We start from the raw sequence: 96125 nt of genomic DNA, 5'->3' as shown, positions 1-96125 counted from the left end.
GACGTTCTTCCGAATAGCGTGGTACTATAAAGCCTTAACGCCCCAACTGGTTAAATCTTAAAGGGTGACAACTATCCTGCCAGAGGGGGGGATAAAGCAACAATTGGTTAACAAATATTAATAAAAGGAACTTTTTAATGAAAAACGCACTGAAGCTCGTTTTACTGATAGCGTTGTATATTAGCCTTTCGGGGAAAGTTGAAGCTAACCAATGTCTGAGTTTTTCATCTCACTCTAATGCTTTTTGCCAAACCACATACACTTATGAAAGAGAAACACTGTTCTTTGACTCATCGGTGATTGGGGAACAGTCAATAAAGTTGGAGCGTATTTCGGAGAAAGCGACTGGCGACATAGTTCACATTGATTTCATATTTCAGGGGAATTGCACAGAGAAAGGTTATTGTGACCTCTCAACGGAAGCATTCCTAGATATGTACATCGAGGGATTCAGAACTGCGGTAATAAACGGAGGTTTGTACGAATACGTCCCAGATGATTGTGATCCTACAATGGAGATCTGTTGTGATGATTTTCAATGTACGGAGATACAATCGGATCCAAGTAATCCAGAAGAGCTAAATAATGAATCGGCTATGATGAGTGAATCTGAGCTATCGAGCGATTCGACGGTTATGAATTCTAGGGTTGGTTTTGTTAAGAAATTTTTAGACAGTGTTTGGGCAACACTTGGCTCTGAATTGACTAGCCGCGCCCTAGATAGCGCGCTTTCAAATGAGCAATTTATGAGTGACGCTTTAACTGGTAGTAAATTTACTATTGTAACTCACCATGGGGACCAGTTCATTTGTAAGATTAATGGACCAACATGTGAGACAATCGATGGGTACTTCAGCAACAGTGGCGCTGTTTTTTATACAGATAGTTATGACGAGGCTCGTTCTCTCAGGGATTTCTTGCAAGAATATTATAATTTTTATCATATCCAGTGCTGGAGCCAGATGACGTGCGATACTGCTGAGAGTTGTGTCATAACGTATTATTGTAATTAAAGTGATATAACATTCCGGTAGAAGATGTACTGGTCAAGAAAAGGATCAGTTAAAAAGGCCTGCCCTGAATAACAGGGCAGGCCTTTTGTTTAATTGCGCGAGCACGGGTTTTAGTAGCGGTAGGCGTCCGGCTTAAATGGGCCTTCGACGGTTACGCCAATATACTCTGCTTGGGTTTCAGTCATCTTGGTAATCACGCCACCAAAACCTTGCACCATATAGCGGGCCACTTCTTCGTCGAGCTGCTTGGGCAGAACTTCGACGGTAAGGTTGGCTTTCTTGTCCTCGGCTGACATATCTGCAAATTTCTTCTCAAACAGATGAATTTGCGCGAGTACTTGGTTGGCGAACGAGCCATCCATAATGCGGCTTGGGTGACCAGTGGCGTTGCCGAGGTTCACTAAGCGGCCTTCTGATAACAGGATCAGGAAGTCATCGTCTGCATCAGAGCGGAACACCGTGTGTACCTGAGGCTTCACCTGCTCCCAGCGCCAGTTTTTGCGCATATAAGCGGTATCGATCTCGTTGTCGAAATGGCCGATGTTACACACCACAGCGCCTTTTTTTAGGGCAGCAAGCATGTAGCGGTCACAGACATTTACGTTCCCAGTAGTGGTGACGATTAAGTCGGTATTGCCGAGCAGCTCATGGTTGATGGTCGAACCGTCAGCACTGTTGATGCCGTCGATGTAAGGAGACACTACTTCATAGCCGTCCATGCATGCTTGCATGGCACAAATCGGATCAATCTCAGTGACTTTGACAATCATGCCTTCCTGACGCAATGAGGCAGCCGAGCCTTTACCCACGTCACCATAGCCAACCACAAGGGCTTTTTTACCAGACAGCAGGTGGTCGGTGGCACGTTTAATGGCATCGTTTAACGAGTGGCGACAACCGTATTTGTTGTCGTTCTTGGATTTGGTTACTGAGTCGTTCACGTTGATGGCAGGTACTTTCAGGGTGCCTTTTTTCAACATTTCCAATAAACGGTGTACGCCTGTGGTGGTTTCTTCGGTAATGCCGTGCACCTTATCCAGCATTTGCGGATATTTGTCGTGAATCAACAAAGTCACGTCGCCACCGTCGTCCAAAATCATATTGGCATCCCACGGCTTGCCGTCTTTTAAACAGGTTTGCTCGAGGCACCATTCATATTCTTCTTCAGTTTCGCCTTTCCATGCGAATACCGGAATACCGGCGGCGGCAATGGCTGCAGCAGCGTGGTCTTGAGTGGAGAAAATATTGCACGAGGACCAGCGAACTTCAGCGCCCAGATCAATCAGTGTTTCGATTAATACTGCGGTTTGAATGGTCATGTGAATGCAGCCAATAATGCGCGCGCCTTTAAGTGGCTGGCTGGCTTTATATTTTTCACGGATGGTCATCAGTGCCGGCATTTCAGATTCGGCAATATTAATCTCTTTTCGACCATAATCGGCCAAACTGATATCCGCGACTTTGTAATCTTGTGTTGTTGCGGTCGCAACCGCTGGATGTGCAGACATAATAATCTCTCTCGTAGTATTAGTTCGCTTCAGCTTGGGCTAATTTAACCTCGTCGGCTAAATTCAATTCCGCAAGCAGTTCTTGTTGGCGTTCGGTGGTCAGGCGCGGTCCATAGTGGCTGACCACTTCAGCCGCTGCGCGGCTGGCAAGGGTGCCGGCCTGAGCGGGCGTTAATCCTTGGGTGATACCGTACAAGTAGGCACCGGCAAACATATCTCCAGCCCCGTTGGTATCAATGGCTTCTACTTTAAAACCCGGTACTTGAATGCGACGTTCACGAGTGCCAATCAGTGCCCCGTGTTTACCGCGGGTGATCACCACTTGCTTGGCATAGTCGAGTAACTTATCCATGGCCGGCTCTAGGCCTTCAATACCAGTATATAGTTCGGCTTCTTCCTGATTACAAAACAGGATTTCCACGCCCGCTTGCAAAAACTCATCGAGACCTTCTTTGAAGTATTTCACCATGGATGAATCGGAGAAGGTAAGGGCGATTTTAGTGCCGTTCTTTTCTGCAATGGCGCGCGCTTTTTTGACTGCGCTGCGGGCAATTTCCGAGGTGGCCAGATACCCTTCCACATACAAATAGTGGGAGTCGGCAACAACGGCGTCTTCTAATTCATCGGTAGAAAAATCGATAGTGATGCCGAGAAACGTGCACATGGTTCGCTCAGCGTCTGGAGTAACCATCACTACACATTTACCGGTGTGACCGTCGTTGTCTTGCTTCACCAGATGGGTTTTTACCCCAGCGCGCTCAAGATCCTCTTGATAGAAATTGCCATCGTCGTCGTTGGCGACTTTGCAACAATAGAACGCGTTGCCGCCAAATTGACTGAAGGCAACGAGACTATTCGCTGCAGAACCACCGCCTGCGCGCTTCTCTAATTTGAACTGCTTATGCAGTTCTTTTAGCAAAAGTTGCTGCTGAGCTTCGTCCAGCAGTGTCATGATGCTTTTTTCAATTTGGTGAGCTGCCAAAAATTCGTCAGTGACTTTAAATTCTTGGTCTACCAAGGCGTTACCCACGCCAACGACGTCGTAAGATTTCATTACGTTTGCTTCACGTTACTTCGGTTGAATTTCGAGCCCGACAGTATACAGCAATTTACGGACGATAACCGCCCGAAATTCCTTTTGTTGTTACACTCACGGCGTCGTGTGCATGCAACGATTCATAGTGGTTCACGCGAACTCGGAAATCGAGCACCGTAGGCACCTTATTTAACTCATGTTGCAGGCGACGGGCGGCATCTTCGCAAAACATCAGATTTTGCCCATTTAAGCGCGCAAACTCTTGCTCATCTTCGCGCTTTACGGCGGCCTGAACCGGGGTTTTAAGCGTGTCTTCGATGCGATCAATCAGGGCGACTATGGGTAAAATATCTACATCTTTACTTAGTTTTACTTTTACCTCAGCAACCGAGCGTTGACTATGCGGCGTGGCCACAATCCCTTCCGTTGTGCCCAACCACGCAGCCACTTCTGCTGCACTGACGTCTTGCTCTTTAAAGCGTTTTTTAAAGGCCTCTTGGATTAACTGACGGGCAAGAGCTGCAGAACAAGGACAAGTAGAAGAATAGGCCGCGTTCACGCTTAACTCTACATCATAGTGGCCGTCATTTAAGGTGGCGCTTACAGTCACCGGATATCCTTTCCAGCCTTGTTTGCCACTAATGAGCGACTTACGGCGAAGCAAATACTCAAAACTAAAGGTGACTTGTGCTTTAGAGCTCAGGTCATCATGGGTTTCGATAAAGCGATCGAGTAAGCGCCGCACACTGCTGGCACTCAGCACATCGTCGTTGGCAAGTTCATCGACAGCAAGATAGAGCCGAGACATATGAATGCCTTTGGCTTTCGGATCGTCCAAACTTACAAATGCCTCAATACGGGCGCCTACTTGCTGAGGTAAACCAGCTTCGCTTGCGACCATTACAGGCATTTCAATGTTACTCATTCCCACCCAGTCGAGTTTTCCCTCGGTTTGGGCTAGGGCTTGATTTGCGATATCCGGCATAGAAGTCGGCATGCAATACTTCTCCGTCCACGTTGGCGCAAGTTGGCGCGCATTTGTCGAAAATATGACCGCTAATTATACCTCAAAAATAGGGTATGCTTCACCCTCTTCAGTGCAGCTTATGCTCCGGAGCGGAAAATTAGGTCAATTCGGCGTATAGTACAGTGCTCTATACGCAAGTCATGAGGGATTTGGATTTATGCACAGTAAAGATGCTCAGCTCGATACAGAATTACTTCAGCAGTATGTTGAGATCCTTGGTGTAGAAGGCATTTCGGCTAGTTTTAGTACCTTCGAAAAGATGTGTCCGGAGTACTTAAATGAGCTGAAAAGTGTGGTTGCAACCGAAAATGAAACCGCGATTCGGCAATGTGCGCATAAAATGAAGGGCAGTTGTCGGTCTCTCGGTTTTATTCGATTGGGGCAATCGATGGAGGTGATCGAGAAGGGGCAATGGTCATTAGAACAGCTGCAAACGCGCATCGATGCATGGGAAAACATGCTTCAGGCGGATGTAAAAGCCGCTCGCGCTTGGTTAGATCAGCAGACATAAAAACGGGCCTTAAAGGCCCGTTTGTGTATCTATTAAGGGAATAAGCGCGATTATTCGTCGGCGATCTTGGTTGTGACATCACCGACAAATCGATAACCCTCACCGTGAATCGTGGTAATTAGATTCGGTGTATCCGGATGGGCTTCAAAATGCCGACGGATACGGCGAATGGCTACATCGACCGTTCTGTCATTCGGGCGTAGTTCCCGGTCCAACATTTTTCTGACCAAGGTGTCGCGATCGTGAATTTTTCCGGGTTGGGTTAAAAATAACTCCAACGCGCGGTATTCACTTTTTGGCAAGCGGAACACTTTTTTGTCGGGCGAGTACAAACAACGACTGTCGCAATCGAGTACCCAACCATTAAAGTGAAATTGGCGACTGCCTTCCACGTGATCGGCACTTGGCTGCCGGATTTGCTCTATGCGACGGGCCAAATTACGTACGCGAACGGTTAATTCGCGCGGGTTATAGGGCTTAATTAAGTAGTCGTCAGCACCGAGTTCTAGAGCCAATAAGCGATCTTCATCGCTGTCACGGCCCGTTAGAAATACTAAACCGATGTTATCTTGCTCACGGAGTGATTCGGCTAACTCTAAGCCGCTTTGTCCGGGAAGATTGACGTCCATAATAATAATGTCGATGGGTTGTTGCGCCATGATGTGTTCCATCTGACGACCATCTGCGGCATCAAAGACCTCGTAACCCTCTTTTTGAAACAACCGGGTTAGAGTTTGGCGCGTCACCACTTCGTCTTCGACGATTAAAAGTCTGACGTTATTTGTTGGTTCCATGCTGTTATATTCTCTCCGCGTGGCGCTAGCATCGTATTGATTATATAAGAATATGATTTTATGCGCGAATAAAGCAAGTCAAGCGCCTGTTTATTTTACCATGATAGTGTGATCAGACCGTAATTTAAGGCGTTGGTTCCAACGGAATAAAGAGGGTGATCGTGGTTCCGTGAGATTCTTCAGTGTCTGCGAACCAGAGCTGGGTATCACATTCAACTTCACCATGAAGTAAATGGGTCACCCAATTAAAGATCTGAAATAAGCCCAACCCTTTATCGCCCTTTGACCGTGCCGATGTAACGAAAGGATCGAATACCCGAGCCGAAAGCTCAGGGTCAATGCCTTTGCCGTTATCAGAAACGCGCACTGTTAAATAGTTGGGATCGAGCGCCAATTGAATACCGATATGTAACGGCAGCTCTTGTCCGTCATCATCAATGATCGTGGCGTGGCGAATACTGTTTTCAATCAGCTCTAATAGAATTTGTTCAAGCACCAGAGGTCGTACAATGGCTTGCTGACTTGGGCGGCAGTCCAGATCGATGGTGACATGATCGGGAATCGTTAATGCCTCTTGTACCCGTTCAATTGTGCGCTGGGCACAGACTGCAAGGTCGACTTCTCTTGGGGTATCGTTGCGATTAAACATGGCCAGCTGTTGGAAATGCTGCACCAAATCTGCGCAACGGGCCAAGTTGCGATTGGCAACGTCAATGCTTTCTTCTGTGCGTGTCAAAAACTGGCGCATCTCTTCTGTGGTCAGGTTTTGTTGCTCAACCTGCTCAGCAAGTCCATCTCGTTGTTCACGAAGCAAGCTTGTGGCGGTAATCGCCGTTCCCAACGGAGTATTTAATTCATGGGCAATGCCGGCGACCAACTCGCCTAACGACGCCAGCTTATCTTCAGTAAGGCGCTTGCGCTGATATTGGTGCAATTCTTCGAGGGCTTTGGTGAGCTTACGATTTACGTCTAATAACGCCTGTGTGCGTTCACCTATTTCCTGCTCCATACGCTCGCGCATGGTTCGCGACTGATTACTGGCATGTTCTGAATAACGTTGCTCATGCCGATACTTTTCCAACAGGCGGCGAATCTGATAGCGCAGCTCGGAAAACTCAGTGGGTAGGTAGTATACGTTTTGAAGCGATTCGTCGTTATTCTGGCTGGCGCTAGCCACAGCACGCGTAAATTTATGAATGTTCGATTCCATACCGCGAATAAAAAAGCGAAGACCCAAAGACACACTCACCATCACCACGAGAAAGACACCTAAAGAAAGCCACAGGTGTCGTTGAAACTGAAATTGAATATGGGATAACGAGGCACGCATGAGCACTACGCCAAGTAATTCCCGGTTGCCAACAACAGGCGTCGTCACTTCAAAGTAATCGCGACCAAAGGAGCGCACTGGCTCATCGATGAGATAATCTTCCTGAGACGGCAGCGGACTTGCGCTAGGGTGGTGATAGCTTGCGCGATAAACAAAGCGATCTTCAGCCGGAATATACGCATAGATATGGGCGTGTTGAATAAACTCTTGTGCCGCAACATCCTGGGTTAAACGCTGGAACTGCTCGAAGCTTAAATCCGACTGCGCCACTTGTTGGGCAAGACGCATGGATGCCGCCGTGGTGTTGTTGGCAAGCTGAGTGCGCTCGGAGTCGGATATCCAAAGCGTGGTCATGCCGATAAAAATAAGCAATGCGAGTGCAACAATCCCCGATACGATCACGTTCAGGCGCTGAGCCAAAGACCAGCGATATCCTGTTTTGCTCCCCTCGAACGGTGATGATTGTTGCGACGACACTTACATAGCTCTCCACACAATAAAGCGAGAATTTTCAGCAATGGTATCCACCTTGTGAAAGGCGGTTTCTAAAACATCACGATACGGTAAGAAACGATTAGCGACTAGTAGCAGTGCGCCATTTTTACGCAAGCATTGGCGACTTTTTTTGATAAAGTCGCGGGTGATTTGGTAATCAATTTGTTTGCCTGTATGAAATGGAGGATTGGTGATAATCCAATCTAAACTGCGCGGACTTTGCGCTAAGCCGTCTGAACCAATGCATTCATGGGGGACGCTAAAATCGGCCAAAGTACGGGCCGTGGCGGTTAACGCGAGCGGGCTCGCATCAAGAGCATAAAGCTCTGTGACCTTCGTGTTTTTTGCAAGCCAGGCACTAATTACACCGGCGCCGCATCCGAAATCAAGAATACGTCCACCCACGTAAGAGGGCATATTTTCAAGCAACAACTCAGTTCCCGCATCTAAGTGCTCGGCACTAAATACCCCAGGCATGGTGCTAATTTGTAATGCGCCACCGGGCGAGGGTACGCGGTAGATGTGATACCAGTCTTCCGGTTGAAAATCTTGAGTTTCCAGCAATTGCGTTTGTATCAGCTGACAATGATTACCGCTGGCCAACTTGGTAAATGACGCCCATCCCGGATGATTAATTTTTAGCTGTGATTTAATCCCCGTGTCTTTATGGCCGGAAAGCCACAATGGCGTGCCTGCGGGAACCATAGCGGCTAGATTCGCCATGAGCATGGCCACTAACTGCTTCTCTTTGGGCAAAAACAGGATAATGCCATCAATCGCTAAAGGCTCATGAATGTGGGCGGCAAAATAGTCTGCGGGCTGCTGCGCACTGTTACTACGCGCGTGTAAACTCCAACTGACCAATGTGCGCTCGGGCCATGCCTGTTGGAGTGCTTCCATCGTATCGGCTGCTGGGTTCACCACCAATAACTTATTACCGACAATGATGTCGTCTTGGCGCAGAACGAGCTGAGCGGCGGCGTCGATCATGTTGGCGTATTCGGTTCTTTTCATAGTAAGCAAGGGGCCTTAGCTAGGTCGATCAGTGTAAGCTTCAACAAAGGTATCTACCATTTCGGTGGCGTAGGGGATTTCTTCAGGATCAAAGCAAGCGATATGAAACAAGGCTTCGCCTTCGTGACTGACAGGAATGTTGCTGACACCGATAATAATACCACTGACAGTGGCATAAATGCCGGTTTGCTCACCACCATGAGGCGGTGCAACATGAGCGAGCAGTTGACCGCGCGTTACCGTCGCACCCAACTCAATTTTGTGTAAAACCAATCCATCGGCTTCAGCCCGAACCCAGACGGAACGCTGTGAAAACACTGGGGTTACTTTTTTGCGGGTGCGTCGGCCTTTCATCATTTTCAGCATTTTCATGACGTTGGTAACGCCGTTCACACCTGCCTTGATGGCTGAATAATCGAAACGCAAGGCTTCCCCTGCCTCATAGAGGATTAAAGGAATACCCAGCTCAGCGGCTTGTGAGCGTAAAGAGCCATCGCGATCTTTGGCATTCATAATGACGGGTGAGTTAAAGGCTTCGGCCATGCTAGTGGCCTCGGCGTTATCCAAGTTCACTCGAATTTGTGGCAAGTTGCTGCGATGAATCGCCCCAGTATGCAAATCAATGATATGCGTGGCGCGTTCGACCAATTGGGTGCGAAATAGAAACGCCAAACGGCTTCCTAAGGCGCCACGCTCAGAGCCTGGAAAACAGCGGTTTAAATCACGGCGGTCTGGCAAGTAGCGGGTTTGCTGGATAAACCCGAACATATTCACCACGGGCACTAATAACAAGGTGCCAGTTAGCTTCTTAGGATCCACAACCTGAATCAAGCGTCGGCAAATTTCAACGCCATTGAGTTCGTCGCCATGAATGGCGGCACAGACCAACAGGACCGGGCCAGGCTTCGTACCATGCAGTACTTCAACGTGTAAATCTAAGGGTGTGTCACTATACAAACGTGCTGCAGGGAGCAGCACGCGTTCTTGAGTCCCTGGGGCGACTCGATGTTCTCCCAGTTCAAAAGCTTGCGCGCGTTTTCGTGCCATGGTGTGTCGGTCAGCCTCGTCCTTTGGTCCGAGTTTTATGTTGCTTTGCGGTTTTTTCGATAAACGAAATAATCTGCGTGGCGACATCTTTATCGGTTGCGGTTTCAATACCTTCAAGGCCAGGAGACGAATTTACCTCCATCACAAGGGGGCCATGATTAGAGCGTAAAATATCGACACCCGCTACATTCAGCCCCATCGTTTTTGCCGCTTTCACCGCTGTCGCTCGTTCCGCCGGACTTAATTTAACCAAGGTAGCGCTGCCGCCCCGGTGTAAATTAGAGCGAAACTCACCGGGCTTGGCCTGACGTTTCATTGCAGCGATCACTTTGTCACCGATAACGAAGCAACGAAGATCGGCACCACCGGCTTCTTTAATATATTCTTGCACCATAAAATGCGCATTCAGCCCCATAAAGGCTTCAATGACGCTTTCTGCCGCCTTTCGCGTTTCAGCCAAAACCACACCAATACCTTGGGTTCCTTCGAGGAGCTTGATCACCAAGGGCGCGCCGCCGACCATATCGATGAGATCAGGAATATCGGAAGGCTTACTGGCAAAACCGGTGACCGGTAGGCCAATACCTTTGCGTGACAGAAGCTGTAATGAGCGCAACTTATCGCGGCTGCGGCTAATGGCAACAGATTCGTTGAGAGGGTAGGTTCCCATCATTTCGAACTGGCGCAATACCGCGGTACCGTAAAAGGTAATGGAAGCGCCGATTCGAGGAATAACCGCATCAAACAGGGGCAGCTCTTTACCGCGCATGTGGATCTCAGGCTCCTTTGCATTGATGTTCATGTAGCAACGCAAAGGGTCGAGCACGTGCATTTCGTGGCCACGAGCTTCACCTGCCTCAATCAAGCGACGTGTCGAGTAGAGATTCTTGTTGCGCGAGAGAATACCGATTCTCATGCTGGTTTTCCTTGTAGGTATGAAGCTTCAGGATTCACTAAATAGCGACCGTTCAGCGCCCGCCGCCCTAAAAGCATACGAAATTTCATTGTATCACGGTTTGTTAGCGTCAGTTCAGCGGAAAATGTTTGCGCATTAGGGCCAAAACCAATCTGGATAGGTGTTTTGATAACGTAACGCATTTCTTTGTGGCCACCCGAATCAGTGACTTGGCGCTGCTCTAAAATCTTCGCTTCACACACATGCTCGGTGAGGTCGTCTTGAATAGGGTGCACCCATATTTTTAACCATTCCTCTCCGTCTCGTGTGAAAGGTTCGAGCTGAAAAGCGTGCAAACATGATGTTCTAGCGCCTGTATCAACTTTAGCTTTAATTGCTGAAATACCCAACTCGGGGAGAGCTAGCCACTCGCGCCAACCGGTAATTTGCTCGGGGTGTTTAGTCTCGCTCACGCGAAAACGCTCCTTAATTATGATCCGGAAAAATCATTCTGACGTTTCCGTAAGTTGTAATTCATTTCGACATGCAGTCGGGCAATGTACACGTGAATGTGTTTATAATGTGTAAAAACAGATGACGTGAATGAATGGAATAACTAACACGTATATCGCAAATTTAGCGCAAAAAACTACGGAGTGAAACATATGTCTGTCTGCAACCAGTGCAATTGCTACCGGTCGACTGGGTTCGATATTAAAATGGCGTTTCAACCCATCGTTCAAGTGCAGACACGCGAAGTTTATGCCTATGAAGCGTTAGTACGCGGTAGTGCAGGCGAAGGCGCCGGAGAAGTGCTGGCGCGGGTAAATTCTGACAACATTTATAGTTTCGACCAGACGTGTCGAGTCACGGCGATTGAAACCGCCAATCGCTTGGGTCTGCAGGAAAAACTGAGCATTAATTTTTTGCCAAATGCCATTTATGAGCCTGAAACCTGTTTAGAGCGTACCCTACGCACGGCGAAAAAGCTGAACTTTGCACACAAAAATATTATTTTCGAAGTCACCGAACACGAGAAGATAGAAAATTACGCACTGTTGGTGGAAGTCTTTGATACCTATAAACGCCACGGCATGTTAACGGCAATTGACGATTTTGGCGAAGGGTACGCTGGGCTTAATTTGCTAGCGGATTTCCAACCAGACATCATCAAACTGGATATGGCGTTGATTCGTAACATTCATGAACGCCGCGTATCGCAAATTATTCTAAAAGGGATTTTGGCAGTAGCCTGTGAACTTGAGATTTCCATCATTGCAGAAGGGGTGGAAACCCAAGACGAATATAGCTATCTGTTCGACCAAGGTATTGAGCTGATGCAAGGCTACCATTTCGCTAAGCCGGCGATTGAGCACCTCATTAATCCGTATGCTGATCAGTAAGATAACTTTGGCGCGTGCGCTGCAGTTCATGCAGTAGCGCAATAAACTCGTGAGATGGCCGGTCGAGCGCATTTTCCGAGATAAACAAATCGTATCCCAACAACTCGCGCATGTGTTGCATGCGCTGAGCGAAAGACGCCAACACCCCATCATATATAGTTCCCGATTCCGTTTTAAAGCGCGAAGGCACATCGAAATAGCTGGTGTAGTCTTCCAAATCGGGGAACTGGGAGCGCAGCGCCACCACCATTAATTGGCGTTGCTCCAACAAGATATGCACCGCCATGCGTTTATCGATGTGTGCAAGCACGTCATCATAATTATGTACCTTGAAGCCAATCACTGGAATTTCAACGCTATTCAGGCCGCGCTGAATTCTCGGCACATCAAAGCGCAAAATGTTATCCCAGCTCAGCTGCAATTGCCCCTTACGATGATGATAAACAATATGTCGTGGGTTCATCAGCAAGGATGCGGGTGGCTCGATTAATTTGCCGATACCCAGCGCTAGGGTGACTAACGCGAAACCGGTTCCCGCTAATAGAAATGCCATAGGAAATTCGCTAAATATCGCGTTTAAGCTCAAGGTGAGGATAAATAGAGAACCCCCTAAAATAGTAAGCACCAAGCCGTTGCGCTTCGCCTGCGGCTGCACAATTTGCTCGGGTAATGGCATTTTTTTAGGTTCGTTCATGGTGATGTATGTACCTTTTGTGATGCATTTGCGCGCGAGCGCCTCAGTTTACTCAATCTTAGCGCCAACCGCTTCTTGTAATACAGCTTGGGTAAAGCTGGTTTTTAAATAGTAGCCCCGGGGTAGGGTACGGATGGGCGCGCCATCGGGTCCAATTCCTAATGTTTCTACTCGGCTGTTGGCAGCCTTGGGGCGTAATTGCAGTGCAATGCCGTGGCGGCCAGTAATTTGATCAACCCGTCCCAGTACAATTGCTTCGGTAATTTCTTCCCAGTCTGCTCTTAATATCGATTCTTGTTCAGGCGTTGGTGTCCATAAAATAGGAACCCCAACTAAGCGTTCGCTGAGCGGTTGCTCTCGACGACCATCCACCGTCATCCACAACACCCGCTGCAATTTATTACGTACGTTCGATGTTTCCCACGTAACCCCATTGAGACCCGTAAGTGGTGCAATGCACACGTATGTAGTCTCTAGCGGCTTACCTTCGGCGGTGATCGGAATGGTTTTTAGTTCTACGCCAAGTTCTGGAAAATCTTGTTCTGGTTTGGAACCTGCGCTTGCGCCAAGGCATGCTTCAATTAATTGCCCGGTCCATCCTTTTGCGCTGCGCAAATCATCAGGAACAGGCCAACCTAAGGCCTGAGCGAGTTCGCCTAAGGTAAAGCCGGTTAGCTGATGGGCACGTGCCATCAACTCCTCGACGCTGTTTGGTGTTTGCTGAGAACTTTTCAGACGCACGCCAATTTTTCCTGCATACATGGTTCTGTCATCTGTGCATGGTATGAAGTCTTGCGTGTGGGCGCAACAAAACCGAAAAGATGTTATCAGCGTGTGAAGATATTTGCCGAGAGCGGCCCTTTGTGGAAGAATCAGGACATAAAGAAATTAAAGAGGATGCTCGCGTGATAGATGCCGAGGGATATCGTTCGAATGTCGGCATAGTGATATGTAACGAGCATGGGCAAGTATTTTGGGCACGGCGATTTGGGCAACAAAGTTGGCAATTTCCACAAGGTGGCATTGATGACGGTGAAACACCGGAGCAGGCCATGTTTCGAGAGCTTTATGAGGAAGTTGGCCTACGCCCAGAGCAGGTAGAAATCGTGTACACGAGCCGCACGTGGTATCGCTATCGATTACCCAAGCGGCTGGTGAGAAAAGGCGCCCGGCCTGTGTGTATCGGTCAGAAGCAAAAATGGTTTTTGCTAAAACTGACCTGTGCCGAATCGGAAGTGGACGTGCTGCAATCAGGGCACCCGGAATTTGATGGCTGGCGCTGGGTAAGTTATTGGTACCCCGTGCGACAAGTCGTTTCATTTAAACGCGACGTCTATCGTCGGGTGATGAAGGAGTTTGCTCCTATCGCAATGCCATTCCGGCATAAAGCTCGTTCCAAACGTCATAAACGAAAGCGATAATTTATGCTGACGACGCTGCAGCGCATAGTGGAAGTGGTGAATCAAGCGCCGGATCTCGATACGGCCTTGGAAGCTATTGTCCAACGTGTGCGTGCTGCATTAGGCAGCGATGTGTGCAGTGTTTATCTGGCGGATCACGACGCGCGTGAATTTGTGTTGATGGCCACCGAAGGCTTGCGGCTTGAACCTAATCAACGAGTAAGCCTTGAGTTCGGTGAGGGTTTAATCAGCCTCGCCGCTCAGCGTGAAGAACCTCTCAATATTGCCAATGCTGCTGAGCACCCCAACTTTAAACTCGTGGAATCTGTGGGTGAAGAAGCTTACAGCGCCATGTTGGTCGCACCTATTATTCATCAACGAAAAGTATTGGGTGTGCTGGCCGTTCAGCAAAAACAAGCGCGCGCATTTTCCGGCGAAGAAGAAGCTTTTGTTGTTACCCTCGCTGCCCAGTTAGCGGCGGTTATTGCCCACGCTGAGGCGAAAGGGTTAGTCAGTGGTCACTACTCGCCATGGCTGCGCAATTTGTCAGGTTTGGCAGGCGCACCCGGAGTCGCAATTGGCGAAGCCTTTATTGGAAGACCTGCGGCGAAATTAAGCTCTGTGGTTCCGCGCCGGACGGAGTATCCGTGGCGTGAGATTCATAAGTTCCGCAAAGCGGTGTTACAGACCCGCATGGAATTGCGCGATTTAGCAAAACAAGTAGCCGCTTATGTGGCGGAAGATACCCTCGCCATATTTGATGTGTATCAGGGCATGCTAGACGCGGCAAGTTTAGGCGACGCGGTCGAGAAAAAAATTAAAGATGGTTGGATGGCGCAAACTGCTGTGAAAATGGTGGTTGAAGATTTTGTCGCGCAGTTCGAGGATCTTGATGACTCCTATTTGCAAGAGCGCGCCGTGGACGTGCGCGATCTAGGCCAACGTATTTTATCCCATCTTCAAGAGCGAAATGGCCAAGCACAAAGCTTCCCCAATGCCTGTATTTTAGTGGCGGAGGAAGTGACGGCGAGTATGCTGGCGGCGATTCCGCGAGATAACTTACAAGGGTTGATTTCGTTACATGGCTCTGCCAACTCCCATGCCGCTATTATGGCGCGCAGCATGGGCATTCCGGCGGTATTTGGCCTAACCGACGTGCCGCTCACTTATTTGTCGGAAAAACACCTCATCGTTGATGGGTACAGTGGTGATGTGTTTATTAATCCACCGACGCAGTTGTTGGAAGAATACGAAGTTCTGCGCCGAGAGGAGCTTGAACTGGCAGAGAAAGTTGCGGAAGATCGCGACCAACCTGCGGAAACAGAAGATGGCATGCAAGTTAGCCTGCAAGTGAATGCTGGCCTTAATGTCGACCATGGTCATGAGCGCTGGGGCCATTACGAGGGCATTGGTCTGTATCGCACCGAAATTCCCTTTATGATGCGCGAGCGTTTCCCGACCGAACAAGAACAGCACGAATTGTATCGACAAACGTTGCAAACCCATCGGCATGTCCCTGTAGTGATGCGAACCCTTGATATCGGCGGTGATAAGCCGTTGTCTTACTTTCCGATAAAAGAAGAGAATCCATTTTTGGGTTGGCGCGGCATTCGCATGACGCTCGATCATCCGGAGATCTTTCTTGTGCAAGTGCGAGCGATGTTACGGGCGAACATTGGCTTGGATAACCTGCAAATTTTGTTGCCCATGGTGACCACGCTCGATGAAGTGGATGAAGCGTCACGCCTGATAAACCAGGCTTATTTTGAAGTGCGCAATGAGCTTGCCCAAGAAGATCGCGAGCAAAAAATTCAGCGACCAAAAGTAGGCGTCATGGTTGAAGTGCCCGCGTTGCTTTATCAATTGGAAGCCGTGGGCCGCAAAGTAGATTTCTTTTCTGTCGGCACCAATGATTTAACCCAATACTTACTGGCGGTTGATCGTAACAATTCACGGGTGGCCGGGCTTTACGACACCTATAACCCCGCGCTGCTGCATGCATTGCAACATGTCGCAACCCGTTGTGCCGAGTTACAAAAACCGGTGAGTGTGTGTGGCGAAATGGCTGGCGATCCCGGAGGTGCACTGTTATTGGTGGCCATGGGCTACCGCACTTTGTCGATGAGTACCCACAACCTAGATAAGATTCGATGGATTCTCCGCCACGTAGATAGCAAAGTGTTGCAGGTGTTACTGACGCAAGCGCTTTCTTGCTCGCACCCGGATCAAGTACGTCGATTAGTGACGATGAAGCTAGAAGCGCTTGGTTTAGGCGGCTTCGTACGCGCAGGGAAATAGCATGATTAGCTTGCTCATTTGCTTACTCGCAGGTGTGTTTGCGGGGCTTTTATCAGGCATGTTGGGCATTGGTGGTGGCGTTCTTATCGTGCCGCTTCTTATTTACTTGCTGCCAAGTTTGGGGTTGCCCGCCAGTATTGTCGTACCGACCGCGATTGGTACGAGCTTAGCCACCATTATGGTAACCACACTCTCAAGCGCGCGTGGTCATGCCAAACGGGGTTATGTGCAATGGTCTTGGGTGAAGCTATTATTACCCACCCTGTTGCTCGGCGGTTTTTTCGGAGCCTACGCGGGAACGCGACTCGCCCCTGAAATTCTACAGCGTATTTTTGCCGTGATTCTCATCTTGTTGGCCGTACGCATGGTCTGGAAACATGCTCCTAGCAAGCCCGCGGGGGAGCCGACATTTTGGATCGTGCGAGCTTGGGGCAGCGTGATTGGTGTAATTTCAGCGTTGGTGGGTATTGGTGGCGGAGCCTTAGTGGTGCCCTTGCTGCACTTTTACCAGGTGGCCATGCGTAACGCGGTTGCGGTGGCAGCGGTAACGAGCGTCGTGCTCTCTGCTGTGGGCACCGCGACTTATATGTTTGCTGCGCCGCCCTTAGAAGGGACGCGTATTACCGGCCTCATTGGCTATGTTTATGTGCCTGCGTGGTTAGCGATCGTGGCCACATCGGCGATATTTGCGCGAGTTGGTGCCTCCATTGCGCACCGGTTGCCGGTGCGTTATTTGCAACGGGCGTTCGCCATTCTGTTAATATCCATCGCCGTACATTTATTTTTGACCTAATCGAGATCAAAGGACGCTTCATGAATTCAGAACACCTCCAATTTCCGGGATGGGATCCTGTGGCGATAGCAATCGGGCCATTGCAGTTGCATTGGTACGGACTGATGTATCTCGTCGGTGCTGGGTTTGCGCTGTGGTGGGGCAATAGACAAGCGGATCGCGACCCCAATTGGAGCCGGCAAGCATGGCAAGACATGTTGTTTTGGGGCTTTATTGCGTTAATTATTGGCGGTCGACTGGGTTACGCGTTGTTTTATCAGTTCCCAACCTTAGTGCAAGATCCGCTCTATTTATTCCGCTTCAGTGAGGGTGGGATGTCATTCCACGGTGGCTTGATCGGCGCTATCACTGCAATTTTTATTTTCGCGTGGAAAACCAACCGCTCATTTTTAAGTGTCGGCGACTTCGTTGCACCTTTGGTTCCGGTAGGGTTAGGCGCAGGGCGAATTGGAAACTTCATTAATGGCGAATTATGGGGCCGCGTCAGTGACGTTCCTTGGGCGATGGTGTTCCCAACAGGAGGGCCTTTTCCTCGTCATCCATCGCAACTTTATCAAGCATTTGCGGAAGGTTTGGTATTATTTGTTATTCTCTGGGCGTTCTCACGTAAACCGCGCCCGGTGGGAGCCGTTGGCGGATTGTTCTTAGTAGGCTACGGCTGTGCGCGTTTGGTCACAGAGCTATTCCGTGAACCTGATGCACACCTTGGCACTTTAGGACTCTTCACGATGGGACAATGGCTGTCGATTCCTATGGTGATCGCGGGTGTCACATTAATGGTGTTGGCATACCAAGGTCGATTCGAGAGCAAGGTGCCAGTAGCAAGGCAAAAAACCAAAAAGAAAAAGGGCTGATTATGCGACAGTATCTTGATTTAATGCGCCATGTGTTGGAAAACGGAAGCGTCAAAGAAGATCGTACCGGCACCGGCACCCGAAGTGTTTTCGGGTATCAAATGCGTTTTGATTTGGCCGAAGGTTTTCCCCTAGTGACCACCAAAAAGTGTCATTTGCGGTCCATTATTCATGAGCTGTTATGGTTTTTAAAAGGCGACACTAACATCCGTTACCTTAAAGACAATGGGGTGAGCATTTGGGATGGCTGGGCTACCGACGAAGGTGATTTAGGCCCTGTTTACGGCGCTATGTGGCGCAATTGGCCGACGCCTGACGGAGGTTCGCTCGATCAAATCTCAGATCTTATCGAACAGATTAAGAACAACCCTGACTCACGGCGTTTACTGATTAGTGCATGGAACCCAGCTTTATTACCGGATACGTCGATGTCGCCCAAAGAAAATGCGGCTGCGGGTAAACAAGCGCTGCCGCCCTGTCATACCTTGTTTCAGTTTTACGTGGCCGATGGCAAATTATCCTGTCAGCTTTATCAGCGCAGCGCAGATATCTTTTTAGGGGTGCCGTTTAATATTGCAAGCTACGCGCTCTTTACCATGATGATTGCGCAAGTGTGTGATTTGCAATTAGGCGAGTTTATTCACACTCTTGGTGATGCCCATTTGTACTCGAACCATATAGAGCAAGCTCAATTGCAATTGAGTCGAGACCCGTTACCGCTGCCCACCATGAAACTGAATCCGAACGTAAACGATATTTTTGCGTTCACTTATGACGATTTTGAATTGGTTGGCTATGAGGCCCATCCTCATATTAAAGCGCCTGTCGCGATTTAATGCAGTGAAGAAAGGTAGCTAGATTAATGAATGAATGGCAGCGTCGTTTTAGTGGTATCGAACGCTTATATGGAAACGCTCAAGCCGAGTGTATCCGCAACCTCCATTTGGCGGTGGTGGGGCTTGGCGGCGTAGGCTCGTGGGCAGCGGAAGCGTTAGCTCGAACAGGGGTTGGAAAAATTACCTTGGTCGATTTAGACGACGTGTGCCTCAGTAATACCAATCGCCAGTCTCATGCACTCACAAGTACCGTGGGGAAACAGAAAACCCACGTTATTGCCGAGCGCCTTCGAGACATTAATCCGGAGATCGAGGTGCGGGTGGTGGATAGTTTTGTAACACCGAAAAACCTCGACGAGATTTTTTCCGAGCGACCCGATGGTATCTTGGATGCAATCGATAGCCTACGCCCCAAAATTGCGCTATTGGTGTGGTGTAAACGGCATAAAATTAAAGTTGTTACCACGGGCGGAGCGGGCGGACAAATTGACCCATCGGCCTTGGCCATTGCGGATATTGCCAAAGTAACGCAAGATCCGCTGATGGCAAAAGTTCGTAACCAGCTGCGTCGGGATCATGGTTTCTCCAAGAATCCAAAACGTAAGTTTGGCATCGATTGTGTGTTTTCAACGGAACAATTGCGCTACCCCCGGCCCGATGGTCATGTGTCTTATGCCAAACCAGGCGGGCAAGCGTTGCGTTTAGATTGTGCTACCGGCTTTGGCGCATCCATGATGGTAACGGCCAGTTTTGGGCTGTTTGCCGCGGCAAAATTACTCGAACGAACCTTGCCGACACAAACGCCATCGTCTTAGGCGTTTAGGAATGGCGCGGAAACTGCCATAATACGCCACCTGAAATGCACCAGCATATTTAAAACAGGGTGCCAGCTTGAGTTGACACTCCTGTGTAGCATTTTTGTTTATATTCTCGCCTGATCACTTGTTTCAAGCAGGCCGCTTTTACATAATGCACGCTTATGTCGGAATCGACGTAGGAATGACGAGAAGGAAGAAGTTATGAAAATCTTGGTCGCGGTAAAGCGCGTCATTGACTACAACGTCAAAGTACGGGTGAAAGCCGATCAGTCCGATGTGGACCTCAGTAATGTAAAAATGGCGCTTAACCCATTTTGCGAAATCGCAGTGGAAGAAGCGGTTCGATTGAAGGAAAAAGGCACGGCAGAAGAAGTTGTCGTGGTGTCAATTGGACCCAAGGCATGCCAAGAGCAAATTCGTACTGCGCTAGCCTTAGGTGCTGACCGCGGTATTCATATCGAAACAGATGCCATGCCCGATTCTTTAGCAGTCGCTAAATTGCTGCACAAAGTAGTCGACGAAGAGCAACCGCAACTTGTGATTTTAGGCAAGCAAGCTATCGACTCTGACAACAATCAAACGGGTCAAATGCTGGCAGCGTTAACCGATATGCCGCAGGGTACATTTGCTTCGGAAGTAAAAGTGGACGGCGACAAAGTGAATGTAACGCGCGAAGTCGACGGTGGCTTGCAAACGGTTGAGCTCACTCTGCCTGCTATTGTGACCACGGACTTACGCTTGAACGAGCCACGTTATGCGTCATTGCCAAATATTATGAAAGCTAAGCGCAAGCCATTGGATGTGAAAACGCCAGATAGCTTAGGTGTTGATCTCGGCTCGAAAATTTCGGTATTGAAAGTAGAATCGCCGGCCGAACGTAGCGCAGGCGTGAAAGTGGCCGATATTGCGGAACTGGTAGACAAGCTGAAAAACGAGGCGAAAGTATTATGAGCATCTTAGTTATTGCCGAACACGATAATAAGCAACTCAACCCGGCCACGTTAAAGACATTAACGGCCGCCCAAGCCATGGGTGATGACATTCATGTGTTGGTTGCGGGTGAAGGATGTGCAGCAGTCGCCGATGAAGTGGCAAAGGCCGCGGGTGTGGCTAAAGTATTTTGCGCAGACAATGCAGCCTATGGGCATCAATTAGCAGAAAATATCAGCGCCTTGGTATTGAGCTTAGCGAAAGATTACAGCCACGTTGTGGCCCCCGCGACAACGACAGGCAAGAATTTTATGCCGCGCGTTGCGGTGAAGTTAGATGTGGCGCAAGTGTCTGACATTATTGCTGTTGAATCTGCCGATACCTTCCGTCGCCCCATTTACGCTGGTAACGCGATTGCCACGGTAAAGTGCGACGAATCAATCAAGGTGATTACGGTGCGAGCGACTGCTTTTGATGCCGTGGCTGCAGACGGCGGTAGTGCGTCGGTTGAATCCTTAGATTCGGTGTTTGAGTCTGATAAAGTGCGATATCTTGCCGAGCAAGTCGCTTCATCTGAGCGTCCTGATCTGACGGCTGCACGGGTGGTTATTTCCGGTGGACGTGGCATGCAAAACGGCGAAAACTTTGCGTTGCTCGAAAAAGTAGCCGATAAGCTAGGTGCTGCTATAGGCGCATCACGTGCTGCGGTCGACGCTGGGTTTGTGCCTAACGACATGCAAGTGGGTCAAACGGGTAAGATTGTTGCACCGGAATTATATATCGCAGTGGGCATTAGTGGGGCGATTCAACACCTTGCTGGAATGAAAGATTCGAAGGTGATTGTCGCAATCAATAAAGATGAAGAAGCGCCTATTTTTCAGGTCGCAGACTATGGTTTAGTGGCGGATTTATTCGACGCATTACCTGAGTTGGAAAGCGCTTTATCTTAACTGCGTGACAAGCAGGTCGGTCCTCTGCTAACCTGCTTGTTAATAAAGTATTACAAAAAAGTTGGTTTAATGGGTGTAAATACTTGCGAAATTGCAAGATATCAGACATGATTTTTGCACAGTCATTAGCCAAGGACGCCCATTCAGGGTACGCAGGATAGGTGGCAACAACAATGAAAAGAAAAACAACTATGTTTAAAAAACTCCCTCTTGCCTCTGCTGTCGCACTTGCAATCGCAATGCCTGCACAGGCTGCTGAATTTACTGCAGGTCCGTTTGAAGTTAACTTTGATTCAACCTTCTCGGTTGGAGCAACGTGGCGGGTAGGATCACGTGATAATCGTGTACTGCATCCAGGCAACTTTGAAGGTGGATTAGGGCAATCGGGTGTTGCCGATGACGGTAACCTGAACTTTGATCGAGGCGACCTCACTTCTTGGGTTTTCCGCGGTATCCACGATGTGGATATTCGTACCCAAAACTCGGGCGGTGTATTTATACGCTTTAACTATTGGTACGATGCAGTGCTCGAGCGCGAAGGCGTTCCGCATGGCCATACCGGTACCAATTATTTCCCAGATTCTCGCCTTGATGCTGATTCTTTTGATGATTATTCAAAAGGTCAAGGCATCAACTTGCTCGATGCGTTCTACTACAACAACTTCATCTTGGGTGATACCCCAGTGGATATTCGGGTAGGTCGCCAAGTATTGAGCTGGGGTGAAAGTACGTTTATTTTCAATGGGATTAACTCGATTAACCCATTAGACGTAAACGCGGCTCGTCGCCCGGGCGCTGAAGTACGTGAAGCACTGTTGCCAGTGGGCATGGTGAGTACGTCGATCGGTTTAACTGATGCGTGGAGCTTAGATGCGTTCTGGCAGTTTGAGTGGGATAACACCAAGCTGGATGGTTGCGGTACCTTCTTCTCCACGGTAGACATCTTAGGTGGACCAGGTTGTAACAAAGTAACCTTGAACCCAGAAGTGGCGCCAGGCCGATTCCTTAGCGACCGTGAATCAGTAGAAGCTGGCTTCTACCTCACTCGCGCTGACGATGTTGAGGCAAGCGACACAGGTTCGTTCGGTGTATCTGCTCGTTACTATTCAATGGAACTGGACACTGAGTTCGGCTTCTATTACATGAACGTGCATAACACTGCTCCTATCATTTCTGCTAATGATTGGCGCACTAATAACTTCAGTAACAACATCGTGTCTCAATTGGGTCCAGAGTATTTCGCTGAGTGGCCAGAAGACAACCAAATCATGGGTGTGAGCTTCAGTACTACCCTGAGCGATTGGTCGTGGGCTGGTGAAGTGAGCTACCGTCCAAATCAAGCGGTGCAAATTAACACCACTGAGATCTTAACGGCGGGCTTACGTCCGAACGTTCCAAGTACCTTTACTCCACGCATTGTTGAAGCACGTCCAGATGGCAATGCAGTAGGTAATCGTGCGCGGGGCTACGAAGAGCTGGAAGTATGGCAAGCGCAAATGACGTTTATCAACTTCTTTGAGCGTCTGTGGGGCTCTGACCGTATGACCTTCATCGGTGAAATCGGTGCTAACTACGTCTCTGATTTGCCAGGCCTTGATGAGCAGCGCTTCGGCCGCAGCCCAGTGTATGGTAAGTGTTTAACCCGTGCCGACCAAATGGCGCTGGGTAACCCAAATCCATCCGGTGATATGAACTGTGACGGCTTTGTCACGAGCTTGTCTTGGGGTTATCGGACACGCTTTATCTTTAACTTCTCAAATGCGTTTATGGGCTGGAACATCAACCCAACCATCGCATGGAACCACGACGTTAAAGGGTATTCACCGAATGCGAACTTCATCGAAGGTCGTCAAAACTTGGGCTTATTGCTTGACGCAAACTACATGAGCAACAAGTACCGCGTGACCTTAGGTTACAACCGTTACCAGGGCGCTGACTACGATCCAATGCAAGACCGCGATCATATCTCAGCAAGCTTCTCGGTAGCGTTCTAACCTCCGAAGGATAGAAGGCCTCCCTAAGGAGGCCTTTTTTTTGGGCCGGCTTGTCAGAAAGCCTCTATGGCTGCGTTATAATTGAAGCTCAATCGGTCACGTACCATCAAGGTACGCTCCCTCAATCGCTCCAATTAAGCCTTGCCCTAGAGGTTTCTGCCTGCGCTTCGAGTTCGGTGGGTTGTGGCTTGTCCGGCATCACCACTAGCTGCGTTATAAACCGTCCTCAATCGGTCACATACCATCAAGGTATGCTCCCTCAATCGGTCGGTTTATGCCTTGCTATTGGCGCGCCGGCCCGCGCTTCGAGTTCGGTGGGTTGTGGGTTGTGGCTTGTCCGGCATCACCACTAGCCGCGTTATAAACCGTCCTCAATCGGTCACATACCATCAAGGTATGCTCCCTCAATCGGTCGGTTTATGCCTTGCTATTGGCGCGCCGGCCTGCGCTTCGAGTTCGGTGGGTTGTGGGTTGTGGCTTGTCCGGCATCACCACTAGCTGCGTTATAAACCGTCCTCAATCGGTCACATACCATCAAGGTATGCTCCCTCAATCGGTCACGTAGAAATCTACGGCGTTGGTTGCTGAACTTATCTGATATATCCTAAAGGCAATTGAAAGATAGCGGGAGAATAATGTGGATTCGTGGCAGGCATTGTTTGAGCAGGAACGGCAGCAAGACTACTTCCGAGGATTACGTGACCGAGTGTTGGCTGAGCGGGCGCAGGCAGCGGTTTACCCTCCGAAAGAACAAGTGTTTCGTGCCTTTGAACTAACGCCATCAGATCAGGTGAAAGTGGTGATTTTGGGGCAAGATCCATACCACCAACCGGGGCAAGCACACGGTTTGGCATTTTCTGTGCCGAAAGGAGTGAAGCCGCCGCCGTCGTTAAAGAATATTTATAAGGCGATTCAGCATGATTACCCCGAGTTCACAATTCCTAATCACGGCGACCTAACTACATGGGCGGAGCAGGGGGTGTTGTTGTTGAACACAGCACTTACAGTGCGTGATAGTTCGCCGGGCGCTCATGCTAAATGGGGTTGGCAGACGTTTACCCAGGCCACCTTGGCTTACTTAAATTCATTGCAACCGATGGTGTTTATGTTGTGGGGCAAACATGCCCAGCAACAGGCGGCTTTTTTAAATGCTGAACGGCATTTAATTCTGGAGTCGGTGCACCCTTCACCGTTGTCGGCACATCGTGGTTTTCTAACCTGTGGCCACTTTAAAGCGGCGAATGCTTGGCTTCAGCAACAAGGGCGCGCGCCCATTCGTTGGTAACCTAATTGCGATAGTATGATCACATTTATGTAACAATTTTGCTTTACATTTGACCCCGTTGTGGCACTATGTGTAGTGTGCTAACAATAAAATAACAGCGATGTTCAATTAGGGGGAGCTCATGAACCATACAGAAGAACTCAGCAATGCTTCTGAGAAGTCAGGTAAGGGTCGGGCAAAGCGGAAATGGCGTGAAATTGAAGCGCTAAAAGAACGCAAACGCCTTGAAAAAGAACTCATGGATATCGACTACACCTACGATTTAGACGTAGATCAATTAGAATTTTAGTCCCACTTTGGGAATGAAAGAAAACGCCGGCATATGCCGGCGTTTTTGTTTTTGTACCCAACGCATTGCGTTGGTCAGGTGTCGGATTGGGACATGGGGTCAGGATATGTCTCCGTGCGGAACGCTGTGAACCCACCCCTAGGGGCTTGGGCACGGCATCCACGCCGCACAACCCCACGGCGCCATACTCTGGCCCCGTATCCGTATCCTACGCGTTAGCTACTTTAATAATGATTTGGGGAGCAACGGGCGCATTTGTGTGACCATGGTTTGCAGCACGCGTGGTGATGCGGCAACGATGTTGCCTGATTTTTGGTGGTTCATTCCGCCGCCAAAATCGGTAACTACACCACCGGCTTCACGTACCAGCAATTCTCCCGCTGCGGTATCCCACAATTGCAATCCAGCTTCCCAGTAACCGTCAACGCGGCCTGCGGCAACGTAGGCCAAATCGAGTGCGGCTGAACCGGCGCGACGTACGTCGGCAGCTTGCTCAAAGAATTTATTGAACACGCCCTGATATTCCGGCATTAAATGTTTTAGTTTGAACGGGAAACCGGTGGCTAGAAGTGTGCCTTCCAGATCTTTCCGTGGTGATACGCGAATTCGGTAGCCATTGAGCTGTGCGCCGGCACCGCGGCTTGCGGTAAACATTTCTTCACGTACAGGATCATACACCACAGCGTGTTGTGTAATGCCTTTGTGCATCAGTGCGATAGAAATACAGAAGTGCGGAATGCCGCGCATGTAATTGGTGGTGCCATCGATGGGATCGATTACCCACAGGTAGTCTCCCTGCGCCTGATGTTCGCCTGATTCTTCGGCCAGAAAGCCGTGGTCAGGGTATGATTTTTGGATTGTTGAGATGATTGTCTGTTCACAAGCTTTGTCGATGTTAGTGACAAAGTCATTGAGACTTTTTTCAGCAAATTCGACTTGGTCTGGTTGCTGAAACGATTTCATCGCAACACGGCCGGCTGCACGTGCAGCGCGCACCGCAATATTTAACATTGCATGCATGGGAGGTTCCTGTACTGGCAAAGAGCAGATTAAAAAATCGGCGTGATTATATGCAAATTAGCACACAGATGCAATGCGAGTGGTGCTGTGCTATTCTCCCGCGGATTTTAAAGTGAGCCATTTGGCAGGAATGTCGGGCTCTAAATGATGGCGTAAGAAGGGTGGCTGGTACTATGTTAAATCAAATTCGTGTCGTTCTGGTGGGTACAACCGACCAGCGTAATATTGGTTCAGCGGCACGCGCAATGAAGACCATGGGGATTCATGAATTGGTGCTGGTTCAGCCGGAAGAGCTTCCTGAGGGCAAAGCGCAAGCGCTTGCGGCGGGTGCAACCGACGTTCTGGCTAAAGCCAAGATTGTGGATAGCTTATCTGAAGCCCTTGCCGATTGTGGTTTGGTATTAGCCACTAGCGCGCGCAACCGTACCCTTGATTGGCCGCAATTAACGCCCCGTGAAGCGGGTGTGAAAGGTATTACCGAAGCCGCGGGTGGGGCCAAAGTTGCCATTATTTTTGGTCGTGAAGCAAGCGGGTTAACCAATGAAGAGCTGCAAATGGCAGATTTTCATGTGCATATTCCAGCGAATCCCGATTATAGCTCTCTGAATTTAGCCATGGCGGTGCAAACGGTGACCTATGAGCTGCGTATGGCGGCCTTAGCGGCGCAGGAGCAGGTGCAAACGATCGAAGAGGATTATCCACTGCGCGACGACTTAGAAAACTTCTACGCGCATTTAGAGCGCGCCCTTGGGGCGACCGGATTTATTGTGCGCAAACATCCCGGTATGGTGATGACCAAGCTGCGTCGATTGTTTAATCGCGCACGCCCAGAGAAAAACGAACTGAATATTTTACGCGGTGTGCTAGCATCGGTAGAGCGCGCGTCTGGTGCACAGGTAACAGAATATTCGGACAGCGATAGCGATATGAATGCAAAAGACGATTCGTCCTCGTCCTAATCTGATGTGTGAGAGGAACTGATGAAATATCCCGTATATCTTGATTATGCTGCTACTACGCCGGTGGATCCGCGCGTGGCTGACTGCATGATGGGGTATCTCACCATGGATGGGGTGTTTGGCAATCCGGCATCGCGTTCTCATCGGTTTGGTTGGCAAGCGGAGGAAGCGGTGGATTTAGCGCGAGAGTCGGTGGCAACACTGATTAACGCCGATCCGCGCGAAATTGTATTTACGTCCGGAGCCACCGAAGCATCAAATTTGGCCATCAAAGGCGTTGCAGAGTTCTACGCTGAGCGCGGCAAACACATCGTGACTGTGTGTACGGAGCACAAAGCAACGCTAGATACCTGCAAGATGCTTGAAGAGCAAGGCTATGAGGTCACTTACTTACCTGTGAGCGACACCGGGGCAGTCGATTTGGCAGCAGTCAAAGCAGCATTACGGGCCGATACCGTATTGCTGACAGTGATGTACGTCAATAATGAAATTGGCGTGATTCATGATATTGCCGCTTTGGCTGAAATTGCGCATAACAACGGCACTCTAATTCACGTCGATGCGGCGCAGGCTGTCGCAAAAATGCCAGTAGATGTGCGTGCTCTAGATATTGATTTGATGTCGATTTCAGCCCACAAGATGTATGGGCCGAAAGGGATTGGCGCTTTGTATGTGCGGCGCACACCGCGCGTGTATTTATCGGCACAGATGCATGGTGGCGGTCATGAACGGGGAATGCGTTCGGGAACTTTACCGACCCATCAGATCGCCGGATTTGGCAAAGCGGCGGATCTTGCTGTTGCCGAGATGGCCACGGAATCTGAACGCCTAAACGGCTTGCGACGTCGTCTGTGGAATGGCTTAAAATCTATTCCTGGTGTGGTTTTGAACACGGATCTTGAGAACAGTGTAGCCGGAATTCTCAATGTCGGTTTTCGTGATGTGGAAGGGGAAACCCTGCTGATGGCGCTCAGTCAGTTGGCGGTGTCGTCTGGTTCAGCATGCAATAGCGCCAGTGTCGACCCCTCCTACGTGCTTAAAGCATTAGGGCGTTCCGATGCGGTCGCCCATGCCAGTATTCGACTCAGTGTAGGTCGGTTTACTAGCCAAGAAGAAGTTGATTTTGCCGTCGGTCTTATCCGCGATACGGCAAACGGATTGCGTAATTAGCCTAGGCTGTGAATATAGGCCTAGGCTTTAACCCCCACGTCGCTTTTTTGTCGCCTATTTCAAACGCGCGGCAAAGGTTTTCTTAAACTTAGCCAATTTCGGTGACACCACCGCCTGACAGTATTGGTTTTCTGGGTTTCGCTCAAAATAATTATCGTGATAGTCCTCCGCCGGATAGAAGGTATCTAACGCCTGCACTTCGGTGGCAATGGGCGCATCCCAAATTTTATCGTGCGCCATTTCGGCAATGATTTGCCGAGCGGCCTCAGCCTGGGCTGTATCATGATAGAAAATCGCAGTGCGATACTGGCTGCCAATATCATTGCCCTGCCGATTCACTTGCGTTGGATCGTGCAGGGCAAAAAAGATTTCGAGTAGCTCGCGATAGGAAATAAGCGCAGGATCAAAGCTTACTTGGATAACTTCCGCATGCCCGGTGTTACCGCTGCACACTTCTTTGTAGGTCGGGTTTGCCGTATGTCCGCCGGTATACCCAGATTTTACTGAATGTACGCCTTGGAGTTGATTAAAGGCTGACTCGAGACACCAAAAACACCCGCCGCCGAGCGTTGCTAACTGAAGAGACTCACGCATTGATGAACTTCCATAACTGCAAATAAACATCTAGACGTCCAAAATACATGAGGGAGCATCAGTTGCCAAGCAAAGAATGTGCAGGGAATCAGTCTTATGTCGGAAGTATAAAGAATTAGTGGGAAAAATTCGGTGAATCACGTATAATTCGCGCGTCTTTTTTAACCAACTTTTATGATTAATCGGGAGTACAGCAATGGCTTTGGAACGCACTCTGTCCATCATTAAGCCTGACGCGGTTGCCAAGAACGTCATCGGCGCAATCGTTAACCGTTTTGAAAGCGCAGGTTTGCGCATCGTCGGCCAGAAGATGATGCACCTGAGCAAAGAGCAAGCGGAAGGTTTCTACGCTGAACACAAAGAGCGTCCGTTCTTTGGTGCTTTGGTTGAGTTCATGACTTCAGGTCCAATTGTAGTGATGACCCTTGAAGGTGAAGACGCGGTTCGTAAAAACCGTGAAATCATGGGCGCAACCAACCCACAAGAAGCAGCCGCTGGTACCTTGCGTGCTGATTACGCAGAAACGATCGACGAAAATGCCGTTCACGGTTCAGATGCTGTTGCTTCTGCAGCTCGTGAAATCGCTTATTTCTTCTCTGATGAAGAAGTTTGCGCGCGAACCCGCTAAAATAGTAGGGCAAGCACTTTAGAAAAAGGGGCTGCAGGCCCCTTTTTTGACCGTCAGTAAATGACGTGTCATTTGCTCCATGTAATACAAAATTTGAGGTCGTCATGACAGTTACTCCATGTAGCCCAGCTAAGGAATTGGCCGAGGGAACCCAGAAAAAAATCAATCTGCTGGATTTGAACCGGCAAGGATTGCGGGATTTCTTTGCCCAACTCGGTGAGAAACCATTCCGCGCCGAGCAAGTCATGAAGTGGCTGTATCATTATTGCGTTGACGACTTTGAACAGATGACCAATCTGAATAAAGCACTGCGCGCCAAACTCAATGAAGTGGCTGAAGTACGCGCCCCAGAAATTAAGGTACAGCAGCAATCAGCCGATGGTACGATTAAGTTTGTCATGGAATTGCACGATGGTCAGGAAATTGAATCGGTCTGGATTCCAGAAGACGATCGCGCCACCTTGTGTGTTTCATCGCAGGTAGGTTGTGCATTGGAGTGCACTTTCTGTTCTACTGGTCATCAAGGTTTTAACCGAAACTTACGGGTATCGGAAATCATTGGCCAAGTGTGGCGAGTGAGTAAACTGCTTGGTGCCTTTGGTGAGACCCATGTGAAAGCGGTAACCAATGTGGTAATGATGGGCATGGGTGAACCATTATTGAACGTCAAGAATGTGGTGCCCGCCATGGAGATCATGCTCGACGATTACGGGTTTGGATTATCTAAGCGCCGCGTAACCGTGAGTACGTCAGGTGTGGTGCCTGCGCTTGATTTATTGCGTGAACAAATTGATGTGGCTTTGGCGATTTCGCTGCATGCACCGAATAATGAGTTACGCGACGAAATAGTACCGATTAACAAGAAATATCCGATTGCAGAATTTCTGGCCGCGTCGCGCCGCTATGTGGAGCAGTCGAAAGCACAAACCAAAGTAACGGTCGAGTATGTGATGTTGGACCATGTGAATGATTCAACAGATCAAGCACACGAACTAGCAAAGGTGCTGAAAGATACACCAAGCAAGATTAATTTGATTCCATTTAACCCGTTTCCCGGTTCCGGATATGGTCGTTCAAGTAATTCTCGGATTGATCGTTTCGCAAAGGTGTTGATGGAATACGGTTATACCGTTATCGTTAGAAAGACGCGTGGTGATGATATCGACGCGGCGTGTGGACAACTCGTTGGTGATGTTGTCGATCGCACTAAACGGTTACTGAAAAAACAACAAAAACAAAAGAATGGGGAACCGATTAACGTAAATGTGGTCGGTTAGCCTGTTACAACACCGATTTTCGCAATGGATTGCCCTAGAGTAGTGAATTCAGTTAAACATGACCGAAACTAATAAAAATGATGAGCTCCCTTTTGATGAGGTGAGTGAAAACGAAACAAGCGCACCGGTCTCCCCCGGCGAATTGTTGCGTCAAGCGCGCGAGCAAGCAGGCTTGAGTGTGAGCCAAATTGCCGATCGTTTACGTTTACGTCGCACCCAGATTGAAGAACTTGAGGCCAATGAGTTCAGTAAATATGTAGGCGGAACCTATATTCGAGGTTATTTGCGCTCGTACGCAAAATTAGTGAGCCTCGATGAAGCGACGGTGATTTCCTCCTATCAAACCTTCATTGGTGAAGAAGCGCCTCCCGGGCAAATGCAAAGCTTCTCCCAGAAAACCAAACTGGAATCACAAGACAATAAACTGATGCTGATTACATGGATCATTATTTTGATCTTAATCGGCTCGGTCGCGGTTTTTGTCTGGCAGCAGTTCACGGAAGAGCAAAACGGAAACGGTGTTGTTACCCAAACCAGTACTCAGCAACGCACAACGAGCCGTCCGGAAGTTACCCCGGAACGCTCGGAAACCGTTCAGTCGCAAACCCGTCTCGATAGCCGTGAGGAGGATGATGTGATTGCGCCCGATGAAACCGAAGACTTAGTAGAAGCGCCGGTAGAACCGCCAGAAGTAACCGGCACCCGCGAACCGCAAGTAGGAACTGAAACCCGCGTTGATCCGCCGCGTACAGACGTTTCCACGGACCCTGCGACGACCCCGCGCACAGAATCAATGACCCCAGTAACCACAGCGGAAGCCCCTGTGCAAAGCACCACAACGGAAGAAGCCATTGAGGCCGTTGCCGAAGCAGAGTTAGTGCTGACCTTTAGCGACGATTGTTGGGTACGCATTGAAGATGCGACCGGTACCGTGATTGCGTTCGGGGTAAAACAGCGCGGTCATGTGATGCCGTTAGAAGGTGAAGCGCCTTATGAAATCACACTGGGCGCACCGCAGGCGGTGACCGTGTATTTTCGCGGCGAGCAAATTGATTTAAGTCGTTTTCGGGGGCGTACTGCACGCTTCACGCTGCCCACGCAAAGCTAATCCATATTCGACGTTTGTGAATAGAGAGCAGTAACACACCATGAACCACGAAACTCCGATTGTCCGTCGTAAAAGTCGCCGCATTTACGTGGGCGATGTACCTATTGGTGATGGCGCACCTATTGCTGTGCAATCCATGACGAATACGAATACCAATGACGTAGACGCGACCGTGGCTCAAATTGAACGAATCGTTGCCGCCGGTGGCGATATTGTCCGAATTTCAGTACCCACTATGGATGCCGCCGAGGCGTTCAAACATATACGCAAGCGCGTAACCACGCCTTTGGTTGCCGATATTCATTTTGATTACCGAATCGCACTGAAAGTGGCGGAATATGGCGTCGACTGCTTACGGATTAATCCCGGCAACATTGGTCATGAAGATCGCATTCGGGCTGTGGTGGATGCCGCTCGAGATCGCAATATCCCCATTCGTATTGGTGTCAACGCAGGTTCGTTAGAGCGTGATCTGCAAGAGAAATATGGCGAGCCAACCGGGGCTGCGTTGGTTGAGTCGGCGTTGCGCCATGTGGATATTCTCGATCGGTTAAACTTTCATGATTTCAAAGTCAGTGTAAAAGCATCCGATGTCTTTCTAGCGGTGGATGCCTATCGCTTGCTAGCCAAACAAATTGAACAACCCCTGCATTTAGGCATTACCGAGGCCGGCGGCGCGCGCGCAGGTGCAGTAAAATCTGCAATTGGATTAGGGATGTTGTTAAGCGAAGGCATCGGCGACACCCTGCGTGTTTCTCTCGCAGCGGATCCGGTGGAAGAAATTAAAGTCGGCTTTGATATCTTAAAGTCTTTACGCATTCGCAGCCGTGGCATTAATTTTATCGCTTGCCCGAGCTGCTCACGCCAAGAGTTTGATGTGATTTCAACGGTCAACGCCCTTGAGCAGCGTTTAGAAGATATTACCACTGCCGTGGATGTGTCGGTGATTGGCTGTGTTGTTAATGGCCCAGGTGAAGCTATGGTGGCTCAAATTGGCTTAGCTGGGGCTAAAAATAAGAGCGGCTTCTATATGGACGGGCAGCGTCAGAAGCTACGCATCGATAACAGTAATATTGTGGATGAGTTGGAAGCGCAGATTCGTGATTATGTGCGCCGTCGTGAACAAGAGACACCCATCGATATTGAAAACCTCTAGTTTTACCTGATGAGGTAAACACCCTATAATGCCCGCTTTGTGAAAAGCGTCATGATATTGAGACAGGAATTCCCTAACTGTGGCAAAACAAATTCAAGCCATTCGCGGCATGAACGATATCCTGCCGGACCAAAGCGGTCGTTGGCAGCAGCTTGAGCAGGTGATTCGTGAACTCGTTGCCAGCTACGGCTATAGCGAAATCCGCATGCCGGTGGTTGAGCAAACCGAGTTGTTCAAGCGCTCTATCGGTGAAGTAACCGATATCGTTGAGAAAGAAATGTATACCTTCGCCGATCGCAATGGCGATAGTTTGACCTTGCGTCCTGAAGGTACCGCGAGCTGTGTTCGTGCAGGTAACGAGCATGGATTGTTGTACAATCAAACCCGCCGGCTTTGGTATATGGGGCCTATGTTCCGTCACGAACGCCCGCAAAAAGGTCGTTATCGTCAGTTCCATCAAGTGGGTGTAGAAGCCTTTGGCCTGGAAGGGCCGGATATTGATGCGGAAATGATTTTAATGACGGCGCGCCTCTGGAAGACCCTTGGGTTGCTGCCTTATCTTACTTTAGAATTAAATTCATTAGCTTCAAATGAAGCGCGCGCTGAGTACCGAGATGCTCTCACCGAGTATTTACGGGCCCATCAAGCGCAGCTTGATGAAGACAGCGTTCGCCGTCTGGAAAGCAATCCGCTACGTATTCTTGATTCAAAGAATCCAGCGATGGCCGAGCTGTTGGCTGGCGCGCCGAAACTAAGTGATTTCTGGGACGATGTTTCACGTCTTCATTTTGCCCAATTATGCGCCTATTTGGATGCTGCTGGGGTGCGTTATGTACACAACGAACGACTGGTGCGCGGCTTAGATTATTATAACCGCACGGTATTTGAGTGGGTGACCGATAGCCTGGGCGCGCAAGGTACCGTTTGCGCCGGTGGCCGCTATGATGGTTTAGTTGAACAACTCGGCGGCAAGGCAACCCCTGCGGTAGGCTTTGCAATGGGCTTGGAACGCTTGGTTCTCATGCTCGAACAAGCGAATACTCAAGCGGTTCCTGGCGACGTAGATGTTTATATTGTTGCCGCTGGTGCAGAAGCGGAACTTCCGGCAATGACTGTTGCCGAACAGGTTCGGGATGCACTGCCCAGCCTGCGCGTCATGCTTCATTGCGGTGGCGGAAAATTTGCAAAACAACTGAAGAAAGCCGACCAAAGTGGTGCTGAAGTAGCGTTAATTATTGGTGCTAATGAAGTTGCAGAAAATAAAGTGACTGTGAAATTCTTGCGTCGCGATGCAGAACAAACAACAGTTCACATGAATGACGTATCAAAGGTGCTTAGCACCTTGGTGTAAATCAAGAGGAAACGGCAGTGGAAAACGAAGATCAACAAGTCGAACAGATAAAAGCCTTTATTAAAGATTACGGGCCTTGGATTGTAGCAGGGATAGTGCTTGGATTAGGCTCACTGTTCGGTTGGCGGTATTACCAAGACAGTCAAGTAGAGGCTGCGCAAGCGCGCACAGCAGCGTATCAAGAAGTGATCGAAACACTGCAGTTTGGTGAAGATGACGATGCCATTGCCCGTGCTCGCGCAATGACTGACGAGTTATCAGGAACCGAGCAAGGCGCATTGGCCCGTTTATACGTGGCACAGCATGCGGTGAATGCAGGCGATTTGGATACCGCTCGGACGCAACTGGAATTAGCCCACTCTGAATTACGTCAGGACGAGCTAAAAGCCATTGTTGCATTGCGTTTAGCTCGAATTGATGCGGCCCGTGAAGACTTCACAAGTGCGCAAGCATGGCTTGCCGGGGTTCGTAGCACTGCCTTCGCTGCCAACGTAGCGGAAGTGCAGGGTGATATCTATTATGCGCAAGGTAATTATAGTGCTGCACGGGAATCGTATCTCGCCGCAGCAGACGCATCTGCAGCAGGAGCTAACAGCGCCTTGCAGATGAAAATCGACAATCTGGCAGGACACGAATGATTAAAACTAAACACTGGTTAGTCGTCGCCGTAGCATCCATTTTCTTAGCGGCCTGTTCATCGAAAGATGAAGGACCCCGCCACGCAGATCTGCGGTCTATTACCCCTGAAGTGACTGCTTCAGAAGTGTGGAGTACGCGGGTTGGAATCGGCGAGGGAAATCATTACTCGCGGTTACGCCCTGTGCATCAAGATGGCGTGATTTATGTGGCCGACCGCCATGGCACCGTGGCAGCGCTAAATGCTGATAACGGACGTGAGCTTTGGTCGCAAAAAATGGGTGGTCGCAAACCCGTGTTTGGTCGCTTTTTTGGCGGTGAGCCTGCTCGCTTTAGCGGAATAGCGGTGGCCGGTTCAATGCTGTTTGTTGGTTCTGAAAACGGCGTGGTTTATGCGTTTGATTCCGACAGCGGTGAGCTGAAGTGGGAACAGAAAGTTCCAGGCGAAGTATTGGCGGCGCCTTCAGTAGGCGAAGGCCGTGTGGTGGTTCATTTAGGCTCTGGCATTGTTGCCGCCTTACGCGCCCAAGATGGTGAGATACTTTGGACTCACGAAGAAGAAGTGTCGTTGTTAAGTTTGCGCGGTACATCACCGGTTGCGTTAAATAGCGGCGGAGCCATTTTTGGCAGTGCCACCGGTAAAGTGGTTGTTCTTATCGCTGAAAATGGCATGTTGGCGTGGGAAGAGCGGATCTCTGTACCGACCGGCTCGACCGATCTCGAGCGCTTAGTTGATGTGGATGGCGCGCCCTTAGTGTGGGGTGGAACCATTTATATGTCGGCTTTTAACGGCGATTTAGCAGCCTTTGATTTACGCAATGGCGAAGTGATGTGGAAGCGGGAATACGGCAGCTGGCGTGGCCCGGTACAAGCGGCAACACGCATAGCCCTAGTCAATCAACAGAGTCATTTGATTAGTATCGATCGCGCCAATGGTATGGAATTGTGGCGCAACTCAGATTTGTTCTTGCGCTCTTTAACGGAGCCGGCAGTATCTGGCAGCTATTTGGTGTCGGGTGACCGTTTTGGTTATTTGCATTGGTTTAATCGCAGCAATGGCGAACTCGTAGGACGCTATCGCATTGGCGATGAGCGCATTCATAGTGCGCCATTGATTGTGGGTGATAAACTCATTGTGCAAGATGCCAAGGGCAATGTTGTTGCCCTGCGTGAGCAAGGCCGATAATCATGCATACCTAATCGCTGACTTGTAGTACAATAGCGTATGCAGGCGGAATACCGCCAATCGTTCAGGGCCGAGTTGGGCCCTGAACGTGTTTCAGGAGAGAGGAAATTACATGATACCCGTGGTCGCCCTTGTGGGCCGTCCTAATGTTGGCAAATCCACACTTTTTAATCGCCTTACCCAAACTCGGGATGCCTTAGTGGCCGATTTCCCGGGGCTAACGCGTGACCGTCAATATGGTCAAGGACGTTATGATCAACACCAGTTTATCGTGGTAGATACCGGCGGGATTCATGGTAAAGAAGAAGGGCTTGATCTGCTGATGGCCAAGCAATCGTTACAAGCGATTGATGAAGCCGATGTGGTTTTGTTTTTGGTTGATGCACGCATGGGCATTAGTGCTGCTGATGAATTTATTGCCGAGTATCTGCGCAAGCAAGACAAGCCTGTTTATCTTGTGGCGAATAAAATCGACGGGCTCGATGGTGATGCTGCCGCCGCTGATTTTTATGGCCTTGGATTGGGGCAGGTTTGGCAAGTTGCGGCGGCCCATGGCCGTGGTGTAGGGCAATTGTTACGAGCGAGTTTGCAGCCCCTTGAAGCCAGCTATCCGGATATGCTGATACAGCCAAAGCCGGAAGAGCCGAAGGAATTGACCGAAGCCGACGCGCTGGCCGAGATCGAGCGGTTACAGTCGCAACCTATTAAATTGGCAATTATTGGTCGACCAAACGTAGGTAAATCAACCCTCACCAACCGAATTCTCGGTGAAGATCGGGTTGTGGTTTACGACATGCCGGGCACCACGCGCGATAGCGTGTACATTCCGATGGAACGTGACGGCCGCGAGTATGTTCTGATTGATACCGCTGGTGTGCGGCGTCGGGGCCGAATTGATATGGCCGTGGAAAAATACTCGGTGGTAAAAACCTTACAGGCCATTGAGAGCGCTAACGTGGTTATTTTAGTCATTGATGCCCGCGAAGCAATTAGTGACCAAGATCTGAACTTGCTAGGCTTTGTGCTGAATGCAGGCCGCTCAGTGGTCATTGCGGTAAACAAGTGGGATGGCTTAGAGCAGGATGCAAAGCAGTGGATTAAAGACGAGCTGGATCGGCGTTTAGGCTTTGTTGATTTCGCTCGGGTTCATTTTATTTCTGCACTGCATGGTACCAATGTCGGTCATCTATTTACCTCGGTACAAGAAGCTTATGCCAGTGCCACCAAACGGGTAAGCACATCCCAGTTAACACGTATTATGGAGTCGGCCCAAGAAGAACATCAACCGCCGTTGGTGCGAGGTCGTCGGGTGAAGCTCAAGTTTGCGCACGCCGGTGGCTACAATCCGCCTTTAATCGTGGTGCATGGCAATCAGGTCAATGATTTACCGGAGAGTTATAAACGCTACTTAATGAATTATTTCCGTAAATCATTGAAGCTGATGGGAACGCCGGTGAAAGTTGAATTCCGCACCGGTAAGAACCCATTTGAAGGCAAGAAAAATTCGCTCACGCTCTCGCAGCAGCGCAAGCGCAAGCGGATGATGCGATTTGTGAAAAAATAGCGGAAACGATGAGATAGAAAAGCCAGTCACACTGTCAAGTGGACTGGCTTTTGTTGTTATTGGGCTTGGTCAGGCGCTTGATGCGCGTGCAGTGATTGCACATCGAATTCATTAAAGACGTAGTCGGTAAGACAATAATCGCAAGTAAGCGTAAGCGCTCCCTCTTGCTTGAGAATATCCATCAGTTCTTCTTGGGATAAACTGCGCAGTGCTTGCATGGTGGCTTCCCGTGAACAACCGCAGAAGAAGCGGACATCTTGGGTTGGATACACATGCACGTCTTCTTCGTGATAAAGACGATGCAACATATCGGTGGCAGGCAAATTTAGCAGCTCTTCGCCGGTGACTGTTTCTGCCAAGGTTGTCAGGTGCTGAAAACCATCCAGTCCGTCGGTGCCGGGCAGTGCTTGTAAAAACAGCCCGCCTGCGCGTTTTTGCTCAACATCCGCAAATAACCAAACCCGTGTAGCTAACTGCTCGGATTGTTGGAAGTAAGCTTCAATACAGGCGGCTAGGGAATCGCCGTCAATGGTGGTGACACCCTGATAGCGCTCTCCTTGCTCTGGTGTCAGGGTGATCAATAAGATGGCGTTATCACCCACCAAATCGCGAAAGCTATCGCCGGTGAGCTCTGATTTGACCCGAGCGACACCACGCAATGCTTGCTGATGACTACCATTTACCGTGGCGTAGTTTAGCGGCCCATTGCCTTGAACTTGCACATTGATGTGGCCTTCGAACTTTAGCGTGGCTGTAAGTAGACTCGTGACCGCCATTAACTCACCCAGTAAGTGCTGCACCGGAGCCGGGTAATCATGGCCTTGGGTAAGTTCATGATAACTCTGCGCCAACTGAACGATTTCGCCACGCACATCATGATTGGCAAACGTAAAACGGAGAATTTGGTCAAGGGAATTCGACATACTGGCGTCCTTTATCACAATGGCAGTCGGCAATGGGACTGACATTGTACTATTGCTGTTTAAATTTTATTAAATCGCGCCGCTGTTTCTTATCCGGTCGCTGGTCAGGGTGCGGATTATACAATTGATTGAGTTTGCGCGCGCGCGCGTTTTCTTCGCGTTTGGCGATACTTGCTTCAGTCTCTGAATAGAGGGCTTGGGCCTCTGGCGCACCGCGTCGGTGTTCACTGAGCGCGACAACTTCTATTTCAAAGCGGTCATAACCGCGTAGTATCGATAGCAATGCACCGGTTTCAACGATCTTGGCGGGTTTTGTGCGTTGCCCATTGTAGTGAACTTTACCCGCCTGAATGGCACTGCGCGCAAGCCCTCGGGTCTTAAAAAAACGGGCTGCCCACAACCACTTATCCAATCGCACTGAGACATCGGTCATGATGTGAAACTCCTGCACAATATGTGCGTCAGAGTGTAACATGATTCCTTACATATTTTTACGGCACTGTGCATTGTTGTTCACCGCATAGCGCGCTAGAATGCCAAATCGATAACATTATTTTAATAAGAAGTAGATTCCACGTTCATGGTCAAATCACTGTCAATCAGCTCGCTCTCCGTGGCGAATCTGAGCGCCTTTTCTCGCAGCGTTTTGCAGCCTGTGCTTACGGGTGTCGGAATTCTATTGCTGTGCGTTGCGGTATGGATAGCGGCCAGTATTACGTGGCGTGTTCTTGCTCCCGCAGATTTACCGGTGCCGCTTGCCGTGGCAGGACAAGGTATGGGCGAGCAGGTCCAACTGAATCCAACACGCATTCAGCAGATGCATTTATTTGGTGAGCGTGGCGCCGAGCCGACACGACAAGTGCGCACAACCGAAGCACCAGAAACCACCTTAAACATTCGTTTGGTGGGTGTAACCGCAAGCACGGTGCCGGAGCGTTCAGCCGCAATTATTCAGCAAGGGAACAACCAGGTAACCTATATTCCTGGAGAAACCATTGCGTCAAGTCGCGCGGTCGTGAATGAGATTCTGTCTGATCGGATTATTTTAGAAAACGCCGGTCGCTTGGAAACATTGTATTTAGATGGCCGGGATGGCTTTGAACCCGGATTAACCTTACGTCAGGTAAACGACACCACAGAGCCACGCCAACAAACGCAAGATAGTCCCAGTGAGTTGCCCGTTTATGTGGAAGATATAAACCCTGAAAACATTAGTGAGCTGGTGAGCATTACGCCGGTTCAGCGGGATGGTGCTCTTATTGGGTACCGTTTGGCACCAAGTAAATATCCAGAATTGTTTGCTGCAGCTGGGTTTCAGTCGGGTGACATTGCGATTAGTTTAAATGGCTATGACCTCACCAACCTTGCCGAGGCAGCTTCCATCTTGCGTGATATTGGTTCATTAACCTCCGCGACTATTGTGGTGTTGCGGGATGATGAGCCAGTTACGTTGGAACTTAGTATTCCGAATTAATAGGTATCGATCATGCGTTTGCTAACCAAAATCATTGGAATGTCGTTTGCAGCCAGTTTGGCCCTCGTGCCTATGCATGCGGCTCATGCTCAGTCCCAAGAAGAGTTCTCAGCGAGCTTTAAAAACACCGATATCAATGAATTTATTCAAGCGGTGAGTCGAAACCTCGAAGAAACGATTATTATCGATCCGGAAGTACGCGGTCGTATTAACGTCCGTAGTTACGATGTAATGAACCGCGAACAGTATTATCAGTTTTTCTTAAACGTGCTGGAAGTGTACGGTTATGCCGTGGTGCGCATGGATAACGGCCCGCTCAAAGTTATCCGTGATCGCGACGCAAAATCCGCACCGGTGCCGGTGGTCGATGACGATTCATTTACCGGCGACGAATGGGTGACCCGCGTCGTCCCCCTGCGCAATGTGTCCGTGCGCGAACTCGCGCCTTTATTGCGTCAGCTCAATGATCAAGCTAGCGGTGGCGCGGTGATGAGTTATGACCCGTCGAACGTTATCATGATGAGCGGCCGTGCATCACTGATAAACCGCTTAGTGCAAATTATTCAGCATGTGGACCGGGCCGGTGATCAGGATGTTGAAGTGGTGCAGTTACAACATGGCTCCGCTGCAGAAATGGTGCGCATCGCACAAAGTGTTTTCCAGCAGCAAGGTTCTGGCATACCGGAAATGATGATTCCGCGTATTGTCGCCGATGAACGTACAAATCGTATTTTAATTAGCGGCGATCCGCGCGCTCGGGAACGCGTGGCACGACTCTTACGCCAACTCGATACAGAAATGCAAACCAGCGGCAATACCCGCGTGTTCTACTTGCGCTATGCCAAAGCGGAAGAGATGGTGCAGTTACTCCGTGGGATGACAGAAACCATTATCGCTGAGGAACGTGCGGCAGCCTCAGGATCGGGGTCAGGCGGTGGTGGTGCAGCGCGCACCTCACGTCGCGGCACTGAAGTAAGTATTGAAGCCCACACACCGACTAACGCTATCGTCGTTACCGCACAGCCCGATCTACTTCGTGCCATTGAAAATGTCATTGGTCAGCTCGATATTCGCCGCGCTCAAGTGTTAGTTGAAGCCATTATTGTGGAAGTATTCGAAGGCGACGGCATTAACTTCGGCATTCAATGGGCCAGTGAAGAATTCGGTATGATGCAGCACAATAACGGCAACATCGTCCCGATTGGTCCGTTAGGTGTAGCCGCAGAAGCCGCGCGTACTCGACCTGGCGCCGAAGTAACGCGTGTTGATAATGCGGGCAACGAATTTACCACGCGGGAACCAGATCAACGGGGCGATTTCTCGTTATTGGCAAACCTTCTGGGCAATGCGAATGGTCTTCTGTTCGGTACTGTACAAGATGGCTGGGCCGCTGTCGTGCAAGCGGTAGCCACCACCACGAACTCGAATATTCTATCGGCGCCAAGTATTACAACCTTGGACAACCAAGAAGCGTCGATACTTGTTGGTCAAGAAGTGCCGACAATTACTGGGGCCACTGCCGGTTCTAACAATGACAACCCGTTCCAAACCATTGATCGCCGTGAAGTGGGTATTCGCTTACGTGTGACACCGCAAATCAATGAAGGGGACTCCGTTCAGTTATTAATTGAGCAGGAAGTATCCAGTATTGCTGGGGCCACCTCGGTGGATGTGACCTTTAATAAACGTGAACTAAAAACGACGGTTCTGGCCCGCGACGGTGAAACAGTCGTACTTGGTGGTTTAATCGATGAAGATGTGCAAGAAAGTTTATCGAAAGTACCGTTGCTAGGGGATATCCCAATTCTGGGGCACCTCTTTAAATCAACCAGTGTGAACACGCGTAAGCGCAACCTGATGATATTTATTCGTCCGACGATTATTCGTGACGACAATCGCATGGGGCAGTTGAGTCAACGTAAATATAGTTATCTGCGGGCGCAACAGCTAGAGCAGCGTGATCGCGGTATTTCATTACGCTCGCGCGATACAGTGCCGGTATTACCCGATTGGGATGATTACGACGCATTGCCACCCGAATACCGTCGTTTCTTAGACGAATGGCGTCGGGATATGGAAGAGATTCGTAAAGAAGCGGAGTCGGGAGGGCGCTAATGAGCGACACGACTAAGGACACATCTGACGCTAAGAATATCCAAGCGGTCGCGGCACAAGTGCCGGAGCCAGGGGAGGCGCATCAACGCCTACCGTATGGGTTCTCTCGCCGCTTTGGGGTGGTGTTAACCTGGGATAACGACACGCCCACGTTACATACCCGCGGCAATGTAAGTGCAAAAACATTACACGAAGTGCGTCGTTTACTCAGTCAGGGCTTTGCCGTGATAGAGCATTCTGAAAACGAGTTTGATCGCTTGCTAAGTCAAGCCTATCAGCGTGACTCGTCAGAAGCGAAGCAGCTGATGGAAGACATAGGCAACGAGGTGAATTTGTTTTCTCTTGCCGAAGAGCTGCCGCAAACAGAAGATCTATTAGATAGCGAAGACGATGCGCCGATTATTAAATTAATCAACGCCATGCTGAGCGAAGCCATCAAAGAAGGCGCTTCGGATATTCATATCGAAACCTTCGAAAAAGATTTGGTGATTCGCTTTCGCATCGATGGTGTGCTGCGGGAAATTCTGCGACCAAATCGTAAATTAGCCTCCTTGCTGGTATCCCGCATCAAGGTGATGGCGCAGTTAGATATTGCCGAAAAACGGTTGCCGCAAGATGGTCGTATTTCGTTGCTTATCGCGGGTCGAGCCGTGGATGTGCGGGTATCGACGATGCCGTCCAACCATGGTGAACGGGCAGTACTGCGTTTATTGGATAAAAATAATGCCCGCTTAGATTTAACCGAGCTGGGTATGACCGATAAGAATCGGAAAATATTCTCGAATCTGATTCATAAACCTCACGGGATTATTCTGGTGACCGGCCCGACCGGTTCTGGTAAAAGTACCACCTTGTACGCAGGGTTGTCTGAAATTAACACCAAAGATCGGAATATTCTGACGGTGGAAGACCCCATTGAATATGCCCTTGAAGGTGTTGGCCAAATGCAGGTGAACCCGCGTGTGGATATGACGTTCGCCCGAGGTTTACGGGCCATTTTGCGTCAGGATCCCGACGTCGTGATGGTGGGTGAGATTCGAGACGGTGAAACCGCGCAAATTGCGGTGCAAGCGTCATTAACCGGACACTTAGTGCTATCAACCTTGCACACCAATACAGCGGCCGGTGCCATTACACGCCTTGAAGACATGGGCATTGAGCCTTTCTTATTGTCGTCTAGTTTACTGGCCGTTATCTCCCAGCGACTGGTACGAACCCTCTGTAAAGATTGTCGCGAGACCCATGTGGCGACCCCGGAAGAATGTGAATTACTCGGTGTTGAGGCAAGCACTGCTCCGTCTATTTATCGACCGCGGGGCTGTGCTAAATGCAACCACACGGGCTATCGGGGCCGAACCGGTATTCATGAAATGCTCGTTATCGATGAAACCACCCGTGAGTTAATCCATAACGGTCAAGGGGAACAAGCCATCGAGCGTTATGCGCGCAAGAATTACCCGAGCATCCGCCAGGATGGCCGCGATAAAATTCTTCTTGGGTATACAACGCTCGAGGAAGTTTTACGTGTAACCCGCGAGGAATAGCACATGCCAGCGTTTTCGTATGAGGCCCTGGATCAACAAGGGCGCAAGAAACAAGGAGTGCTGGAAGCGGATACCGAACGGCAAATTCGGCAAATGCTGCGGGAACAAGGCATGTTTCCCGTCAGTGTTGAATCCGCCGGCAATCAAGAAAAGGGAATATCTTCCCAGCGTAAATCGTTATTTCAACGCCGGGTCAGCACCCACGATTTAGCGCTTATCACGCGCCAACTAGCCACCCTCGTAGCCGCCGCATTGCCCATTGAACAAGCATTATTGGCGGTCGCCGAACAAACCGATCGGCCTCGCCTTAAACGCATGCTGATGTCCGTGCGCAGTAAGGTGGTAGAAGGCTATAGCCTAGCGGAGGGCATGCGTGACTTTCCTGCGATATTCGATGACTTGTACTGTGCCATGGTCGCTTCGGGCGAAAAATCAGGGCATCTTGATGAAGTATTGAATCGTCTTGCTGATTATACGGAACAACGGCAGGCTCTAAAGAGTCAAATTACTCAGGCAGCAGTTTATCCGTTAGTGCTTACGTTAGTGGCAATGGGGGTAGTCGGGTTCTTGTTAGCCTTCGTGGTGCCGCAAGTGATTGAACAGTTTGATGATATCGGACAAGAGCTGCCTTTGTTAACGCGCGTTTTGATCGGTGTCAGTGAATGGCTACAAAATTACGGGCTGTATTTGGTGTTAGCCATCATAGTGGCCCTGATGTTGTGGTTCCGCTTAATGAAGAACGAGAAGTTTCGTTACAAGGTGCATAAACGCACGCTGTATATGCCTTTTATAGGGAATATCGTGCGTAGTGTGAATACGTCTCGGTTTGCGCGTACCTTGAGTATTCTTACCGCATCGGCAGTGCCTTTGTTGGAAGGGTTGCGCATTACGGCATCGGTACTTGGCAATTTGCGCATGCGCGAAGTTGTCGAAGATGCCGCCGATCGCGTGCGTGAGGGAACGAGTTTGCGCGCGGCGCTCGGGCCGAGCAAATTATTTCCACCGATGATGCTACACATGATTGCATCGGGTGAAAAAAGTGGAGAATTGGAGCAGATGCTCCGACGCTGTGCCGACAACCAAGATACGGAATTTGCGGCAACAGTGAATATTAGTTTGAAGATCTTTGAGCCGTTATTGATTGTAGTTATGGCAGTCATCGTGCTCTTTATTGTACTTGCCATTATCTTACCGATATTGGCACTTAATCAATTAGCAGGTATGTAATTATGACATTCACACAGAAACGACAATCGGGTTTCAGCATGATCGAACTCATGGTTGTGTTGGTTATTCTGGGAATTCTGGCCACGCTGGTGGTGCCACAAGTATTTTCACAGCGGGATCAGGCGGATCGGCAAAAAGCGATTTCCGACCTTACCGCATTGGAAAATGCGATGGAAATGTACCGTTTGGATAATGGCATTTATCCGACCACTGAGCAGGGCGTTGAGGCCTTAGTGACGCCTCCGCAAATGGATCCGCGCCCGCGTAATTATCGCGAGGGTGGATATATTCGTCGCTTACCGACCGATCCTTGGGGCAACGACTATCGTTTGCTGAGCCCGGGTCAATATGGTCGTTATGATATCTTCTCGATGGGCCCTGATGGGCAACCGGGAACCGAGGATGATATTGGCACTTGGAATATGCACGATCGACCGCAACAGCAATGATCCATTCTGGCTGCACTCAAGCTCGGCGACCGAGCGGCTTCACGCTGTTAGAAGTGATGCTGCTCATCGTGATTTTGAGCGTAGCCAGTATGTATATTATCGTCACGGTTCCTACTCGGATTCTTTCAGATAGCGCCGAGGATGCGAGCCAGAAATTTGTTCTGCAAATGCATCATGTGCGAGAACAGGCCATGTTGCGTAATCACGTGTATGGCATCGAGTTCAAAGATGACATGTATATTTTCTACCGCTGGCAAAACCAAGCCTGGGTGGAAGTGGTGCAGCCGCCACTCGTTGCCACGCGCGTGTCCGACCAAATCGACCTTGATTTTGAGCCCGGCGACTTTCGTATTCTAGACAATATGGACGAAGGCCGTGATGCTATTTTCGGACGCGATGCACGGCGTGAGTCGAGTGAAGACGAAGAGCCGCCACGCCCTGATATTCTAATTTTCGAAAGTACCGAGTTTGTGCCTTTTCGTCTTACCTTTAGCGCCCGGGATCCGAATCAAGCGAGCTTCGTGATTGATGGTCGCAGCGGCATTCATCTTGCCCGCGCCGAAGTGGAGGGATGGCAATGAAAGCCCGCGGGTTTACGCTCATTGAAGTGATGGTCGCCCTTACCTTGTTTGCGGTGGGTGCCCTTGCTGCTGTTCAGCTTGCCAGTGAGACGACTCGAAGTTCTTCCATCCTAGAAGACCGCTACTTTGCCAGTTTAGTGGCCAGCAATCGTATGGCTGAAGTGCATGCGCAAGCGCGCTGGCGCACATGGCCACCCCGTGATGAAGCGAGTGGTGAAGCTGAATTAGCTAATCGCACCTGGTACTGGGAACAACAAGTAGTGGCGACGGTGACAGAAGATCTGCAAGAGGTCACCATTCGCGTCAAGCTTGCCGCCGATGGACCTGTGATTGCCGAAGTAAGTGGCTTCGTGGGGCGACGCTGATGCAACCTGTTGCCAACCCGCGTGGATTTACATTTATTGAGGTGCTGGTTGCCATCTCTATCTTTGCCATTATTGGATTGGCATCGGCCACCATATTTACCCAAATGAATCGGTCATCAGAAATTAGTGCGGCGCGGCATGAGCGTTTGAGCGAATTACAGTTTGCTTTATTTACCTTAGATCGCGATGTGCGACAAATGGTGATTCGGCCGGTGCGGGCTGTACCTGAGGAAGGTCGCCGCTACTATGTGACCAATAGCCGCGATGTCACCGACTCCGATAGCGATGGCTTGGCGTTTGTGCGGGCCGGCTGGAGTAACCCGGGAATGATGTTACCGCGCGGCGAACTGCAACCGGTTGTTTACCGTGTGCGTGATAATGTGCTGCAGCGTTTACATCGACCCTTTGTTGATGACACAAGTGGGGATACCGCCATTCAGCCTTTGCTTTCTGGGGTTGAATCGCTGGAAGTTCTATTTTATCACCAAGGGGATGAAAGTGATCGTTGGCAAACCCCCGACTCACTCCCGGATATCGTGATTGTTCGTATTACCCTAGAAGATTTTGGAACGGTCGAACGTTGGCTGCTTACCTCGGGTGTGAAACCGGAGGCCATTCCATGATCGGCAAACAGCGTGGCTCTGCAATTATTATGGTGATGCTGATCATCGCACTTATCGCGGTGATGGCGGTGCAAATGAGCGAGCGCTTGCGCATGCAAATTGCCCGCATTGGCGGCACCGATTTTGCGGAACAAGCCTACTGGCATTGGCTCAGTGCGGAGGCTTTATCACGTCAGGTGTTGGCGGCGGAATTGGAGGCTGACGATTTTCGGGTCCATCTGGGACAGAATTGGTCTACCGAACAAGGGCCATTTCCAGTGCGCGGAGGGGCTATTGGCGGGCGTATTCGCGATTTGCATAGCTGCTTTAATTTAAACAGCCTGTTTCGGGATGACAGCAATCAGCAACGCTTCAGTATGGCTGTCGAGCAGTATCAAAGCTTACTCAGTGCCTTAGAATTTGATGAATTCACCAGTGAGCGACTCACCGCCACGCTTGTGGACTGGCTTGATAAAGACTCTGAATTGCATAATTCGTTTGGGGCGGAAGATCCGGATTATGAATCGCTACCGCAGCCGTATCAAGCTGCCAATACGCTTCTAAGTCATCGCTCGGAACTGCGTCAGATTATCGGTTATACCCAGGATGTGTATGAAACCCTGCGCCCCTATGTGTGTGTTGTGCCGGCGAGTACCGAGTTTGCAATGAATTTAAATACGGTAAAATCGGAGCATCCGGAGCTTGTGCAGGCGTTTTTTCGCGGCCAGCTTGATCGAAATGCTGCCGAAGGGTTATTGGCGGCTCGGCCAGACGATGGATTTGAATCGGTAGATGCAATTCGGCAGCAGTCGGAAATACAAAATTTGTTGTCGAACGACCAAACGGTAAGCGAACTTGAACTATTAACCGTAGAAAGTAAGTATTTTGAGTTGCAGGCGCATGTGCAATATGGTGATCTTGAGTATTACGGCTTTAGTCAATTGCTAGTAGCCGGAGGCGACGTGCACATTTTGCATCGGTCGCGCGGAGGATATGTACGGGATGAGTGAACAATTAATTATTCGATTGCCTGCGGATAACGAGGCGCCGGTAAGTTGGCTGGTGTGGAATCGCGCCCAGAATGAGCTTGTGGCCAGTGGCGAATTGCAAGGTGAACATGTTAGAGAACTAGCGGAGAAAGCGAAACATCGCGATCTGTTAGTGTTTGCTAGCACCTTGGCCATAGGTCTGCATGAATTAAATCTGCCGATGAAGTCGCGGCGTCAGCTCGGACAGGTAATTCCATTCGCTCTTGAAGATGAGCTTGCCGAAGATATCGAGTCATTGCATTTCGCATGGCCTGATAGCCTGCCAAAAGAGGATGCTATTCCTGTCGCGGTGGTTGCCCATGAGCAAATGAATGCCTGGCTCTCGATGCTGGCATCGGCAGGCCTAGTGGTTCATGAAATCTATCCTGATATTTGCTTGCTTCCTGTTGCCGAGGGAGAATGGGCCATGGCCCAGTTCGGCTCAGAGTGGGTATTGCGCACTGGCGCTTGGCAAGGTACCGCATTAGATCACGACTTACTGACCTACTTTACGCCCGATGAAAGTATGGGCGAGGTAACATTGGTTCGCGCTTACGGCGATGTGCAGTGGAGCAGTGCACCTGCCCCTGTGGAATCGTCTGGCCCGGCGTTGCCGCTCGAGCTTGCAGCTACCTTTAGCCCTCTTGGCGCGATCAATTTGCTGCAAGGGGAGTATCGGGTTCAGCAGGCGTCTAGTTTTTCCTTCCGTAAGTTTAAATTCCCAGCGATTGCCGCGGCAGTATGCTTTGCCGTTGTGGTGGCCAATCAGTGGGTAACCGCGCTGCAACTCGAGCGGGAAACGCGGGCATTGTCGGCGCAAACAGATGCGTTGTATTTGCAAACCTTCCCAAATGAGTCGCGTGTTCAAGATCCGGTTGCGCAGATGAACGCACACGTCATGAATCTGCGGGGGCCTGAGGGCGGTAATGTATTGCATTTGTTACAGCAACTAGAGCCCGCATTTGCGGCCGCGCCTTTGCAGTTAACCATGATGCAGTACGATGCCAGCCGTGGGGAGTTGCGGTTGCAAGCCAATGGCGAGAACTTCAATACCTTCGAGCGCTTTACTCGCACCGCGCGAGAACAGAATTTAGATGTAAATCAAGGTCAGCTAACCAGCCGGGGCGGCCAGATTAACGGCACTATTTTAGTACGGAGCGGATCATGAAACTTATCGACAATGTCGTAGCGCCGATTCGGGCCAAGATGCATCCGTTAACCGCAAAGTATCATGCCCAGCTCATGCAACGCTGGCATCGGTTACAACAGCGCGAGCAGCGAATGCTGCAAGTGCTTGCGGTGTTTATGACAATCTTTATTCTGTGGTTTTTTATCTGGATGCCACTGCAAGCACGCGTTGAGTTGGCGGAAAGTCGCTTACAATCGCAACAAACGAGTTATCAACGGGTGGCCATGGGTGCGGCGCAAGTAGAAGCGGCGCGCTCCAGCCAACAGCGTCAGCAGACCACACTTGCGGCAAATCAGGTGTCGGGATTTATTAATACCTTGGCGTCAGAATTAAATATTGAGATTTCACGGGTACAACCTCAACAAGAGTCGCTCATTCTTACCTTCAATGAAGTAGAGTTCGATGCCCTCGTTGTGCTCGTTGCGCGTTTGGTAGAACGTGGCGTAATGATAGAGAACTTAGATGCCTCTGAAACCAATGATATTGGCATTGTTCGCGTGCGTCGGTTACAAGTTCGTGCGCGCTAACCGAGTGGTCGTTAATGGGCTCGATTGAAAAGGAAAATTCGTTGTTCATGATGCAACAATTAAAGAAAAAACGTGTATTAATTCCACTCTTGCTTTTGGTCTATCTGGTCGGTGTGATAGCCATGATGCCAGCACGAGTTGTATTGTGGTTTGCGCCGCTACCTCCCGAGGTTGGGGTTGGCGGCATCTCCGGTACGGTATGGAATGGCAGTATTGAGCGTATTCGAGTAGACGACATCGCGGTAAATCAATTGAGCTGGCAAGTGCGGCCTCTGGATTTATTGCGTTTACGTTTTAGTGCGGATGTGCAAATCCCAGCGCGTGCCGATAATTTAATACAAGGTAATGGCCGCATTAGCGCAAGCGCAGGTGGCTCGCTGTCTGTTTATGATTTGCGTCTTGCCGGTGAACTCGATGAGTTGATGAGTTTGATGGCCTTTGATAGTCCAATTCCGTTGCGTGGAGCATTAACCGCCCATGTCTCTGAGTTCGTGCTCGGACAGCCAATATGCAGAAGCTTTGGCGGTCGTATTATTGGTGTTCAGGTACAGGCACGATTGGCGCAAGGTTGGGATAACCTCGGCGATTATGAAGTGAACTTAGGCTGTAATGAAGGGCGCATCGATGTGCTGATGGATCCCGATAACTTGTTAGGTTTAAGTGTCACAGGCTCGGTTGATCCTACAGCAACCAATCTACGTATCGGCATTGGTCCACAACCAGGAGCGCCGCGAGGTATTCAAGATCTTCTCCAGTGGCTCGGCGAGGCGGATGCGCAAGGGCGTCGGTATTTTAATTTCCGCCTCTAATTGAGCGTTACAATGAAGCAATAAGAAGGAACCATTTTATGACAGAACTTCTTGACTGGTTTGCAGAGAACCAAGAGTCGATACTTTTCTTTGCCGGTAAAGTGGTGGTGGCCCTCGTTATCATCATTGGCGGTTTTATACTCTCCCGTGCTATCGCCAGAACGATGGTCCGTCGCCTCGATAAAAGAAATATCGACAATGCTGTCGTGTCATTTATGGCCGGTATCATCCGCACCATTATCCTTATCGGTGCCTTGTTGATGGCGTTGTCGCATGTAGGTGTGCAAACCACTTCCTTTATCGCGATTTTAGGTGCCGCGGGCTTAGCCATTGGTTTAGCGTTGCAAGGCTCCTTGTCGAACTTTGCTTCAGGGGTATTGATCATGATCTATCGCCCATTCAAGTCGGGCGACTATGTGGATGCCGGTGGCACTGCAGGTACGGTTCAGCGCATTGAACTGTTCACGACCGTATTTAAAACCCCAGACAACAAACTTGTCATTGTGCCGAACTCGAAAATTACCGGCAGCGAAATTACTAATTTTTCTGAAGAGCCAATTCGTCGCGTCGATATGGTTATTGGCGTGTCGTACACCGCCAACCTGAAGAAAACCAAAGAAGTTCTGATGGATGTCATCACATCTGATGAGCGCACGTTAAAAGATCCGGCACCACGGGTTGCGGTGACCGCGCTCAATGATTCCTCGGTCGATTTTATCGTACGCCCTTGGGTGAATAGCGCAGATTACTGGCCGATGTATTGGGATTCGATGGAGCGTATTAAGAACGCACTGGATGAGAATGATATTGGTATTCCATTCCCACAAATGGATGTGCATCTGCACCATCCCGATGGCGCAGCCGGAAGCTTACGTGTGGTGCAACAGCAATCAGACAAGCTAGAGAATAAGCAAGACAATAAACAACAGGAACAGAAGCAAGGCTAAGGTTATACCTTCACGGTAACCGCTACTTTTTGATAGCGGTTACCGTGCTGGTGACTTCCCCTTCCGAAAACCGCGTACGCAATTCATCGCCTTGGCTGAGTGCATTGGCCTTGCGAACAATAGTCCCATCTGCCGCGAATGTAATGGTATAGCCGCGTTGTAATGTATTGAGAGGGCTCACGATAGCGAGGGCTTGTTGGCACGCGCTAAAGCGCGCGTTGGCGTTCTGTAATTGATGTAACAGCGCCTGCCTGGCTTGCTTTATACCGTGTTGATGTGCCTGTTGCTGCTGTTGAATTTGCTTTAGCACTTGGCCCTTTTGTACTTGATGCGCTGCGCTGGCCCAACGGTGTTGGTGCAATCTTAAGGCACGTTTTAAAGCGCGAGTGGAGCGTTGGCTCAGATCATCTAATTGCTGCGCTTGGGTTTGCAACCGTTGCTGGGGGTTTAAAGGTTGTAAGCGTTGACGCAAATGTTGCAGTTGCGTGCGCTGGCGTTGGCTATGTTGCCGCCATGCGCGTTGTAAGCGCTGCTCAATGAGCACTAAGTGACGCTTCACCTCACTCTGATCCTGGCTCACCAACTCCGCCGCCGCGGAGGGGGTGGGGGCGCGTACATCAGCGACAAAATCGGCAATAGTGAAATCAATTTCATGGCCGACTGCACTAATGGTGGGGATGGGGCACACCGCAATGGCGCGCGCCAAGGTTTCGTCGTTAAAACACCACATGTCTTCTAATGAGCCACCGCCACGCGTAAGCAGCAATGCATCAACCTCCTGACGTCGCTGCGCGGTGGTCAGGGCACGTAGGATTTGTGCGGCCGCTTCTGCACCTTGTACTTGGGTCGGGTAAATAATCACCTTCAGGTTCGGGTCCCGGCGCTTCAACACCGAGAGCACATCGCGTATGGCTGCACCCGTTGGCGAGGTAATGACGCCAAGAGTGCGAATTTTGTCGGGCAACGGCTTCTTCCGCTCCGTTGCAAATAAACCTTCTGCCGCAAGCTGACGCTTTAAGGCTTCGTATTGCTGCTGTAGCAATCCCTCACCGGCAGGCTCGAGATGATCAACGATAAGTTGATAGTCACCGCGCGGCTCATAGAGGCTAATTCGTGCCCGCACCATCACTTGCATGCCATTTCCCGGACGCTGATTGCCTGGGAGCCGAACGCGGATATTATTGCCCCGGAACATGGCCGCACGAATTTGTGCCTGTTCATCTTTCAGGGTGAAATACCAGTGGCCTGAGCCGGGTGCGGAGAAATTTGAAATTTCTCCCACTAACCAAATTGAACTCCAGTTGCTTTCGAGAAGGCGTCGCACCGCGCGATTTAATCCGGAAACTGTTAGTACATTGCGGGTACTGTCTGAGGATGCGTCCTGCGAACTGTCGTTACCATAAAACATGTGCGATATCCTCGATTTAGGCGGCACACGGCCCGGAGCCTAATGGATAGAATGGATGCCATTGAATGCAGCTAGAAACAACCCAGCGTGGCAGAGATGAATATTTTAGTTTACTGGAAGGGCATAGATGAGTAAAATACCGCCGCAACATTGATCCAGTCATTCACCTCTAGCGAGAGATGTTGCCATGCTACGAATTGCTCAAGAAGCCCTTACTTTCGACGACGTTTTGCTCCTGCCAGGGCACTCTACCGTGCTGCCGCATACTGCGAACTTAAATACCCAACTGACTAACAGTATTACGCTAAATATTCCGTTGGTTTCCGCCGCGATGGATACTGTAACCGAAGCGAATCTTGCCATTGCCCTCGCACAAGAAGGCGGCATGGGCTTTATCCACAAAAACATGAGTATCAGCGAACAGGCTGCCCATGTTCGGCGCGTGAAGAAGTACGAAAGTGGGATTGTCTCTGATCCTGTGACTGTGACCTCTAAAACTACCCTAAAACAAGTGAAAGCACTGGCGGCTGAGCACGGCTTTCATGGCTTCCCAGTGGTTGATAATGGTCGCTTGGTCGGCATTGTTACCGGACGTGACACGCGCTTTGAAGAATCAGGCAACACCTGTGTTGCCGATGTAATGACGCCAGAAGAGCGCTTAATTACAGTGCGCGAAAACACCTCGAGCAAAGAAATCCTCGCCCTGATGCATAAACACCGCATCGAAAAAATTCTAGTCGTGAATGATAAGCATGAAATGCTTGGCATGATCACATTAAAAGACTTTGAAAAAGCAGCGAACAAACCAAATGCCTGTAAAGATGAACAAGGCCGACTGCGCGTAGGCGCTGCAGTGGGTGTTGGCGCGGGCACCGAGGAACGCATTGCTGCATTAGTTGAAGCAGGCGTTGACGTTGTCCTCATTGACACGTCTCACGGTCATTCGGAAGGGGTGTTAGAGCGCGTTCGCTGGACTCGCAAGCACTTCCCAGATATCCAAATTATTGGTGGCAATGTGGCTACTGCTGAGGGTGCACAAGCACTTGCCGATGCCGGCGTTGATGCCGTTAAAGTAGGTATTGGCCCAGGCTCCATTTGTACCACGCGTATTGTCACAGGCTGTGGCGTGCCGCAAATTACGGCAATTTCAAATGCTGTGGCAGGTCTGGAAGGGCGGAATATTCCAGTAATCGCCGACGGTGGGATTCGTTTCTCAGGCGATATCGCCAAAGCATTGGCTGCTGGCGCAAATTGCGTGATGGTAGGCAGCTTGTTGGCGGGTACCGAAGAGTCGCCTGGCGAAGTAGAGCTATACCAAGGTCGCTATTACAAATCGTACCGGGGCATGGGCTCACTTGGCGCCATGAATCAAAGCCACGGTTCATCAGATCGCTATTTTCAAGCATCGAATCAAGCCGAGAAACTTGTGCCAGAAGGCATCGAAGGTCGAGTGGCCTATAAAGGGCCAATCGCAAATATCATTCATCAGCAGATGGGTGGGTTGCGCTCGGCGATGGGCCTAACAGGTTCCGCTGATATTGAAACCCTACGTACCAAACCACAGTTCGTGAAAGTCACGGCAGCAGGCATGGGCGAATCACATGTACACGACGTGCAAATTACCAAAGAAGCACCTAATTACCGGATGGGTTAAACACTGACATGACACAAGATATTCACCAGCACCGTATTCTTATTCTCGACTTCGGTTCACAGTACACCCAGCTGATTGCTCGGCGTATTCGTGAAATTGGCGTGTACTGTGAACTTTGGGCTTGGGACGTCGATGCAGAAGACATTAAAGCCTTCAATCCGGATGGTATCGTGCTATCGGGCGGCCCTGAGAGTGTCGTTGAAGCGAACTCTCCACGAGCCCCTGAATATGTGTTTGAAGCGGGCGTGCCAGTATTTGGTGTTTGTTATGGCATGCAGACGATGGCCGCTCAACTAGGTGGCGCAGTGCAAGGTTCGAACTTACGTGAATTTGGCTATGCGCGGGTAGAACAAATTGCCGATTGCCCGCTGTTTAAAAATATTGAAGATGGCATCAGTGAACAAAACTTGCCTTTACTGGATGTGTGGATGAGTCACGGCGATAAAGTCAGTGAAATTCCAGAAGGCTTTATTACGGTAGCGCGCACTGAAACATGTCCGCACGCAGCCATGGCGAACGAAGAAAAACGCTTCTATGGCGTACAGTTTCATCCAGAAGTCACCCATACCCGCCAAGGGTTGCGCATGCTTGAGCACTTCGTGCTCGATATTTGTCAGTGTGAGAAGCTCTGGACGCCCGGTGCCATTATTGAAGACGCCATTGAGCGCATCCGCGAGCAAGTGGGAACCGGTAAGGTACTTCTTGGATTATCAGGCGGTGTTGATTCATCAGTAACGGCCATGTTGCTGCATCGTGCCATCGGCGCCCAGCTTACCTGCGTATTTGTTGATAATGGCCTGTTGCGGCTCAACGAAGCAGAGCAAGTGATGGAAATGTTCGGTGACCACTATGGCCTGAACATTATTAAAGTGGATGCCGAAGATCGCTTTTTAGATGCGTTGCACGGTATTGATGAACCCGAGGCTAAACGTAAAGCGATTGGCCGTGCATTTATCGAAGTATTCGACGAAGAAGCACACAAGCTTACGGAAGTGGATTGGCTCGCCCAAGGCACTATTTACCCGGATGTCATCGAATCGGCAGGCTCTAAAACGGGTAAAGCCCACGTGATTAAATCACATCATAATGTTGGCGGCCTGCCAGCAGATATGAAAATGGGATTGGTTGAGCCATTGCGTGAATTATTCAAAGACGAAGTACGTAAAATAGGTCTTGAACTCGGCTTACCTTATGACATGCTCTATCGCCATCCATTCCCTGGCCCAGGTCTCGGTGTGCGGGTACTAGGCGAAGTGAAAAAAGAGTACTGCGATTTGCTCCGCCGGGCCGATGCAATCTTCATTGAAGAGTTACACAAAGCCGAACTCTATCACAAAGTCAGCCAAGCCTTTGCCGTATTCCTGCCCGTTCGCTCTGTGGGCGTCATGGGTGATGCGCGCAAATACGACTGGGTTATCTCGCTGCGTGCAGTAGAAACCATCGACTTTATGACCGCCCACTGGGCACATCTTCCCTACGAATTGCTCGGTCGTGTATCGAATCGAATCATTAATGAGATCGATGGTATTTCGCGCGTGGTTTATGACATATCAGGGAAGCCCCCAGCCACAATCGAATGGGAGTAGAGCTGGCTTGTCAGAAAGCCTCTATGGCTGCGTTATAATCGAAGCTCAATCGGTCACATACCATTAAGGTATGCTCCCTCAATCGCTCCGATTATGCCTTGCCCTAGAGGTTTCTGCCTGCGCTTCGAGTGCGGTGGGAGCTGGCTTGTCCGGCATCACCACTAGCTGCGTTATAAACCGTCCTCAATCGGTCACATACCATCAAGGTATGCTCCCTCAATCGGTCGGTTTATGCCTTGCTATTGGCGCGCCGGCCCGCGCTTCGAGTGCGGTGGGAGCTGGCTTGTCAGAAAGCCTCTATGGCTGCGTTATAATCGAAGCTCAATCGGTCACATACCATTAAGGTATGCTCCCTCAATCGCTCCGATTATGCCTAGCCCTAGAGGTTTCTGCCCGCGCTTCGGGGGCTGGCTTGTCAGAAAGCCTCTATGGCTGCGTTATAATCGAAGCTCAATCGGTCACATACCATTAAGGTATGCTCCCTCAATCGCTCCGATTATGCCTTGCCCTAGAGGTTTCTGCCTGCGCTTCGAGTGCGGTGGGAGCTGGCTTGTTCGGCATCGAGTAGCCAACGCACCGCGTTGGTCAGGTGCGGATAAGAGCCCGAAGCCTAAGGCCAACGCAATGCGTTGGCTACGTCAGGTGCCCGTTATGTAGCCAACGCACCGCGTTGGTCAGGTGTGGATAAAAGCCCGAAGCCTATGGCCAACGCAATGCGTTGGCTACGTCAGGTGCCCGTTATGTAGCCAACGCACCGCGTTGGTCAGGTGTGGATAAAAGCCCGAAGCCTAAGGCCAACGCAATGCGTTGGCTACGTCGCAAGCGTAACGCATTGCGTTGATAACAAAGGTGGTTTAAGGTTTCACAAGCCAACTTTGTTTAGGGATTTCTGCATGAATACCGATTTAGGCTGGATTAGCCTGTTGCCCTCTCTCCTTGCCATTGCCTTTGCGATAGCTACCCGAAAAGTGATTTGGGCGCTGTTAGGCGGTGTTTTACTCGCTCATGTGTTGTTGTTTATGCCAAATGTGGGGGCGGGATTGTGGTCCGGTACGATAAGTTTGGGGGAAACGCTTATCGAGCCGAGCAACCAACTTATTTGGGGGTTCACCCTTGCCATTGGTGCGCTCTTCGGCGTACTCGAACGGGGCGGCACCTTTACCCATTTCGTGCGTGCGTTAGAACAAAAACAGATCGTGCCGAATAAACGTCGCGCCCGCTTGTTTACCTGGTTACTGGGTGTGGCGGTGTTTATTGAATCAAACGTATCTATTATGACATCGGGAACTACTTCGCGGCCGGTGTACGATAAGCTGGGTATTTCTCGACAGAAGCTTGCCTACCTTGTGGATTCCACCTGCGCTCCGGTCTGTATTTTAATCCCACTCAATGCTTGGGGCGCGTTTAACCTTGGCTTAATTGGTAATCAAGGCGTTGCCGATCCGCTCACGACCTTGGTCTATGCGGTGGTGCTGAATTTCTACGCGATTGTCGCTTTGATGATGGCGTTTGGTGTGGCGTGGACAGGTTGGTCATTTGGCCCCATGCGTCGTTACGAACGTGAAGCCCGACTAAAGGCCGCCGACATCGCGGAGAAGAATATGTCGCTCGGTGAGGCGCGTGGGCCGAAGGAAGTGATTCATCGCGGCGCAGTAGCGACTGTATTGGTGAGTTTGATTACCATGGTGTTGCTCGTGCCCATTATGTTGTACATCACAGGCGACGGCTCTATTGTGCGCGGCAAAGGTATGGTGAGCGTCTTTGTTGCCATTGTCACCGCCTTGGTGATTGCCATTATTGGCACTGCATGGAGCTTAAGAACGTCTTGGAAGACGTTGATTGAGGCAATACTCCGAGGCGCGTGGAAAATTCTGCCGCTGGCGATTATCTTATGGTTGGCGATTACCTTAGGAGATGCCACCCGCACTCTGGGCAGTGGTGCCTATCTGGCCGATATATTGAACGAAGCCTTACCCACTTGGATACTTCCGGCGCTGATCTTCTTACTGGCAGCGCTGACGGCATTTGCTATTGGTTCGAGTTGGGGAACCTTCGCCATCATGTTACCCCTAGCCATTCCTTTGGCCATGAGCTTAGGCTTACCGGTTCCCTTATTGGTAGGTGCCGCGCTGGCCGGTGGCATTTTTGGTGACCATGCATCGCCGATTAGCGATACCACCATTATTGCATCGCTGGCATCAGGGGTTGATCATATTGAGCACGTGCAAACCCAACTACCTTATGCCTTGCTTGCGGCGTTCGTGACTACGGTGCTCTATGTGATTGCCGGGATCATGATGTAAAATGACATCATGAGCGAATTAGATGAATTCTATATGCAGCGGGCAATTGCCCTTGCTGCCGAAGCGGAAGCGGATGGTGAAGTGCCCGTCGGCGCTGTGTTGGTGTATCAAGATGAAATTATTGGGGAAGGGCGCAATCAGGTCATTGGCGGTTGCGATCCTTCGCTGCATGCGGAGGTCAGTGCAATTCGTCAGGGTGCTGCTAAGCTCGGTAATTATCGTCTGCTCGATACCACGCTTTACGTCACCTTAGAACCATGTCCTATGTGTGCGGGCTTGCTGGTGCATAGTCGAATAAAGCGTTTAGTGTACGGCACCGCAGATCCGAAAACTGGCGCCGCTGGGAGTTTGTTAGACCTGACTCGGCATGCTCAATTGAATCATCAAATTGAGGTGAGTGATGGCGTTCTTGAGGCCCAGTGTCGTCAACAATTGTCTGGCTTTTTTCAAAAGCGCCGCGCCTTGCAAAAAGCGTTAAAACGGGCCGCTTCTGGTGAGAAACCCTAAAATCTAGAGTTCTTCTGGCTCCCGACAATCGATGGGGAGGCTTACTTTATGGCAGGTTTCTGTGGTGTAAAACCATTTAGAACGGCGGTCGGCGACCGAACGTTGATGGCGCTTCCAAAGTTGGCGACGACGTTCATTGCGCAGTACCCGGCTCTTTCGTCCCATCACCTTTCCCCTTCTGGTCTTGTTTTTTGTTCTTTGTAACAGCTTTTAGACGGGATTACCACGTTCGCTTACTGCGCTATTTGTTCTTGGCGAACGATTGCCTCTGATTCACCATTGGGAAGTCTATCTTGTTCGTCTAGCCACACTAAGGTATCAAAATAACGTCGAATATTTTCTACATAGCGCACGGGTTCGTCGCCCCGGGCGAAGCCAAAGCGGGTGGTGCGGTAATATTGTTTCTGCCGAAGCAATGGCAGACGCTCGCGTACATCAATCCAGTAGTCTGGATTGCCGCCTTGGCGTTGTGTAATTACCCGCGCATCCTCTAAGTGACCGAGGCCTACATTGTATGCGGCGAGGGCCATCCAGGTGCGATCCGGTTCTTGAATTCGATCGGGCAAACGGCGGTGTAACCGATGCAGATAATCGGCACCGCCACGAATACTTTGTTGCGGGTCGAGACGACTGCGCACGCCTAACTGCTCGGCAGTAGGGAGGGTAAGCATCATCATGCCGCGCACGCCGGTTGGGGAGCGGGCCCAAGGGTTCCAATGGGATTCTTGATAACTGAGAGCCGCCAATAAACGCCAATCAAACTCACCGGCGTATTCTTCAAATAAATCACGATAGTCCGGCAGAATATTCTCTGTTGCAGCGATGAACGCGCGCGTGTCGACCACATTAAATTTCGCGACGTGACCAAAGTAGCGATCAACGAGCTGCACCAACAACCCACTTTCATGACTGGCGCCAATAAACTCAATGGCCGCTGCATACAGGGAATCATCGGTGCCTCCGGGAAACGCCCATGCCAGTGGGGTATCGTCACGCACGGTAAAGGCTATCGAGAGATCCGGATATGCACGCCGCTTGATATCTAAGTGATGGGAATCCGCGATGGTAAAATCAATTTCGCCGCGCATAACATGGTCGAGCAGCTCATCGGCGTCATACAGCGGCGTGCTACTCCACTCTAACTCGGGGTACTGCTCGCTTAAGCGGTTCAGCAAGCCCTCGTGGCTGCTACCGGTCACAACGCGAATGCGGCCGTCAACCTGCGACCAGTCTCTTGGCCGATCGCGACTATCTTGGCGATAAACCAATTTCTGTTCAACGTGGTGATAGGGCGGGGAAAAACGAAAAATGCGTCGCCGCGAATCGGTAACATCAAGGCCGGCCGCGAGAAAGTCGACTTCGCCTGCTTCCAAAAGCTGCCATAATTCTCGCAGTTCATAACGCACAACAATATCGAGGTCGACGTTGAGTGAATCGGCGAAACTGCGAAACAATTCGTATTCGAAGCCAGTGCCGCTGTGATCAGCGGCTAAATAGTAGTTCACCGGTGACATCATGGTGCCAACCCGCAAGCTGCCTCGTTCTTGAATGCGTTCAAGTTGGTGTTGGTCCACTTTGTCAGCCTGGCAAGCGCTCAAAAGAAAAATGAGCAAACTTCCCACGAACAGGGAAAACAACGAGTGCCGCTGCGTTCGCGTTGCCTGCATCATAAATCTCTTACCTCGGTGTCGAACTACTCTGTAGACCATAAACTAGTTATACCAGAAGGAAGTGGTCGGTGCATTCTCGTTTGTGTCGCAAATTGCCTCACTTTTCTCTATAATGCAGGGCCATCCAAGTCCCTCTTTGCAATCCGGAGCTTTACCAGTGGAAATCCTTCGTGGTTCACCTGCTTTGTCTGAATTTCGTGCTCAAAAAACGCTGCAACGCCTGCAGGCAGAAAATTTGCCTGTCACGGCAATTTATGCGGAATATGTTCATTTTGTTCACGCCAGTTCACCGCTCACCACAGCGCAAAAAGAAGTGCTAGACGCATTACTTCATTATGGCCCGCAGCGGGAATCTCATGCGCCAGATGGATTGCTTGTGTTGGTGACGCCACGGGTGGGCACCATTTCTCCTTGGTCTTCAAAGGCGACCGATATCGCCCACAACTGCGGACTGGCAAGCGTTGAGCGGATAGAACGCGGCGTGAGTTACTATCTGCAAGGTGAGCTAAGTCCGGCGCAGTTAAAGAACGCGACGTTGCTTTTGCATGACCGCATGACCGAGAGCACCTTTTCCCAGTTAGATGATGCAAGTGCCTTGTTCGCGGAGCAATCGCCAGTTCCTTTTACAACTGTTGATATTTTGGGCTCAGGCCGGTCGGCACTGGCTGATGCAAACCGTGACTTGGGACTTGCTCTTGCCGACGACGAAATTGATTACCTGACGGAAAACTTTATTAAGCTGAACCGAAACCCGGTGGATGCTGAGCTGTATATGTTTGCTCAAGCCAACTCGGAGCATTGCCGTCATAAGATTTTTAATGCGTCTTGGACGATTGATGGTGTTGATCAAGAAAAATCCCTATTCAAGATGATCAAGCGCACCTATGAAGCGACGCCAGATTATGTGTTGTCGGCCTACAAAGACAACGCAGCGGTGATGGAAGGCTCAGAAGCCGGACGTTTCTTCCCAGAAGCGGGCACAAGTGAGTATCACTACCATGGTGAGCCGATTCATATTTTGATGAAAGTAGAAACCCATAACCACCCAACCGCAATTTCACCATACCCCGGCGCCGCAACCGGTAGTGGTGGTGAAATTCGTGACGAGGGCGCCACGGGCATCGGTGCAAAACCGAAAGCAGGTCTGGTGGGTTTCTCTGTCTCTAATTTGCGTATTCCTGGCTTTGAACAGCCTTGGGAAGCTGATTTTGGTCGTCCTGGGCGCATCGTTAGCGCGCTGGATATTATGCTTGAAGGCCCATTAGGTGGCGCTGCATTTAATAACGAATTTGGTCGTCCGAACATCACCGGGTATTTCCGTACCTACGAAGAACAGGTTGTGAGTTTTAACGGTGAAGAAGTACGTGGCTACCATAAGCCGATTATGATTGCCGGTGGTTTAGGCAATATTCGTGCTTCGCACGTAGAAAAAGATGAGATTCCAGTAGGCGCACCACTGGTAGTGCTTGGTGGCCCAGCGATGAATATCGGGTTGGGTGGCGGCGCGGCGTCGTCGATGGCCTCCGGTGAATCGTCAGAAGCCCTCGATTTTGCCTCGGTGCAGCGCGATAACCCAGAAATGGAGCGTCGTTGTCAGGAAGTGATTGACCGCTGCTGGCAGCTTGGTGATGAGAATCCGATTGTATTTATTCATGATGTGGGCGCAGGCGGACTATCGAACGCGCTGCCAGAGCTTGTGAACGACGGCGGGCGTGGTGGTGAATTTAAACTTCGCGCAATCCCCAACGATGAGCCAGGCATGTCGCCCATGGCGATTTGGTCAAATGAATCCCAAGAACGCTATGTAATGGCCATTGCGCCGGAGCGTTTGTCGGTTTTCGAGGCGATTTGTCAGCGTGAGCGCGCCCCGTTTGCTGTGGTTGGTGAAGCCACTGAGCGCCAGACCCTGCGTTTGTATGATGAAGTTTTTGATAATTACCCGGTGGATTTACCCCTCAATGTGCTTTTGGGCAAGCCACCGAAAATGCATCGCAATGCAACTACCCACGCTGTGCAAAGCCCGGCGTTAGATACCCGCGCCATTGATGTCCACGATGCGGTGCAGCGGTTGTTGCGGTTGCCAGCGATTGCCGAAAAAACCTTTTTGATTACCATTGGTGATCGCAGCGTTACCGGTCTAGTGGCACGCGACCAAATGGTCGGCCCGTGGCAAATTCCGGTGGCCGATTGTGGTGTGACCGCCGCCTCTTATGACAGCTATGCCGGTGAAGCAATGGCGATGGGCGAGCGTACGCCTATTGCGTTGTTAAACCACGCCGCATCGGCGCGGGTCGCCGTGGCTGAAGCCATTACCAATATTGCGGGTACCGCAATTGGTGATTTTAAGCGCATTAAATTATCAGCAAACTGGATGGCACCGGCAGGTCACCCTGGCGAAGACGCCGGCTTGTATGCGGCTGTTAAAGCCGTAGGTGAAGAATTATGCCCAGCACTGGGATTAACTATTCCGGTCGGTAAAGATTCCATGTCAATGCAGACCCGTTGGCAGGAAGGCGGTGAAGAGAAAGCCGTTATTTCTCCATTATCACTGGTGATTACCGCGTTCGGTCGCGTTACCGATGTGCGTAAAACGGTAACACCCCAGTTGCGTCCTGACATCGATGGAACGCGATTACTGTTGCTCGATTTAGGGCGCGGTCAGAATCGTTTAGGCGCATCAAGTTTGGCGCAAGTGTATCGTAAATTGGGCGACCAACCGGTTGATCTCGACTCGCCCGAGCATTTGCGTGCCTTCTTTACCGTGATGCAAGAGCTGGTCGCACGGGATGAGCTTTTGGCGTATCACGATCGTTCAGACGGCGGTTTAATGGTAACCCTGGCGGAGATGGCGTTCGCTGGAAATTGTGGTGTTGATGTAAGCCTGCCTGCCCAGCAAGATGCAGTAGCTGCTCTTTTTGCTGAGGAATTAGGGGGTGTGATTCAGGTTTCTGCACAAACTGCAGACTATGTGAAGCAGCGCTTTGCGGAGCTTGAGTTGGCCGATGTGGTGGTTGATTTAGGGACGGTGACCGCCGACAACGCAGTGATGATTCGCCAGCAGGACACGGTGGTATTTAACGGCGATCGCGCACAGTTACGCTCGATTTGGGCGGAAACCACACATCAAATGCAGCGTCTAAGAGATAACCCGGCGTGTGCTGATCAAGAGTTTGCCAGCAAGCAGGATCCGCTGAACCCTGGCCTGCATGCGGAACTAACTTATGATCCGTCGAACGATATAGCCGCTCCTTTTATTCTCAAAGGTAGCGCCCCGAAAGTGGCGGTGTTGCGTGAGCAAGGCGTGAATTCTCATTACGAAATGGCAGCAGCCTTTGATCGTGCCGGTTTTCAAGCCATTGATGTGCACATGAGCGATATTTTAAGCGGACGTGTGCAATTAAATGACTTCCAAGCGCTGGCGGCGTGTGGCGGCTTCTCTTATGGCGACGTACTTGGGGCCGGTGAAGGGTGGGCGAAGTCTATCCTCTTCAACGCGCAAGCGCGGGAGCAATTTGCTCAGTTCTTTAACCGGACAGATACATTGGCGCTCGGCGTATGTAATGGCTGTCAGATGTTGTCATCGCTGCATGAGTTAATTCCAGGCACTAGCCATTGGCCACGCTTTGTCACTAACCGCTCTGAGCGCTTTGAAGCGCGGGTTGCCATGGTGGAGGTGCAAAAGAGCCATTCACCTTGGTTTGACGGTATGGCTGGCTCTCGCATGCCTATCGCGGTATCCCATGGCGAAGGCCGGGTCGAGTTTGCCAATGCCACGGCTGTACAAGGGTTAACGGAACAAGGCCAAGTCACCCTGCGTTACGTGGATAACTTTGGTAAGGTCACGGAAACCTATCCGGCAAACCCCAATGGTTCGGTGCAGGGGATTACCGGTATTACCAACGCCGATGGCCGCGTTACAGCCATGATGCCGCATCCAGAACGGGTGTTCCGTAGTATTGCCAACAGCTGGTATCCAGAAGCATGGGGCGAAGATGGCGCGTGGATGCGTATATTCCGAAATGCGCGGAAAACGCTAGGCTAAGTGAAATTGACATATAAAAAAGGGGCTTTCGCCCCTTTTTTATTGGTTTATTGCACCCATTCAATCAATTGGCGACCAATGTCTGTTTGGTCTTGGAATCCGCGAAAATAATCCGCCCACGGGCCAAAGCTAATCACAGGAACATCTTCACCGGTGTGGCCTCCGGTTGTCCAACCGGTGCCCGTGTGAAAGCGTACAATGTCGACCAGCACCTGTTGAATCGCACGCCGGTTGCGCTCAGAGCGGGTTGATTGCTCACGTAACGCCGACTGTTGCTCCACGGTCAGTGGGAAAGGTAGGTATTGTTCAATGTATTCATCCCAATCCACTGCAGCCATATCGACAAGTTCAACGGCCATAGTGCGCAAGCCACGACCAATTTTATGCACTTCCGCGGCCAACCATTTGTAATCACCATCGGCGCCTAGGGTAAGGCCACCGGTGGAGTGGTCGGCCGTGAGAATCACGGCCGTGTCATCGCGATTGCCCGCATAGTCATGCAAAAACTCCATTAGCTCTTCGAGTTCAGCCATCTCGTGCATCGCACACGCGATGTCATTGGCATGTCCACACCAATCCACCATCGATGCCTCGATCATAATAATGTATGGGCCATCCTCTTGATCAAGCAGTCGCAACGCTTCTTCACTCATCATGCGCAAACGTTTTTTATCGTCAATAACATAGGGGAAGGCGTCATCGTGGAACAGACCTAATACCGGCAAACGCTGCTGCGCTTGCAGTTGCTCGTAACTATCAACAACACGAACGCCAGCACGTTGCAGCGTGCGCAGCCGGTCTACTTCGGTGCCATCTTCTTCAGTACGCACAAAATGGCGGGTACCACTGCCGAGCAAAATATCAAACTTGGCACTGCCATCTTCGCGTAAGGTAGCGATTTGATCGGCAATATCGGCCTCCATACGGCGCGATGGTGCGTGAGTGAAGAACGCAGCGGGGGTAGCATGGGTTACGCGCGTGGTAGCCACAGCACCTGTGCGCCAATTGTTGTCTTTGGCATACTGCATCACGGTGCGAATTGGGTTGTGATCGGCATCAACAGAAATTGCGCCGTTATAGGTTTTGTATCCGGTAGCTAGTGCTGTGGCGCTCGCCGCTGAATCGGTTACCTGGGTGTCATCCGCCGGATACGTACTGGCCATGCCAACAAAATAGCGATCAAACCAAGTCCGCTCAACATCGGCATCATGGGTGTAGTTGCGACCATCTTTAAAATGGCGATAGGCGGTAAGGTACGGGAACCCCATGCCATCGGCGATCACCAGAATAATTCGCTGTGGCCCATCAGTGCGATCGCTATTGGTTTCGGCGGCAATAGCCGTGCTGTTGCTCACAGACAATAACAATGCGAGAAGTAACGCACTTACAAAAGTTCTCATAGTTGCTTTCCTATCTAATTTATCGTTTGCGATTTTGCTCTTTATTCGCAAGTTTAGTCGTTGGATTTTTCCGAATTATGACATAGGTTGCACCAGCACCCCCATGCTTCTTCTGTGCCGTATGAAATGCCAACACCGGCTCTAAGTCTGGCAGCCATTGGTTACATAAGCTTTTCAATAGTGCAGGACGGGGCTGGCTTTTGACACCAAGCCCGTGAATGATGAGCGCTGTACGCACACCCGTGCGATAACACTCGTTGATAAACCCAGCCACTTCGCGGCGTGCTTCGCGCACCCGTAACTGGTGTAGATTAAGTGTGGCATGAGGTTCGTATTGGCCGCGCTTTAACTGCCGAAACACGCCATCTTGGATACCGTTTTTGCGCCACGCTATCGGATCATGGGGTTCCACCCACTCTCGAACTTCGTCGCTCAGTGCAATACTATCGGCATCTTCACTGGCCTGCGCTGCTTTGCGCCGTTCTTCCTGCTGCTCTGGCGTGAGGCCTTGTTTCTGCCGCAGGACGACATCATCGGTTTTCATGCGGGCTACATCATGCATAAGCTCGCGAAATAAATCTAAACCATCATCCGGTTGATCTGAATTTGCCATACCGCCCCCAGTTCCGGAACATCACTTCAGGCAGTATATCAAATCCCCTTCAAATAGGATCCCCTAACAACAGTTCCACCCCTGGGGCGGAACTGTTGTTGGGATTCGCGCTGGGGGGCGGTTAGTGTTTAGAAGGCGTAACGCACGCTCAGCTGAAAGCGTTGCAGCGCGCCGTCGTCGGCGCTCAGGAGTTCGCGATTTGCTTGGCTTAATTCAGCACCAATAATGAGTTTTTCATTCGCTTGATACATGAGGTTTACCGCCACCCGCTGGGTATGGTCGTTGGCGTTAACACCGGTTAATTCACGCTGATCTTTAAACTGACCGCGGGTGAAAATGACATTGGTACGGTATTGCTCACTCCAAACATGTCGGTAGGCTACCGTAAAGCCGGTATAGCCCAAGGCATCGAGATTTAAATCTTGCGTGATCACCGCGTCATTGGTTGAGTTTACGCCCACATAGCGGCCAATACCTTCCCCATGCACAATGCCAGCGCGTACATCATGGGGACCTATATCAATCTTGGTGCTAAGAGCAATGCCGTAGCCTGCGGTGGTGTCGTTCACGCCTTGCTGACGGTACTCAAGCTGCCGATAAATCCCTGCCAGAGACACATGCACGTTTTCAAATTGCGCTTGATAGCGTGCGGTTAAATCAGGCATCGCAGTATCGCCGGTCGTAATACGGGCAGTGCCACCTTGATAAGGTGTCACTGTGGTTTCCGGTGCTTCAACCGAGAACGACCAACCATTGGCAGTGGTGTAGCGAATTTGGGGTTGTCGGTTAAACACGATGCCGTCAGGATTGCCAATAAAGTCGGGGCTTTCCGGAATAATGGTGACATCCATAAAGTTGCTCCAGAATTGACCAGCAAGCCAATTCTGGTATTGGATATAGGCATGTCGCACCCGCGGTGTATAACTGTTGGTGACACGTTTATCGCCATTGGGGGTGCCAAGAAAATCAAATTCAACGTAGCCGGTGATGTTCTCGCCATTGGCAAGTTCTTGGGTCGCGCGAAAGAAGAATCGTGATTCCCGTATATGAAAATCCGTATAAGTATTGGCATCGCCACCTATGGGTGTAAGACTAGGCACATAGAAATCACGGCCAATGCTGCCAGAAGGTAATGCGCCGCTATCGGTGCGCGTTACCATAGCATCAAACTTCAGATAGCCCCCGTAACTAAATTGAGTGTCTGCATGGGCCTGAGTTGTCGGCACAAAAGTGCCCACAAGGAGTGCTCCTGCAAGCGCACTAAATGACGTGAGCGATTTTAAAGATGCCATGACGTTCTCCTCACTGACGTTGCTAATTCGTTGTCTTTTGGTGTGTTTAAGCATTCGGTAAGATGCAGGGAGAATCAATCTAGACTATGGTCTAATAGGTTTCCCACGGCAGAATCAGTACAACTGAGTGCATCAGATTTAAGGAGGAACACAGATGTCTGCAAAACTTTATCCGATGTCGGACGCAGTGAAAGCCCATGCGCGGCTCAACCCTGAGAGCTATCAAGAAAAATATCAGGCATCGATTGCCGATCCAGAAGCATTCTGGCGTGAGGAAGGCAAGCGTATTAGCTGGTTCAGCCCTTATAGCCAAGTAAAGCAAACGAGCTTTGCACCAGGGAATATCGACATTCAGTGGTACAGCGATGGCACACTGAATGCGTGTTATAACTGCGTCGATCGCCATTTAGCAGAGCGCGCAGACAAGACAGCGATTATTTGGGAAGGCGACGAAGTTGATGTGCAAAAGCATATTTCGTTTCGTGAACTCCATGAAAGCGTGGCACGTTTTGCCAACGGCCTGAAGAAACTGGGTGTGGGAAAAGGCGATCGGGTGGCCATTTACATGCCCATGGTGCCAGAAGCCGCTTACGCCATGCTTGCCTGCGCTCGGTTAGGTGCGGTGCACTCGGTGATCTTTGCGGGTTTCTCACCCAATGCTATTGCCGATCGGGTAAACGATTGCGGCGCCAAGGTTGTGATTACCGCCAATGAAGGCCGTCGTGGCGGAAAAACCGTGCCGCTGAAACCGAACGTAGACAAAGCCCTCGCCAACAATGCGTGTGAGAGTATCGAACATGTGGTGGTGCTAAAGCATACGGACACGGATTACGATTTGGTTGAGAATCGTGATCGCTGGTGGCATGAACTCATCGGTGATTGCGATACCGACTGTCCGCCAGAAGTGATGGCCGCAGAAGATCCCCTATTTATTCTCTACACGTCGGGCTCCACCGGGAAACCGAAAGGGGTGGTGCATACCACTGGGGGCTACATGGTGTATGCCGCCATGACCCATGAATACGCTTTTGATTTGCAAGAAAATGATGTGTACTGGTGTGCGGCGGATGTGGGCTGGATTACCGGCCATAGTTACATCGTTTATGGTCCGTTAGCCAATGGGACCACTACCTTGATGTTTGAGGGTGTGCCCACTTACCCAGATGTCTCGCGCATCGGCAAAATTGTCGACAAACATCAGGTAACCATTTTATACACCGCGCCTACGGCTGTGCGTGCGCTCATGGCGAAAGGCACTGCCGCCGCGAAAGGGAGTACTCGCGAGAGTTTGCGTCTACTAGGCTCGGTCGGTGAGCCCATTAACCCAGAAGCCTGGGAGTGGTATTACGATACGATTGGTAACAGTGCCTGTCCTGTGATCGATACCTGGTGGCAAACGGAAACCGGCGGCATATTGATTGCACCATACCCTGGGGCCACCGATATGAAGCCCGGCTCTGCCATGCTGCCATTCTTTGGAATTAAGCCAAAATTGGTAGATAACGACGGCAAAGTACTTGAAGGGGCCACCGAAGGTAATCTCATTATTGCCGACTCATGGCCTTCTCAAGCTCGCACGCTTTGGGGTGATCATGGGCGTTTTGAGCAAACCTATTTTAGTGCCTATAAGAACGTGTACTTTACCGGTGACGGGGCCCGTCGCGATGAAGATGGCCACTTCTGGATTACCGGCCGCGTTGATGATGTGCTGAACGTGTCGGGTCACCGTTTAGGTACTGCGGAAATTGAAAGTGCGTTGGTCGCTCATAAATCGGTGGCGGAAGCGGCTGTTGTTGGCTATCCCCATGACCTTAAAGGGCAAGGTATTTACGTGTATGTCACTGTGGTGGATGGCGTAGATGCCAACGATGATTTGCGCACCGAATTGGTGAAATGGGTACGCTCAGAATTGAGCCCCATTGCGACGCCAGACTTTATTCAGTGGGCACCGGGCTTGCCGAAAACGCGCTCAGGTAAAATTATGCGCCGTATTCTTCGTAAAATTGCCTGCAATGAACATGATCATCTTGGGGATACCTCTACGCTGGCGGATCCGAGTGTGGTAGATTCGTTAATAGAGAATCGACTTAACCGGTAAGGAACCGGGCGCATAGCTGCCCGGAATGCGCTATGACCCGATTACTAATCGCTGATGATCACCCGTTATTTCGCGAGGCCCTGCAAGGGGCGCTCGCGAATCATTTTTCTGATTTGCATATTCGTGAAGCAGATACCCTTGAATCGACCTTAACGGCTCTCGCCAGTGACGACGATATCGACTTACTGTTACTCGATCTACACATGCCCGGCGCAGGTGATTTATATGGTTTAATTCGCATTCGCAACGATTACCCAATGCTTCCTGTCGCCGTGATCAGCGGCACCGAAGATATTCAAGTAATTGGCCGTTGTATGGGCTTTGGCGCCCTCGGTTTTATCCCCAAGTCGCTTCCATCAGCGCAGATTGCAGCGGCCATCGCCAGCATTCTCGACGGCGACGAGTGGGTTCCCGAAGGCGTTGCCGAACAAATTTCGGATGTGTCCCAAGAGGATAAAGCCCTCGCGGAGAAAATTGCCGATCTCACACCGCAACAATATCGCGTGCTTTACTACGTGCACGAAGGCTTACTCAACAAACAAATCGCCTATGAGTTGGGCATTACCGAAGCCACAGTAAAAGCCCACATGACAGCGATCTTCCGCAAGCTTGATGTTTATAATCGAACGCAGGCGGTGTTGATTGCAGAAAGGCTTCAACTCTCCCCTCCTTAGGAGCTGGCTTGTCCGGCATCACCACTAGCCGCGTTATAAACCGTCCTCAATCGGTCACATACCATCAAGGTATGCTCCCTCAATCGGCCGGTTTATGCCTTGCTATTGGCGCGCCGGCCCGCGCTTCGAGTGCGGTGGGGGGGGCTTGTCAGAAAGCCTCTATGGCTGCGTTATAATCAAAGCTCAATCGGTCACATACCATCAAGGTATGCTCCCTCAATCGCTTCGATTATGCCTTGCCCTAGAGGTTTCTGCCTGCGCTTCGAGTGCGGTGGGGGTGGCTTGTCCGGCATCGTGTAGCCAACGCATCGCGTTGGTCAGGTGTGGATAATTGCTAGACCTACGGACCAACGCAGTGCGTTGGCTACAAAGGTATGAGGATGAGGTTGGGAATGGTTGGCTTGTCCGGCATCGTGTAGCCAACGCATCGCGTTGGTCAGGTGTGGATAATTGCTAGACCTGCGGACCAACGCAGTGCGTTGGCTACAAAGGTATGAGGATGAGGTTGGCGCCCAAATATACAGAGATGTACTTGCAGCGACGCGCAAGGCGCTGAGCGTCGCCCCAACTCCATCACTCAACACGGGACATTCCCGACGCCTGACTACTCAGCGCGGGTCTCTTTTTGGCGTTGCATGTGTTGTAGCAAAGCTTTGAGCTGGGCGGGACGCACGGGCTTCGATAAAAACTGTAAGCCGGCATCGCGAGTCTTTATTTTTAGTTCGGGATCCCGCACTGCGGTCACTAGCGCTCCGGGCAGGTTTTGTTGCCAAATATCGCGAAGTTGTTGCCACAGGCTCAATCCATCGTCGTGTTCACCGAGTTGATAATCGAGTAAGACGCCATCAGGTTTGGCGTTTTGCTGTGCCCACGTGAGTGCGTCTTGTGCCGAGGTAAATTGAACTGCGCTACAATTCCATTTTGATAAGAGCGCCTGCAACGCATCAAGGTTTTCTTGGTTATCGTCGACGCATAAAATCTGCAAGCCATCATGGGCTTGTTGGGAGCGCTCATGCTTTTCTCGCGGGATGATTTTTGCAGTGTCCCCTAATGGAACACGCACTGAGAAACAGCTACCGTGTCCGAGTTCAGAGCGCACGGTTAGCGGACATTCAAGCTGCTCGGCCATGCGTTTAGCCACACTTAAGCCTAAACCGACACCGCTGGTGCTGCCTTTGTGCAAACGAATAAAGGCTTCGAATACTTCGTCATATTTTTGCGAGGGGATTCCTGGGCCGGTATCCCAAACACTTAATTCAGCAAAGTCGCCGCGCTGGCGCACGGTAAGCAATACCTTGCCGTGCTCTGTGTACTTAATGGCATTGGAAAGAAAGTTTTGAATAATGCGGCGCAAATATGTGGGATCTGTAAACACGGTTAAATTGCGTAGACGGGTTTTAAATTGCAGATCGCGCTGTTCTGCTAACACCGCATACTCAGGCACGAGTGGAGCCAGAATAGTGCCCAGATCGATATGGCGAAGCTGAGGCTGCATGGCCCCTTGGTCCATCTTGGCGATGGACAGGAGCGCGGATAGCAGGTGTTCGGTTGAATCGAGAGCGGTATCCACTTTATGCACTAAGCTACCGTTGCGAGCATCAAGTTCGTCCGCATTCACTGCCGAAAGGTACAATCGCGCCGCATTCAGCGGTTGCAAAATATCGTGACTAGCCAGTGCAAGGAAACGGGTTTTGCTGGCATTGGCGGCCTCAGCTTCCGCTTTAGCTGCTTGCAGCGCTTTCTCGATGTCGCGGCGACGCTCGATTTCCTCGGTCAGTTCCCGATTAATTTCACGAACTTCGTCAGTACGGCTACGAATTCGTGCTTCTAAATCGATATTGGCATCTTCCAGTGCTTGTTGCGTTTCGATGTGCTCGGTCACGTCGGTGAAACTGGTGACAAAGCCGCCGTTGGGTAACGGATTCCCCACCATTTCAATCACGCGACCATCGGAGCGGCGACGGATAAAGCGATGGGCTGAACCTTGTTGCATGTGACGCAAACGCTTTTCGACCAACTCATCAATGTTACCGACACCACATTCGCCGCGCTCGGCGTTATAGCGAATTAAATCGGCGATAGGACGGCCCGGCTGCACTAAACCATCGGGATATTCGAAGAGTTCTAAGTAGCGCCGATTCCAGACGACTAATCGCAACTCCTTGTCCACCACCGAAATCCCTTGTGCGAGATTCTCAAGGGAGGAATACATAATGGATTGCTGAGTTTGCAATGCTTGGGTGGTGTCATCGAAAAAATGCACCACTTCTTCTAATTTAAGCTCTCGATTATCGAGCGCGGCATTCACTAAAGAGCGTGCGGTGGCGGCCCCGAGCACGCCACTGATAGAGCGCTCGGCGTAGTCAATAAAGTGAGCATCTGCGATGCCTTCGCGGTGGAGCGTAGTGTGACGCTCGTAAGTGCTGACTAACTCGTTGCAGCGCTCAGCGCCTAAAAATGTTTCCATCAGCAACACCAGATCTGCCACGCGGGTGGTATCACGCTCGGTCGATTTGGTCGTTACGGTCTGCTGCTGGGCTGCGCGCGGTTGTACAAAGGCGGTGGCTTGAATTTTGTCAACCAGTGCCGGTACGGATAGATAGCTAAATACGAGATAAGCCAACACATTGAGGCCTAAGCTGATCACGGTGCCATGGGTAATAATGCGCTCTGCTAGCTCTGGTGTGTTTTGAATGAGCGGCAATAAAATAGCGAACAACCAACCTAACATGCCGGCGATCAAACCCATGTACACCCCTTGGGCATGGCCTCGGCGCCAATATAGTCCGCCGATAATCGCCGGCAATAATTGCAGAACCACAGAGAATGCCAACAAACCAATACTGACAAGATTCAGGCGTGCCATCCATAGGTGATAACAAGCCCATCCTAAAAGTAAAACGGCGGCAATAGCGACGCGTCGAACTCGAATTAATCGCCGTGAAAAGCGATGCGATTGTGGGATTTTGCGCCCCTCTCGGGTGAGCCAAATGGGCATAACCACGTCATTACTAATCATGGTGCTTAAAGTCAGGGTGGCGATAATCACCATGGCAGTGGCGGCAGAAATACCCCCGATGTAGACCAAAATCGCGAGCCAGGCGTGACCATGTTCAAGGGGAATTAAGAGTGGAAACGTTGACCCATCACTTTCGCCGCTCAGCAGGCTCTGACCGCTAATCGCCAGTGCGGCAATGGCCAGTGAGGTGAGGGCCAAATACAAAGGGAATAACCAGCGGGCGGTACTCAAATGGCTCAAGCGCAAATTATCCACCACGGTTACGTGAAATTGCCGAGGCAGGCACAAAATTGCGCCCGCAGCCATGGCCAATTGAATGAAGAACTCAGGGGTGAGGGTACCGCTGAGTGTCCATCCTGAACTTAAGTCCATGCTGTTGAGCTGCGCTGCTAAGGAGACATCACTGCCACTGCGAAACAGTATCCAACCGAACATGGCGGCGGCACAGAGTGCCACCAGCTTCACCACAGATTCAAAGGCGATAGCGAGCATCATCCCGGAGCGGTATTCGGTTACTTCTAAGCGGCGGGTACCAAATACAATAGCAAACAGGGCCATAAGAACGGCCACAGCCAGCTCTTTTAAGGAACCGCCCGTTGTTTCTGGCGGAAGCTCACTGAGCACATTAAAGCTAATGCCGACAGCTTTAAGCTGAAGGGCGATATACGGAATAATGGCAGCGGCGGCAAATAGCGTGACCACCAAAGCCATGCGATGACTTTTGCCATAACGCGAGGCGATAAAGTCGGCAATGGACGTGGAGTTTTGCTGTTTACTGACCAATACCAGTTTGCGAATCACCGGCAGTGCGAATACATACAATAAGATGGGGCCCAGTAGAATCGGTAAAAAGCTCCATCCGCCATCGAGGGCATTGCCCACGGCACCGTAGTAGGTCCACGTGGTGCAGTAGATCGCAAGCGATAACCCATATACCCACGGATGCAGACTCAGGCGATAGCCGAGCGTCGATTTTTTCTCGCCCCAAAGCGCAATGGCAAATAATAAACCGATATAGCCCAGGGCAGAGCCAATTAAAATCAATGTCATAGAAGTGTGTATTCATAGAAACAGTGCACTTAATCTAACACTTTAGTCGGAAACCTCCAGTGAAAAACCCGCTATTCGACTAAGGTCCAATTCCCCAATGTACCCGCTTCCACCATGCTTGCTTCGTACTCTGGCAATACCCTTAATTTGCTTGAGGTAAACAATAACAACTGGAGGAAACGCACATGGCATTTGAATCGGAAGATCATGCCAAAGCCTATTGGAAAGAAAACCTGTCCTTGATGATCAAGCTGTTGATCGTCTGGTTCACGGTTTCTTTTGGCTTCGGCATTATTCTGGTGGATCTGCTCAATCAGATCACCTTCTTCGGCTTCAAGCTTGGCTTTTGGTTCGCCCAGCAAGGCGCTATTTACACGTTTATCGTGCTGATTTTTATCTATATCCATCAGATGAATAAGCTCGATAAAAAATACAAGGTCGACGAGGAGTAATTCATGGATATCAAAACACTCACGTTTATCGTCGTCGGTCTTACCTTCGCTCTATATATCGGTATTGCGATTTGGGCGCGTGCGGGTTCTACCAACGACTTCTATGTTGCCGGAGGCGGTGTTCCTCCTGTCGCAAACGGCATGGCCACAGCGGCCGACTGGATGTCAGCGGCGTCATTTATTTCCATGGCCGGTTTGATTTCAATTCTTGGCTATGATGGCAGCGTTTATTTGATGGGGTGGACTGGGGGCTATGTGCTTCTGGCCTTGTGCTTGGCACCCTATCTGCGCAAATTCGGGAAATTTACCGTACCTGACTTTATTGGGGATCGTTACTATTCCCAGACTGCCCGCACGGTCGCAGTTATTTGTGCCATCTTGGTATCGTTCACTTACATCGCCGGTCAAATGCGTGGTGTGGGCGTGGTATTTAGCCGCTTCCTTGAGGTAGACATTGCAACGGGCGTACTCATTGGTATGGCCTTGGTGTACTTCTACACGCTGCTCGGCGGCATGAAAGGGATCACCTATACCCAAGTAGCGCAATACTGTGTGTTGGCGTTTGCTTACACAGTGCCTGCGGTCTTTATCACGATGCAAATGACAGGTCATATCCTGCCACAAACAGGATTTGGGGCGACCTTAGCCGACGGCTCTGGTCAGTATTTGCTCGATCGACTCGATGGGCTGTCCACGGAACTCGGTTTTGCCGCCTATACCGAAGGCACCAAGTCCCGACTTGATGTGTTCGCGATTACTATGGCACTGATGGTGGGTACCGCGGGTTTACCCCACGTGATTATTCGCTTCTTCACGGTTCCTAAAGTAAGCGACGCGCGTCGTTCAGGCGGCTGGGCATTGGTATTTATCGCCGTGGTGTACACGACAGCGCCTGCCATTGCGTCCATTACCAAGGTCAACATTTTGAACACTTTGAATGGGCCCGAGCAACAAGGTGTGCTCTATGAGGAAGCGCCGAGTTGGGTGACTAATTGGGAACAAACAGGCTTAATTCGTTGGGATGATCACAACGAAGACGGACGCATGTTCTTTTCCAATGATGAGCGCAATGAAATGCATGTGGATGCCGATATTATCGTATTGGCGAGCCCTGAGATCGCAAACTTACCGAACTGGGTGGTTGCATTGGTGGCCGCAGGTGGTGTGGCAGCAGCACTGTCAACGTCCGCGGGTCTGTTGTTGGTGATTTCTAGTTCCGTATCTCACGATTTATTAAAGCGAACACTCATGCCGGATATTTCCGACCGACAAGAGTTGTTATACGCAAGGATTGCGGCGGGTGTGGCGGTGCTCATTGGTGCTTACTTTGGTATTAATCCACCGGGCTTTGTAGCGCAGGTGGTCGCCTTCGCGTTCGGTCTGGCTGCGGCCTCGTTCTTCCCAGCGATTATTCTTGGAATATTCCATAAGCGGATGAACAGCACCGGAGCCATTGCGGGCATGGTGGTAGGTATTGTGTTCACCTTGTCCTATATTATCTACTTCCGCTTTATTAATCCGGCGGCAGATAATGCGGAAAACTGGTGGTTCGGAATTTCTCCAGAAGGGATTGGCACAGTCGGTATGCTGTTGAACTTTATCGTAGCTATTACGGTATTGAAGTTCACCAAAGATGCACCGAATGAAATCCAAGAACTGGTGGAATCGATTCGCTACCCGAAAGGTTCGGGTGCAGCAACAAGCCACTAAGGAATCAAAGCCCCGCTTTTGCGGGGCTTTTTGTAGATGTGGGCCCGGCATGACGTAGCCAACGCATCGCGTTGGTCCGTAGCCCGAGCCATATTCATCACCTGACCAACGCATTGCGTTGGCTACAGCGAAGTATGGTAACCAACGCATTGCGTTGGTCACAAAGGAGTATGCGATGACGAGCGATAGTCAGGATATTCGTCGCTTTTTACAGCAAACGCCGCCCTTTGATGGGCTTGAACCTGATCTGCTAAAACGTGCAACGGACAAGATGCAAGCAATGTACTTGTGTCAGGCTAATCGTGACGAAATTATTCGCGGTGACCGGCCGATGCTGTACTTGGTACGTTCAGGGGCGTCGGATTTAATCGACAAAGATGGTCAGCATATTGAACGGCTAGAACCGGGCGATCTGTTTGGCTATCCCTCGCTACTTACGGGCAGGCCCATTACAAATAAGTTGCAGGTGATCGCCGATGGCATTTTGTGGACCTGGTCAGCCGAGGTGTTTGATGAACTAAGGCACCGTTCACAAAGTTTTGAACGTTACTTTATGAATGCCCATGGCCAACGTCTTCTAACCGAACGCAGTACGCGCTCGGGCGGGCTGGATTGGACGGAAAAAAGCTTGGCATCGATTCTCAATCGTGAACCTGTGGCCATTGCAAGCGACGCCACAATTCGTGAAGCTGCGATTAAGATGTCGCAAGAGCGAGTGTCTTGTTTGTTAGTCGTTGATGAGGAACAACTGCGCGGCATTCTTACTGACAGGGATTTGCGCAATCGCGTGGTGGCCGCGGGTTTGAGCACCGAAGTGGCGGTAACGGCGGTGATGACGCCGATGCCTGCTGTGGTCTATGCCCGAGAAAGTTTGTTTGATGCGTTAACGGCCATGGGACAAACAAATATTCACCATTTGCCGGTTTTAGATGAGCATGAACGGCCCGTGGGGGTGATAACGGCCACGGATTTAATGCAGCAGCAACGTAGTGAGCCGGTATTACTCATAAATGCCTTGTTTAAGGCTGCCGATCGCGAAGCGCTGGTGCAAGAGGCGAAGAAAATTCCAGATTATTTACGCAGTTTTGCCAGCCGCGTTAAGGATATTGGGACCATTGGTCGCCTACTCACCTCGCTCACCGATGGTATGACCAAAAAGCTTATTCGGTTATATGAGCAAGAGCATGGCTCGGCGCCCTGTGCGTATGTGTGGCTGGCGTTTGGCTCGCAAGCACGCGGCGATCAAACCCTCGGCTCAGATCAAGATAACGGCCTGCTGCTGGCCGACACTGTCACTGACGGTCAGCGGCAGTGGTTCGCGGCCATGGCAACTTACGTGTGTGAAGGGTTGGCTGACTGTGGGATACGCTTATGTCCCGGCGACATTATGGCGATGAACCCAACATGGCAAAAAACGAGTGTGGAGTGGGATGATCAATTTCAAAAATGGATTCGCTCGCCCACCCCAAAAGCCATTATGCACAGTATGATTTTCTTCGACAGTCGCGCAGTTGCAGGTCACGCCAGTCTCTATCGGAGCCACCGAGAGCGGGTGGCAAAGCAGGCACAGCGGGATATGTTTTTAGGAAATATTGCCCGCCATATTGGTGAGCTGAGTGTGCCGTTGGGCTTGTTTAACCGCTTTCGCACCAAATCTGAGGGTGAATTTGAATACATTGATATAAAAAAACAGGCCATTGCGATTCTCAACGATATTGTTCGTTTATATGCTTTAGCCAAGGGGATAACGGCGCCATCGACACCTGCGCGGCTTGAGCAATTGCGGGGCAAAAGCTTGCTCAGTGATAAAGACAATGCCAATCTATTGGAAGCGTGGCAATTTCTCACGCAGCTACGCTTAAATATTCAAATGTACCGGCAGCACGAGGCAATTCCTGCAAACGCGATTGATCCTGAATCCCTCAGTATGTTGCAGCGGCGCCAACTGAAAGCCGCTTTTCGCGTGATCAAAAATGCCCAACAAGGGGTGACCTTTAAGTTTGGCAGGAACATGTAATGACGTGGTTAGGGCAGTGGCGTGAGCATCGGCAACCGTGGCAAAAGCGCAAATGGCTGGCGCTGGATATTGAAACCAATGGCTTGAACCCAGAGCAGGATGGCATGCTATCTCTAGCCTGGGTGCCGATCTATCCACCTTGCATTGCCCTTGATCAGTCGCGCTATCATTTGGTGCACAGTGATATTGCCTTGAATCAAAGCGCGGTGGTACATCGTTTATCACAAGAGGATATCGCAAGCGGTCGTCCGCTGCGAGAGGTCATCGAGGCGTTCATCGCCGCGGCGGATGGTCATTACCTGGTTGGCCATCATCTGGCTTTTGATTGGGCGGTGTTACAACGGGCATTGTATTTGTTGGGAATAAAATGGCGACCGGCCGGGCGTTATTGCACATTGCATGCGGAGAAAAAACGCTTAGAGCGGCATTCACAAGGGATTTCTCAAGGGGCGTTAACGCTGGCTGCAAGCCGTGAGCGCTATGGTTTAGATGCGTTCGTTGGTCACCACGCACTACAGGATGCAATCGCGTGCGCTGAACTTTTTCTCGCTCAGGTATATCTGAGTACTGGCGGGAAAGGCGTATCGGCCCGCAGCGTATTGAACGATGGGCGTTAACAGCAAACAGTGGGCTTGGCACAGAAAGTTGCTTTTTATTTGTGCAAATTTCAGTATACTTCGCAACACGCTGTTAACATTTGCAAGCTCAATTGAGCAGCATGTAGTCGTTGTGAGGATGTTTTGACCATTCGCGAACACCAATTAGAACAAGTTATTCGGGATGTCATGGATGAAGTAGCCGCTGAAACGGGCCGTGAAATCCTGAATCAGATGGATAGTCAAACCCTGCTTGCCGAAAGTGGTTTAGACTCTTTAGGTCTCGCTATCGTGATGGCGCGTCTTGAGGATCGCCTTGGTTATGACCCTTTCTCACGCGCGTCCGACGATCAATTTCCTCATACCTTTTCAGAGCTGGTTGCCGTTTACCGACGCCAGATGTAATCAGGACAACTCCAGATGAAAAAACACCTTGGCTTGTTCACCATCGTGGTGGGTGTATCCCTGCTTGCAGGATGCAGCGCGTTTTTTGCAGAAACCTCGTACTCAAATGCGACCTCAAGTAGCCTCGTCGATTTTCTTTATCCAAAAGAAGAGGATCGACGCGCCCATGACAGTGAAATCCCCACGTTGAGTTTACCGTTAAAGGTCGGTATTGCGTTTGTTCCGAATCGGAATAGCTGGCATGAGCCTTTGTCGCAAAATCGTCAGTTAGAACTGATGGACATGGTGCGCCAAGAATTTATTGGGCAAGAATACATCGATCGTATTGAGCTTATTCCAAGTTCTTATTTGTCGGGTCGACAAGGCTGGACAACCATAGACCAAGTAAGCCGCATGTATGATGTGGATGTCATTGCTTTGGTGTCTTACGATCAAGTACGCACAACATCCGATCGTTCAAGTTCTATTTTGTATTGGACTATCGCTGGCTTATACACGGTAAAAGGCACAGAAAACGAAACCCAAACATTCGTGGATACCGCGGTGTTTGATATTAAAACCCGCTCGATGCTGTTCCGTGCGCCGGGTATTTCCAGTTCAACAGGTCGCAGTACCGCAGTGATGTCGTCGACACAAATGCGCCGTCAGGCCGATGAAGATTTTGATACCGCGGTTGTGCAAATGAATGAGAACCTAAAATTCGAGCTCAATCGTTTTGAAGACCGCGTCAAGAACGAGAGAATCGCCAAAGTCGAACGGCGCTCCGGATACTCCGGTGGCAGTTGGGGGGTGGTGATCATGGTAATGAGCGGTTTAATTGCTTTACGCCGCCGCATTAGGCTTGCCTAGCATCGTAGCCAACGCAATGCGTTGGCCCGTTGTTGATACGGGCGCGGGGCTTTTTTCAGGTCTTTGACCAACGCGGTGCGTTGGGTACACCGCGACATCGTAGCCAACGCAATGCGTTGGTCCGTTGTTGATACGGGCGCGGGGCTTTTTTCACGTCTTTGACCAACGCATTGCGTTGGTCCGTTGTTGATACGGGCACAAAAAAACCGCCAGAAGGCGGTTTTTTTAGCACTGTTAACTGCTTACGCAGACAATGCTTTGATCTGAGCAGACAAACGGCTCTTGTGACGAGCTGCTTTGTTTTTGTGGATCAGACCTTTAGTCGCATAGCGATCGATAACTGGAGTCAGAACAGCAAATGCCTGCTGCGCCTGAGCCTGGTCACCGGCAGCGATAGCTGCTTGTACTTTCTTAAGATAAGTGCGCATCATTGAGCGACGGCTGGCATTGTGGCGACGGTTCTTTTCCGCCGTTACCGCGCGCTTTTTCGCAGACTTGATGTTAGCCAAGGTGAAACTCCTGATAATTCGTAAACTTGTACCGGACTTTTTAAGGCCGAGGATCATGCCTCTTTCGCGCCGAAAAGTCAAACGGATTCGATGAAAGAATGCGCGCGGATATTACGGATCACTGGCCGGAAAAGCAAGCTTTTGCGGTGAATATTTTACCATCCTGCGACTGGGCATTGGCTACACATTAGGCATCGTGCTAATCTTCGGGCATCCATCAACAGGAATTCAACGACGTTGTGACTGTTTCAGCCCCTGAACCGAACCCTGAATCGAAGTTATCGACGGAGAAGCCCGCACCACGCTTACTTCGTTCCGGCTTGATCGTCAGTATTATGACTTTTCTATCGCGTATTCTTGGCTTGGTACGCGATGTGGCTATTGCTGCCTTAATGGGCGCTGGCGCGGCCGCAGATGTCTTCCTTTTTGCCAATAAAATTCCTAACTTTTTACGTCGCCTCTTTGCCGAGGGGGCTTTTGCACAAGCCTTTGTACCCGTACTTACTGAATATCATCGCGGTAAGGAGTTAGAGGAAACACGCTTATTAATGGCTCGGGTGAGTGGCACCTTGGGTACCTTGGTGGGAATTATCACGCTCTTGGCGATGATTCTATCCCCAGTGGTGGCGGCCTTATTTGGTATGGGCTGGTTTGTTGACTGGCTGCAAGGGGGCGAGCAGGCGGAAAAGTTTGAAATGGCCAGCCTGCTGTTGAAAATCACCTTCCCGTATCTCTTTTTTATTACCTTAACGGCGCTTTCCGGAGCAGCGTTAAATGTGCTTGGGCGTTTTGGTGTTGCGGCATTTACGCCAGTGCTGCTCAATGTGTCTGTTATTGTGGCGGCGCTTTGGGTTGCGCCCATGTTGGAGCGACCTGAAATCGGCTTGGCTTTTGGCGTGTTCTTTGGTGGCTTGATTCAGTTCTTATTCCAGCTGCCATTTTTAAAACAAGCGGGGTTATTGGTTAAACCCAAGTGGGGTTGGCGTGACCCGGGTGTGGTAAAGATCCGAACCCTAATGATTCCGGCCTTGTTTGGGGTGTCTGTGAGTCAAATTAATTTGCTGCTCGATACGGTTATTGCGAGCTTCCTCGTCACCGGCTCGATCAGTTGGTTATATTATGCAGATCGCTTGTTAGAGTTTCCTTTGGGATTGTTTGGCATTGCCATCGCTACGGTGGTGTTACCGGCCCTGTCGGCCCGCCATGTGGATAAATCCTTGGATGCCTTTCGTCATACCCTCGATTGGGGAGTACGGATGGTGGTGATGCTGGGGCTGCCGGCTATGGCGGGGTTGTTTATCTTAGCCGAGCCGATGTTGTTGGTGTTGTTTGAGCGGGGTGTGTTTAGTCCAGAAGACGCCTATTTATCATCGTTTGCGCTGATGGCGTACGCCACCGGCTTGCTCAGTTTTATGTTGGTGAAAGTGCTAGCAACAGGGTTCTTTTCCCGTCAAGACACAAAGCGTCCAGTGAAATACGGTATTATCGCGATGGCATCAAACATGGTGTTGAATATTATTTTAGCGATTCCGTTTGGCTATGTCGGCTTGGCATTGGCAACGGCTTTATCCGGCACCATTAACGCCTTGTTGTTAGGTACGGTGTTGTATCGTGAAAAAGTATTGATGTTAGCCCCCCCTACGCGGCACTTTTTGCTGAAGGTATTGGTAGCAACGCTACTGATGGTGGCAGCGGTTCTTTGGTGGTTACCCGAGCGATCGTTGTGGTTAGACGCATCCTTTGCCACACGTGTGCTATGGCTTAGCGGCTTGATTGGTGGTGGTGGCAGTGTGTTTATTATCGCCTGGTTTTTAGTGGGCGGTCGGCCGCGGGAATTACGAGCGCAATAAGCGCGTGTTGGGAATGCATGGACAAGAGGTTTACGGTATAATCGCGCGCTTATGGAATTAATACGTGGTTTACATAATATCCGGCCTGAGCACCGCGGTTGTGTGTTAACAATCGGCAATTTTGATGGTGTGCATTTAGGTCATCAAGCGGTTCTGGAACAAGTTCACGCTCAAGCGGAGGCGCGCCATGTGCCTTCAGTGGCTATGATTTTCGAGCCGCAGCCGCTGGAGTTGTTTGCCCCAGGGCGTGCCCCTGCGCGTTTGTATCGCTGGCAGGATAAATATCGGCATATTGCCGAATGTGGCATTGATCGCTTGTTGCTCACGCAATTTAATAAACGCTTTGCAGATTTATCTGCCGAAGATTTTATTGAGCAGGTATTGGTAAAACAGTTAGGTGTGTCGTTATTAGTGGTTGGCGATGATTTCCGATTTGGGAAAGGTCGCACCGGCGATTTTGCCTTACTTCAAAAAGCGGCGGCGCATTTTGGCTTTTCTGTGATTGATACGCAAAGTTATCGCACCGAGTCGATTCGCGTCTCTAGCACCGCCATTCGCAGTGCGTTAACCACCGCAGATTTTGAATCTGCAGCCGCAATGCTCGGTCGCCCTTACGCGATTTATGGACGCGTGCGGCATGGCCAGAAAAAAGGACGTACCATCGGTTTTCCTACCGCAAACATTGGCTTGCATCGATTGCATCCGCCGCTGCGAGGCGTGTATGCGGTTGGCTTGGAAACTGAGCAACATGCGTATGCCGGTGTCGCCAATATTGGGCGCAAGCCGACGGTGCATGGCACAGAAGAATTGCTTGAAGTGCATTTGTTTGATTTTCCTGGGCCGAGAGATAGCGCCGAGTTATACGGTCAAAACGTGGTAGTGACGCCGTTAGTATGGCTCCGCGAAGAACGTTTATTTGATAGCTTTGCTGCGTTGCAAGCGCAAATTACCGAAGATGCGGCATTGGCCCGTGCTTTGTTAACATTAGATCCAGAGGAAGAGCAGGGTGGGCGCACAGCAGCGACACCTGCAGTAAATCAAGACGAGCTGCTGTAGACTGAATTCTTGAAACGAAAAAACCATTTACCTTTTAGCTAAATAGATTGGACCGAACCGCATGAGTGATTACAAGCACACGTTAAACCTCCCGGATACGGCATTCCCAATGCGCGGCAACTTAGCCCAGCGCGAACCGGAAATGCTTAAACAGTGGTACCAGGAAGATGTGTACGGGCAAATCCGTAGCGCACGTGCGGGTCGTGATAAGTTTATCCTGCATGATGGTCCTCCCTACGCCAACGGCAACATTCATATTGGCCACGCGGTGAATAAAATCATCAAAGATATGGTAGTGAAGTCAAAAACCTTAAGCGGTTTTGATGCCCCTTATGTGCCGGGCTGGGATTGTCATGGGTTACCGATCGAGCTTGTGGTTGAAAAGAAATACGGCAAGCCGGGGCAAAAGCTTTCCGATGCCGAGTTTCGGCAAAAGTGCCGTGAATATGCGCTCACCCAAGTTGATGGCCAACGCACCGATTTTAAACGGTTGGGTGTGTTCGGTGATTGGGATCGACCTTATCTCACGATGAATTTTGAACAAGAAGCGAATATTATTCGTGCGCTTGGTTCTATCATTGAGCGTGGCCATTTGCAGCAAGGCTTTAAGCCGGTGCATTGGTGTACCGACTGTGGCTCGGCGCTTGCTGAAGCGGAAGTAGAATACAAAGATAAAGCATCGCCGGCTATTGATGTACGTTTCCCTGTGATCGATAGCGAAGGCACCGTAGCGAAATTCTCGCATCCGCAAGACCATCCAGGTCAAGGGCCAGTGAGCTTGTTGATTTGGACCACCACGCCATGGACGATTCCTGCCAATATGGCAGTTACGGTGGAGCCAAGTCTTGAGTACGCGCTAGTGCAAGTGGAAGGGGATTCACCCGAGCGCTTGATCTTGGCCACTGATTTGGTGACCTCAGCAATGGAGCGATACGGCATCGAGCATTACCACAAGCTTGGTTTCTGTAAAGGCGCGGATATTGAGCTAGTGCAATTGCAACATCCGCTACAGGATCGTCAGGTACCGGTAATTTTAGGTGAGCACGTAACCACAGAATCAGGTACCGGTTGTGTGCATACAGCACCAGGCCATGGTGTTGATGACTTTATTGTGGGTCAGCGCTATAACCTTGAAGTCTACAACCCAGTAAACGACAACGGCGTGTACAAAGAAGATACGCCTCAGTTTGCCGGTCAGCATGTATTTAAAGCGAACCCCAACATCGTTGATGCGCTGCAGGCTGCTGGCAACCTGATGCATCATGAGAGTTATGAGCATAGCTATCCGCACTGCTGGCGTCACAAAACCCCGATTATTTTCCGGGCGACCCCACAGTGGTTTGTGAGCATGAGCAAGCAAGGCTTGCGTGCGCAAGCATTGGAAGAAATTAAAGGCGTGCGTTGGGTGCCTGAATGGGGTGAAAACCGCATTGCAGGCATGATCGACGGGCGTCCAGATTGGTGTATCTCGCGGCAACGGACGTGGGGTGTGCCACTGCCTCTATTTATTCACACGGAAACGGCCGAGCCGCACCCACGTACCCTTGAGTTGCTTGAAGCTGTCGCCAAAAAAGTCGAAGCGGAAGGCATTCAAGCGTGGTTTGATTTAGATGCAAAAGAATTGCTCGGAGACGAAGCGAAAATCTATCGCAAACTAACCGATACCCTCGATGTATGGTTCGATTCAGGTGTAACCCATTACTGTGTGCTAAATCAGGATGATGGGCTGCAGTGGCCTGCTGATCTCTATCTGGAAGGTTCCGATCAGCATCGGGGCTGGTTCCAATCGTCCCTGCTTACCGGTGTTGCTACACAAGGCAAAGCACCCTACAAGCAAGTGCTGACGCACGGTTTTACCGTGGATCAACATGGTCGTAAGATGTCGAAATCTCTCGGCAACGTGGTGTCACCGCAAGATGTGATGAACAAGCTCGGCGGCGATATTCTTCGTTTGTGGGTCGCGAGTAACGATTACACGGCCGAAATGACGGTATCGGATGAAATTCTTAAGCGTTCCGCCGATTCGTATCGCCGCATTCGTAACACGGCGCGTTTCTTGTTGGCCAACCTGAATGGGTTTGAACCAAGCAAGCACCAAGTGGCCGCTGCCGATATGGTAGAGCTGGATCGCTGGATTGTTGGCCGCGCACAAGCCTTACAAGCTGAAATCCAAGATGCCTTTGATAACTATCAATTCCTGACTGTAGTGCAAAAACTCATGCATTTTTGTTCGATTGAGTTAGGTAGTTTCTATCTGGATATCATTAAAGATCGCCAGTACACCGCGAAAAAAGACAGTGTCGCCCAGCGTTCTTGTCAAACTGCGTTGTGGCACATTGCTGAGGCTCTGGTACGTTGGATGGCACCGATTTGTAGCTTTACCGCACAAGAAGTGTGGTTGCAGTTGCCAACGCCAGCACAAGGCAAGCGCGACCCTTACGTATTTACCGCAGAATGGTACGCAGATTGGCCGCACGATTTAGCCACCGGCAAAATCGCCGACAGCCAATGGCAGCAAGTGCTACTGGTGCGCGATGCGGTTAACGGTGCGTTAGAACAAGCCCGTCGTGATGAAGTCATTGGTGGCTCTTTGCAGGCCGAAGTAACGCTGTATTGTGATAAGAATATTCTCGACACCCTGAGTTTGCTTGGCGATGAACTCCGCTTTGTCTTACTCACCTCGGCAGCAACCGTGGCACCTTTAGCAGAGGCGACCGGTGCGCAGGCAACCGAGTTGGCAGGCCTCGAAGTAGGGGTGGCGCGCAGTGAGCATAAGAAATGTGCTCGTTGCTGGCATCACCGTGCTGATGTGGGCGCCGATGAAGCGCATCCTGAAATTTGTGGACGCTGCGTAAGCAATGTCGATGGCGCCGGCGAAACGCGCCACTTTGCATAACGGGAGCACCCAATGACAGCCAATAAACCGGCACAATGGCAACAAAGCGGGTTACGTTTATGGTGGCTCGCGATCATTATTTTAGTGCTCGATCAAGTGACTAAAATTTGGGTGGCGCAAGCGCTGCCTTTGTTTGGACGCGTCGATGTGCTGCCATTTTTTGACCTTGTGCATGTGCGTAATTATGGTGCCGCCTTTAGTTTTCTTAGCGATCAGGGTGGCTGGCAACGTTGGTTTTTCACCATTATAGCGATTGTTATTGTCAGCGTTTTAGCGGTGATGCTGCGTCGGCAATCACTGCATTATCGGTGGTTAAACTTATCCTTTACCTTGATCATTGGTGGCGCCCTTGGCAATGTGCTTGATCGTGTGCGTTTAGGGTACGTGGTGGATTTTCTCGATGTCTATGTGGGGACCTATCATTGGCCTGCATTTAATGTCGCCGATAGCGCTATCGTGTTGGGCGCACTTTTAATGATTTACGATAGCTTTTTTGGCTCGGGCGCGAAGTCCGAAGCAAACAAATCTTCGTCCTGAAAGGAACCTCTGTAGTATGAGTGACGTCTCAGTGATAGGCCCCGGTAGCCGCGTTGTTCTGCATTTTTCAATTAAATTGGAAGATGGGTCGGCGGCAGATAGCACGAAAGTGCATGGGAAGCCTGCCCGTCTGACGATTGGCGACGGGAATTTAACCAAGAATTTTGAGGATTGTTTGCTCGGTCTGAAAGCAGGCGATAATCGCGAGTTTACGCTGGCGCCGGAAGATGCGTTTGGACAACCTCTGCCGGAGAATATATATCACCTTGAGCGCTCGCGCTTTTCAGGGGATACACCGGCCGAAGTAGGCGCTATTATTTCGTTTGCACAACCAAATGGTCGTGAAATTCCGGGCATTGTGCGCGAGGTGAGCGCTGATATGGTAACTGTTGATTTCAACCACCCGCTCGCGGGACAGCGTGTTACCTTTGCCGTTGAAATTTTAAGTGTGGAGGCATCATGAAAATTGTTCTGGCAAATCCGCGCGGCTTTTGTGCCGGCGTTGATCGAGCCATTACCATTGTTGAACAAGCGCTCGCGTTGTTCTCTCCGCCGATTTATGTGCGTCATGAAGTGGTACATAACAAACACGTGGTGGATGGCTTACGCAATCGCGGCGCCGTGTTTGTGGAAGAATTAGATCAAGTGCCCGACGATAGTATTGTTATTTTCAGTGCCCACGGGGTGTCGCGAGCAGTTCGTGATGCAGCCACTGAACGCGGCCTAAAAGTGTTTGATGCCACCTGTCCATTGGTGACCAAGGTCCACATGGAAGTAACGCGGGCGAGTCGTCGTAATCACGAATGTGTTTTGATAGGCCACTCTGGGCATCCGGAAGTAGAAGGCACCATGGGCCAATACAGTAGCGAGTCCGGTGGCATTTACTTGGTGGAGTCGGTGAATGATGTTGCCAGCCTGCAGGTGAAAAATGCCGATGAATTGCATTATATGAGCCAAACAACGCTGTCAGTTGATGATACCGCCGATATTATTGATGCATTGCGTGTTCGCTTTCCAAATATTCAAGGACCGCGCAAAGACGATATCTGCTATGCCACACAAAATCGCCAAGATGCGGTGCGGGAACTCGCCGCTGAAGTCGATGTATTACTTGTCGTGGGCGCGCGCAATAGCTCGAACTCCAACCGGTTACGCGAGTTGGCCGAAAAAATGGGGACAAAAGCTCATCTTATCGATGATGCCGCATGCATTGATTCCGCCTGGCTTGAAAACGTGAACACGGTCGGGGTTACCGCCGGTGCCTCTGCGCCAGAAATTCTAGTGCAGAATGTGGTCAGTTGGCTCCGTCGCTATGCGGAACAGCAGGGCCAAGGCGCCGCTGTGGATGAGCGCTCTGGTCGTGAAGAAAACGTCACTTTCTCAATTCCACCGGAGTTACGGGTGGTCGAGGTCAACTGATAGGCTCACGGTCTTATCATCACATCAAACGCTAAAAATAAACGGGTGATTGCGCAACAATGTCGTAATCGCCCGTTCTTTTTTCCATACTAAAAAACACACCAATTTCATATTTCCAGCGGGCCAAGGAGGGCGTATGCATGGATTTTCATTGATCGAAGTACTACTCGTTGTCTCTCTGCTGGCGCTGTTAAGCGTCTTAGCGTATCCGAATTTTCATCACTACCGCCAGCAGCAACAACTGCAAGCTGAAGTACAGAAGGTATATGGTCATGCCCGTGAAGCGCGCTTGCGCAGTATCGGCTTAGGCGTTGATCATTGGTTTGGCGCTGGCAACATTCAAGGCGATCCAGCGTGGTGTTGGTGGCAACAGTCGCAACAACCCGAGTGTGTTCTGGCCGATGAAAACGTGAGTTATCAATGGAATTTTGCCAGTGGCAATGCGGCCCGCTTCACCGCTCCGCTCGGCATGGCAGGGTTTAGCGCCGGACATATTGAGCTGCAACGGATAGATGCGCCGCAACTGCCGCGCATTCGCATTATCTTTAGCACCCTTGGACGTATTCGACTTTGCACCCAGGGGCCGCGTTGGAGTGGGTATGCGGCCTGCTAATAACCACCCTCATAGTCAAGGGTTTACCTTGCTAGAGCTGATGCTAGCGTTAAGTATCGCCAGCATGACGGTGCTCGCTGGGCTTCAGGTATTCACCCAATTGTGGGCGCAAGCACGCCTCGGCCAACAGCGCTTGGATACCTTGCAGAGCTTTTACCAGCTAGGCCATTGGAGTGTACGCGCGTTGCAAGCAGAATCGCGCAATCATCCGGAGGTACAACCGAAGCAACAAGGCCATTGTATTTTGCTTGCCACGATTGGCTTGCGGGTGCGCAATCACCAATTGCAATGGCGACCGGAAGGGGCTGATTGTGACAGTAACGGCTGGCATGGATTGCACGATCCGAGCCATCTGCGTATCGACGGCATTGATTGGGATCAGCACCGATTCTGTTTACACGGACGTCAGCGTGGGCAACAACAGCATTGGAGCTGGTGTTACCCCTGGTACTTGGCATGACACTCAGTGCTACGCGGTGGGGCCGCCAACGGGGATTTGCCATTCCCGCGGTGCTTATTCTGGTAACCCTGAGCAGTGTTATTTTGCTTGGGGTCATTCAAGAGGCTCTGCTAAGTACCCGCCTCACCTCACTTGATGTGCGTATCGCTCGCGCAGACCGATTGCTGATGAGCGCTCAAGCGCGCGCGGAGTCTTATTTGCGCGGGCAGGTTACAAACCTGGATGCGATTGAAACCACAGGCTTTACGCTGTCGATAACGCTAGAAGAGCAGGACTGCCCAGAGCCTCAGTGGTATTGCACTCAGGTTGATATCTACATTGCGCATGATCTGCAGGATGTCGCCCGACATTGGCAGGGGATCTGGCGGGTTATCGACACCGGCGACGATATGGAGATGGGATGGTGGCCTTGAATCAGCGCAGGCGTGGTTCGTGCAACGGCGTACGCTTGCAACGGGGCATGGGCTTAGTTGAAGCCATGGTCGCTGTCGGCGTGCTTAGCGTTGCTATTTTGGGAGCGGCGCAGTTATTACAGCAGCTCGGAGCCTTGTGGCCGCTGCCGGAAAAGGTCTATCAAAGTGAGGCGGAAATGGCACGTTGGCATGGCCACAACACCTATTTAAGCCGCTATCATCCCGATCAAATCACCACCAGCGCCGGTAATTTTAGCGATGGACGGCAATGGCATATTTGGGCGGAACCGGCAGGGTGGCGCTGGCAGGTGAATGCTCATCCTGATTACCCGCAGTGGCTCGCGCAGGAAACCGGTTGGTATCGTCGATAATAGTCGCCCCAAAAGGGTTTTTTTGCTAGGATGTGCGCAATTTATCTGCGATCACTAAAGGCATCCATGGCAGCTGAAACGCTCGAAAACTCTGCCCCAACTATTCTGTTAGCCGCAAGCGATTTATCATCGATTCGAGGTGAGCGAACCTTGTTCGCTAATTTGAATATGACAGTGCGCACAGGGGAAGTATGGCAAATCGAGGGCCCGAATGGTGCAGGCAAATCGAGTCTGTTACGTATTCTCACCGGGCTGCTGCCAGCTCAAGCCGGCGATGTGCAGTTTTTGGGACAAAGCATTCGCCAGTGTCGTGACCAATATCATCAGGCCATGCTCTTTATTGGGCACAAAGCCGGAGTTAAGCCTGAATTAACGGCAATTGAGAATTTAGAGTTTTACGCAGCCGTACAAGGGCAGCCGCTGCAGGCGCCTCCTTATGAATTATTAGCCAAAGTGGGCTTAGTCGGTCTGGAAGATATTCCTGCACAGGGGCTTTCGGCAGGTCAGCAGCGTCGTATAGCATTAGCACGATTATGGCTTACGCAAGCGCCGTTATGGATTCTTGATGAGCCTTTTACCGCATTGGATGTGGCCGGTATTGCCTTGCTTGAAGCGCGCTTTGCCGAACATGTCGCCACCGGGGGAGCTATTGTGCTTACCTCGCATCAGCCGATTAGTGCGGCCAGATTTCCGTTACAACAGATAGCATTGAGGTATCAGCACTAATGGCCGGGGCGATGGGTATCTTTGTGCAAATTGTGAAACGGGATTTGCGGGTTGCCTCGCGTCAACGCAGTGATTTACTGAACCCGCTCATCTTTCTCCTTATTGTGGTGAGTTTATTCCCACTTGGCGTCGGGCCGGGCCCAGATATTCTTGCTCGTATTGCGCCGGGCGTGATTTGGGTATCGGCATTGCTGTCGGCCATGTTGGGTCTTGAGCGCATGTTCCGCGATGATTTTCGCGATGGGGCGTTGGAACAAATGATGTTGTTACCGGTCTCTTTGGAGGTAAGTGTGCTGGCAAAAATTGCCGTACACTGGGTGATGACCGCAGTACCTATATTAGTGATTGCGCCATTATTGGCGTTGTTGCTGAATTTACCCATGTCAGCATGGGGCGTATTATGGTTGACCCTTTTACTGGGCACGCCCGTAATAAGTGCTGCGGGGGCCATTGGTGTGGCCCTAACCGTCAGCCTCAATAAAGGTGGTGCATTATTAAGTTTGTTATTGCTGCCGCTGCTTATTCCCCTGTTGATTTTCGCAACAGCTGCAGTTGAAGCAGCTGTATCGGGTCTGTCTGCGACAGGTCCACTGGCATTAATGGGAGCGTTTTTGGTGATTACGATTACCTTGGCCCCTTTCGCGGTGAAAGCCGGATTACGAGTGAGTGTGAACTGATATGTGGCGTTGGTTACATCCCTATGCAAAATCTGAAGCAACCTTTGCGTTAAACCAGAAAATTCTGCCGTGGTTTTTGATTCCGGGGTTGTTACTTACCGCAGTGGGCCTGGTATGGGGCTTAGCCTATGCGCCACCTGATTATCAGCAAGGGGAAAGCTACCGCATTATTTTCGTGCATGTGCCCGCTGCGATTTGGTCGATGGGCTTTTATGTCAGTATGGCGATTGCCGGCTTAATTGCTCTAGTGTGGCAGATTCGCACCGCGGAACTGGCGGTGTTGGCCATTGCACCGGTTGGGGCCGCGCTTACTTTTATCTCGTTGTTCACCGGCGCCGTATGGGGACAACCCATGTGGGGCACTTGGTGGGTGTGGGATGCGCGACTTACTTCTCAGCTTATTTTGTTGTTCTTGTACTTGGGCGTGATGGCCTTGTATGTGGCGTTTGAAGATGAACGCGCAGGCGGCAAAGCGGCCAGTATTTTGGCACTGGTAGGCGTTATCAATATCCCAATTATTCATTACTCAGTGTATTGGTGGAACACGCTCCATCAGCAGTCGACGATTACTAAAGTGATTACTCGGTTTGAATCACCGAGTATTGCCCCAGAAATGTTGTGGCCGCTGGTGGTGAATATTTTTGCCTTTATGGGGCTGGCAGCAGCCTTGGTGATCATGCGCTTAAACAACGAATTATTGCGCCGTGAGATTCATCGGCCATGGGCACAGAAAGTACTAAATTCGGGCGATAAGGAGAACTCAAATGCAGTTTGATAGTTGGAGTGCTTTTATCGCCATGGGCGGCTATGGCGTATATGTCTGGTCAGCCTTTTTTGTCACCTTTTTTTGTATTGGTTTGTTGGCCCTCGAGGCGGTTTGGCGACGCACCAAATTGCGCGACGAAGCGAAGAAACAACAAGCCCGACAGCAACGTATTGAAAAAGCTAAACGAGAGTCCTGAACATGAACCCAAGACGTAAAAAGCGGTTAATCATGACAGGTGGAATTCTGGCCGGCTTTGCTTTGGCAACCGGTCTGGTGTTGTATGCACTATCACAGAATATCGACTTGTTTTACACGCCAACGGAGATAGTGGAAGGAAAGGGTAGCGATAAAACCTTGCCTGAAGTCGGTCAGCGCCTGCGTATCGGTGGCTTAGTTGTGCCGGGCTCAGTGCGGCGCGAAGGCAGCGGCCTATCGGTTGCCTTTAATCTGGTCGATGTCGGTCCCGCTGAGGTAACGGTGGAATATGAAGGCATCCTTCCGGATCTATTCCGTGAAGGGCAGGGCATTGTGGCGCAAGGTACCTTAGTGGCGCCTAATCGTATTAAAGCCAGCCAAGTACTGGCGCGTCACGATGAAGAATATATGCCCCCGGCGCTCGCTGAAGCCTTAAAAGGCATTCAGCATGTACCGCCGTCACAATGGCAAGTTGAAGACGACGAAAATACAAACGAAGACGATGAGTCTTCAGGCGGTTACTATGATCGCTGAGTTTGGTCATTTTGCATTAGCACTCGCCTTCGCCTTTTCCGCGCTCCTTGCGGTGGTGCCTTTGGTCGGTGTGGCGCGCGGGCATGGTGGACAAATGGCGCTAGGCCGTCCACTCACCTACGGCATGTTCGTATTTACACTTATTTCCTACATTGCCCTAACCTGGGGCTTTATCGTTAACGATTTTAGTATCAATTATGTCGCAAGTAACTCGTCGTCGGTGACGCCCTTAATCTACCGCATCACCGCGGTGTGGGGCTCTCACGAAGGCTCGTTCTTGTTGTGGATGTTGGTACAAGCAGGTTGGGCAGCGGCGTTAGCGAAATTCTCGAGCCGCTTGCCGTTGGTATTTGCCGCCCGGGTACTCGCCGTGATGGGTATGATTGGCGTGGGCTTTTATCTGTTTATGCTGCTCACGTCCAATCCATTTGATCGCACCATCCCGCTAATTCCGGTAGACGGACGCGATTTGAATCCATTGTTGCAAGATCCCGGCATGATCATTCACCCGCCATTGCTCTACATGGGCTATGTCGGTATGTCGGTAGCCTTTGCCTTTGCCATCGCCGCATTGCTTGGCGGTCGCTTGGATTCTGCTTGGGCGCGCTGGTCGCGGCCATGGACACTGGCTGCCTGGATTTTCCTCACATTAGGCATCATGGTCGGCAGTTGGTGGGCCTATTATGAACTTGGTTGGGGAGGCTGGTGGTTCTGGGATCCGGTGGAGAACGCGAGCTTTATGCCATGGCTTGTCGGTACCGCACTCATTCACTCGCTGGCAGTGACAGAGAAGCGCGGTACCTTTAAATCCTGGACCGTACTTTTGGCGATTTCCGCCTTTAGCTTAAGCCTATTGGGTACCTTTTTGGTGCGCTCAGGCGTATTGGTATCGGTGCATGCTTTCGCATCCGATCCAACCCGTGGCGCCTTCTTGCTTGGCTTCTTAGGGGTGGTGATTACCGGCTCGCTGTTGCTGTATGCAATTCGTGCAGCCAAAGTGCAAAGCCATAGCCGTTATGAGCTGTATTCCCGTGAAGTATTATTGCTCGGCAATAACCTTCTGTTGGTCACCGCAACCATTGTGGTTCTGGTGGGCACCTTGTTGCCGCTGGTTTATCAGCAATTGGGCATGGGCAATATTTCTATCGGAGAACCTTTCTTCGATTTAATTTTCATGTGGTTAACCATTCCTTTCGCCTTGATTCTTGGGTTAGGGCCACTCACACGCTGGCGCCGGCATAAGTTTAGTGACTTAACGCGCACTGTGCTGGTTGGTATGGGCGTGGCGGTTATCTTAGCCTTCTTGCTTCCTTGGATTTTCGCCAGCGAAGTACACGGCTTAGCAGTGCTCGGTTTGGTGTTAGCGTTTTGGATTCTTAGTGCCACCGTCGCCGAGCTTAAAATGCGCGTGGCGAGCCGAGAGCATAAACTTCCAGCATTGATTAAGTTGGGGCGCAGCCACTGGGGTATGGTGCTTGGCCACGTTGGCTTTGCCGTGATGATTATTGGCGTGGCTTTGGTGCAAAACTACGAAGTAGAGCGCACTGTGCGGATGGCGCCTGGCGATACCTTTAGTCAAAGTGGATACACCTTTGAGTTTGTCGAAATGACAGAACGAGAGGGGCCGAACTTCCTGAGCGACACCGCCTACTTCCAGATTACACGGGAAAGCAGTGGACGGGTGCTTGGCAACATTACTTCGGAGAAACGCTTCTATACCATACAGCGTCAGATACAAACCCAAACCGGGCTGCAAGTGAACCCATGGCGGGACCTCTATGTGGCGATGGGTGAAGAGCTATCCGATGGAAGCTGGGCTGTGCGCATTCACTACAAACCCTTTGTACGCTGGATTTGGGCAGGGGCCATAATTATGTCGGTGGGCGGCTTGTTATCCATGACTGATAAACGCTATCGTATTCGCCGGCGCTTACAGGCCGAGCGGAAACGGGAAATTGCGGAGGAGCGCTCATGAATAGCAAAGTTCGCATGCTGATATTACTGACGCCTTTGGTCGCATTTTTGGCGTTGTCCGTGTTCCTGTTTCGAGGCTTGTGGTCGGATCCAACCCATTTAGAATCGGCATTAGTAGGACGCACGGTACCTCAGTTCGAG

At 50.6% G+C, this 96125-nt stretch carries 90 protein-coding genes (1 of these 90 only partly in view); 67 read left to right on the top strand and 23 right to left on the bottom strand.

Features of this window, described 5'->3' with window-relative positions; genetic code table 11:
* Nucleotides 1-137 precede the first annotated feature (137 nt).
* Nucleotides 138-1013: a hypothetical protein gene (locus HXZ99_RS09320; protein WP_194757020.1), complete on the top strand. Its 876-nt coding sequence runs from the start codon at nucleotides 138-140 to the stop codon at nucleotides 1011-1013.
* A gap of 110 nt (nucleotides 1014-1123) precedes the next feature.
* On the opposite strand, the gene ahcY is transcribed toward HXZ99_RS09320, so the two are convergent.
* The 3 genes from ahcY to folE2 are packed head-to-tail and all read right to left on the bottom strand — an operon-like array spanning nucleotide 1124 to nucleotide 4554.
* The gene (gene ahcY, locus HXZ99_RS09315; protein ID WP_194757019.1) at nucleotides 1124-2521 is read right to left on the bottom strand and encodes an adenosylhomocysteinase; all 1398 of its coding nucleotides are present in this window, start codon (nucleotides 2519-2521) and stop codon (nucleotides 1124-1126) included.
* A gap of 19 nt (nucleotides 2522-2540) precedes the next feature.
* Complete coding sequence (locus HXZ99_RS09310; RefSeq protein WP_194757018.1) at nucleotides 2541-3575, bottom strand: adenosine kinase; 1035 nt, start codon at nucleotides 3573-3575, stop codon at nucleotides 2541-2543.
* Between the two features lie 55 nt (nucleotides 3576-3630).
* Entirely contained in the window at nucleotides 3631-4554 is a 924-nt protein-coding gene (gene folE2 / locus HXZ99_RS09305; protein ID WP_194757017.1) for a GTP cyclohydrolase FolE2, read from the bottom strand.
* Between the two features lie 187 nt (nucleotides 4555-4741).
* Here folE2 and HXZ99_RS09300 point away from each other — a divergent pair, with 187 nt between their 5' ends.
* Nucleotides 4742-5095, top strand: a complete 354-nt coding sequence (locus HXZ99_RS09300; RefSeq protein ID WP_194757016.1) for an Hpt domain-containing protein — start codon at nucleotides 4742-4744, stop codon at nucleotides 5093-5095.
* A gap of 50 nt (nucleotides 5096-5145) precedes the next feature.
* On the opposite strand, the gene HXZ99_RS09295 is transcribed toward HXZ99_RS09300, so the two are convergent.
* From HXZ99_RS09295 to HXZ99_RS09270, 6 genes are all read right to left on the bottom strand, one after another.
* The gene (locus HXZ99_RS09295; protein ID WP_194757015.1) at nucleotides 5146-5889 is read right to left on the bottom strand and encodes a response regulator; all 744 of its coding nucleotides are present in this window, start codon (nucleotides 5887-5889) and stop codon (nucleotides 5146-5148) included.
* 124 nt (nucleotides 5890-6013) lie between these two features.
* A complete protein-coding gene (locus HXZ99_RS12375; RefSeq protein WP_194757014.1) occupies nucleotides 6014-7696 on the bottom strand; it encodes a sensor histidine kinase in 1683 nt (560 codons plus the stop codon).
* Nucleotides 7697-8728, bottom strand: coding sequence for a class I SAM-dependent methyltransferase (locus HXZ99_RS09285; RefSeq protein ID WP_194757013.1), 1032 nt, complete (start codon nucleotides 8726-8728; stop codon nucleotides 7697-7699). It abuts the gene before it with no gap.
* 15 nt (nucleotides 8729-8743) lie between these two features.
* Nucleotides 8744-9775: a succinylglutamate desuccinylase/aspartoacylase family protein gene (locus tag HXZ99_RS09280; protein ID WP_194757012.1), complete on the bottom strand. Its 1032-nt coding sequence runs from the start codon at nucleotides 9773-9775 to the stop codon at nucleotides 8744-8746.
* Between the two features lie 10 nt (nucleotides 9776-9785).
* Nucleotides 9786-10691, bottom strand: coding sequence for a 30S ribosomal protein S6--L-glutamate ligase (gene rimK / locus HXZ99_RS09275; protein WP_194757011.1), 906 nt, complete (start codon nucleotides 10689-10691; stop codon nucleotides 9786-9788).
* A complete protein-coding gene (locus tag HXZ99_RS09270; RefSeq protein ID WP_194757010.1) occupies nucleotides 10688-11143 on the bottom strand; it encodes an ATP-dependent zinc protease family protein in 456 nt (151 codons plus the stop codon). The genes rimK and HXZ99_RS09270 overlap by 4 nt, the downstream gene beginning before the upstream one ends.
* Nucleotides 11144-11389: 246 nt before the next feature.
* Between HXZ99_RS09270 and HXZ99_RS09265 the strand changes: the two genes are divergently transcribed.
* Nucleotides 11390-12073, top strand: a complete 684-nt coding sequence (locus HXZ99_RS09265) for an EAL domain-containing protein (RefSeq protein ID WP_231699857.1) — start codon at nucleotides 11390-11392, stop codon at nucleotides 12071-12073.
* Here HXZ99_RS09265 and HXZ99_RS09260 read toward each other — a convergent pair.
* Together HXZ99_RS09260 and mutH are read right to left on the bottom strand one after the other, a co-directional pair.
* On the bottom strand, nucleotides 12051-12767 hold the full coding sequence (locus HXZ99_RS09260) for a DUF2982 domain-containing protein (protein ID WP_194757008.1): 717 nt from the start codon (nucleotides 12765-12767) through the stop codon (nucleotides 12051-12053). The two genes, HXZ99_RS09265 and HXZ99_RS09260, sit on opposite strands and share 23 nt — an antisense overlap.
* A 48-nt stretch (nucleotides 12768-12815) precedes the next feature.
* Entirely contained in the window at nucleotides 12816-13502 is a 687-nt protein-coding gene (mutH, locus tag HXZ99_RS09255) for a DNA mismatch repair endonuclease MutH (RefSeq protein ID WP_228517878.1), read from the bottom strand.
* 170 nt (nucleotides 13503-13672) lie between these two features.
* On the opposite strand from mutH, the gene rppH reads away from it, so the two are divergent.
* The 11 genes from rppH to HXZ99_RS09200 all read left to right on the top strand — a co-directional run bounded on the left by rppH (nucleotide 13673) and on the right by HXZ99_RS09200 (nucleotide 25214).
* Complete coding sequence (rppH, locus tag HXZ99_RS09250) at nucleotides 13673-14188, top strand: RNA pyrophosphohydrolase (protein ID WP_143235622.1); 516 nt, start codon at nucleotides 13673-13675, stop codon at nucleotides 14186-14188.
* A 3-nt stretch (nucleotides 14189-14191) separates the two neighbouring features.
* On the top strand, nucleotides 14192-16465 hold the full coding sequence (gene ptsP, locus HXZ99_RS09245) for a phosphoenolpyruvate--protein phosphotransferase (protein WP_194757006.1): 2274 nt from the start codon (nucleotides 14192-14194) through the stop codon (nucleotides 16463-16465).
* Between the two features lies 1 nt (nucleotide 16466).
* Nucleotides 16467-17258, top strand: coding sequence for a sulfite exporter TauE/SafE family protein (locus HXZ99_RS09240; protein ID WP_194757005.1), 792 nt, complete (start codon nucleotides 16467-16469; stop codon nucleotides 17256-17258).
* A gap of 20 nt (nucleotides 17259-17278) precedes the next feature.
* Nucleotides 17279-18112 carry a prolipoprotein diacylglyceryl transferase gene (gene lgt, locus HXZ99_RS09235; RefSeq protein WP_194757004.1) on the top strand — a complete coding sequence of 278 codons (834 nt, stop codon included), beginning with the start codon at nucleotides 17279-17281 and terminating at the stop codon, nucleotides 18110-18112.
* Nucleotides 18113-18114: 2 nt separating this feature from the next.
* On the top strand, nucleotides 18115-18948 hold the full coding sequence (locus tag HXZ99_RS09230) for a thymidylate synthase (protein ID WP_194757003.1): 834 nt from the start codon (nucleotides 18115-18117) through the stop codon (nucleotides 18946-18948).
* 26 nt (nucleotides 18949-18974) lie between these two features.
* The gene (tcdA, locus tag HXZ99_RS09225; protein ID WP_194757002.1) at nucleotides 18975-19763 is read left to right on the top strand and encodes a tRNA cyclic N6-threonylcarbamoyladenosine(37) synthase TcdA; all 789 of its coding nucleotides are present in this window, start codon (nucleotides 18975-18977) and stop codon (nucleotides 19761-19763) included.
* Nucleotides 19764-19967: 204 nt separating this feature from the next.
* Nucleotides 19968-20717 carry an electron transfer flavoprotein subunit beta/FixA family protein gene (locus HXZ99_RS09220; protein ID WP_194757001.1) on the top strand — a complete coding sequence of 250 codons (750 nt, stop codon included), beginning with the start codon at nucleotides 19968-19970 and terminating at the stop codon, nucleotides 20715-20717.
* Complete coding sequence (locus HXZ99_RS09215) at nucleotides 20714-21646, top strand: electron transfer flavoprotein subunit alpha/FixB family protein (protein ID WP_194757000.1); 933 nt, start codon at nucleotides 20714-20716, stop codon at nucleotides 21644-21646. Before HXZ99_RS09220 ends, HXZ99_RS09215 begins: the two co-directional genes overlap by 4 nt.
* A 191-nt stretch (nucleotides 21647-21837) precedes the next feature.
* The gene (locus HXZ99_RS09210) at nucleotides 21838-23640 is read left to right on the top strand and encodes a DUF1302 domain-containing protein (protein WP_194756999.1); all 1803 of its coding nucleotides are present in this window, start codon (nucleotides 21838-21840) and stop codon (nucleotides 23638-23640) included.
* 637 nt (nucleotides 23641-24277) lie between these two features.
* Nucleotides 24278-24925, top strand: coding sequence for a uracil-DNA glycosylase (gene ung / locus HXZ99_RS09205; RefSeq protein WP_194756998.1), 648 nt, complete (start codon nucleotides 24278-24280; stop codon nucleotides 24923-24925).
* 121 nt (nucleotides 24926-25046) lie between these two features.
* Nucleotides 25047-25214, top strand: a complete 168-nt coding sequence (locus tag HXZ99_RS09200; protein ID WP_194756997.1) for a DUF3545 family protein — start codon at nucleotides 25047-25049, stop codon at nucleotides 25212-25214.
* A 219-nt stretch (nucleotides 25215-25433) separates the two neighbouring features.
* Here the strand turns inward: HXZ99_RS09200 and suhB are convergent, their stop codons facing one another.
* Nucleotides 25434-26234, bottom strand: coding sequence for an inositol-1-monophosphatase (gene suhB / locus HXZ99_RS09195; protein WP_194756996.1), 801 nt, complete (start codon nucleotides 26232-26234; stop codon nucleotides 25434-25436).
* Between the two features lie 173 nt (nucleotides 26235-26407).
* On the opposite strand from suhB, the gene trmJ reads away from it, so the two are divergent.
* On the top strand, nucleotides 26408-27193 hold the full coding sequence (trmJ, locus tag HXZ99_RS09190; protein WP_194756995.1) for a tRNA (cytosine(32)/uridine(32)-2'-O)-methyltransferase TrmJ: 786 nt from the start codon (nucleotides 26408-26410) through the stop codon (nucleotides 27191-27193).
* 21 nt (nucleotides 27194-27214) lie between these two features.
* Nucleotides 27215-28363, top strand: a complete 1149-nt coding sequence (locus HXZ99_RS09185) for an IscS subfamily cysteine desulfurase (protein WP_194756994.1) — start codon at nucleotides 27215-27217, stop codon at nucleotides 28361-28363.
* A gap of 54 nt (nucleotides 28364-28417) precedes the next feature.
* On the opposite strand, the gene msrA is transcribed toward HXZ99_RS09185, so the two are convergent.
* The gene (msrA, locus tag HXZ99_RS09180; protein WP_194756993.1) at nucleotides 28418-28957 is read right to left on the bottom strand and encodes a peptide-methionine (S)-S-oxide reductase MsrA; all 540 of its coding nucleotides are present in this window, start codon (nucleotides 28955-28957) and stop codon (nucleotides 28418-28420) included.
* Nucleotides 28958-29153: 196 nt separating this feature from the next.
* On the opposite strand from msrA, the gene ndk reads away from it, so the two are divergent.
* The 8 genes from ndk to der all read left to right on the top strand — a co-directional run bounded on the left by ndk (nucleotide 29154) and on the right by der (nucleotide 37863).
* Entirely contained in the window at nucleotides 29154-29585 is a 432-nt protein-coding gene (gene ndk, locus HXZ99_RS09175; RefSeq protein WP_194756992.1) for a nucleoside-diphosphate kinase, read from the top strand.
* Nucleotides 29586-29689: 104 nt separating this feature from the next.
* On the top strand, nucleotides 29690-30862 hold the full coding sequence (locus HXZ99_RS09170; RefSeq protein ID WP_194756991.1) for a bifunctional tRNA (adenosine(37)-C2)-methyltransferase TrmG/ribosomal RNA large subunit methyltransferase RlmN: 1173 nt from the start codon (nucleotides 29690-29692) through the stop codon (nucleotides 30860-30862).
* Between the two features lie 58 nt (nucleotides 30863-30920).
* Nucleotides 30921-31970: a cytoskeleton protein RodZ gene (gene rodZ / locus HXZ99_RS09165; protein WP_194756990.1), complete on the top strand. Its 1050-nt coding sequence runs from the start codon at nucleotides 30921-30923 to the stop codon at nucleotides 31968-31970.
* Nucleotides 31971-32010: 40 nt separating this feature from the next.
* Nucleotides 32011-33126 (top strand): flavodoxin-dependent (E)-4-hydroxy-3-methylbut-2-enyl-diphosphate synthase, encoded by a 1116-nt coding sequence (gene ispG, locus HXZ99_RS09160; protein WP_194756989.1) that lies wholly within the window; start codon nucleotides 32011-32013, stop codon nucleotides 33124-33126.
* Nucleotides 33127-33205: 79 nt separating this feature from the next.
* Nucleotides 33206-34477 carry a histidine--tRNA ligase gene (gene hisS / locus HXZ99_RS09155; protein WP_194756988.1) on the top strand — a complete coding sequence of 424 codons (1272 nt, stop codon included), beginning with the start codon at nucleotides 33206-33208 and terminating at the stop codon, nucleotides 34475-34477.
* A gap of 17 nt (nucleotides 34478-34494) precedes the next feature.
* On the top strand, nucleotides 34495-35115 hold the full coding sequence (locus HXZ99_RS09150) for a YfgM family protein (RefSeq protein WP_194756987.1): 621 nt from the start codon (nucleotides 34495-34497) through the stop codon (nucleotides 35113-35115).
* Entirely contained in the window at nucleotides 35112-36299 is a 1188-nt protein-coding gene (gene bamB / locus HXZ99_RS09145; protein WP_194756986.1) for an outer membrane protein assembly factor BamB, read from the top strand. The genes HXZ99_RS09150 and bamB overlap by 4 nt, the downstream gene beginning before the upstream one ends.
* Nucleotides 36300-36411: 112 nt before the next feature.
* The gene (der, locus tag HXZ99_RS09140) at nucleotides 36412-37863 is read left to right on the top strand and encodes a ribosome biogenesis GTPase Der (protein ID WP_194756985.1); all 1452 of its coding nucleotides are present in this window, start codon (nucleotides 36412-36414) and stop codon (nucleotides 37861-37863) included.
* A gap of 56 nt (nucleotides 37864-37919) precedes the next feature.
* Here the strand turns inward: der and hslO are convergent, their stop codons facing one another.
* Together hslO and hslR are read right to left on the bottom strand one after the other, a co-directional pair.
* Nucleotides 37920-38786 carry an Hsp33 family molecular chaperone HslO gene (gene hslO, locus HXZ99_RS09135; protein WP_194756984.1) on the bottom strand — a complete coding sequence of 289 codons (867 nt, stop codon included), beginning with the start codon at nucleotides 38784-38786 and terminating at the stop codon, nucleotides 37920-37922.
* Between the two features lie 49 nt (nucleotides 38787-38835).
* Nucleotides 38836-39219: a ribosome-associated heat shock protein Hsp15 gene (hslR, locus tag HXZ99_RS09130; RefSeq protein ID WP_194756983.1), complete on the bottom strand. Its 384-nt coding sequence runs from the start codon at nucleotides 39217-39219 to the stop codon at nucleotides 38836-38838.
* A 147-nt stretch (nucleotides 39220-39366) separates the two neighbouring features.
* Between hslR and gspC the strand changes: the two genes are divergently transcribed.
* The 13 genes from gspC to HXZ99_RS09065 are packed head-to-tail and all read left to right on the top strand — an operon-like array spanning nucleotide 39367 to nucleotide 51643.
* A complete protein-coding gene (gene gspC, locus HXZ99_RS09125) occupies nucleotides 39367-40260 on the top strand; it encodes a type II secretion system protein GspC (RefSeq protein ID WP_194756982.1) in 894 nt (297 codons plus the stop codon).
* A gap of 12 nt (nucleotides 40261-40272) precedes the next feature.
* The gene (gspD, locus tag HXZ99_RS09120; protein ID WP_194756981.1) at nucleotides 40273-42375 is read left to right on the top strand and encodes a type II secretion system secretin GspD; all 2103 of its coding nucleotides are present in this window, start codon (nucleotides 40273-40275) and stop codon (nucleotides 42373-42375) included.
* Complete coding sequence (gene gspE / locus HXZ99_RS09115) at nucleotides 42375-43919, top strand: type II secretion system ATPase GspE (RefSeq protein ID WP_194756980.1); 1545 nt, start codon at nucleotides 42375-42377, stop codon at nucleotides 43917-43919. Before gspD ends, gspE begins: the two co-directional genes overlap by 1 nt.
* Before the next feature lie 3 nt (nucleotides 43920-43922).
* Nucleotides 43923-45146, top strand: a complete 1224-nt coding sequence (gene gspF, locus HXZ99_RS09110) for a type II secretion system inner membrane protein GspF (RefSeq protein ID WP_194756979.1) — start codon at nucleotides 43923-43925, stop codon at nucleotides 45144-45146.
* A gap of 2 nt (nucleotides 45147-45148) precedes the next feature.
* On the top strand, nucleotides 45149-45595 hold the full coding sequence (gene gspG, locus HXZ99_RS09105) for a type II secretion system major pseudopilin GspG (protein ID WP_194756978.1): 447 nt from the start codon (nucleotides 45149-45151) through the stop codon (nucleotides 45593-45595).
* Complete coding sequence (locus tag HXZ99_RS09100; protein WP_194756977.1) at nucleotides 45592-46176, top strand: prepilin-type N-terminal cleavage/methylation domain-containing protein; 585 nt, start codon at nucleotides 45592-45594, stop codon at nucleotides 46174-46176. The genes gspG and HXZ99_RS09100 overlap by 4 nt, the downstream gene beginning before the upstream one ends.
* Nucleotides 46167-46541 carry a type II secretion system minor pseudopilin GspI gene (gspI, locus tag HXZ99_RS09095; protein ID WP_194756976.1) on the top strand — a complete coding sequence of 125 codons (375 nt, stop codon included), beginning with the start codon at nucleotides 46167-46169 and terminating at the stop codon, nucleotides 46539-46541. The genes HXZ99_RS09100 and gspI overlap by 10 nt, the downstream gene beginning before the upstream one ends.
* Nucleotides 46541-47164 (top strand): type II secretion system minor pseudopilin GspJ, encoded by a 624-nt coding sequence (gene gspJ / locus HXZ99_RS09090; RefSeq protein WP_194756975.1) that lies wholly within the window; start codon nucleotides 46541-46543, stop codon nucleotides 47162-47164. The genes gspI and gspJ overlap by 1 nt, the downstream gene beginning before the upstream one ends.
* Nucleotides 47161-48153 (top strand): type II secretion system minor pseudopilin GspK, encoded by a 993-nt coding sequence (gene gspK / locus HXZ99_RS09085; RefSeq protein ID WP_194756974.1) that lies wholly within the window; start codon nucleotides 47161-47163, stop codon nucleotides 48151-48153. Before gspJ ends, gspK begins: the two co-directional genes overlap by 4 nt.
* A complete protein-coding gene (gene gspL, locus HXZ99_RS09080) occupies nucleotides 48146-49339 on the top strand; it encodes a type II secretion system protein GspL (RefSeq protein ID WP_194756973.1) in 1194 nt (397 codons plus the stop codon). Before gspK ends, gspL begins: the two co-directional genes overlap by 8 nt.
* Nucleotides 49336-49887 (top strand): type II secretion system protein GspM, encoded by a 552-nt coding sequence (gene gspM, locus HXZ99_RS09075; RefSeq protein ID WP_194756972.1) that lies wholly within the window; start codon nucleotides 49336-49338, stop codon nucleotides 49885-49887. Before gspL ends, gspM begins: the two co-directional genes overlap by 4 nt.
* Nucleotides 49888-49934: 47 nt before the next feature.
* Nucleotides 49935-50696: a type II secretion system protein N gene (locus tag HXZ99_RS09070; protein WP_194756971.1), complete on the top strand. Its 762-nt coding sequence runs from the start codon at nucleotides 49935-49937 to the stop codon at nucleotides 50694-50696.
* A gap of 38 nt (nucleotides 50697-50734) precedes the next feature.
* Nucleotides 50735-51643: a mechanosensitive ion channel family protein gene (locus HXZ99_RS09065; protein WP_194756970.1), complete on the top strand. Its 909-nt coding sequence runs from the start codon at nucleotides 50735-50737 to the stop codon at nucleotides 51641-51643.
* 22 nt (nucleotides 51644-51665) lie between these two features.
* On the opposite strand, the gene xseA is transcribed toward HXZ99_RS09065, so the two are convergent.
* Nucleotides 51666-53051 (bottom strand): exodeoxyribonuclease VII large subunit, encoded by a 1386-nt coding sequence (gene xseA, locus HXZ99_RS09060; protein ID WP_194756969.1) that lies wholly within the window; start codon nucleotides 53049-53051, stop codon nucleotides 51666-51668.
* 187 nt (nucleotides 53052-53238) lie between these two features.
* On the opposite strand from xseA, the gene guaB reads away from it, so the two are divergent.
* The 4 genes from guaB (at nucleotide 53239) to tadA (ending at nucleotide 59101) form a co-directional block, all read left to right on the top strand.
* A complete protein-coding gene (guaB, locus tag HXZ99_RS09055; protein WP_194756968.1) occupies nucleotides 53239-54705 on the top strand; it encodes an IMP dehydrogenase in 1467 nt (488 codons plus the stop codon).
* Between the two features lie 8 nt (nucleotides 54706-54713).
* Nucleotides 54714-56291, top strand: a complete 1578-nt coding sequence (gene guaA / locus HXZ99_RS09050) for a glutamine-hydrolyzing GMP synthase (RefSeq protein ID WP_194756967.1) — start codon at nucleotides 54714-54716, stop codon at nucleotides 56289-56291.
* A gap of 893 nt (nucleotides 56292-57184) precedes the next feature.
* Nucleotides 57185-58594, top strand: coding sequence for a Na+/H+ antiporter NhaC family protein (locus HXZ99_RS09045; RefSeq protein WP_194756966.1), 1410 nt, complete (start codon nucleotides 57185-57187; stop codon nucleotides 58592-58594).
* A 9-nt stretch (nucleotides 58595-58603) separates the two neighbouring features.
* Nucleotides 58604-59101, top strand: coding sequence for a tRNA adenosine(34) deaminase TadA (gene tadA, locus HXZ99_RS09040; protein WP_194756965.1), 498 nt, complete (start codon nucleotides 58604-58606; stop codon nucleotides 59099-59101).
* Nucleotides 59102-59104: 3 nt separating this feature from the next.
* Here tadA and HXZ99_RS09035 read toward each other — a convergent pair whose 3' ends face one another.
* Together HXZ99_RS09035 and mltF are read right to left on the bottom strand one after the other, a co-directional pair.
* On the bottom strand, nucleotides 59105-59266 hold the full coding sequence (locus HXZ99_RS09035; protein WP_194756964.1) for a hypothetical protein: 162 nt from the start codon (nucleotides 59264-59266) through the stop codon (nucleotides 59105-59107).
* A gap of 68 nt (nucleotides 59267-59334) precedes the next feature.
* Nucleotides 59335-60768, bottom strand: coding sequence for a membrane-bound lytic murein transglycosylase MltF (gene mltF, locus HXZ99_RS09030; protein WP_228517872.1), 1434 nt, complete (start codon nucleotides 60766-60768; stop codon nucleotides 59335-59337).
* Nucleotides 60769-60928: 160 nt separating this feature from the next.
* Here mltF and purL point away from each other — a divergent pair, with 160 nt between their 5' ends.
* Complete coding sequence (gene purL / locus HXZ99_RS09025) at nucleotides 60929-64813, top strand: phosphoribosylformylglycinamidine synthase (protein WP_194756962.1); 3885 nt, start codon at nucleotides 60929-60931, stop codon at nucleotides 64811-64813.
* A gap of 47 nt (nucleotides 64814-64860) precedes the next feature.
* On the opposite strand, the gene HXZ99_RS09020 is transcribed toward purL, so the two are convergent.
* The 3 genes from HXZ99_RS09020 to HXZ99_RS09010 form a co-directional block, all read right to left on the bottom strand.
* Nucleotides 64861-66213 (bottom strand): alkaline phosphatase, encoded by a 1353-nt coding sequence (locus tag HXZ99_RS09020; RefSeq protein ID WP_194756961.1) that lies wholly within the window; start codon nucleotides 66211-66213, stop codon nucleotides 64861-64863.
* A 19-nt stretch (nucleotides 66214-66232) separates the two neighbouring features.
* Nucleotides 66233-66826 carry a DNA endonuclease SmrA gene (gene smrA, locus HXZ99_RS09015; protein WP_194756960.1) on the bottom strand — a complete coding sequence of 198 codons (594 nt, stop codon included), beginning with the start codon at nucleotides 66824-66826 and terminating at the stop codon, nucleotides 66233-66235.
* Between the two features lie 128 nt (nucleotides 66827-66954).
* Nucleotides 66955-68118 (bottom strand): DcaP family trimeric outer membrane transporter, encoded by a 1164-nt coding sequence (locus HXZ99_RS09010; protein WP_194756959.1) that lies wholly within the window; start codon nucleotides 68116-68118, stop codon nucleotides 66955-66957.
* A 154-nt stretch (nucleotides 68119-68272) separates the two neighbouring features.
* On the opposite strand from HXZ99_RS09010, the gene acs reads away from it, so the two are divergent.
* Both acs and HXZ99_RS09000 read left to right on the top strand, forming a co-directional pair.
* Nucleotides 68273-70216 (top strand): acetate--CoA ligase, encoded by a 1944-nt coding sequence (acs, locus tag HXZ99_RS09005; RefSeq protein ID WP_194756958.1) that lies wholly within the window; start codon nucleotides 68273-68275, stop codon nucleotides 70214-70216.
* A gap of 32 nt (nucleotides 70217-70248) precedes the next feature.
* Nucleotides 70249-70890: a response regulator transcription factor gene (locus HXZ99_RS09000; protein ID WP_194756957.1), complete on the top strand. Its 642-nt coding sequence runs from the start codon at nucleotides 70249-70251 to the stop codon at nucleotides 70888-70890.
* 604 nt (nucleotides 70891-71494) lie between these two features.
* On the opposite strand, the gene HXZ99_RS08995 is transcribed toward HXZ99_RS09000, so the two are convergent.
* Entirely contained in the window at nucleotides 71495-74959 is a 3465-nt protein-coding gene (locus HXZ99_RS08995; RefSeq protein WP_194756956.1) for a PAS domain-containing hybrid sensor histidine kinase/response regulator, read from the bottom strand.
* A gap of 185 nt (nucleotides 74960-75144) precedes the next feature.
* On the opposite strand from HXZ99_RS08995, the gene HXZ99_RS08990 reads away from it, so the two are divergent.
* The 6 genes from HXZ99_RS08990 to rhlP all read left to right on the top strand — a co-directional run bounded on the left by HXZ99_RS08990 (nucleotide 75145) and on the right by rhlP (nucleotide 80988).
* Complete coding sequence (locus tag HXZ99_RS08990) at nucleotides 75145-75411, top strand: DUF4212 domain-containing protein (RefSeq protein ID WP_194756955.1); 267 nt, start codon at nucleotides 75145-75147, stop codon at nucleotides 75409-75411.
* 3 nt (nucleotides 75412-75414) lie between these two features.
* Entirely contained in the window at nucleotides 75415-77121 is a 1707-nt protein-coding gene (locus tag HXZ99_RS08985; RefSeq protein WP_194756954.1) for a sodium:solute symporter family protein, read from the top strand.
* A 175-nt stretch (nucleotides 77122-77296) separates the two neighbouring features.
* Entirely contained in the window at nucleotides 77297-79138 is a 1842-nt protein-coding gene (locus HXZ99_RS08980) for a DUF294 nucleotidyltransferase-like domain-containing protein (protein ID WP_194756953.1), read from the top strand.
* The gene (locus HXZ99_RS08975; protein ID WP_194756952.1) at nucleotides 79138-79755 is read left to right on the top strand and encodes a 3'-5' exonuclease; all 618 of its coding nucleotides are present in this window, start codon (nucleotides 79138-79140) and stop codon (nucleotides 79753-79755) included. The genes HXZ99_RS08980 and HXZ99_RS08975 overlap by 1 nt, the downstream gene beginning before the upstream one ends.
* A gap of 123 nt (nucleotides 79756-79878) precedes the next feature.
* On the top strand, nucleotides 79879-80139 hold the full coding sequence (locus HXZ99_RS08970) for a phosphopantetheine-binding protein (protein ID WP_228517852.1): 261 nt from the start codon (nucleotides 79879-79881) through the stop codon (nucleotides 80137-80139).
* A gap of 15 nt (nucleotides 80140-80154) precedes the next feature.
* The gene (gene rhlP / locus HXZ99_RS08965) at nucleotides 80155-80988 is read left to right on the top strand and encodes a rhombotarget lipoprotein (protein WP_194756951.1); all 834 of its coding nucleotides are present in this window, start codon (nucleotides 80155-80157) and stop codon (nucleotides 80986-80988) included.
* Nucleotides 80989-81230: 242 nt separating this feature from the next.
* Here rhlP and rpsT read toward each other — a convergent pair whose 3' ends face one another.
* Nucleotides 81231-81497 (bottom strand): 30S ribosomal protein S20, encoded by a 267-nt coding sequence (rpsT, locus tag HXZ99_RS08960; RefSeq protein WP_143235117.1) that lies wholly within the window; start codon nucleotides 81495-81497, stop codon nucleotides 81231-81233.
* 335 nt (nucleotides 81498-81832) lie between these two features.
* On the opposite strand from rpsT, the gene murJ reads away from it, so the two are divergent.
* The 17 genes from murJ to HXZ99_RS08875 all read left to right on the top strand — a co-directional run.
* A complete protein-coding gene (gene murJ / locus HXZ99_RS08955) occupies nucleotides 81833-83347 on the top strand; it encodes a murein biosynthesis integral membrane protein MurJ (RefSeq protein ID WP_231699860.1) in 1515 nt (504 codons plus the stop codon).
* A gap of 51 nt (nucleotides 83348-83398) precedes the next feature.
* On the top strand, nucleotides 83399-84403 hold the full coding sequence (gene ribF, locus HXZ99_RS08950; RefSeq protein WP_194756949.1) for a bifunctional riboflavin kinase/FAD synthetase: 1005 nt from the start codon (nucleotides 83399-83401) through the stop codon (nucleotides 84401-84403).
* Between the two features lie 61 nt (nucleotides 84404-84464).
* Complete coding sequence (gene ileS / locus HXZ99_RS08945) at nucleotides 84465-87299, top strand: isoleucine--tRNA ligase (RefSeq protein WP_194756948.1); 2835 nt, start codon at nucleotides 84465-84467, stop codon at nucleotides 87297-87299.
* 12 nt (nucleotides 87300-87311) lie between these two features.
* Complete coding sequence (lspA, locus tag HXZ99_RS08940) at nucleotides 87312-87836, top strand: signal peptidase II (protein ID WP_194756947.1); 525 nt, start codon at nucleotides 87312-87314, stop codon at nucleotides 87834-87836.
* Between the two features lie 16 nt (nucleotides 87837-87852).
* Entirely contained in the window at nucleotides 87853-88299 is a 447-nt protein-coding gene (fkpB, locus tag HXZ99_RS08935) for an FKBP-type peptidyl-prolyl cis-trans isomerase (RefSeq protein WP_194756946.1), read from the top strand.
* Complete coding sequence (gene ispH / locus HXZ99_RS08930; protein ID WP_194756945.1) at nucleotides 88296-89255, top strand: 4-hydroxy-3-methylbut-2-enyl diphosphate reductase; 960 nt, start codon at nucleotides 88296-88298, stop codon at nucleotides 89253-89255. Before fkpB ends, ispH begins: the two co-directional genes overlap by 4 nt.
* A gap of 136 nt (nucleotides 89256-89391) precedes the next feature.
* The gene (locus HXZ99_RS08925; protein ID WP_194756944.1) at nucleotides 89392-89868 is read left to right on the top strand and encodes a prepilin-type N-terminal cleavage/methylation domain-containing protein; all 477 of its coding nucleotides are present in this window, start codon (nucleotides 89392-89394) and stop codon (nucleotides 89866-89868) included.
* Nucleotides 89855-90328 (top strand): prepilin-type N-terminal cleavage/methylation domain-containing protein, encoded by a 474-nt coding sequence (locus tag HXZ99_RS08920; RefSeq protein WP_194756943.1) that lies wholly within the window; start codon nucleotides 89855-89857, stop codon nucleotides 90326-90328. Before HXZ99_RS08925 ends, HXZ99_RS08920 begins: the two co-directional genes overlap by 14 nt.
* On the top strand, nucleotides 90325-90741 hold the full coding sequence (locus HXZ99_RS08915) for a hypothetical protein (protein ID WP_194756942.1): 417 nt from the start codon (nucleotides 90325-90327) through the stop codon (nucleotides 90739-90741). Before HXZ99_RS08920 ends, HXZ99_RS08915 begins: the two co-directional genes overlap by 4 nt.
* Nucleotides 90738-91112: a type IV pilus modification PilV family protein gene (locus HXZ99_RS08910; protein ID WP_194756941.1), complete on the top strand. Its 375-nt coding sequence runs from the start codon at nucleotides 90738-90740 to the stop codon at nucleotides 91110-91112. The genes HXZ99_RS08915 and HXZ99_RS08910 overlap by 4 nt, the downstream gene beginning before the upstream one ends.
* A 66-nt stretch (nucleotides 91113-91178) precedes the next feature.
* Complete coding sequence (gene ccmA / locus HXZ99_RS08905; RefSeq protein ID WP_194756940.1) at nucleotides 91179-91838, top strand: cytochrome c biogenesis heme-transporting ATPase CcmA; 660 nt, start codon at nucleotides 91179-91181, stop codon at nucleotides 91836-91838.
* Nucleotides 91838-92515, top strand: coding sequence for a heme exporter protein CcmB (ccmB, locus tag HXZ99_RS08900; protein WP_194756939.1), 678 nt, complete (start codon nucleotides 91838-91840; stop codon nucleotides 92513-92515). The genes ccmA and ccmB overlap by 1 nt, the downstream gene beginning before the upstream one ends.
* 1 nt (nucleotide 92516) lies before the next feature.
* On the top strand, nucleotides 92517-93290 hold the full coding sequence (locus tag HXZ99_RS08895) for a heme ABC transporter permease (protein WP_194756938.1): 774 nt from the start codon (nucleotides 92517-92519) through the stop codon (nucleotides 93288-93290).
* Nucleotides 93280-93477: a heme exporter protein CcmD gene (gene ccmD / locus HXZ99_RS08890; protein WP_194756937.1), complete on the top strand. Its 198-nt coding sequence runs from the start codon at nucleotides 93280-93282 to the stop codon at nucleotides 93475-93477. Before HXZ99_RS08895 ends, ccmD begins: the two co-directional genes overlap by 11 nt.
* Nucleotides 93478-93479: 2 nt before the next feature.
* On the top strand, nucleotides 93480-94010 hold the full coding sequence (gene ccmE / locus HXZ99_RS08885) for a cytochrome c maturation protein CcmE (protein WP_194756936.1): 531 nt from the start codon (nucleotides 93480-93482) through the stop codon (nucleotides 94008-94010).
* Nucleotides 94000-95985, top strand: a complete 1986-nt coding sequence (locus tag HXZ99_RS08880) for a heme lyase CcmF/NrfE family subunit (protein ID WP_194757030.1) — start codon at nucleotides 94000-94002, stop codon at nucleotides 95983-95985. The genes ccmE and HXZ99_RS08880 overlap by 11 nt, the downstream gene beginning before the upstream one ends.
* Nucleotides 95982-96125: the 5' portion of a DsbE family thiol:disulfide interchange protein gene (locus HXZ99_RS08875; protein ID WP_194756935.1), read on the top strand. It continues 447 nt past the right edge of the window; 144 of the gene's 591 nt are visible here — the first part of the coding sequence; its start codon is at nucleotides 95982-95984; its stop codon lies off the right edge, out of view. The genes HXZ99_RS08880 and HXZ99_RS08875 overlap by 4 nt, the downstream gene beginning before the upstream one ends.

It is taken from the genome of Aliidiomarina indica (genome assembly GCF_015354615.1).
Classification (GTDB): domain Bacteria; phylum Pseudomonadota; class Gammaproteobacteria; order Enterobacterales; family Alteromonadaceae; genus Aliidiomarina; species Aliidiomarina indica.
The sequence above is the reverse complement of the archived record's forward strand: the minus strand, read 5'-3'. Positions and strand labels throughout refer to the sequence as shown.

What these genes read in the sequence shown, in the direction of transcription:
- HXZ99_RS09320 (WP_194757020.1), top strand. Translation starts at nt 138, where the DNA reads ATGAAAAACGCACTGAAGCTCGTTTTACTGATAGCGTTGTATATTAGC.
- ahcY (WP_194757019.1), bottom strand. Translation starts at nt 2,521, where the DNA reads ATGTCTGCACATCCAGCGGTTGCGACCGCAACAACACAAGATTACAAA.
- HXZ99_RS09310 (WP_194757018.1), bottom strand. Translation starts at nt 3,575, where the DNA reads ATGAAATCTTACGACGTCGTTGGCGTGGGTAACGCCTTGGTAGACCAA.
- folE2 (WP_194757017.1), bottom strand. Translation starts at nt 4,554, where the DNA reads ATGCCGACTTCTATGCCGGATATCGCAAATCAAGCCCTAGCCCAAACC.
- HXZ99_RS09300 (WP_194757016.1), top strand. Translation starts at nt 4,742, where the DNA reads ATGCACAGTAAAGATGCTCAGCTCGATACAGAATTACTTCAGCAGTAT.
- HXZ99_RS09295 (WP_194757015.1), bottom strand. Translation starts at nt 5,889, where the DNA reads ATGGAACCAACAAATAACGTCAGACTTTTAATCGTCGAAGACGAAGTG.
- HXZ99_RS09285 (WP_194757013.1), bottom strand. Translation starts at nt 8,728, where the DNA reads ATGAAAAGAACCGAATACGCCAACATGATCGACGCCGCCGCTCAGCTC.
- HXZ99_RS09280 (WP_194757012.1), bottom strand. Translation starts at nt 9,775, where the DNA reads ATGGCACGAAAACGCGCGCAAGCTTTTGAACTGGGAGAACATCGAGTC.
- rimK (WP_194757011.1), bottom strand. Translation starts at nt 10,691, where the DNA reads ATGAGAATCGGTATTCTCTCGCGCAACAAGAATCTCTACTCGACACGT.
- HXZ99_RS09265 (WP_231699857.1), top strand. Translation starts at nt 11,390, where the DNA reads ATGGCGTTTCAACCCATCGTTCAAGTGCAGACACGCGAAGTTTATGCC.
- HXZ99_RS09260 (WP_194757008.1), bottom strand. Translation starts at nt 12,767, where the DNA reads ATGAACGAACCTAAAAAAATGCCATTACCCGAGCAAATTGTGCAGCCG.
- ptsP (WP_194757006.1), top strand. Translation starts at nt 14,192, where the DNA reads ATGCTGACGACGCTGCAGCGCATAGTGGAAGTGGTGAATCAAGCGCCG.
- HXZ99_RS09240 (WP_194757005.1), top strand. Translation starts at nt 16,467, where the DNA reads ATGATTAGCTTGCTCATTTGCTTACTCGCAGGTGTGTTTGCGGGGCTT.
- lgt (WP_194757004.1), top strand. Translation starts at nt 17,279, where the DNA reads ATGAATTCAGAACACCTCCAATTTCCGGGATGGGATCCTGTGGCGATA.
- HXZ99_RS09230 (WP_194757003.1), top strand. Translation starts at nt 18,115, where the DNA reads ATGCGACAGTATCTTGATTTAATGCGCCATGTGTTGGAAAACGGAAGC.
- tcdA (WP_194757002.1), top strand. Translation starts at nt 18,975, where the DNA reads ATGAATGAATGGCAGCGTCGTTTTAGTGGTATCGAACGCTTATATGGA.
- HXZ99_RS09220 (WP_194757001.1), top strand. Translation starts at nt 19,968, where the DNA reads ATGAAAATCTTGGTCGCGGTAAAGCGCGTCATTGACTACAACGTCAAA.
- HXZ99_RS09215 (WP_194757000.1), top strand. Translation starts at nt 20,714, where the DNA reads ATGAGCATCTTAGTTATTGCCGAACACGATAATAAGCAACTCAACCCG.
- HXZ99_RS09210 (WP_194756999.1), top strand. Translation starts at nt 21,838, where the DNA reads ATGTTTAAAAAACTCCCTCTTGCCTCTGCTGTCGCACTTGCAATCGCA.
- HXZ99_RS09200 (WP_194756997.1), top strand. Translation starts at nt 25,047, where the DNA reads ATGAACCATACAGAAGAACTCAGCAATGCTTCTGAGAAGTCAGGTAAG.
- suhB (WP_194756996.1), bottom strand. Translation starts at nt 26,234, where the DNA reads ATGCATGCAATGTTAAATATTGCGGTGCGCGCTGCACGTGCAGCCGGC.
- trmJ (WP_194756995.1), top strand. Translation starts at nt 26,408, where the DNA reads ATGTTAAATCAAATTCGTGTCGTTCTGGTGGGTACAACCGACCAGCGT.
- HXZ99_RS09185 (WP_194756994.1), top strand. Translation starts at nt 27,215, where the DNA reads ATGAAATATCCCGTATATCTTGATTATGCTGCTACTACGCCGGTGGAT.
- msrA (WP_194756993.1), bottom strand. Translation starts at nt 28,957, where the DNA reads ATGCGTGAGTCTCTTCAGTTAGCAACGCTCGGCGGCGGGTGTTTTTGG.
- ndk (WP_194756992.1), top strand. Translation starts at nt 29,154, where the DNA reads ATGGCTTTGGAACGCACTCTGTCCATCATTAAGCCTGACGCGGTTGCC.
- HXZ99_RS09170 (WP_194756991.1), top strand. Translation starts at nt 29,690, where the DNA reads ATGACAGTTACTCCATGTAGCCCAGCTAAGGAATTGGCCGAGGGAACC.
- rodZ (WP_194756990.1), top strand. Translation starts at nt 30,921, where the DNA reads ATGACCGAAACTAATAAAAATGATGAGCTCCCTTTTGATGAGGTGAGT.
- ispG (WP_194756989.1), top strand. Translation starts at nt 32,011, where the DNA reads ATGAACCACGAAACTCCGATTGTCCGTCGTAAAAGTCGCCGCATTTAC.
- bamB (WP_194756986.1), top strand. Translation starts at nt 35,112, where the DNA reads ATGATTAAAACTAAACACTGGTTAGTCGTCGCCGTAGCATCCATTTTC.
- der (WP_194756985.1), top strand. Translation starts at nt 36,412, where the DNA reads ATGATACCCGTGGTCGCCCTTGTGGGCCGTCCTAATGTTGGCAAATCC.
- hslO (WP_194756984.1), bottom strand. Translation starts at nt 38,786, where the DNA reads ATGTCGAATTCCCTTGACCAAATTCTCCGTTTTACGTTTGCCAATCAT.
- hslR (WP_194756983.1), bottom strand. Translation starts at nt 39,219, where the DNA reads ATGACCGATGTCTCAGTGCGATTGGATAAGTGGTTGTGGGCAGCCCGT.
- gspC (WP_194756982.1), top strand. Translation starts at nt 39,367, where the DNA reads ATGGTCAAATCACTGTCAATCAGCTCGCTCTCCGTGGCGAATCTGAGC.
- gspD (WP_194756981.1), top strand. Translation starts at nt 40,273, where the DNA reads ATGCGTTTGCTAACCAAAATCATTGGAATGTCGTTTGCAGCCAGTTTG.
- gspE (WP_194756980.1), top strand. Translation starts at nt 42,375, where the DNA reads ATGAGCGACACGACTAAGGACACATCTGACGCTAAGAATATCCAAGCG.
- gspF (WP_194756979.1), top strand. Translation starts at nt 43,923, where the DNA reads ATGCCAGCGTTTTCGTATGAGGCCCTGGATCAACAAGGGCGCAAGAAA.
- gspG (WP_194756978.1), top strand. Translation starts at nt 45,149, where the DNA reads ATGACATTCACACAGAAACGACAATCGGGTTTCAGCATGATCGAACTC.
- HXZ99_RS09100 (WP_194756977.1), top strand. Translation starts at nt 45,592, where the DNA reads ATGATCCATTCTGGCTGCACTCAAGCTCGGCGACCGAGCGGCTTCACG.
- gspI (WP_194756976.1), top strand. Translation starts at nt 46,167, where the DNA reads ATGGCAATGAAAGCCCGCGGGTTTACGCTCATTGAAGTGATGGTCGCC.
- gspJ (WP_194756975.1), top strand. Translation starts at nt 46,541, where the DNA reads ATGCAACCTGTTGCCAACCCGCGTGGATTTACATTTATTGAGGTGCTG.
- gspK (WP_194756974.1), top strand. Translation starts at nt 47,161, where the DNA reads ATGATCGGCAAACAGCGTGGCTCTGCAATTATTATGGTGATGCTGATC.
- gspL (WP_194756973.1), top strand. Translation starts at nt 48,146, where the DNA reads ATGAGTGAACAATTAATTATTCGATTGCCTGCGGATAACGAGGCGCCG.
- gspM (WP_194756972.1), top strand. Translation starts at nt 49,336, where the DNA reads ATGAAACTTATCGACAATGTCGTAGCGCCGATTCGGGCCAAGATGCAT.
- HXZ99_RS09070 (WP_194756971.1), top strand. Translation starts at nt 49,935, where the DNA reads ATGATGCAACAATTAAAGAAAAAACGTGTATTAATTCCACTCTTGCTT.
- HXZ99_RS09065 (WP_194756970.1), top strand. Translation starts at nt 50,735, where the DNA reads ATGACAGAACTTCTTGACTGGTTTGCAGAGAACCAAGAGTCGATACTT.
- xseA (WP_194756969.1), bottom strand. Translation starts at nt 53,051, where the DNA reads ATGTTTTATGGTAACGACAGTTCGCAGGACGCATCCTCAGACAGTACC.
- guaB (WP_194756968.1), top strand. Translation starts at nt 53,239, where the DNA reads ATGCTACGAATTGCTCAAGAAGCCCTTACTTTCGACGACGTTTTGCTC.
- guaA (WP_194756967.1), top strand. Translation starts at nt 54,714, where the DNA reads ATGACACAAGATATTCACCAGCACCGTATTCTTATTCTCGACTTCGGT.
- HXZ99_RS09045 (WP_194756966.1), top strand. Translation starts at nt 57,185, where the DNA reads ATGAATACCGATTTAGGCTGGATTAGCCTGTTGCCCTCTCTCCTTGCC.
- tadA (WP_194756965.1), top strand. Translation starts at nt 58,604, where the DNA reads ATGAGCGAATTAGATGAATTCTATATGCAGCGGGCAATTGCCCTTGCT.
- HXZ99_RS09035 (WP_194756964.1), bottom strand. Translation starts at nt 59,266, where the DNA reads ATGGGACGAAAGAGCCGGGTACTGCGCAATGAACGTCGTCGCCAACTT.
- mltF (WP_228517872.1), bottom strand. Translation starts at nt 60,768, where the DNA reads ATGCAGGCAACGCGAACGCAGCGGCACTCGTTGTTTTCCCTGTTCGTG.
- HXZ99_RS09020 (WP_194756961.1), bottom strand. Translation starts at nt 66,213, where the DNA reads ATGAGAACTTTTGTAAGTGCGTTACTTCTCGCATTGTTATTGTCTGTG.
- smrA (WP_194756960.1), bottom strand. Translation starts at nt 66,826, where the DNA reads ATGGCAAATTCAGATCAACCGGATGATGGTTTAGATTTATTTCGCGAG.
- HXZ99_RS09010 (WP_194756959.1), bottom strand. Translation starts at nt 68,118, where the DNA reads ATGGCATCTTTAAAATCGCTCACGTCATTTAGTGCGCTTGCAGGAGCA.
- acs (WP_194756958.1), top strand. Translation starts at nt 68,273, where the DNA reads ATGTCTGCAAAACTTTATCCGATGTCGGACGCAGTGAAAGCCCATGCG.
- HXZ99_RS09000 (WP_194756957.1), top strand. Translation starts at nt 70,249, where the DNA reads ATGACCCGATTACTAATCGCTGATGATCACCCGTTATTTCGCGAGGCC.
- HXZ99_RS08995 (WP_194756956.1), bottom strand. Translation starts at nt 74,959, where the DNA reads ATGACATTGATTTTAATTGGCTCTGCCCTGGGCTATATCGGTTTATTA.
- HXZ99_RS08990 (WP_194756955.1), top strand. Translation starts at nt 75,145, where the DNA reads ATGGCATTTGAATCGGAAGATCATGCCAAAGCCTATTGGAAAGAAAAC.
- HXZ99_RS08985 (WP_194756954.1), top strand. Translation starts at nt 75,415, where the DNA reads ATGGATATCAAAACACTCACGTTTATCGTCGTCGGTCTTACCTTCGCT.
- HXZ99_RS08980 (WP_194756953.1), top strand. Translation starts at nt 77,297, where the DNA reads ATGACGAGCGATAGTCAGGATATTCGTCGCTTTTTACAGCAAACGCCG.
- HXZ99_RS08975 (WP_194756952.1), top strand. Translation starts at nt 79,138, where the DNA reads ATGACGTGGTTAGGGCAGTGGCGTGAGCATCGGCAACCGTGGCAAAAG.
- rhlP (WP_194756951.1), top strand. Translation starts at nt 80,155, where the DNA reads ATGAAAAAACACCTTGGCTTGTTCACCATCGTGGTGGGTGTATCCCTG.
- murJ (WP_231699860.1), top strand. Translation starts at nt 81,833, where the DNA reads ATGACTTTTCTATCGCGTATTCTTGGCTTGGTACGCGATGTGGCTATT.
- ribF (WP_194756949.1), top strand. Translation starts at nt 83,399, where the DNA reads ATGGAATTAATACGTGGTTTACATAATATCCGGCCTGAGCACCGCGGT.
- ileS (WP_194756948.1), top strand. Translation starts at nt 84,465, where the DNA reads ATGAGTGATTACAAGCACACGTTAAACCTCCCGGATACGGCATTCCCA.
- lspA (WP_194756947.1), top strand. Translation starts at nt 87,312, where the DNA reads ATGACAGCCAATAAACCGGCACAATGGCAACAAAGCGGGTTACGTTTA.
- fkpB (WP_194756946.1), top strand. Translation starts at nt 87,853, where the DNA reads ATGAGTGACGTCTCAGTGATAGGCCCCGGTAGCCGCGTTGTTCTGCAT.
- ispH (WP_194756945.1), top strand. Translation starts at nt 88,296, where the DNA reads ATGAAAATTGTTCTGGCAAATCCGCGCGGCTTTTGTGCCGGCGTTGAT.
- HXZ99_RS08925 (WP_194756944.1), top strand. Translation starts at nt 89,392, where the DNA reads ATGCATGGATTTTCATTGATCGAAGTACTACTCGTTGTCTCTCTGCTG.
- HXZ99_RS08920 (WP_194756943.1), top strand. Translation starts at nt 89,855, where the DNA reads ATGCGGCCTGCTAATAACCACCCTCATAGTCAAGGGTTTACCTTGCTA.
- HXZ99_RS08915 (WP_194756942.1), top strand. Translation starts at nt 90,325, where the DNA reads ATGACACTCAGTGCTACGCGGTGGGGCCGCCAACGGGGATTTGCCATT.
- ccmA (WP_194756940.1), top strand. Translation starts at nt 91,179, where the DNA reads ATGGCAGCTGAAACGCTCGAAAACTCTGCCCCAACTATTCTGTTAGCC.
- ccmB (WP_194756939.1), top strand. Translation starts at nt 91,838, where the DNA reads ATGGCCGGGGCGATGGGTATCTTTGTGCAAATTGTGAAACGGGATTTG.
- HXZ99_RS08895 (WP_194756938.1), top strand. Translation starts at nt 92,517, where the DNA reads ATGTGGCGTTGGTTACATCCCTATGCAAAATCTGAAGCAACCTTTGCG.
- ccmD (WP_194756937.1), top strand. Translation starts at nt 93,280, where the DNA reads ATGCAGTTTGATAGTTGGAGTGCTTTTATCGCCATGGGCGGCTATGGC.
- ccmE (WP_194756936.1), top strand. Translation starts at nt 93,480, where the DNA reads ATGAACCCAAGACGTAAAAAGCGGTTAATCATGACAGGTGGAATTCTG.
- HXZ99_RS08880 (WP_194757030.1), top strand. Translation starts at nt 94,000, where the DNA reads ATGATCGCTGAGTTTGGTCATTTTGCATTAGCACTCGCCTTCGCCTTT.